Here is a 111,906-nt window from a genome sequence, read left to right on the forward strand (position 1 = left end):
GTGTCCGGGGGTCGTCGGCTGTTGTGGCGGGGTGTCCGGGGGTCGTCGGCTGTTGTGGCGGGGCGTCCGGCGGTCGTCGGCCGTCGTGGTTGGTCGTCTGGCGGCGCGTCAGGTTTGGCGACCGCGTCAGGTCTGGCGGCGGACTCCCGGGAGCCGCCCCACATCTGGGGCAGGTCGACAGGAGCCGAAACAGACAGCCGGGGTCGAGACCCGAGCGCCGCTCCGCTGTCCGGCCGGGGCGGGCGCAGCGGTCGGCGAACCTGGGGCTCAGAAGGCGGAGATGTCGCGGGCTCGTTCGCTGCGGCTGAGCGCGCCGATCAGCGCGGACTGACCGTGCCGGCGGACGGCAAGGCGGACCAGCAGGTCACGTACGGGGTCGAAGACCTCCGCCGGGAACTCCGGCGTGGGTACGCCGACGCTCACCGCCAGGTCGTCGGAGTGCACGACGATCTCCAACTGGCGGGTGAGCAGGAAATCGGCGCGCCGCAGGGCCCAGCCCTGCCACGGAATGGGTACGACGTCCCGGGCCGCACCACGCCCGAGCAGGTCGCCCGCCTCCTTCAGCGCGGCGGCGGAGCTGGCGTGCAGATCTGCGGGGCCTCGGGCCGCGTCCTCTTCGTCGTTGCTCGCGGCGACCGAGGCTGCGTCGGGGGTGCCCTCGGTGACCCAGGCGGCCCGCTCGTAGTGGTTGTCGGCTGACTCCAGGACCGGCAGGTCGCTCGGCGTCGGCAGCAGCTCCGCCGCACGGATCGCCTGCCGTCCGAGGTGGCACGCGAGGCCGCCGACGGACAGGTGCGGCAGGGCGCTCGGGCGCGACCACTGTGCGGAGACCTCGGGGTGTCGGATCAGGTCCAGCGCGATCGAAGCGGCGACCGGGAAGGCGGAATCGAGGGCGTCAACGGAACGGGACATCCGCACAGTCTGGCAGGACCGGCCGACAGGCTCCGGGCGACGGGGCCCGCTCCGACGGGCACCACACCCGCCGCGCCCAGTGTGATCGACTCGGCTTTCAGGAAGTCGGGGCGTCCCCGGCACTGGGACACCCCGACTTCAAGGCAACCGAGTCGATCAGGGAGTGCGGAGGCGGGTCAGCGCAGGCCGGCGGCGGCGAGCAGGTTGCCCTCGGGCAGCGCCGGCAGGGCCCGGCCCTGGGACATGCGCTGTTCCGCGCGCTCGGTCGTGAACGCGGCGTCGGTGGCGATCGCCGCGCCGTAGCTGGCGGCGGTGCGCTGGGCGATGGCGGACCAGCCGTACTGCTCGGTGACCATCCGGCGGGCACGCCGGGCCATGGCGCGGGCGCGTTCCCGGTCGGACAGCAGCGCGTCGACGGCGTCGGCGAGGCTGTCCGGGTCGTGCGGGCGGAACGTCATCCCGGTCGCGCCCGGCTCGACGATCTCGGCGAGGCCACCGGTGGCGGCGACGGCCAGGGGCGCTCCGGCGGCGGCGCCTTCGAGGGCGACCATGCCGAACGGCTCGTAGATGCTCGGCACGGCGAAGCAGTCGGACGCGGCCATCAGCGCCGGCAGGTCGGTGCCGCCCAGGAAGCCCGGCATGGTGACCATGCCGCCGAGGCCGCGGCGGTGCACCTCGGCCTCGAGTTCGGCGCGGTACGGGCCGTCGCCGGCGATCACGGCGCGCAGCCCGGGGTGCCGCTCGCGCAGTCGGGGGAGGGCGGCGACGAGGTGCTGGACGCCCTTCTCGTACACCAGTCGACCGGCGAAGGTGACCAGCGGGCCGTCCCCGGCGAACCGGGCCCGGGCCGCGGCCACGTCCCGCGCCGGCACCTTCCAGCGGTACGACTCGACACCGTTGGCGACCACGTCGACCCGCCCGGCCGGCACGCCGAACAGGGCGTTGACCTCGTCGCGCATGTAGCCGGAGCAGACAATCAACCGGTTGGACTCGCTGGCGAGCCAGTGCTCGACGCCGTGGATGGTGCGGTTCATCTCCTCGGGCAGCCAGCCCTGGTGCCGCCCGGCCTCGGTGGCGTGGATCGTGCTGACGAGGGGGATGTCCAGGTGGTCGCGCAACGTCATCGCGGTGTGGGCGACGAGCCAGTCGTGGGCGTGGATGACGTCGTAGGCGCCGGCCTGGGTGGCGCGCAGGGCGGTGCGGGTGAGGGTGTGGTTGAAGGCCATGGTCCAGGCGAGCAGGGAGCCGGTGGCCAGGGGGAACGTCACCGGGTCTTCGGGGGCGCGCAGGATGCGCACGCCGTCGGCGTACTCCTCCAGGGGTGCGCCTTCGGCGTGGCGGGTGACGACGGTGACCTCGTGCCCGGCGGCGGCGAGGGCCACGGACAGGGCGTGGACGTGGCGGCCGAGGCCGCCGACGAGCACCGGCGGGTACTCCCACGACAGCATGAGGATGCGACGGGTCTGCGGCGGCACACCGGGACCGCGCTGCGGCGGCACCGGGGAGCCCGGCTGCGCGGACGGACCGGGCGAGGTCGAAGGCTGGGGCCGGGAGGTCACGGTGGGCCGGTGGGTCCGGTCCTTGGTGGCAGCGAGCTGCTCATCGACCCGCAGGGTCGTCACATCTGTCTCCGTCCAGGCATGGTGGGGCGCGCCGGCGTCAGTGGCGGCGGAGAGGGTGGAAAAAGGGCGGCCGAAGGCCAAAGAGCACACGCGGGTGCGTGTCCCCCGACAAGCAAAGGCCATCGGACGCGGGTTCGCATCTCGAAATCGGCCATCGTGACGGAAGACACCTGAGGGTGTAGCGCACATCAGACGGGTGGATTCCGGTCACCGCCTGAAAGGATGGATTGGCGCGCCCGGGGCGGGGGCACTACCCGCTTGCGCGCGGGCGGCTCAGCCGGCGCGCACATCACCATGGCTTGAGGGAGCGACATGCAGGTCTGGCCGGGCGAGCGGTATCCCCTGGGCGCCACGTACGACGGGATGGGCACCAACTTCGCCATCTTCTCCGAGGTGGCCGAGCGGATCGAGCTGTGCCTGTTCGACGAGTGGGACACCGGCGCGGAGCGCCGCGTCGAGCTGCGCGAGGTCGACGCGTACGTGTGGCACGCGTACCTGCCGGGCATCGAGCCGGGGCAGCGCTACGGCTACCGGGTGCACGGGCCGTACGACCCGGCGAACGGGTTGCGCTGCAACCCGCACAAGCTGCTGATCGACCCGTACGCCAAGGCCATCGACGGTGACGTGGAGTGGGACCCGGCGGTGTACGACTACGAGCTGGGCGACCCGGAGCGGATGAACGAGACCGACTCGGCGCCGTTCATGCCGAAGTCGGTGGTGGTGAACCCGTACTTCGACTGGGGCAACGACAAGCCGCCGCGCACCCCGTACCACCACTCGGTGATCTACGAGGCGCACGTGCGCGGGCTGACCATGCGGCACCCGGACATCCCGGAGGAGCTGCGCGGCACGTACGCGGGGATCGCCTCGCCGCCGATGATCGAGCACCTGACCCGGCTCGGGGTGACGGCGATCGAGCTGATGCCGGTGCACCAGTTCGTGCACGACCACCGCCTCGTCGACCTGGGGCTGCGCAACTACTGGGGTTACAACACGATCGGCTTCTTCGCCCCGCACCACGGCTACTCGGCGCTGGGCCGCCTGGGTCAGCAGGTGCAGGAGTTCCGGGGCATGGTGAAGGCGCTGCACGCGGCGGGCATCGAGGTCATCCTCGACGTGGTCTACAACCACACCGCCGAGGGCAACCACCTCGGGCCGACGTTGAGTTTCAAGGGCGTGGACGCGCCGAGCTACTACCGGCTCAGCGAGGAGGACCGGCGCTACTTCGTCGACTACACCGGCACCGGCAACAGCCTGAACGTGCGCAGCCCGCACTCCCTGCAACTGATCATGGATTCGTTGCGGTACTGGGTGACCGAGATGCACGTCGACGGGTTCCGGTTCGACCTGGCGGCCACCCTGGCGCGCGAGTTCTACGAGGTGGACCGGCTCTCCACGTTCTTCGAGGTGGTGCAGCAGGACCCGGTGGTCAGCCAGGTGAAGCTGATCGCCGAGCCGTGGGACGTCGGCCCGGGCGGCTACCAGGTGGGCAACTTCCCGCCGCTGTGGACGGAGTGGAACGGCAAGTACCGGGACACCGTGCGGGACTTCTGGCGCGGTGAGCCGGCGACCCTGGCCGAGTTCGCCTCGCGCATCTCCGGCTCGGCCGACCTCTACCAGGACGACGGCCGCCGCCCGTTCCACAGCATCAACTTCGTGACCGTGCACGACGGGTTCACGCTCAACGACCTGGTGTCGTACAACGACAAGCACAACGAGGCCAACGGCGAGGAGAACCGGGACGGCGAGAGCCACAACCGGTCGTGGAACTGCGGCGTGGAGGGCGACACCGACGACGAGGCGGTGCTCGCCCTGCGGGCCAAGCAGCGGCGCAACTTCCTGGCCACGATGATGCTGTCGCAGGGCGTGCCGATGATCGGCCACGGCGACGAGTTGGGGCGTACCCAGCACGGCAACAACAACGCCTACTGCCAGGACAGCGAGCTGGCCTGGATCGACTGGGACAACGCCGACGAGCAACTGCTGGACTTCGTGCGGATGCTCACCGACTTCCGCAAGCGGCACCAGGTGTTCCGTCGCCGCCGGTTCTTCACCGGCCTGCCGGTGGGCGGGCGGGACGTCGACGCGCCCCTTCCCGACCTGGCGTGGCACACCCCGGACGGGCGGGAGATGACCGGCGAGGACTGGGGCAACGACTTCGGCCGGTCGGTGGCGCTGTTCGTCAACGGCGAGGGCATCCGCGAGCGCGGCCAGTACGGCCAGCGGCACCACGACGCCTCGTTCCTGCTCTGCTTCAACGCCCACGACGCGCCGCTGGACTTCACGATGCCCGGCAGCGAATACGGGCAGAAGTGGGAACGGGTCATCAGCACGGCCGACCCCGACCCGGACGACGCCACGGTGATCAGCGCGGGCGGCACCATCCGGGTGCCGGACCGGTCCCTCGTCGTGTTGGAGAGGATGATCTGACATGCCGGCCACCCCTCCCAAGGCCACCTACCGCGTCCAGGTCCGCCCCGGGTTCGATCTGGACGCCACCGCCGCGATCCTCGACTACCTGCACGACCTCGGCGTCAGCCACCTCTACACCGCCCCGCTGCTGGCCGCCACGCCCGGCTCGCAGCACGGCTACGACGTGGTCGACCACCGCGTTGTCAACCCGGAACTGGGCGGGGAGGCGGCCCGGCAGCGGCTGCTGCGCGCCCTGCGCGACAAGCAGCTCGGCCTGGTCGTCGACATCGTGCCGAACCACGCCGGGGTCGCCGTACCGCCGGCCAACCCGGCCTGGTGGGACGTGCTGCGCCGGGGGCGCGACTCGTCGTACGCCGACTGGTTCGACATCGACTGGGACCGGGGCCGGCTGCTGCTGCCGGTCCTCGCCGACGACCCGGCCGCCCTGGACGACCTCAAGATCGTCGACGGCGAGCTGCGCTATCACGAGCACCGCTTCCCGATTGCCGACGGCACCGGCGACGGCACCGCCCGGGAGGTGCACGACCGGCAGCGCTACGAGCTGGTCTCCTGGCGACGCGGGGACGCCGAGCTGACGTACCGCCGGTTCTTCGCCATCGCGGGCCTGGCGGGCCTGCGGGTGGAGGACCCGGCGGTGTTCGCCGCCGTGCACGAGCTGATCCTGCGCTGGGCCGCCGACGGCGAGGTCGACGGCATCCGCGTCGACCACCCGGACGGCCTGCGCGACCCCGCCGGATACCTCGCGCGGCTGCGCGAGGCCGCGCCGGACGCCTGGCTCGTGGTGGAGAAGATCCTGGAGTACGGCGAGGAGCTGCCGGACTGGCCGGTGGACGGCACCACCGGCTACGACGCCCTGGCCATGGTCGGCGGGCTCTTCATCGACATCGACGCCGAGGGCGACTTCACCGCCCTGGACAACCGACTCACCGGGCAGCGCACCTCCTGGGAGGACCTGACCCACACCACCAAGCTCGCCGCCGCCACCCAGCTGCTCTCCGCCGAACTGACCCGGCTCGCCGCCCTCGCCCCCGAGGTGCCGACCGAGCAGGCCCGCGCGGCGCTCGCCGAGCTGGCCGCCGCGTTCGACGTCTACCGCGGCTACCCGCCGCACGGCGCCCGGCACCTCGCCGCCGCCCGCTCCGAGGCCGGCCGCCGCCGCCCCGACCTGGCCGGTGCCCTGGACGCGATTACCCGCCGGCTGCGCGACCCCGACGACGAGCTGGGCATGCGGTTCCCGCAGCTCACCGGCGCGGTGATGGCCAAGGGCGTGGAAGACACCGCCTTCTACCGGTGGACGCGCTTCGTGGCGCTCAACGAGGTCGGCGACAGCCCCACCCGCTTCGGGGTGCCACCGGCGGAGTTCCACCGCTTCGCCGCCGCCCAACAGATCCGCTGGCCGGACAGCATGACCACCCTCTCCACCCACGACACGAAGCGCAGCGAGGACGTCCGCGCCCGCCTCGCCGTGCTCAGCGAACTGCCGGGCCGCTGGGCGGAGCAGGTCAAGACCTGGATGGAGTACGCGCCGCTGCCCGACCCGGCGTTCGCCCATCTGCTCTGGCAGACGGCCGTCGGCGCGTGGCCGATCGAGCGGGAACGGCTGCACGCGTACGCCGAGAAGGCCGCCCGGGAGGCCGGGGCCTCGACCAGCTGGGCGGACCCGGACCCGGCCTTCGAGCAGGCACTGCACGCGCTTGTCGACCTGATGTACGACGACCCGAGCCTGCACGACGAGCTGACCGAACTCGCCGCCGCGATCACCCCGGCCGGCTGGTGCAACTCCCTCGGGCAGAAGCTGATCCAACTCACCATGCCCGGCGTCCCGGACACGTACCAGGGCACCGAGCTGTGGGACAACTCCCTGGTGGACCCGGACAATCGCCGGCCGGTCGACTTCGACGTACGCCGGGAGATGCTGGCACGGCTCGACGACGGCTGGCGTCCCCCGGTCGACACCGACGGAGCGGCGAAGCTGCTCGTCGTGTCGCGGACGCTGCGCCTGCGGCGGGCGCACCCGGAGCTGTTCACCACCTACCGGCCGGTGCCGGCGCACGGCCCGGTCGGCCGGCACGTGGTGGCCTTCGACCGGGGTGGCGTGATCGCCGTGGCGACCCGACTGCCGCTCGGCCTGGCACGCGCCGGCGGCTGGTGTGACACAGCTCTGTCGCTTGGTGTTCACGAGGTGAAGGACCTGTTCACCGGTCGGGTCTACAGTGGCGGGGAGGTCCCGTTGGACAATCTCCTCGCGGACTACCCCGTTGCTCTGCTGGCTCCTCCCACCGCTGCCGAGGAGGCCTCGTCATGACCGAATTCTCCGTCTGGGCGCCGGACGCCAGCCGGGTGCGCCTGCGCCTGGCCGGCGACACCGACCATGACATGCGCGCCACCGCCGACGGCTGGTGGACCGTCGAGGTGCCCGACGCCGGCCTCGACTACTCCTTTCTGCTGAACGACGACGAAACCCCGCTGCCCGACCCCCGCTCCCCGTGGCAACCTGCGGGTGTGCATGGGCCGAGCCGCCGCTACGACCACTCCGCCTTCGAGTGGTCCGACCGCGCGTGGACGGGTCGCCAGTTGCCCGGCAGCGTCCTCTACGAGCTGCACATCGGCACCTTCACCCCGGAGGGCACCTTCGACGCGGCCATCGACCGCCTCGACCACCTCGTCGACCTCGGTGTCGACCTGATCGAACTGCTCCCGGTCAACGCCTTCAACGGCGAACACAACTGGGGGTACGACGGTGTCTGCTGGTACGCCCCGCACGAGCCCTACGGCGGCCCGGACGGCCTGAAACGGTTCGTCGACGCCGCCCACGCGAAGGGGTTGGGGGTGATCCTCGACGTCGTCTACAACCATTTCGGGCCCTCCGGGGCCTACGCGCCGCGGTTCGGCCCCTACCTGGCCGAGCAGAGCAACAGTTGGGGCCGCTCGATCAACCTCGACGGCCCGCACTCCGACGAGGTACGCCGCTACATCATCGACAGCGTGCTCATGTGGCTGCGCGACTACCACGTGGACGGGTTGCGCCTGGACGCCGTACACGCCCTGCCGGACACCCGGGCGGTGCCGTTGCTTGAGGAGCTGGCGGTTTCCGTTGAATCCTTGTCGACGCACCTGGGCCGGCCGCTGTCGCTGATCGCGGAGTCCGACCTCAACGACCCCCGGCTCATCACCCCTCGCGAGGCCGGCGGGTTCGGGCTGCACGCCCAGTGGAACGACGACGCCCACCACGCGCTGCACACGTTGCTGACGGGGGAGCGGCAGGGCTACTACGGCGACTTCGGCTCCCTGGAGACGCTGTCGGACGTTCTCACCGGCGGGTTCTTCCACGCGGGCACCTGGTCCAGCTTCCGCAACCGGCACCACGGGCGACCCCTGGACTCGCGGGTCCCTGGTCACCGGTTGGTCGCCTATCTCCAGAACCACGACCAGATCGGGAACCGGGCCACCGGGGATCGGATCTCGGCGTCCCTGTCGTCCAGCCTCGTACGGGTCGGGGCGATGATCCTGCTGACGGCGCCGTTCACGCCCATGCTGTTCATGGGGGAGGAGTGGGCTGCCTCCACGCCGTGGCAGTTCTTCACGTCGCACCCGGAGCCGGAGTTGGCTTCGGCGGTGCGGACCGGGCGGCGGCGGGAGTTCGCGTCGCACGGGTGGCCGGAAGGGGACGTGCCTGATCCGCAGGACCCGGAGACGTTTACGCGGTCGCGGTTGGACTGGGCCGAGTTGGACAAGCCTGAGCATGCTTCGATGCTGGCCTTTTACCAGCGGTTGATCTCGCTGCGGCGGTCGGTGGCGGACCTGTCTGATCCTCGGATGCACGCGGTGTCGGTGCAGCATGGGGATCAGTTTTTGCTGATGCGGCGGGGGGACACGTTGGTCGTGGCTAACTTCGCTGGGCGGGGACAGGGTGTGTCGCTGCCTGGGGTGGCTCGGCGGGTGCTGCTGGCTACGGGCGAGGGGGTCACCGTGATGCGGGACCGGATCGAACTACCAGCGGAGACAGCGGCGATCGTGGCGGTCTGAGATCTGATTGACGGCGTAATAAGGGGACGTCTCGCAACTGGGTGGAGGCGTCTCCCGGCGCGGGATCATCGGTTGGCTGGCGACGATGAAGTTGTGGAGATTGGCGACGTTCGGAATGGCGTCGGCTGATGTGCAAGTGCCGTAGTGGTGTCTACGCAGGATCGTAATGCATCTACCCGTGGCCAAACGAGTTCGATAGGCGCTCGAATATCCGACGGGTATTGGCATCGGTGGTAACCTGCTCGACCGGCCGACGGTTCGCCAGCGTCAGGGCGGGCACGGCTGAGGATGTCGATGACTCGACGCGCGGCGGAGTGCTACACGCCGAATAGCGTGCTGCTGCATCGTTCGGATTGTGTGCTGGCGCTCCGGCTGCCAGTAGCATCCGATCAGCGAGATTCAGAGGCTCACTGCTGCCCCGGACCCGGTGACGATAGCGTCCTGCCCCGCTTGCCGACTATGCGGGCCAAGTTGAGGGCCGGCAGCAGCCCGATGATCGGAAAGCCCATCCCGTATTGGCTGGGGCTGATCACCCTGCACCAACGAACCTTCGATCTTTGACATCAACAGGCGCGGCGCTTGCTCACAAATCCATGAGTAGTACCGGTCTGGCGCCGAATCATGGCACTCTTACCCTGATTCTTCGGCGCACTTTGAGAAACTGTCCATGAAGCTAGCTGCCTGCACCTATTGACTTTCGAGCTTGTAGGACGGCGCGCGTAAGCGGATGTCGGTGCCCCCAAGCTCGACGACTTGTTGGTAATATCTCGTCTAAAAGTCTAATCGCTTTAGATTTCCTTCCTATCGCTGAGTATGCTAAAGCAAGGTTCAGCTTAGCTTCTACATATCCCGGTCGAGAAGAATCCCGTATTGCTGTCAAATCCTCCAGAATGACGACGGCCTTCAACGGTTCATTCGAATCCAAATGCGCCAACGCCAGGTTGTGCGCCGTCAGTGCTGCCTCGTCGTTAGCTTCGCCTAGAGAGCGTCTTTGTATTTCGTACACTGATTCGTAGATATTGATGGCATCGCTAAGCCTGCCAGCGGTCCGGTAGTCGTCAGCCAAACTAATTCTTGAACGGAGCGTATCCGGATGAGTTTCTCCCAATACTTCTGACCGTTGTTCCACAGTTTCTTCGTGGATTATGATTGATTCTTGTAGCTTCCCAAGCGCCGACAAGGCTAGAGCGAGGCCGTGCTTGCTGTTGAGGGTCATTGGGTGCGTGTCACCCAATGACTGCCGACGAGCCGTCAAGTTTACTTCGTGGAGGCGTGCGGCCTCGCTTAGGCGGCCAGCCTGCTGGTAGGCGTAGGCCAAGTTGCTACGACTTATCATTACACGATAATCGTCCTCGCCGAGGACGCGGATCCTGTCGGCCAGGGTTCGTTCGAACAGGCTGACCGCTTGAGCGAGATCGCCCATTGACTGGTAGGCCTTTGCAAGATTATTGTGGAATGAAAACCTATATGGATCATCTTGATCGAGTATCCGTTCCACATCGCCCGATATCGACCTGAGCAATTCAATAGCATCTCTCGATTTGCCTGACAATTCATAGCAGCGGGCTAGGTTACTAGTAACAGCGAGTCTGTTTGGATCGTCAGTACCTAGAATGCGTCTGCAGTCGGAATAGGCTCGTTCGGACATCGCAATCGCGGCGGCCAAATTTCCTTGACCTTGTAGGTAGGCGCCGGACATAGAGAGGAGGATTGTCAAGCTCCGACTCTCATGATCGATTGGGGCCCAATGAGATATGGCTTCGATATGAGGAACCATTAGCCTCCAACGCGGCCAGGAATCAATATCGACAGTAGGGTCAGTCGTGAAAGCCGCTAGCGCTAAATCGGCGGCTCTGTCATAGGCCGGTGGTCCCTCAGTCAATGATCCAGCCGCTGCAGCCGCACGAGTGACCGCTTGCACCAGACGGTGGACTGAGAGCGTCCCGGCGTGTCTGTTCACCATGCTGTATGAAGCCAAGATTGACAGAGCTTCGGCTAGGTCAAGAGGGTCAGAGGCGAGGGGAAAGAGAATCTCTTCAGGGATGTTGTCTGGCGCGAAGTGTGCCGCCACCAAAAGTAATTGCGCAGCCAGGCTAGACCTTTGTGTTATTGCCTCCATCGTGACCGTCCAAACCCTGGCAACTGTCCGTTCGATGTCACCTCCCTCGCCAGCGACACTGGCAATTCGCGCAAAACGGCTCCTTATCAATTCGGTGTATTGATCAAATGTCATGCCATTGTTCTGTGAGATATACGATGCCGCTTGTTCCAGCGCGATCGGCAGGTCACCAAGAGCGGCCGCAAGGCGAGCAGCGGCCTCGTGATCATGCTTCTCGGTCAATGCGATCAGCAGTTCGGTACTCGCGGCACGGGCTAGCGGGCCGAGGTGAAGAGATTTAAGCCCGAGGCGGCTCCAACGACCTGCCCCGATATTTCGTCTAGTCGTAATGAGAACGCGGCCTTTGTCTTGAATATTACCAATCAGTGCCGAAATATGCTGAGGATCTTCAACGTTGTCTAAAACAATTAGCCAGCCTTCATGACTTTGAAGCCAGCCAATTCCCCATGCGTCTGCACGAGCAACTTCGATAGCAGGGCAAAGCCGATAAGTGAGCTCGGCGAGCCCAGATTTGATGCTTTCTTGAGTTTCGGCGTTGATCCACCAAACTAACGTGTACTTTGCAATTCTGCTATAGGCGAAATGCAACGCTAGTTCAGTCTTGCCAACTCCACCCAGCCCGTACACTGCTTGACCTATCGCCGCATTGCAGTTCTTAACCAGATCATCAAGTGATTCTAGGTCTCGCCCAAAAAGAGTCGTGGCCGGCCGGGGGAGATTGTGGGTGCCGCCCGGAGCGTTTACGGAGTTGGGTGAGGGAGGGGTTGGTAAATGGTTGTACTGGGTATTAAAGTCGCCAATTTGAACGCCGATCGAGTCGTCTATCTTGGCCGAAGGCGAAGTCTTTATCGCAGCATCCTCGGATGCTTTTCGTTTGCTGCTCAGCATCTACCTCCACCTTCTCTGAGTCGATATGATCGCAGGCGGGCATTCGTGGCCGCATCGCTGGTAATGGCTACGAGTCAATCGAACTTATTCCATTGAATATTTGTGTCGCCGATCTGCACGCCCTTTGATCCGTGGACCTCGACGTTTGCGGCGTTCCTTAAAGGTGGGGCCGCTGCCGCTTGAGAGTCGCAGTCTGTCGACGATGGTGATAGACGCTCCGGGTTTTGTCCGACTTGCAGTTGGCGGGGTCGCCGTAGAGTAAGCCAGCCCATCGCCAACCCGGCAGCGCCGATTAGCGTGGAACCAAAGGCGCCGGCTATCGAAACCCACTTTTCCGCCCGATCTAGCCCAACCTTGGCAAGAAGGACAGCTACTCCCGTCGCCCCAATGCCCATCAATAACCCCGCCAACGTCATCCCGAACTTGCGAGCCATCAGGACATGATGACGGAAGGGTGCCCTCCGTGCATCGTCGTGTCGTCTACCGATCAGCGTGTTGGTGACGAACCACCTGTCTTCCGCATCGTGGCCGAGAGTGAGCCTGGGCTGAAGACAACCGCTTTCCTGCAGCCGCGGCAGTCGCTGTTGCAGTCGAACGATGACGCGGAGACGCGAAGCGGAGGACATGATGTTACAGCTGAAGGCTGTCCCGGTGTAGCGTCCAACCTACGAGGTAGCAAGCGTCGCCAATACCTCGTCCGCTGGCTGGGGGTGGACACAGGCATGGTGAAAAAGCCGGACAGCATCGGTGCCAGGATTCGTTACTGGCGTATGCGCCGTGGAGGCATGACCCAGGCCGTCCTCGCCGGGCTTGCTGGCGTGACCCAGTCGTACATCTCGCAGGTGGAGTCGGGTCGGAAGACCATCGACCGGCGGTCCACTCTGGTGGCTCTGGCTGCCGCACTTCAGGTCACGGTTGCTGACCTGCTCGGTCAGGGCACCGAGTCCGGTGATCCGGCCCGTGAGAGCGCCGCCGAATGCGTGCCGGCGATCTGGTCGGCCCTGATCGAGATCGAGGACGGCGAGCGCCGACCGTCGACCTACACCGCCGAGCGTTTGGCCGCCGAGATCGCCCGCGCCGAACAACTCCGCAACGCGAGCAACTACCCGGCCATGGCACGCCTGCTGCCCGGCTTGCTGCTCGAAGCCGCTGCCATAGGTGGCACCGAGCTCGTCCAGGTGGCCTATCAGGCGGCGACTTGCCTGCGGAATCTTGGATACCGGCACCTGGCCCTCAATGCCGCCCGATTCGCCGGGACGATTGCCGAAGAGGCCGAGGACCCGGCCTGGATCGCCGCTTCGCGCTTCGCCTACGCGCAGAGCTTGCCGATCGAATCCGCTCCCGTCGCTGCCCGTGCCGCCGACCGCACCCTGGCCCAGTTGCAGTTGGACGCAGCCGACGTGCGGGTGAGGCAGATGCTCGGACAGCTGCACCTCTCGGCCGCGTTGACCTCGACGGTGAGCGGACGCTTGGACGCAGCTCGCGATCACCTGGACGAGGCATCCCGCGAGGCGGCGTCGCTTGGGGACCCAGCCGACGGTGCAGGCTTCAACGGCTGCGGCTTCGGACCGACAAACGTCGGGCTCTGGGAGATGTCCATCGCCGCAGAGCGGGGCGACTCTGGCCGCGTCATCGAACTGTCCCGAACCGTCCGCCCGCAGGTTCTCGCAGCATCGATCCGTCAGCAGTCCTACTGGCTCGACCTTGGACGTGCGCTCTCGGACGGCGGTCGGCGGGATGCCGAGGCGTTGGGCGCGTTCGTGCAGGCCGAGCGGGCGGCACCGATCCCGTTCGCCATCAACCCGCTCGCCCGCGATGCCGTGGTGTCCCTCGCTCAGCGCGCCCAGCGTCGAGCCATCCCCGATGACCTGCGCCTGCTCGCCGGCCGCATCGGCATTAACCTGGCCGCATAACTGCCAGTAATCGCCGTATCACCAATCCGCCCTACTGTCCGGTTTGGGACGCGAGCGCGTCCCGGACGGCCCGACACGGCAACGCTCGATCCCGAGCTGCACGGCTGGGCCTCCATAGGAGGAGGCGGGGATGACTGGACGCGAGGACAACAGTGAGGCGGCCGAGCGGGAGGCTGCCAAGCAGCGGATTCTGGCTCAGGCCGAGGCGGAACGCGTACCCGTGGACGACACGACCCGTGCGGTCCCGGACCGGCGGTGGCGGCGTGACCAGCGATGACGTCCCGATCGGGCGACGGGTGGCGAGCTGGCGGGTACGGCGACAGATGACCCAGCAGATGCTGGCCGACCGGCTGCGCAGGTCGAAGAGCTGGGTGGACAAGATCGAGCGCGGCGTTCGCCCCCTGGACCGGTACTCGGTCATCCAGGAGCTGTCCCGCGTCCTGCGGGTCGACCCGGAGGTGCTACTCGGTCAGCCGCCCAGCACCCCGACCAGCACTCCGGCCGGAGTGGACGACATCCGGGCCTCGCTCGCCCGCTACGACATCCGGCAGGCTCCACCGCAGACCGATGAGCTGAGACGGCAGGTCGGGCACGCCTGGTTGTCGTACCAGCACGCGCACTACGGGCAGTTGGTGCGCCTGTTGCCGGGTCTGCTCGTCGCCGCCCAGGGTGCGCGAAAAGCGGAGCTGCTGGTGCACTCGTACCGGATCACCTCGTCGCTGTTGGTGAAGCTCGGCGAGGCCGACCTCGGCTGGCTGGCTGCGGATCGGGCGATGGGCGCCGCCGCCGCCGACCCGGCGCTCGCGGCGTCGGCGGCCGTGTCGGTGGGTCAGGCGCTGCGCGCGTCGGGCCGCGACCATCTGGCGCTGACCGCGACGCTCGCCGCCGCGAGCCGCGTCCGGCCGCAGCGGTCGGCGGGGGAGTGGGCCGTGGGCGGCACGCTGCTGGTCCAGGCCGCGCTCGCTGCCGCCGGTTGCGGCGAGCACCGCCGCGCCGACGAGCTGACCGACCGGGCCGCGGGGGTCGCCACAAACCTTCGGGTGTACGACGATCAGCACCGCACCAGCTTCGGCCCGATCGTCGTCGACCTCGCCCGAGTGTTGCTGGCGGCCCAGCGGGGTGCCGCCGACGAGGCGGTACGACGGCACTCGATTGTGATGCGGCGGGAAGGGTGGCGGTGGTTGCCGGCCGAGTATCGGGGCGCGTACCTGCTCGACGCCGCGCGGGTGTACGTGCACGCCGGAGACCTGCGCGGGGCGGCACGGGCGCTGGTCGACGCGGACTGTGTCGCGCCGGCTGAGGTTCGGGCACGGCCTCTGGCGCGTACCCTCATCGCCGATTGTGCGCGGGCGCGGCCGGCGCCGGCCGGCGTGGCGCGACTGGCGACGCTGGTCGGCCTCACCCGCTGAAATCGGTACGCCCCGCCGAGCCGATCGGCCTCAAGATCCGCGCAACATCAGGGAAACTGCTGTCTCCCGCGCGCGCGAGGCAGCAGTTTCGGGGAAGTTGTGCGGGTGCTCGCATCGATGCCTTCGCCCGGCCTGCGGGTGTGGGTGCTGCGCGGCGGTGACGACACGCCTGGTCGGCGGGTCGGTCGCACCAGGGCGTGCCGGCAGGTACTCCGATGAGGCTGATGACTCTGAGGCATCAAGATACCGCTGAGTCATCAGCCTCAACCGTGCCTCGGGCACCGCGACGATCACCCAGCCGGCACCCGCGCGGGACGCGAATCTCGGGGTCGGCGAGCCGCCCGCGCATGTGGTCTCCTGTTCCGGACGGGTCGTGCGGCCGAGGGAGGTGCGCGCAGTGGGCAGATGGTTCAACCGCAGCCGTAAACGCGACGACGAGCCAGCGCGCGAACCGGAATCGACCGTCCCGGTCATCGAGATCACTCTCAACCATGACGGCCGCTCGATCAGCGAGACGATCGGCGGTCCGACGGCCTTCGGGTTGCAGTACCACGCCTTCCACGACGAGTACGGCGCGACCGACCCGCGGACGTTGGCGGCGGGCACCCGGTACGCGCAGGAGTTGATGCGCACCAACGACATCGCCGAGGCCGTGGCCGTCTACCAGCAGATCGTCGGGTTGCGCAGTTCGGCGCTCGGGCCGGAGCATCCCGACACCCTGCGCAGCAAGCACAGCCTGGGCTTCGCGCTCTGGCAGCTCGGCGCACACGCCGAGGCGGAACCGGTGCAGCGGGACGTCTACGAGGCACGCTGTCGGGTGCTGGGCGACGACGACGCCGAGACGTTGCGCAGCGGCAACAACCTGGGCTGGCTGCTGATCGAGCTGCGTCGGATGGACGAGGCCGAGCCGCTGTTGCGGCGGGTCGCCGACGGTATGGCGCGGACGCTGGGCAGGGACGACGCGGACACCCTGGCCTGCCAGATGAAACTGGCCGGGATCCAGCACCTGCAAGGGCGCAGCCAGCAGGCCGAGCGGGCACTGCGGGACGTGGTCCGGCGGATGACCAGGACGTTGGGGCCCACCAACCCGGTGACGCTCCAGGCGCGCAGCAACCTGCTGGTCGTCCTGCTCGACGCCGGCCGGGCCGCCGAGGCGGTCGACCCGGCCCGGGCGCTCGCCGACGACGCCGGGCGCGTGCTCGGCACCACCGACGGGGTACGCCTGCACGCCCGGCACTCCCTGGCCCGAGCGCTCGCCGGGGCGGGGCGGCGGGCCGAGGCGATCCAGCTGCTGACCGACACGCTGCCGGACAGTGAGCGGGGCCGGGGCGTCGACCATCCGGGGACCCTGGAGATGCGGACGCTCTTCGCCCAACTGCTCATCGAGGCGGGTGACCGGCGGGCGGGCGGTGTGGCGCGCGCCGCGCTGGCCGGGTGCGAGCGCGTGCACGGCCCGGGTCATCCCGACACGGAGCGGGCCCGGGCGCTGGTCCTGCGTACCCGCTGATCTCAGCCTCCGGTGTGGATGTGCGCGGCCCACAGCGTCGGCGCGAGGGGGTAGCGGTCCCGCAGCCCCCGTACGGCCGAGTGCAGCGCGTACGCCGCCGACCCGGTCGGGTCGCCGTGCGCGTAGAAGGCGGTGGTCAGGTCGAGGGAGATCGCGTCGTCGACCTCCCACAGGGTACCGATGACGTTCCGGAACCCGGCGAGCTGGAACGCGCCGGTGATGTGCAGCGCCTCGTCGACGAGGGCCGGCGGGGCCTGGGTGGTCGCGCAGGCCGACAGGAAGGCGAACTCCGCGTCCAGGTCGAGCCGGGACACGTCGGCGACGGTGAACGGGCTGTCCTGGTGGTCGTGCACGAGCAGCCGGCCCTGCGCCGGATCGTGCGGATCGGCCACCGCGTGGCAGGCGAAGTGCGCGTACGCCGAGTCGGCCAACCGGTCCAGGACCTGCTCCCGGGTGGCCTTCGCGTCCAGCCCGAGCCACGCCCGGGGCAGCGCCCGCGCCGCCGACGCGGCCTCGCGTTCCGCGCTGGGCAAGCCGGCCGGGCCGCCGGGGGTGGCGCGCATCGCCACGACGCAGGACCGGGCGTCGGGCCGAGGCCGGCGCGACCCGGTGCGTTTGCGGGCGAGCGCGGTCACGGTCGGGGTGTAGGAGGAGACCACCCGGTCGAGCGCGGACCCGGCGGCACCGGCCTGCGCGGCGTGCAGGGGGAAGAACGCCAGCGGACCCACCGGACACCACCAGACACGCGGCAGCTCGCCGCCGGTCCCGGGCGCGTCGATCCGCTCCAGCACCGGACCGACAAGGGCGGACCACAACCATTCGAGTACGCCGGTGAGCACCGACTGGGCGCGCAGGCGGCGCCGTGCGTCCGCCGTCGGATCGGACGCCGTGGTGGTGGCCTCCTGGAGCAGCCGCAGCTGTGTCATCGCGTCGGCCAGCGACAGGTCCGGCAGCGGGAGCACCGTCACGCGCTGCTCCCGCAGGATGAGCGCGTCGCAGCGCAACCCGCTCGCGATCGGCACGACCACGGTCCCGTCGACCTGGTCGAGGAGTTGCCGGGCGCTGGGCGTGCGCAGGAAGTCACCCAGGCCGGGCAGCTCCCGGATCGTGGCCAGCAGCACGTTCCACTCGGTTTCCCGATCCCGGCCGAAGGTGGTGGGCCGGGACGCGTCGGGGGCGGGCGCTTCGAAGTCCCGGCGCATCCGCTGGAAGTCGGCCGCCAGACGCCCGTCGGCGCGTTGGAGCGCCGCCCACTCGCCGTCCGCGGTCAACCGTTGCTGCAGCAGCAGCCCTCGGCCCCGCTCCAGCAGCTCCAAGGCACGCTCCGGCTGCCCCGCGCCGATCGCGCAGGAGGCGGCAGTCGCCGCCAGCCCGGCCGTCGAGCCGAGGTCGGCGTACTGGTCGTGTCGGGTACGCCCCCGCGAGGCCAACCGGGGCAGCAGCGTGATGGCCTCCTCGAAGGCATCCGCCGCCTCCTCCCACCGGTCCAGCGTGGTCAGCGAGTAGGCCGCCTTGTCGAGGGCCTGAATCCGGACCGGTACGGCGCCGGACTCGATGCGGCCGGCGGCGAGCGCCCGTTCGGCCGCCTCGGTGAGCAGGGTCTTCTCACCGGTACGCAGGTAGGTCGCCCGCAACGCCTGGGCGATGGACAACCCGGTCTCGACGCGCTGCGGATGGCGCGGGGGCAGGGACTCCAGCGCCTGGCGCAGCAGGACGAGCGACTCTTCCAGGTAGGCGGGCTCCCCGGTGGCGTCGTAGAGCAGCCGCAGGCTGTAGCCCAACTGGTCCAGGTACAACGCGTGGTTGGGCTCCCCGCGTACGGACAGCGCGAGCGCCCGGCGCAGCAGGCCGATCGCCGTCTCCAGGGCAGTGACGTCGCCCGTGAGCTGGTGCGTCTTCATGCCGACGGTGGACAGGCTGGCGAGCGCCATCCGATGATGCGGATGGCGCTCGCCGACGGTGGTCAACGCGCCGGCGAACTCCTCCCAGGCCTGGCCGAGCAGGTCGGCCCGGCCGGTGCGGTCGACAAGGGTGAGCAGCGTCTGACCGAGCAGGAAACGCGCGTCGATGCTCTGCGGGGAGTGATCCCGCAGCACCGCGACGGCCCGTTCGACATCGGCGGTGTGGGTGGTCCCGGCCGCCCTGGCCAGCAGGCACCGGGCGCGCAGCATGACGATCTGGTCCTGGTTGGGCCCGACGGTGTCCACCGACGACAGCAGGTCCAGCGCCTCGTCGACGTAGTCCTCCACACCGGTGAGCTGGTAGGCGCGTAACAGCGCCTCCGCGTGGATGCCCCGCAACGCGGCCCGGTTCTCCTCGCTGATCCAGTTCTCGGCCATGTCGGCGATGGCGGTGAGCCGATAGAGCGTGTCGACCGAGCCGTCGAAGTCGTGCCGGACCCGGTAGACCTGGCACTTCTTGAGCATCAGCATCGCGCTGTTGCCCAGGTCGGCCGAGGCGTCCTCCGCGAACTGCAGATACTGCTCGGCGACGTCCAGGAGTTGCGGCTCACTCTCGATCCGGGCCCTGGCCAACAGCACATCGGTGTACGTGACCAGCGCGAGCAGACCGTGCGTCGTACCCAACTCTTCGGCCAGAAAGGAGTCGGCCATCGTGCGGATCGCGCCCTCCAGCACGACGGTGGCCTCGATCAGGTCCTGCCTCGCCCGGTCCGCGTGGTACCGGTCGAGCAGCGCGGCCCCCAGCTCCACCTGGGCCTCGGTCCAGCGCCGGTCGCCGCGCCGCTGGCCGGCCGCGACACGACGCCAGTCGTTCACGGCGTCCCTTGCGTAGCGACCCATCGGCGCACCTCCCCGTCGCGGATGCTCCCCAGCCTGCCAGCCGTGCGCCACATCGACGGTAGATAATCAGCCGATGAGCCAATCGGCGCCGGACAGGCGACTCGACGACGACCGGGCGGCTCGACTGGCCCGGGTCTGCGCGGACATCGCGCAGGTGGGCGACCTGCTCGGGCCGGAGCCGGCCCGGGCCCTGACGCGACTGCGGGACCGGTCACTGACCGACCAGGGCGTGGACGCGGTGCTCGCCGAGGTGACCGAGTTGATGCGTGTCGGTGGCCTGGTCGGAGGTGACTCCACCGTCCGGGGAGATCGGTACCTGCCGTTGGCCGGCATCCACGGCCGCCGCCCCGAGGTGGTCCAGGTGTGTCCCGGCGACCTGTGCGACCGGGTCGAGATCCCCCGGCCGGACGCCGAAGCGCCGCGCTGCGCCGTGTTTGACTGCCCATTGCCGACGTTCCGGATGGACCGGTGAACGCGCTCATCGCCTCGCTCGGCGGGAAGCTGGCGGAGCGGTGGCTCGCCGGACTGGCGTTGCCCGGTGTGGTGTTCGTGGCGATGGTCGCCACGGCGGCGCGACTCGGCCACACCCATTGGTGGGACCTGCGGCTGCTGCGGCAGGAGGTGGACCGACTCGCCCTCGCGACACCGGCCCGGAGCACCGGTTCGGCCTTGCTGATCGTCCTCGGTGTCGTGCTGGGCGGTATCGTCGCCGCGATGGCCGCCCAGAGCCTGGAACGCCTGGTCGTGGCCCTGTGGACCCAGCACTGGGGTCGCGCCGGCGACGCGGTGACCCGCCGACGGCGACGCCGGTGGAACGCCGCCATGGACCGGTACGAGAACGCCCTGCGGGACAAGGCACGCCGGTTGCGGTCCGCCGACGACGCCGCCGGACCGCTACCGGACACCCAGGCGCTCGCCCGCGCCTGCGACCGTATCGCGTTGACCGAGCCGGACCGACCGACCTGGATCGGTGACCGGATGCAGGCCACGGCGGTACGGGTGCGGGCCTGCTACGGCCTGGACCTGGCCGCCGCCTGGCCCCGGCTGTGGTTACTGCTGCCCGAGGAGACCAGGGGACCGCTCGCCCTCGCGCAGGCCGACTTCGCCGGCGCCGCCCGACGGGTGGGCTGGGGGTTGCTGTATCTGGCGCTCGGCCTGCTGTGGTGGCCCGCGGCGATCGTCGGCGTCGGCCTGTGCGTGGTGGGCTGGCGACAGGGCCGCAGTACGGTGTCCGTGCTGGCCGACCTGGTGGAGGCGGTGGTCGACCTGCACGTACGCACCCTCGGCGCGGCGTTGGGACATCCCACCGACGGCACCTTCGGCACGGCCGACGGCGAGGCGGTGACCGCGCTGCTCCGCAAGGACCGGTGATCCCCAGGGGCTCGGTGCTGGCGGGGTTTCCGGGAACGTGAGAATCGGGCATGTATCCCCGCACTGCTGGAAGGGGAGAGACGGCAATGCTGGTAACCGGTTATCTCGGCGCGGTGCTCATCGGCGCCCTCGTCGGCCTGCTCGGCCGGCTCATCCTGCCGGGGCGGCAGCGGATCGGCATCTTCGCCACGTTCGTTCTCGGGGTCGGCTCGGCGGTGCTGGGCACCGTGGTCGCCAAGGCGCTGCACGTCGACGACGACGCCGGGGTGAAGGTGTGGGTGCTGCGCTGGGACTGGATCGTGCTCGCGATCCAGGTCGGCCTCGCGATCGTCGCCGTGGCGCTGGCGAACATGCTCACCTTCACCCGTCTTGCCGGCGGCGACGACACCCCTCGCCGGCGGCCCCGGCGCACCAAGGCCAAGCGCGAATCCTGATCGCCGACATCGCCGCGGCCCGGCTCCCGGTCAGCGTGCCTCCGCCACGCCGATCCGCTCCCAAGATCCGCACAACATCAGGGATGTTGGTGTCTCCCGGGTGGCGGAGGCAGCAGTATCAGGGAAGTTGTGCGGATCTTGGCAGCTGGGCGCCCCGATCTCGCTGACAAGGGGTCAGTCGAGTACCGACTCGCCGCACGGGTAGGCGAACGACCGGCCCGGCCCGTGCGTTGTTCAGTTCGTGGCGATGCGGTCGAGGAGGAACAGTGTCGTGGCGTCGATGACGTCGTCGAAGTGTCCACCGCCGCCGGGGTAGTGGAAGCCGTGCGCGGCGTCCTCGTACTCCAGGAGGGCGCACTCGTTGCCGGCGCGCGTCATCGCGTCGCGGAAGCGCCGCGCGGAGTCGATCGGCTCGACCTCGTCGCGGGTGCCGTGGTGGATCTGCGTCGGCGGACTGCCCGGCCGGACCCGCTCGATCAGCGAATACTCGATCAGCCGGCCCGCGTCGAGGCCAACCTGCCGTTCCAGGCGGCGCTGCGCCTCGGGCGCGAGAGCGCCCAGGTCGAGTCCCGCCGGATTGAGGGCCACCACGGCCGGGACGCCGCGCTCCGGTGCCGTCAGGGCCGCCAGCATCGCCAGGTGAGCGCCGGCCGAACTGCCGCCCGAGGCCAGCCGCGACGCGTCGAGCCCGCGCGACGCGGCCAGCCGGCCGAACCGCGCGACCGCGCGCCGCACGTCGCCGAGGCAGTCGTCGATGCTGGTCGCGCCCTGGTCCAGCAGCCGGTACCCGGCCGACACCGCCAGGATTCCCCGCGACGCCAGTGCCCGGCAGTGCGGGGCGAGGCCGTCGGGCGATCCGCGGCGCAGGGCGCCGCCGTGGAAGAGGACGATGCCGGCGCGCGGCGGTGTGCCCTCGGCCGGCTCGAAGACCAGCAGAGGCAGCTCACTGCCGTCGGCGGCCCGATACGAGGTCGAGGAGCTACGACAGGTCCCCGGCATGACGGCATCCGATCATCGACCAGGCACGTCCGCAACCCGGTCGGTGCCCGACCGGCCGGGAACACGGAACGGCGCGCAGACCCCGGCCGCCCTAGGCCGTGTCTTCAAAGGTTCACAACCACTGGAGGCGTGGCGATGGTGACGGTGGCCTGGAACGAGGCCGCGATCAGCGCGGTCGGGCCGCGGCGCTGAGCGGCGGCGGTAATGCTGATGGGGGTGATGCCTGTGAGTCATCTAGATGACTGACAGGCATCACCCTTATCAGGGTGTTGTCGCTGCCGGTCGGATGGCGTGGCGGTCGCGAAGGCGCACGGTGTGCCTGAAGCGGGTGCAGTCGTTGACGTTGCGGCCCGAGAGCACGAACGCCAGAGTCCGACTCAGTCCATCGAGGCACGTGCTATATCCTGCCCCACCAAGATCCTTTGAAGACACCGCCTAGACGTTCGCGATGGCCGTGAGCGCCGCGTCGAGTGCCTGGTCGGCCGGCACGGGTACGTCGGGGACCACTCCAACGCCCTCCCAGTTGGTACCGGTGACGCTGTTGATGGTCCGGGCGGTCGGGACGGTCACCAGGATGTGTTCGGTGACCGCGTGGCGGGCCGTCGGATGCGCGCCGCCCCGGGTCGTCTCACCGACGACGACGGCTCGACCGTGCGCCTGGAGGGTGTACGCGACGTCCTCGCCCCCGGAGAACGTCGACGCGCTGGTGAGCACGTAGACCGGGCGGTCCAGATAGCGCGGCGCGGGAAGGTGCGCGGCGGTCCAGAACTGGCGGGTGGCGCCGGTGGACCGTTCGTAGAAGTCGTTGAGGTGCACCTGATCGTCGGGGAAGAAGTAGCTGCACCACATCGCGGCTCCTTCCGGCGCTCCGCCGGAGCACGCGCGTAGGTCCAGGATGAGCGCCGAGCTGAGGGCGACCAGTTGCATGGCCGCACCGATCGCGCCGGCCCCCTCGTCGGCGTACGCGATGCGCCGCACGTCGATGAGCCCGACCGTACCGTCCACCTGCTCGACCCGGCGGATGCCCTGGTTCTCCGTCCGGAGCAGGGCGAGGAACGCCGCCTTCCCCCCGTCCTCGTCCGCGGGATCCAGCGACTGCGGCTGGTCCGACCACAGCAGCCGCAGATGCTTGTCCGGGCACACCTGCTGCAGGTGAGCGGTCACCGCCTCGCAGAGCGCCGGCCCGTCCAGGTCGTCGTACTCACCCGCCGCGAGACGCCGCCGGATCGCGGCGTCGATGTCCTCGACCTTCGCAGGAAAGACGTACCCTGCCTCGATCCGATCCAGGGCGCGTCCGATGATCTCTTCGTTCGACAGCACGGCGGGCCACGATAGACGGCGGGTCGCGTCATGACCATCGAGTTTCGCGCCCACACGTGCGCACCGGGGCTCAGGAGCGTGGCAGCACGCCCAGGAGGTGCGTGCTGATCGCGATGCGCAGGGCTGTCCGCAGGTCGATGTGGTAGACGGCGAGCGCCGGCTCGGACTCGTAGACGGCGAGCAGGCTCGGGGGCGGCGTGTTGTAGGCGGAGAACGCGCCGGCCACCAGGAGGACCTGAAGGCAGAAGAGGTCGGCGCGGTCGCCGACCTCGGGCAGGTGCCGGCTGACCAGGCCGGCCATCACCGCGAGGTTGGCCAGCGAGGCTCGCTTGTGCCGGCGGGCCGCCTCGACCGAGACGTTGTGTTCGAGCACCCCGCCCTGCGCGCCGAAGAGATCACAGAGCACCGTCTGGGCGGCGAGCGACCGGCTGAGCACGTCGGCCACCTGCTCGGCCCGCTCCGACGCCGATCGGCTCGGGTCGACGCCCTGGGCCAACTCCTGCTCCAACTCGGCCAGCCAGGTCGTGGTCCGGTCGTCCAGCAGGTCGAGCAGCACCGCCTCACGGGACTCGAAGTAGCGCAGCACCGCCGTCTTGGCCAGACCGACCCGCCGGCTCAACTCGTTGAGGGTCACGTCGGCCACCGGCATCTCGTCGAGCATCGCCGAGGTCGTCTCCAGGATCGCCTGGCGTCGGACCGCACGCTGCTCCTCGCTGCGCGCTCGCTGGAAGGTCATGAGGTGAACCCTAACTTAGGTACCGGCGGTCTCTTGACAGTGTACCGGCGGTACATTAGCGTTTCGAGCATAACTTACCGACGGTACCTTGGGAGCCTGAGATGAAGTGGACCGAGCAGCAGATTCCGCGCCAGGACGGCCGGGTGGCCGTGGTCACCGGCGCCAACACCGGCCTGGGCTTCGAGACCGCCCGGCTGCTCGCCGAGCGCGGGGCGTCGGTCGTGCTGGCCGTGCGCGACACCGAGAAGGGCAAGCGCGCCGCCGCCCGGATGAGCGGCGACGTCTCCGTACAGGAACTGGATCTGACCTCGCTGGATTCGGTCCGCGCCGCCGCCGCCGACCTGCGTGCCAGCCACCCGCGCATCGACCTGCTCATCAACAACGCCGGCGTGATGTACACGCCGAAGCAGACCACCCGCGACGGCTTCGAGATGCAGTTCGGCACCAACCACCTGGGCCACTTCGCGCTCACCGGCCTGCTGATCGATGTGCTGTTGCCGGTGCCCGGCTCCCGGGTGGTCACGGTCAGCAGCGTCGGGCACCGCATCCGCGCCGCCATCGGATTCGACGACCTGCAGTGGGAGCGGTCGTACAGCCGGGTCGCCGCCTACGGCCAGTCCAAGCTCGCCAACCTGATGTTCACCTACGAGTTGCAACGCCGGCTCGCCCCGCACGGCACCACCGTCGCGGTGGCCGCGCACCCCGGCGTCTCCAACACCGAACTGGTCCGCAACTCACCCGCGATCGTCCGCGCGCCGATCACCGCGCTCGCCCCCGTGATCACCCAGCCCGCCGCGGCGGGCGCGCTGCCCACCCTGCGCGCCGCCACCGACCCGGCCGTGCTCGGTGGGCAGTACTACGGCCCCGACGGCCTGGGCGAGGCGCGTGGCCACCCGAAGCTCGTCACGTCGAGCCCCGAGTCGTACGACCTAGCCGTGCAGCAACGCCTCTGGGACGTCTCGGAGGACCTCACCGGCGTACGGTTCCCGATCGGCCGGGCGACCGCCGAAGGGCGACCGTAGGTGGGCCGATCGCGATCAGCGGGCCGCGATCGCCCGCCCTCGGCCGATCTGCCAGGTGGCGGCGGGCCAGGCCGCGACGAACCCGGCGATCAGCCCGAGCTGGCCGACGAACCAGAACGTGGGGCTGTCCGGCCGCAGGGGTGACTCCCCGGAGACCATGTGGTGCGCCAGCGTCAGCCACACGAAGAGCGCCACCTCGAACGTGGTGATGGTCAGCAGTTCCACCTTCACGACCGTCCTCAGCGCGGACCAGATCCGCGTGACACTGCGCCGAGGACCCTCGAAGAGCCGGAAGAGCACGGCGATCGTCACCGCCATCAGGTAGTCGCCGGCGTAGTCGATCCACAGCAGGTCCGGGGACAGGTCGAGTCCGTACAGCGCGACCTCGGCGACGATGAAACCGAGAGCGCAGTGCGCGCCACAACGGGACACCTGGGTCACGACGACCCCCCGCCGGTTCGGGGCGCGCGGCCCGGGTCTACCCCAGTTCCAGTAGAGGCGGACGGCTACCGGACCGACGTACAGGACGGTCACCAGCCAGACGATCTCCATGACCCTGGCCGGCTGGCGGTGCCCGTAGAGGTAGGTGTCGACCAGGACGATCACGAAGCTGACGACGCCGACCGCAAGCGAGATCCAGGCGAGCGTCGAGAGCCAGCCCGGCTGCATTCTCGCCCCCTCCCACCCGCCGCTGGCGGGCCGAACCTGAGGGGTTCGCTGGCTGGTGTCGACGGCCGAGGGCAGCCACAGTCTGCCATGCCGCACTCGTCCGTACCGGTGGATCGGGCGTTCGTCGCGCGGGCCGTGCCTCCCGGACCCGGGGACCCGGCTCCCTCTGCGCGGGGATCCGGCGGGCCCGCCGGCAGCGCAGCGTGGAATCCGAAGAAACCACCGCACGGGTACGGAGTGACGACCATGAAACAGAGCACCCGACAATCGCCGCCGCCTCCCTGGGCACGCCGAGCCGGACACGTCGCGTGGATCGCGCCCGTGCTGGGCTTCATCCCCCTGCACGTGCCCTGGATCCTCGGCATCCCGCTGTTCGCACACGCCGAGCCATTCGAGGAGTGGTACCACGGTCGCGGGCCCGGCGTCGGCGACCACCCCGTGGACGGGTTCCTGGGTCTGCCGGCCGGCGCGTTCTACCTGGGCCTGCTGTGCGTCCTCGCCGGGCTCGGGGGAGTGCTGGCCCTCGGTCTGATCAGCGACTGGGGGCGTACCTTTCCTCGGTGGCTGCCGTGGCTGCGCGGCCATCGGGTACCACCGTGGGTGCCGCTCACGCCCACGGTGCTGGGCTCCGCCCTGATGATCGGCTACGCGGCGACCCTGCCCTGGCAGTTCGCCGCCGACCTCTCCGACTCCAGTGACCAGGACATCTTCACCCCGACGGGTGTCCTGATCGGCCTCCCGCTGCTCCTGGCCTGGGCGATCGCGTTGCCGCTGGCCGGCTGGTCCTACTACCGGCGTACCCGGGTGCCGCGCTGACGCTTTCTGTTTCTAGCGGGCGAAGTCGACGCCGGCCAGCGTGGTGGACCGGTGCGTGGCGAGGCGTTCGGCCTGTGCGCTGATGGCGTCGCGCGTGCCGGCCGACAGCGTGCGCCAGGGCTCGACCGCGACCGTTAACGTCTTGCCGGACTTGCGGGGACGCCAGGTGCCGACGATCTCACCGTCGACCAGGACCGCGCCGGGGCGACCCAGCACCGGCCACAACTCCTTGACGTGGGCGGCGTCGGGCACCAGCGTCGCCCGGTCCTTCGCCTGCAGGAACAGGTCGAACGGGCCGAGCAGGCGGGTTGCGCTGACCTCGGCCGACGTCAGCGCCTCGGCGTCGGCGGCCAGCAGCGAGCGCGTCTCGCCGTCCACCGTCACGTCCACCACGTCGTCGGGCCAACGCGCCTTCACGTCCTTGACCGGCGCGTCGAGGTAGTCGGCGACGTGCTTCGGCGTGGCCGGACCGAGCAGCCGGAGGTACGCGCGGACGAGGTCGAACCGGTCACCCGGCGCGGACGCCTTACGGAATCCCGTGATGCGCCGCAGGACCGGCGGTGACGTGTCGAGCTGCAACTCCAGACCGGCTCGGGCGGCGGCGAGCCGGAACGGCATCTCGTAGAGGTGGGTGGCGTCGCACGGCCGGCAGAACCGCAGGTACGGCTCGGGCAGCAGGGTGGCCAGGCGGCCGGAGACGTCGCCCTTGACCGTCGGTGTGGTGACGATCTTCCGCATGGCGGCGGCCACCTCGTCGAGGGCGGCGAGGTTGCTGATGCTCGCGGCCTTCAACGGCTTCGACGCGTCGTAGATGCGCTTGCCCGCGTCGGCGTCCGAGAACGGCTCGATGGCGGCCACGACGTGCCCGACGTCAACCCTGCGGTAGAGGTGGGGAGCGCCCCGCACCGTCCACAGCAGGACCATGTCGGCGTCGGACAGCGCGGTCACGTCGACCCCGCGGATGGCGAGGGCCCACCGGGCGCCGTCCGGGCCGGTGTTCTGCACACCGAGGTCCAGGACGGCGGTGTCGGCGAGCGTGCCGTCGTCCCGGTCGAGCTGCTGCGCCCGGACCCGGAAGTTCATCACCTGGCGACGATCGACCATGACCGCACCCTAGCCGCGGTCGGTCAGTTCGCGGTGAGTGGCTCCGCCGGCCCTCCCTGGCGTACGCAGATGGACATGTCCGTGTAGTGCTTGGTGATGAGGGCCGCGTCGCGCCGTGGGTTCGCCACCTCCACGGTCAGACAGCGACCGGCCGAGCCCTCACCGTTCCACCACAGGCTGTGGATCGTCACGCCGCGACGCTGCCAGTAGCTCACATCGGCCTGGACCCGCTCGAACCACCCGTCGAGCGTCCGCGCGGAGTGGGCGGTGTCGACGAAGCGCACGGTCACCCCGCGTACCAGCGGGCGGATCTCCGCGTCGAAGCCGGGGGTGGGGACGCGGTGGACCAGCAGCACCCCTGCGGGTACGTCGAGGCTGACCGAGGTGTACACACGCGACCAGTTTCGGGCGGCGTGGTCCTCCACCACCCCGGCGGCAGCCATCAACTCGTCCTGGCCCGGCCAGTACGACTGCGCGGGTGCGGGCGTAGTGAAGGCCGGCGGTGCCTGCGGTGTCGCCGATGCGGCGGCGCACGCGGCGGGAAGGGCGAGCAGCGGTACGGACAGCAGAGCGGTCAGGCGTCGACGCATGATCACAATTCCTCGCGGCAGCAGGTCACCTTCTGGGCACTACAGGCTTAACGAGCGATCATCGGTGAGACGCCCGCCCGCCTCGGCCGGTTCCCTGGAGCCCGCCGTCCTGGAAGGTGTGGCGTCGGGTTGTCGTGATCCGGACACTGCCCGAGTGTGGCCGGTGACCTGCTTGGATGGGTTGCCATCGATCCGCTGCGCCGGCTCGGGCAGCCCGCGCGGGTGTCCGCCTGTGCCCGCCGGGTGGTGCAATGGGGGCATCGCGACGGTGTCGATGACGGAGGCGCGCGTGGATGGTGTGGAGTTGCTTCTCGCCGCCCTGGCGCTCGGCGCGTCGACCGGCGTCGCCGACGCGACGAGTGCCACGGTCCGCGACGCGGCCGAGAGCTTCCGCGCTTTGGTGCGGCGGCGGCTGAGCGGCGACGGTCAGCAGGCGCTGCGGTCGTTGGACGCCGAGGGCGATGAGTCGGGCGTCTGGCAGGTACGCCTCGCCGACGACCTCACCCGCGCGGGCGTGGACCGGGACGAGCAGATCCTCCGCCTCGCCCGGGACCTGTTGGCGCAGGCCCGGGCCGGGGCGCGCACAGAGATCGGGCATGTCGACCTGCGGGGGGCCAAGGGCGTCCAGGTCGGCGATTCCAACATCCAGTACAACACCTTCAACTGAGGTAGCTGGGTGGATGGGCGCGAGCGGGCAGCCGGAGGACGACCGGTCGCGCGACGTGGACGCTCGCCAGGCGCGTGGTGTGCAGTTCGGCGACCACAACGTGCAGTACAACAGTTTCGGGCCCGTGGTGCGGTCGGCTTACCTGGCCGAGGTGGACCGGATCGCCCCCGCGGACCTGCGCGATCGGGACGACGAGCTGGCGCGGCTCGCGGCGTTCTGCACCGGCGACGGACCGGACGGCTACCTGCGGTGGGAGGCGGGCCGGGGCGCCGGGATGACGGCGCTGCTGTCCTGGTTCGTCCTGCACCCGCCGCCGGGCGTACGGGTGGTGTCGTACTTCGTCGTCGCCGGTCGCACCGAGCGGGAGACCCGCGACGCGTTCGTGGACGTGGTGTTGGAGCAGTTGGTCGAGCTGACCGACGGGTCGATGCCCGGGCATCTCACCGGGTCCACCCGGGAGGCGCACCTGTTGGGCCGGTACGCCGACGCCGCCCAGGCGTGCGAGCGGCGGGACGAGCGGCTGGTGCTGGTCGTCGACGGGCTGGACGACCGGCGCAACGCCACCCGGGTCGCGACGCTGCTGCCGGACCGTCTGCTCGGTGGGATGCGGGTGGTGCTCGGTACAGGCTTCGGGTGGCAGGCGCCCGCCGAACTCCCGGTGCGGCACCCGCTGCGCCAGCACAGCCGTCCCGTCGTGCTGGCGCCTTTCGTTACTCCCGACGAGCGGGCCCGGCGGCAGGCGCAGGACGCCCGGCGGGCCGACGAGCGTGCCCGACGGGAGGCGGAGCGACGTCAGGCCGCCGACGAGCGTCGTGCCGCGCAGGAGCAGATCGACAGGTGGCGCAGCGCTGAGGCGGACCGGAGCGCCCCGGCGGCTCGGGCCGCGGCCGTACGGCGGGCGATGGTGTTTGTGGCCGGTTGGACCGGCCTGCTCGTCCTGGTCAGCTGTTACGCGTGGGGCTGGTCCTCTCCCAGGGTGGCGGGCATCCTGAGCCTCCAGCTCCTGGCGGGCGGGCTGGCGGCCGCGCTCGTGCTTGGCGCGACCGCGTTCCGGCTCGGTGGCGCCTACCGGGCTTCCCCGACCTCGTTCGCCGCCTGGATCGATCGGTCCCGGTACGGGCTGCTGCTACAGCTGATCACCTTCTCGCTCTTCCTCATGCTGGCCGGCGCTGCCGCCGGCGACTATCTCGACGCCCGGGACCACCACCGGTTGGAACAGTCCCTCGGCCGGGCCGGGACATGGCCCTCCTTCGCGGAGGTGGTGGCGTTCATGTTCCTGGTGCTCATCACATTCGGCTGCGTGGCGGCCGGGGTCTATCTGGCGGGCCGGTCCGGCCGCGCCTGGTACGAACGCCACCGGGAACAGGAGCGTGCGTACCGGGCGGCCGTCGACGCGTTGGCCGCCGCGACCGAGCGGGAGGAGTACGCGCGAATGAGCGTGGATGGACTGTCCCCGCAGCCGGCTGACCGGGCCAGGGCGTATCAGGGCCTGATGGCCCGGATAGCGGGGCAACACCACCGGCGTCAGCGACCCCGCTGATGCCCACTCCGCGCGACGGCGGCGGTCGTCAGGCGACCAGTGAGACCCGCCCGTTGTCCAGGTCGTAGCGGGCGCCCACGACCCGCAGAGCGCCCTGGTGCACCTTCTCGGCGATGATCGGGCTGCGGGCCGAGAGCGCCCGCACCTGGGCGGCGATGTTGGCGCGAACGCCGTTCTCCACCGGGTCGCCGGGCTGGTTCAGCACCGGCTCGACCACCGGGCGCAGGCTCTCGACGATGGTGCCGATGTGGCCCGGAGCGGTGCCGCCGGTGCGGATGGTGTCGATGGTGGCCGTGATCGCGCCACAGCGTTCGTGCCCCAGGACGACGATCAGCAGGCTGCCGAACTCCTCCACGGCGAACTCCACGCTGCCCAGCAGCAGGTCGTCGACGATGTTGCCGGCCACCCGGTTGTCGAACAGGTCACCGAGCCCCTGGTCGAACAGCACCTCGGGCGCGACCCGGGAGTCCGCGCAGCCGACCGTGACGGCGAACGGGTGCTGGCCGGCGGCGAGGCGGTGCAGGTCGTCCAGGCTCTGGTGCGGGTGTCGGCCGTGACCGCTGGTGAAGCGGTGGTTGCCGGTGAGCAGTCGACGCAGCGCCTCGGCCGGCGTACCGACCGGATCGTCGGCGGGCGGCGCGGCGGCGCTCGCCGACGACGGACCCGCGACGGCCGCGCCGAGCGCGACGGCCGTCGCGCCACCGGCGGCCAGCAGGGAACGGCGAGACATATGAGTACGACCCACGGCGGTCCTCCCGGGTGTGCGGCGAATCGTCTCCTTCCTACCATGATCCCTCCACAGTGGTTGTTCGACGTTCTGCCGCCGACCGATCGCCGTCGGCCGCGAGGATCGTGGGTGGGTGCGTGGATCCTTTGGAGCTGATGTCACAGGCGAATCAGACGCCCCGGCCACCACGCGACGGCGAGGCGGCCGGGGGTCGGGGGCTGCGGCTGCGAGGGCCGGGGTGGGTGGGTCGGCGGCTCAGCGGTCCGCGCTGTCGAGGGCGGCGACCTCGCGTACCGCCTGGGCGACGGTCGCGAAGTCCTTCTTGAGGATCGCGCCGTGGTTGCTGGCCACCTTGGCGTGGACCTGGATGTTCGGGTTGCGGACGGTCACCGCGTCGAGGCTGGCGCGGATACGTTCCTGCTCGTCACCCTTGCTGCCGAGGGACGTTCCCGAGGCGACCACGTACCGCACCGGCACGGTGATGGCGTCGAGCACCGGGCCCAGTTCGCGTTCGCGGGAGAGCCGGCCCAGTTCGATGTTGCTCTCCGCCTGCTGGGCGGCGCTCATCCGGGGCATCAGCCCGGTCGGCCGCAGCAGCGGCGCGATGAGGCGCAGGCGCCGGAACAGCTTGCGGATCCGCTGCTCCATTGCCTCGTCCAGCCAGTCGTGCGGGAACGCGCCGTCGACCAGCACCGTGCCGATGGTGCGCTCCGGGTTGCGATTGGCCCAGTGCGCCGCGACCACGGCCCCGTACGACCAGCCGACGATGACCGCCCGCTGCACGCCGCGGGCGGCGAGGACGGCGTCGACGTCCCGCACGGCCGCTTCGAACGAGTAGTCCGCCGAGCGCCCCGATTTTCTGCCCCGCGCTCGCTCGTCGTAGGTGATGTGCCGCCATCGGGTGCCCAGGTCGGCGAGGACCTGCCGCCAGTACCCCTGGGTGGCGAACTGGCCGTTGAGGTAGAGCACCGGCACGCCGGTGCCGCCGGTGTCGGTGACGGCCAGGGCGGTGTCGTCGACCGGCACCATGCCGGTCCACGTCGAATGGGTGGGGGAGGGGTTGGGCGTCGTCATGGTCGTACTCCTTTGGGGTTGTGGTGTCAGAGGCTGCGGGCGGTGATGTCGCCGCGCGAGGTGGTGGCGTGGATGTCGAGGTCGGCGCTGCCGTGGTTGACCAGGGCGTTGCTGACGCGGCCGTGGTCGGTTCCGGCGTCCAGGGAGGCCGAGACGCCGCTGGCCGCGGCGACCGAGATGTCGCCGGACCGGGTACGCAGCACGACCCGGCCGCGCGTCGCCTGCGCGACGCGGATGTCGCCCCGCGTGGTGCTGATCTCGGCGGGGCCGTTGAGCCGACCGACCTCGACGGTGCCGTCGATCGCGGTGAGCCGCATGCTCGCCGCCTCGTCGACCTTGATGTGGCGGTACGCGCCGTCCACGGTGACGTCACCGAGGCGGCCGACGCCGCGCAGCTCGGCGCTGGCGGCCCTGACCTCGACCCGCGAGTCGGTGGGCAGTTGGACGGTGACCTCCACCGAGCCGGTGGCGCCCAGGAGCTGGTTGGCGGGGGAGGCGGTGGTGACCCGCAGGACGCCGTCGGCGTACCCGATGGTGGTCTGCTCGGCGGCGCGGGTGTCGCGGCTGCGGCCGGCGTCGGCGGGTCGGACCTCGACGATGGTGTCGGCGCGGTCGGCGGCGATGAACTGGACGCGTCCGGCGGGGATGTCCAGGACGGCGGCGATGGGGGCGGGGGTGGCGAAGCTCTGCACGGCGTTCTCCGATGCTCGTTCCGGCCTTTCTGACATCAGAAACGCTACGTTGCTTTCCATGCTACGGCAACGAGCAAATTGCATCTACATCGAGTATTAGCAGCTCAAAGGGCTATAAACGTTGCAACGGTCCTGCTGATAAAGCAACGCTCGCCGGTGTTGCCATTGCAATAGGCTGATGGTGAACGCTATGGTGGCGGGGCCGCGCAGGACGACCACACCGAGGAGACCACCGTGCCGGGAGGCAGGCTCACCCAGCAGGAACGTCAGCAGATCGCGTCGGGCTTGGCCGACAACCTCCCGTACGCCGAGATCGCCCGTCGCCTCGACCGTCCGACCTCGACCGTCACCCGCGAGGTGTTGCGCAACGGCGGCCCGAACGCCTACCGCGCGGACCTCGCCCACCGTGCCACCGAACGTCGCGCCCGCCGCCGCGCACCGGCCGCCACCCGGAGCGGCGGGTCGGTCCCGCAGCCGCACGGCCGCGATGCCGAGGCGGTCGCCGAGTACGCGGAGACGTTCACGACGGTCCTCATGTCATCGGGCCTGAACAAGATGGGGGCCCGGGTGCTGACCTGCCTGTTCACCACCGACACGGGCAGCCTCACCGCGGCGGAGCTGGCCCAGCGCCTGCACGTCAGCCCGGCGTCCATCTCCAAGGCGATCAGCTTCCTGGAGAGTCAGAGCCTCGTGCGCCGGGAGCGGGACGAGCGCCGCCGCGACCGTTACGTCGTCGACACCGAACTCTTCTACCAGGCGACGATCGCCAGCGCCCGGGCGAACGACCAGCTCTCCGCGACCGCACGCCAGGGCGTCGCCGTCCTGGGCCAGCACACCCCCGCCGCCGCCCGCCTGGAGAACGTCGCCCGCTTCCTCGACTTCATGAGCGAGAGCATCACCCGCGCCGCCGAACAGGCCCGCGACGTCCTGCACGCACGCTAGTTCCGGTCCGGGCGGTGACGGGCGTACGCGTCGACGCGCCCCCAGCGCCCGGGGATGTCCAGCAGCGCGATCCGGTCGAAGGCGGACGGCAGCGCCGGGTTCACGGCCAGGTGTTCCTCGTGCGGGTCGAGGCCGAGCATGGTGCGCAGCAACAGCATCGGCGCGCCGCTGGACCACGCCTGCGGGCTGCCGGCGGTGGGATATCGGACCGGGTACCGGGTGGTGCTGCGGTCGAAGCCGCCGAACGCCTCGGGCAGCCGCCCCTGGAAGTAGGTCGCGGCGGACAGGATGCCCTCGGCGATCCGACCCGCCTCGCTGAGGAACCCGTAACGGCGCAGGCCCCACGCGATGAACGAGTTGTCGAACGGCCAGACCGTGCCGTTGTGGTAGCCGAGCGGGTTGTAGCGGCTCTGCCCGGCGGCGAAGGTCCGTACGCCCCAGCCGGAGAAGAGCGCCGGACCCATCAGGTGCTCCACCACCCGCGCGGCCCGGTCGGGCGCCACGATGCCACTCCACAGCAGGTGCCCGATGTTCGAGGAGAGGCTGTCCACGGGCGTGCCGTCGTGGTCGAGCGCGAGGGCGTAGTAGCCCCGGTCCTCCAGCCAGAAATCCCGGTTGAAACGCTCGTACAACGCCGCCGCCTCCCGTTCCAGCCGCTCGGCGTAGGCCGGGTCACCCCAGAAGGCGCGCGCCATCCGCGCCCCGCGGAGCTTGGCGTCGTAGGCGTACCCCTGGACCTCGCAGGTCGCCCTCGGGAAGCCGGGCAGCCTGCCGTCGGCGTAGGAGATGCTGTCCCAGGAGTCCTTCCAGCACTGGTTGTCCAGGCCGGTGGCCCGGTTGCGGCGCCGGTACCAGACGTAGCCGGTCGACGTCAGGTCCGCGTACGTGTCGATCCAGGTCAGGGCCGCGCGGGCCTCCTGCTCCAACTCCATCACCAACGCGGTGTCGCCGCTCCACCGCTCGTACTCGTCGAGCAACACGACGAACAGCGGCGACGCGTCGACGGTCCCGTAGTAGGGGGAGTGCGGCTGCTCCTCGAACGCGGCCGACTCCCCGTAGCGCAGCTCGTGCAGAATCCGGCCGGGATCCTCCTCCAGCACGTCGTCGGTCCGGGCGCCCTGGAGCGAGGCGAGAATCCGCAGGGTCGGCGGGGCCAGTGACGGTGTGACGGGCAGGGTCTGGAGGCAGGTCAGCAGGCTGTCCCGGCCGAACAGGGTCATGAACCAGGGCAGCCCGGCCGCGGGTACGGCAGCTCCGCTGAGCGACAGCGGCGCGAAACGCAGCGCCGCGAGGTCCACCAGGCTGCGGTGGTACACCTGTTGGAGGGTCGCGCTCTCGGTGTCCAGCGTCGGCGCCTGCGCCACCCACTCGCGCACGCTGTCCGGCAGCGTCGACTCGCTCGGGCGCTGGGCCCGCAGGGGAGCGCGCAGGTCGACGTCGTCCGGTCGCAGTGCCCGCATGACCACCTGCAACCGGGTGTCCCACTGCTCCCCGGGCCGCAGCCGCACCGCGAACCGCAGACCACGCGCGTCGATGCTGGCCGCCTCGCTTGTCGACACGACGACCTCACGCCGGTACATGCCGCGTCGATAACCGACTCGCAACTCGTTCGCGTCGACGTCGGTGTAGTAGCTGCCCACCTTGTCCTGGATGTCGAACTTGATCTCGAAGATGTCGGCGAAGTCGGCCTCCACCTCCAGCCGTACGTCGAGGTCGACCACACCCTGGCCGTAGTTGAAGATCGTCAGCGTCTCGACCAGGTCCGGGCCGATGCGTCGCCGCCGGATCGCCGACACGTCCGCCTCCACGTAGTCGACGGCCCCGCCCGGCACCACGAAGAACGTGACCTCGTAGTACTGGCTGTCGTCCACCGACAGGGCATCCAGCCGTTCGCCATTGACGGTGAGCACCCAACGGGACAGGAAGCGCGTGTCGGCGGCGAACAGTCCCACCGGTGTGCCGGGCGACGACTCCACGTCCCCACTGGCGTCCGACACGATGAAGGTGTTGCCGTCGATGCAGGACACCGTGCCCGGGATGTCCCTCACGGCGCACTGGTCGCCGTCGGCCGGCCCGCTCCCGGGTCACCCTCGGCCGCGCGGGGAAACAGCCGCCCGAGACGCAGCGCCAGGGAGAGGTCGCCGTCGACCAGGATCTCGCCACGCTCGATCGCCGCCAGCCCGTTCACCTCGCCGCGCGCCATCGCCTCGGCCACCTGCGCCGACACCCGGATGACGGTGTTGGCGGGGTCCCCACTCTGCGACACCCGTAGTTTCCCGTGGTCGATGACCAGGAGCCACTGCTCCAGGTCGTCCCCGGCGGAGATGTCGAAGCGCACACTCCCGCACACCTTGCTGAACCGCGGATCCTGGCACGCGGCGGCCAGCCGCTCGAAGAACTCGCTGGTCGCCGTCATCCCACCTCCCTGGAAAAAGCGGATGACGGCTACCCGTTGCGGGCTGTTCCTAACGCTCCGGCCGACGGAATTGACGTATCGCCACGGCGGGCGCACGGCACACAATGTGCGCCGTGGCGAAGGAACAGGTGCTGGCGAAGGTGGCGGCCGATCTGGAGCGTGGGCACGTGCACCCCGCGATGCAGCGGCTGGCGAGCCTGACCGCCGCGTACCCCGATGACCTGGAGTTGCGGGCGCGGCGTGCCGCGCTCTACCGGCAGGTGGGCAACGTGGCCGAGGCCGGACGGTGGGGCTTCCTCGGCGAGGACGCCAGCGCGCGGGAGGTCGCGGCGTTCGAGCGGGCCTACGGGAACGCCTGGCGGCGTCTGCGCGCGTTGCGGGTGACCACGGACCCGAGCGGCCGGCTCGGGCCGGTGGCGGGCGCGCGCTTCGCCCGGTTGCTGGAGCAGGCCGGACGGGACGAGCCCGTCACCTGGACCGATGACGGGCCACGTCCCGAGGAGCCGAGTTCGTGGCGGGACGGGCTGGGCTGCCTGGTGGCGGCGGTGATCGGCGTGGTGCTGGTAACGCTGTGCGTGGTCGGCCTGGTCACCGTGCTCCGGTGGCTGCTCTAGTCGAGGTCGAAGTCGACCACGACCGGCGCGTGCCGGACCCGCAGCGGGGTCGCGGTGTCGAAACCGGCCGCGTCGCGGTGCCACACCGGCTGGGCGTACGAGCAGTCGCAGCGCAGCTTCACCCGCTGCCCGGGCAGCAGCCGCAGGGCGTATCCACTGCCCGCGTCCGCCACGCCGGCCAGGTCCCCGGTCACCGCGTCGAACGCGAGCACCTGGGCGTAGGTGAGCAGTTCGTCGACGCGTACCGCCCCGCTGACCGGGGTGCCGGCGGGCAGCGCCTGGTTGAGGGTCACCGTCCGCTGGGCGCGGACCCGCACGGCGCGCGCCTGCGCCCGGGTGCCCACTCCGCCGGACCAGACGGTGGCGAAACCGCCCGCGGCGAACTGCACCGGCCACTCGTACGGCCCGAGTCCCGTGATCGTGTAGCGGCCGTTCTCGTCGGTGGTGGGCCCGTGGTCGTCGTACTTGGGGTCCGGCACGTACGGCACCACCATCACCAGCGCTCGCGGGACCGGCGCGCCCGTCGCCGCGTCGGTCACCACCCCGACGACCGTGCCCGGCGCATCGAGCCGGATGTCGGGTGCGCTGGTCACCGCGCCGGCCCGGACCCGGACCACGGACGCACGCTCACGCTCACCGGTGCCGCCGTGCCGGCCGACCCACTGCCAACCGTGCCGGGTCGTGTCGTAGGGGCGCACGAGCAGCCGGTACTCCCCGGGGGCGACGTTGTCGGCCACCAGGTTGCCCTGCTCGTCGGCGCAGCCGCCGTACCGACCGAGTTGGTCCTGGCCGAGGGTGACCGCCGCCAGCGCCGCGGCGTCGGTGGGCACGAGCGCCGCGCAGGCCCGGGGCACCGGCGCGCCGGTGGCCGCGTCGCGCACGACGGCGCGGACGCCGCCGGGTGCGGGCGCGGGATCGGGGGTACGCGCCACCGCCGGATCGACGGCCTGCACGACGAGTAGCGCGACGGCGACGGTGGTGGTCAGTTTGCGCAGGAGGGTAGGGCTCACGGGCATGCTCCTCGCGGCGACGAGACGGGGGGTGAGCCGACCGTAACGGCCTGCGCTTGATCTAAATCGGTCAATGTCGTGATGCTGACTGAAGGTGGCGGGTGTACTGGGATTCCCGCGTTCTGCCCGAACCGGGCGCACGTCCCACAACTACCGCATACCGTCACCAGAGCGGACACCGCTGCCCGCGGCGGCGACGCCTACCGGAAGGGACCGGACATGAGCCGTGTCGAGACCGTGCTCCTGCCCGAGCTGGACGGGCCGGCGTCGCCGGCCCTGCCGCGGGCCCTCGGCCTGCTGAGCCTGGCCCTGGGCGTGGGCGCGCTGGCCGCGCCCCGACCGCTCGCGCGACTGACCGGCGTGGACGACTCCCCGGCGGCGCAGGCGGTCATCGGGGCCGTCGGCGCCCGCGAACTGGTACACGCCGTCGGCCTGCTCAGCGGTCGCCGCCCCACCGGCTGGACGTGGACGCGGGTGGCCGGTGACGCACTCGACCTCACCCTGCTGGGCAGGGCGATGGCCGACCGGCGCGGTGAGCGACGCCGCCGACTGGCGCTGACCACCGCCGCGATCGCCGGCATCGCCGCCCTGGACGTCGCCGCCGCCGTCGCCGGAGGGCGTGCCCGCCGGGCCCGGGCGCGGATGATCCGGATGGAGATCGCGGTGACGGTCAACCGGTCGCCCGCCGAGGCGTACCGGTTCTGGCGCGACATGGAGAACCTGCCCCGGTTCATGGCGCACCTGGAGTCGGTACGCGCCGACGACCTGCGCATCTCGCACTGGGTCGCCCGTGGGCCGGCAGGTCGCCGCGTCGAGTGGGACGCCGAGATCATCGACGACCAGCCGAACAGGTCGATCACCTGGCGGTCACTGCCCGGCGCCCGGGTGGCCAACGCCGGTCGGGTCGCATTCGTACCCGCTCCGGGCGACCGAGGCACCGAGGTCCGGGTGCAACTGCGCTACGCGCCACCGGCCGGCGCGCTCGGCCGGGCCGTGGCGAAGCTCTTCGGTGAGGAGCCCGAGCAGCAGGTCCGCGACGACCTGCGCCGGTTCAAGCAGGTGCTGGAGGCGGGCGAGGTGGTCCGCTCCGAGGGCAGCCCGAACGGCATCTCCGTACGCCAGCAGGCCATGCAGCGGCCCGCGCAGCCGCTGCCGACGTCCCGTCGTTGACCGCTTCTTGAAGGGGCGAAGGAATGAAGGCCACCGCCTGGATGGGCACCGACACCGTCAAGGTGATCGACGTGCCCGACCCGACGATCATGAACGCCCGGGACGCCATCGTACGGGTCAGTACCACCGCGATCTGCGGCTCCGACCTGCACCTCTACCACGGCTACATCCCGGCAATGCGCAAGGGCGACATCCTCGGCCACGAGTTCATGGGCGAGGTGGTCGAGGTCGGTCCGCAGGTGCGCAACCTCAAGCCCGGCGACCGGGTGGTGGTGCCGTTCCCGATCGCCTGCGGGCACTGCTCCTCCTGCCAGCGCGGCCTCTACTCGGTGTGCGAGAACTCCAACCCCAACGCCGGCATCGCCGAGAAGGTCATGGGCCACTCGCCGGCCGGCATCTTCGGCTACTCCCACCTGCTCGGCGGGTACGCGGGCGGCCAGGCCGAGTACGCGCGGGTGCCGTTCGCCGACGTCGGCCCGATCAAGGTGCCCGACGAGATCCCCGACGACCAGGCCGTCATGCTCGCCGACGTCTTCCCGACCGGTTACATGGGCGCCGAGATGTGCGACATCAAGCCCGGACAGGTCATCGCGATCTGGGGCGCGGGGCCGGTGGGTCTGCTCGCCGCGGCCAGCGCCCGACTGCTCGGCGCGGAGCGGGTGATCGTCATCGACCGGTACCCGTACCGGCTGCGGCTCGCCGCCGAACACGCCGACGCCGAGACACTCAACTACGAGGACGTCGACGTGCTGGACGCCCTCAACGAGATGACCGCCGGTCGGGGCCCCGACGCGTGCATCGACGCGGTCGGCCTGGAGGGCCACCACGGCAACTCCGCGATGTACGCGTACGACCGGGCCAAGCAGGCCACCCGGACCGAGACGGAACGGCCGTTCGCGTTGCGGGAGGCGATCCTGGCCTGCCGATCCGGGGGAGTGGTGTCGGTCGTGGGCGCGTACGGCGGCTTCGTGGACAAGTTCCCGATGGGCGCCTTCATGAACCGCTCACTGATCATGCGTACCGGCCAGTGTCATGTGCAGCGCTACACCCGACCCCTGCTCGAGCGCATCCAACGCGGCGAGATCGACCCCAGCTTCATCGTCAGCCACCGCATGCCCCTGCGCGACGCCCCCAAGGGCTACAAGATCTTCCAAAAGAAACAAGACAACTGCACCAAGGTCCTCCTCAAGGTCTAACCGCCCCGCCCCGCCCCGCCCCACTCCGCCCCGCCCCGCTCCGCTCCCCGCGATCTTGCACTTTCGGTGGCGACAAAGGGTGCGTATCGCCCCAACTCGGCAACCAAAAGTGCAAGATCGGCGCGGGAGGGGGTGGGGACGCGCGCGGGAGGGGTGTGTTTGTGGTCCGTGGGCTCGGGAACGCGGCTCGTTCGTTCCGGAGACGGGAGGGAGCGGGTCATGGATTACGAGCAGATGATCGCGACCGTACGACAGCGGGGCGGCCTGGGGGAGAACGAGGCCGTGCGCTCGGTGCAGGCCGTCCTGTCGGTGCTCGGCGAACGACTCGCCGGACAGGAGGCCGACAACCTCGCGGCACAGCTGCCCGACCGGTTGAACGCGTCCGTCACCCGTAACCCGCAGGGCCGCCGGTGGGACGTCGGCGACTTCCTGAAGCACGTCGGGGACCGCGAGCAGGTCGCCAACGCGGACCAGGTACGCGAACACGCCCGGGTCGTGCTGAGTACCGTCGCCGAGGCGCTCGACGACGACGACCGGAACGACCTTTTGGCCCAGTTGCCCGGCGGCATCACCGACCTGTTCGGCGTACCCACCCCGCGGGGCTGAGCGCGCTCACGCTCTCAGCGGGCGCGGACCCCGGCCTCCACGGTCAGGGTCCCCGCCTCGGCGTCGATGCTGGCCCGCGCGCCGAGCGGAACCGTGAGCTGCCCATTGCCGTGCCCGAGGCGCAACCCGCCCAGGACGGGCACGCCCAGGTCGTACAAGCGGTCCTTGAGCACCGCCGCCGCGTCCCACTCGCCGGCACCGCCGACGCTGTTGGTGATCTGACCGACGACCACCCCGGCGACGCGGGACAGCACGCCCACCCGGCGCAGCTCGGTCAGCATCCGATCGATGCTGTACGGAGCCTCGTCCACGTCCTCGAAGAACAGGATCGCGTCGTCGAAGCGCGGCGCGTCCGCCGCGCCGAGCGAGGTGGAGAGCATCGTCAGGGTCCCGCCGAGCAGTGGACCCGACGCGCGCCCCGGCACCACCACCGGGGCGGTCGTCTCGGCCGGGTCCCGGGTGATGGTGACGGGCGCGGTGGTCATCACCGCGCTTCGCAACGCCTCGGCCGACTCGGGGCCGGTGCGGCTGTCACTCCAGTTGACCATCGGCCCGTAGAAGGTGACCAGCCCGGTCTCGCGCCAGAGCCTGCCGTGGAGGCTGGTGATGTCGCTGAAACCGACGACCACCCGGGGATCGCGGCGTAGGCCGGACACGTCGATCGCATCGACGATCCGCTGCGTGCCGTAGCCGCCACGGGCGGCGAAGACACCGCGTACGCCCGGGTCGTTGAGCGCGGCGTTCAGGTCCGCCAGGCGCTGCGCGTCGGTGCCGGCCAGGTAGCCGTACTTCGCGTAGACGTGCTCACCCAGCTCCACCTCCAGGCCCCAGCTCCGCAGGATCTCGATGCCGCGCGCCATGTTCGTCGGGTTGGGGGTGCCTCCGGGCGACACCACCCGCACCCGGTCGCCGGGTGCCAGCGCCGGAGCCCGCAGCGCTCGTCGGGTACGCGAAGCGGGCGCAGCGTGCGCGGACGCGGCGTCCGGATGCCCGGCGAGCACCACGCCGCCGGCCGCCGCCGCTCCCATGCCCAGCATGCGACGCCGCGACAGGGGCGGCCGAGCGGACGTGCGGGTCGGAGCGGGATCGGTGCCGGAACCGGCCACAGTCGTGCCTCCATCGTCAGCGCCGTGCGAGCCGCTACAGCCTATGACGATGATCGATGTCGTGGGGGGTCCACAGAGGACGGACAAAGGTCAGGGGATGGGCCACTCGTGCACCGGTCGGTTGCTGTGCATCAGCTCCACGTAGTGCCGCACCACCTCGCGCAGCGCCTCCGGTCGGTCCAGATGGTCGGCGGACTCCAACCGGTGCAACGTCGCCACCTGCCAGGTCGCGCCGTTGCGGCTGGTCAGGCAGCGCTGCTCGATGACGCCCAACAGCCGGTCCCGCTCGGTCGGGTCGAGACCCCACCGGTCCAGACCGTGGTGCGCCATCGGCAGCAGCCGGCGCAGCACCAGCTCGGTGACCGGCAGGTAGCCGAGGCCGGGCCAGAAGACCTGCGCATCGATGCCGTGCCGGGCGCAGCTGGTGAAGTTTTCCTCGGCGGCGCTGAACGACATCTGCGACCACAGTGGCCGGTCCGACTCGGCCAGGGCGCGGACCAGCCCGAAGTAGAAGGCGCCGTTGGCGATGGTGTCCAGCACGGTCGGCCCGGCCGGCAGCACGCGGTTTTCCACGCGCAGGTGCGGCCGGCCGCGCGACACGTCGTACACCGGGCGGTTCCAGCGGTAGATCGTGCCGTTGTGCAGCCGCAGTTCGGCGAGGTTGGGCACCTCCCCGGCCGCCAGGGTCTGCGCCGGGTCCTGCGGGTCGCACACCGGCAGCAGCGCCGGGAAGTATCGGACGTTCTCCTCGAACAGGTCGAAGACGCTGGTGATCCAGCGTTCGCCGAACCAGACTCTGGGGCGTACCCCCTGGGCTTTTATCTCTTCCGGCCTGGTGTCGGTGGCCTGCTGGAACAGCGGGATGCGGGTCTCGCGCCACAGCTCCCGACCGAACAGCAGCGGCGCGTTCGCGCCGAGCGCCACCTGGATGCCGGCGACCACCTGGGCGGCGTTCCAGTAGTCGGCGAACTGCGCCGGGCTGACCTGGAGGTGGAACTGAGTGCTGGTGCAGGCCGCCTCCGGGGTGATCGTGTCGGCGGTGACCGCCAGGCGCTCCACCCCGGAGATGGCGATCGGCAGGTCCTCGCCGCGCGCCGCGAAGATCTGCTCGTTGAGCAACTTGTAACGCGGGTTGGCCGAGAGCGTTTCGGCGGTCAGGTGCTCGGGGCGCAGCGTCGGCAGGATGCCGATCATGACCATGTGCGCGCCCACCGCGCGGGCCTTCTGCTCGGCCGCGTTGAGGCTGGCCCGCACGTGCTCCTCGAAGCCGGCGGTGCCGGTGCCCGTCAACCGGCGCGGCGGCACGTTGATCTCGATGTTGAACTGGCCCAGCTCCGTCTGGAAACTCGGATCCTCGATGGCCGCCAACACGTCGGCGTTGCGCATCGCCGGATTCGACGCCTCGTCCACGAGGTTCAACTCGATCTCCAGCCCCGTCATCGGCCGGTCGATGTCGAACCGCGACTCCCGCAGCATCTCGGCGAAGACATCCAGGCAGTTCCGCACCTTTTCCCGGTAACGGGCCCGATCCTCCCGACTGAAGGTCCGTACGCCGACGTCTTCGCCCATGGTCACCGCCCTGTCACCGCTGGTTCCCCCTAACCTCGCACGGGGCCGGGCGAGCGGGGAAGACCCGAGGGTCCTTTCCTACCCAGCCGTGGCCCCGGTGACCCCTGTCGCACGCTGCGTGGTCTGCGGGGGTGCGAACGGCCGGCACCGTTAGCATTGCCGGATGCGCGAGAAGGTGACCCGGCTGTTCGTCGTGGCGGCGATCGCCGAGGCCTGCTCCTGGCTGGCCCTGCTGGCCGGGATGGCCGTCAAGTACGGGCCGCCCGGCAACGAGCTGGGCGTGAAGATCTTCGGCCCGATCCACGGCGGCCTGTTCATCGCGTACGGGCTGCTGGTGCTCGCGGTGGCCCGGCTGCGCCGCTGGCGCCTGCCGGTGACCGTCGTGGCGCTGGCCTGCGCCGTGCCGCCGTTCGCCACCCTGATCTTCGAGCGCTGGGCACACCGCCGGGGCATGCTCGGCACCGCCGACCAACCGACCCGCGAGCCCACCCCGGTCGGCTGACCGGCCGCCGATCCGGCGCGCTCGGGCCCACCGGCGCTCAGGTCAGCGCGGAACAGGCCACCACACCGGCCAGCAGCAGCGCGCCGATCATCGCCTGCAACAGCAGCGGCGGCCCGAGGTGTGACCAGAGGGTCGCGGTGCGCGGGGTGAGCAACTGCCCGGTGGTCAGGTTGACGATCCGCTCGATGCGCGGCGGCAGGTCCGGGTCACGCTGCGGGCGAAGCGTGAGCTGCACCTGGTCGGCCGGGTGCAGGGCGCTCTGCGGCAGGTGCCCGTGCAGTTCCACCTCGCAGAGCTGACCGGCGGTGTTGCGCAGGCGTACCGGGGTGACCAGGTACTCCGGGCCCTGCTTCAGCTCCTTGAAGCGCCGGCGGGTGCCACCGCCGCCGAAGGAGAACAGCGCGCGCAGCAGCAGGGCCGGCAGCCGGGCGAACGCGGCGGCGGCGAGTACCGCGACGAGCACCGGTTGGCCGACCCGTATCTCCCGGGTGTAGCCGTCGAGCAGGCGGACCAGCCGCCCGGTGACGATCCGCTCCGTCGGGTGCACGATCCGTCGGGTATCGAGTCCGCTGTCCATCTCCACCACCGAGAGTCCGCTTGTGTTCACTGATCGTATCGATGTCCTCGGTTGAACGACGTGAATGAAACCTGGTCACGGGCTCACGCCCGCCAGGTGACATCCCGGACGACCCGGGTAAGCGGGGGGTCGAGCTGGAAAGGGGTCGAGCATGCAGCTGTCCTTCCTGCGCCCGCTCTACGACCGACCCGGGCCGTGGTGCTCGGTGTACCTGGACGCCTCGGCGGACACCGAGGACGCCCACCCGGCGCTGGACCTGCGCTGGCGCGCCCTGGAACGCCGCCTGATCGAACAGGGGGCGGACGAGGCGAGCGTCGCCGCGCTGGACCGGGTGATCCGGGGTCACGACCCGATGGCCGGGGACTACGGCCTGGCGGTCTTCGCCAGCCACGGTCGGGTGGCGCTCTCCGAGTACCTGTCCGCGCCGCCGCTGCGCGACCTGGCCAGTTTCGGGCCGTTGCCGCACGTCATGCCGCTGCTCGCCCAGCGCGGCGAACAGGTGGCCTGGGTCCGGGTGCTGGCCGACCGCACCGGCGCGGACGCCGTCGCGGTCAGCGCGGGCGGGGTGCCCCGACGGGCGCACGTCGCCGGCCGGGAGAGCTTCCCGCTGCGGCGGGTCCAGCCCGGCGGTTGGTCGCAGTCGCGCTACCAGCGGGCCGCCATGGAGGCGTGGCACCAGAACGCCGGCGACGTGACCGCCGCGACCGTGGAGCTGGCCGACCGGGTCGGTGCGGACGTCGTGGTGGTGGCCGGTGACGTCCGGGCCACCGGGATGATCGCCGCGCAGATGCCGCCGCGCTGGCAGGACCTGGTCGTCCGTACGGACGCGGGCTCCCGGGCCGGCGGCGCCGACCAGAGCCTGCTGGACGACCTCACCGTGCAGACCATCGCGGAGGTCGCCGACCAGCGGATCACCGCCGCGCTGGACAAGTTCGGCGTGCAGGAGGACGTGGGCGCCGGACTCGACGCGGTCGTCTCGGCGCTGCAACGCAACCAGGTCGACACGATGATCATCGTCGACGACCCGTCGGCCAACGGCGAGCTGTGGATCGGCCCCGAGCCGACCGAGATCGCCGTCGACCCGGCCCAGTTGAGCGCGATGTCGGTCGACGACCCGCAGCGGGTACGCGCCGACGCGGCGCTGGTCCGGGCGCTGGTCGGCACCGACGCGGCGTTGACGGTGCTCGGCGCGGACGAGGCGCCGCAGCTCACCGACGGCGTCGGGGCGGTGCTGCGCTACGTCGACGCCGGCACCCCGGGGCGCGGCAATGGCTGAGCGCCGGGTCGCGGACCTGGTGGTCGAGCGGCTCCGGGCCTGGCGGGTCCCGCGCGTCTTCGGCTACCCCGGCGCGGCGATCACCCCGCTGATCGAGGCGCTGGAGAACGCCGGGGGCGACCCGGCGTTCATCCCGGCCCGGCACGAGGAGACCGCCTCGTTCATGGCCACCGGGCACGCCAAGTTCACCGGCGGCATCGGGGTCTGCCTGGCCACCCAGGGACCGAGCGCGGTGCAACTGCTCAACGGCCTCTACGACGCCAAGCTCGACAGCAAGCCGGTCGTGGCGATCGTCGGCGAGGACGTCACCGGACCGTTGGGCGGCGCGCACCAGCAGATCGGGCTGAGCCGCCTGTTCGGCGACGTGTGCAACCAGTTCGTCCAGTACGGCCGCAGCCCCGCCTCCGTACCCGCGCTGCTGGACCAGGCGTTCCGCACCGCGGCGGCGACGCGCAGCCCGACCTGCGTGGTGCTGCCGCGGTACCTGCAGGAGTCCCTGGTGCCCGACCTGGGGACACACGCGGCGGGCGTGATCACGGCGACCCCCGGTGAGCCGCTGGCCCGGGTGCTGCCGCACGAGGTGGACCTCGACGCCGCCGCCCAGGTGCTCGGCAACGGCCGGCGCACCGCGATCCTGGTGGGCCAGGGCGGCCGGGGCGCCGCCGCCGAGATCGTCGAGCTGGCCGACCGGCTCGGCGCCGGGGTGGCGACGTCGCTGCTGGGCAAGCCGATCCTGGACGAACGCCTGCCGTTCCACGCCGGGGTGCTCGGCGAGGTCGGTACCCCGGCCGCGGCCGAGCTGATGGGCGGCTGTGACACCCTGCTGCTGGTCGGCACGAACGACCCGTGGACCGACTACTTCCCGATGCCCGACCAGGCCCGCACGGTGCAGATCGACATCGACGGCACCCGCATCGGCAGCCGTTACCCGGCCGACGTGCCGCTGGTCGGGGACGCCACCGAGACGCTGCGGGCACTGCTGGAACGGGTGCCCGCCCGGCCCCACCAACAGTGGCGCGCGACGGTGGAGAGCACCGTCGACCGCTGGCGCGCCACCGCCGCCGACCGGGCCGCCGCGCCGGCCGAACCGATCAACCCGCAGCTCGTGCTCCAGGAGCTCTCCACCCGGGTGCCGCCCGCCGGGTCGGTCGCGGTCGACGTCGGCTCGGTCCTCTACTGGTACGCCCGGCACCTCGTCCTGCCGCCCGGCGTGAACGCGCAACTGTGCGGAACGCTCGGCTCGATGGGCTGCGCCCTGCCGTACGCGGTGGCCGCCAAGCTCGCCGCGCCCGACGCGCCGGTGGTCGCGCTGCTCGGCGACGGGGCCATGCAGCTCAACGGCCTCGCCGAGATGATCACGGTGTCGCACCACTGGCAGGACTGGGCCGACCCACGGTTGGTGGTGCTCGTGCTCAACAACCGCGACCACAACGGGATGGGCGGTGGGCGGCAGCCGTCAGCGGACCTGATGCGCCGCCGCCCCGATGTCCCGTACGCCGGCTGGGCCCGGCTGCTCGGGCTGCACGGTGTCCGGGTGGACCGGCCGGAGCTGGTCGGCGCGGCCTGGGACGAGGCGCTCGCCGCGGACCGGCCCTGCGTCCTGGAGGCCGTGGTCGACCCGGCGGTCTCGCTGGCGCCCCCGGAGCCGGCCTTCGCCGACCTGCGGGGCCTGTACGCCGAGGGGGAGCCGGCCCGGCGCGTCCGCGAGCAGGTGGAGCAGGCCGTGGCCGTCGAGGATCTCGTTTAGGCACATCCCGCCAGGGCATCAGTAGCGGCCCGACGATGCTGGAGGTCCCATGCCGGAACCCGCCGACCGCCGCTACGGTCCCGCGCCCCTACCGCTGCCGCGCGGCCCGCTGTCGGCGGCGGTGACCGCTGCGCTGCGCCGCGCGCCGGACGACCTGCCCGCGCACCTCGGCGTCGATCTCGACCCGGCGGACCCGCTGACCGACGAAGACCTGCAACTGACCCTGTTCCTCTGCTACGAGCTGCACTACCGCGGCTGGCAGGGCGTCGACGAGGGCTGGGAGTGGCAGCCCACCCTGCTCGCCCTGCGGGCCCGCGCCGAGCGGCCCTTCGAGGCGGCGCTGCGCCGGCTGGCCGGCGTACCGGCGGTGCCCGCCGAGGGAGTCGCCGCCGGGCTGGCCGAGCTGGTGGCGGCCGACGACGGGCCGTCGCTGGCTGCCGCGCTGCAGCGGCGGGCCGACCTCACCCAGTTCCGCGAGTTCGTCGCCCACCGCTCGATCTACCACCTGCGCGAGGCGGACCCGCACAGCTGGGCGTTGCCGCGCCTCGGCGGCCCCGCCAAGGCCGCCCTCGTGGAGATCCAGACCGACGAGTACGGCAACGGTCGGCTGGACCGGATGCACGCCGAGCTGTTCCGGCGCACCCTCGACCGGTTGGGAATGGACACCGGCTACGGCGCCCACCTGGACGTGGTGCCCGCCGTGACCCTGGCGACCAACAACCTGATGTCCCTGTTCGGGCTGCACCGACGGCTGCGCGGGGCGCTGCTCGGGCACCTGGCGGCCTTCGAGATGACCTCGTCCCTGCCGAACCGCCGCTACGGCAACGGGCTGCGCCGCCTCGGTCTGGACGAGGTGGCCACCCGCTTCTACGACGAGCACGTGGAGGCGGACGCGGTGCACGAGCAGATCGCCGCGCACGACCTCTGCGGTGGTCTGGTCCGGACCGAGCCGGCGCTCGCGGAGGACGTGCTCTTCGGCGCAGCGGCGGCGCTCGCGGTGGACCGGCTCTTCGCGGCGCACCTGCTGGACAGTTGGGCGGCCGGCCGCAGCTCGCTGCGTTCACCCGCGTTGCCGTCCCCGCCGCCGACCGTCCCGCTCGTCGGGTCGACACCGGTGACCACCGCGGTGCCGGTCGCCCCGCTGGCGCCGAGCGCGTTCGTCTGACCCCGTCCGGACCCGCTGGCGGCGTGGCTTTCCGGGTGGCGGCGTGGCCGCCCCCGGCTGGCGGCGTGGCTTCCCTGGTGACGGTCTCCTGGGTGGCGGCATAGCCAGGGGTCCGCCTGGTCCATGTTCTCCCTTTGCTCTGCTTCACCCGAGGCAATGGTTGCGGGGCGTTTGTGTCGCGTCCGTGTAAGCAGAGCAAAGGGGCCGAGCGGCAGAGTCGAGCGACGGGGCCGAGCGGCAGAGTTCGGGCGGCGGAGTCGAGCGACGGGGCCGGGCGGCAGAGTCGAGCGACGGGGCCGGGCGACGCGGGCTCGATCAAGGGGGCCGAGCGACGGGGGCTCGAACGAGCGACGGGGGCGGGGGTCACCCCTCGCGGGTGACGCCCGCCCGGAAGTTGACCACCTTGTGCGTGCCGTCGCAGAACGGCTTGAGCGCCGACTTGCCGCAGCGGCACAACGCCACCGTGCCCCGGCGGGCATCGATCCGCTCGCCGTCCGGGGTCACCAGCGCGAAGTCCCCGCGCACGAGCAGCGGACCGTCCTCGTACGGGGTGATCGTGGCGGCGGCGGGCTCGCTGGTGTCGTCGGTGCGCATGGGCCCCGATGTGCCCGCGCCAGCCCGGGTGAAACCTGCGCGGCCGATCGCCGGTGATGACCGCCGCACCCCGCTGACCAGCGGATTGTGCCGCCGGGTGGGTGATGCCCCGTTTGAACCCCATCGGGACGGGAAGCCGGGCCGCGTGGTGAGCGAACGAGGCAAGGTGGGGCCGGTGCACAAGGTGCACAAGGGGCTCACGGCCGATGGCGCCGGCCTGGCCGGCGACCGGGTCGTGACCCAGGGCAGCGCCGCCCGGGTGCTGGTCGCCGCCACCGCCCGCGCGCTGCGCGGCGAGGACTGCGCCGACCTCGGGCACACCGGGCCCGTCTCGCGGTTCCCGACGGCGCCCGAGCCGGTACGCCGGGCCGCGGTGACCCGGGCCGCCGGCCGGGTCGCCCTCACCGTCGAGCAGGTCGGGGAGGTGGACGCGGCCCGGGTGGCGCGCTGGTTCGTCGACCAGTACCCGCGCCGCAGCTACCCCGGGGTGCTCATCGGCTCGCCGCACGGCGCGGCCGCCCATCTCGCGGTGGCCCTCGGCGTGCCGTGGCTGCCCGCCGGCTTCGAGATGACCGCGCACTGGACCGACGGGGCGGTGGACCGTCCCCGGGAGGCGCTGGAGCACGGGGGCGCGCTCGCCCAGCGGCTGCTCGGCGGCAACCCCGACCTGCACCTGCGGCAAGTGCACTGCCCGGCCAGCCGGGGAACCCTCACCGGCGTCACCGTCTCGCTGGCCGCCCGCTGGCGGTCGCTGCCGGTCGCGTACGCGCGGTTCCTGACCGACCGGCTGAGCGCCGGAGCGCCGGTGCTGCTGGTGCGCGACGCGCGCACCTGGCCCGTGCTGGAAGGCGGTCCCGGGCACAGCTTCCAGGTCGGCTCTCCGGCCAGCGGGCTGGACCCGGTGGACTTCCACCCGGACAGCCACGCCCTGCGGCAGGTCCTGCGGGCGGTGGGCGGGGACGCGACCCGGTGGGCGCCGCCGGAGGTGTCGGTGCCGTCCGGCGACGCCGAGCACGGCATGGACCCGGGATTCGAGCGGGCCGCCCGGGACTTCGCGACCCGGCACGGCCACCCGCTGCACCGGCTGCTGGTGCCCCGGCCGGCGGCGTTGAGCGCCGCGGTGGCCGACCTCTACCGGCGGTGGCTGCGGGCCGCCGGTAAGACCGGTGACCGGTTGGTGGTGGAATGCGGTCGGCTGCTCGATCCGTGGCAGGTGGTGCGGGCGGGGCTGGTGCCGTACTGGTGCGAGAACGCCACCCGCCGCACCGTGGACGAGGCCGAATGGTGGCTGGCCGGCAGCGAGACGTTCAGTTCGGTGGACGTGCTGCCCGAGCCGCCCGGGATGCGCTCGCCCGCCCTGGCCGGCCTGCCGCAGTGGTTGGCGGTCGCCGGCTTCGGTCGGCGTCGCCGGGCGCTGGACCGGACCTCGGCGCGTGGCTACCCGGTGACGTCCGTACCGACCCGCCGGGCCACCGAGGTCATCCGCGCCCAGCCGTACGACCTGCCCGTCCCGCCCCCGCTGGGGGCCGCCGAGGCCCTGGCGGTGCTCCGGGACACCGGCGGCCACCAGGGATTGCTCGTCTCCTGAAGGGGAGGACGCCGAAACTTCCTCGCGAACCCGGGGTCCCGTGATTGAGTACCTGAGGAGCGGGAACATCGCTCGCTGCGACGACCTGATCGCGCTGCGTAGAGATGTTGTCGCCCGCTGGCATCCCAGTCACAGACCCACTTTCCGGCCCGGTGCGTGGCCCGACCACGCGCACGACCGGTTTCCCGATCCGGGCGGGGGACCTTCCTGAGGGAGGCGCGGATGTTCGGACAGACGAGCACGACCACGACCACACCACCACCCACCGAGCGTGGTCTGGAGGACCTCGACGCGGCGGCGCTGGCGTACGCGGCCCGGATCGAAGGGCTACCGCCGGAGCGGCGACAGGAGGCGCGGGACGACCTGGTCCGCTTCGCGCTGCCGTTCGCCGGCCGGCTGGCCCGCCGGTACCGGGGCAGGGGCGAACCGCTGGAGGACCTGGAGCAGGTGGCCCGTTTGGGGCTGGTCAACGCCGTCGACCGGTACGACCCGGAACGGGGTTCGTTCACCGCGTACGCGGCGATCACCATCGTCGGCGAGATCAAGCGCCACTTCCGGGACCGCACCTGGGGTGTGCACGTACCCCGGCGGCTGCGCGACCTGATCCTCGAGGTGGGACAGGCCACCGCCGCGCTGACCAGCGAGTTGTCCCGCGCGCCGTCGGTGGCCGAGCTGTCGGCCCGGCTGGAGACGCCGGAGGAGGAGATCCTCGCCGCGTTGGAGTCGGCGGCCGGTTACAGCCCGGCGTCGCTGAACGCGCCGGTCGGCGGGGAGAGCTCGGCGGAGTTCGGTGACCTGGTCGGCGAGTCGGACAACGCCCTGGAATCGGTCGACGACCGGGTGACGGTGAGCGGACTGCTGCACCGGCTGCCCTGGCGCGAGCGCCGCATCCTCGCCATGCGCTTCTACGGCAACCAGACCCAGGCGGAGATCGCCGCCCGGTTCGGCATCTCGCAGATGCACGTGTCCCGACTGCTGTCGCGGGCTCTGACCTGGCTGCGGCAGGCCATGCTCGCGGACGCGCCGCCGCCCTGGCAGAACGGCGCCGCCGAACCGGACCCGGGCAAGACCCGCATCTCGGTACGGCAGAACGGTGACCGGGTGGTCGTCGAGGTGGGTGGCGAGGTCGACCGGGACGGCGCGGACCAGTTGCGCCGGGCGATGCTGGAGGCGGTCACCGGCCAGCCGAGCGAGGTCGTCGTCGACCTGGTCGGCGCGGGCGGGTTCGACGCCGGCGGGATCGCCGCGCTGGTGGCGGGTCGGGAGGCCGCGGAGCGTACCGGTGTGCCGTTGCGGCTGACCCGGGTCCAGCCGGCGGTGCGCCGCTCGCTCACCGCCGCCGGGCTGCCGCCCGCCCGGGACTGACCACCCGAATACGGTAGGGGCCCGACACCGGTCCGGTGTCGGGCCCCTTGGCGCGTACCGAAATCTCAGCGGTCCTTGTTCTCGCCGTCGCTGTGCGGGTGCCGCCAGCGTTCGTGCGGCTTGGGCGCGTCCTGCGCGTCCTGCGGCGCGTCGCTGCTCTCGAAGCTCGGCCGCCGGATGCCCTCGGGCTCGGGCACGTCCACCGGGCGGGCGCCGGACTCGGGCGCCGGCTGGTAGCGGGCCGCCTCCGCCGCGCCGTGCGCGCCCTCGGGGGCGGGCGACTCCGGCGCGTGGTGCTCCAGGTGCATCTCGTCGCCGAAGTGCTGTGGCGGCTTCGTGGTGCGCTGCGGCAGGTCCCGGCCCAGGTCGGCGACGAGCGGTCCGTACTTGAGGTCGAACGCCGGACGCTCGGAGCGGATGCGGGGCATCTTGTCGAAGTTGCGCAGCGGTGGCGGGCAGGTGGTCGCCCACTCCAGCGAGTTGCCGAAGCCCCACGGGTCGTCCACCGTCACCATCGCCCCGTACCGCCACGACTTCCAGGCGTTGTAGATGAAGAAGAGGGTGGACAGGCCGAGGATGAACGCGAAGATGCTGGAGATGGTGTTCAGGGTGGTGAAGCCGTCGCTGGGTAGGTAGTCGGCGTACCGGCGGGGCATGCCCTCGGCGCCCAGCCAGTGGTGCACCAGGAAGGTGCCGTGGAAGCCGATGAACATCGTCCAGAAGTGCGCCTTGCCGAGCCGCTCGTCGAGCAGCCGCCCGGTCATCTTCGGCCACCAGAAGTAGTAGCCGCCGAAGAGCGCGAAGACCACCGTGCCGAACACCACGTAGTGGAAGTGCGCCACCACGAAGTAGCTGTCGTGGGTGTGGAAGTCCGCCGGCGGGCTGGCCAGCAGCACCCCGGTGAGGCCGCCGAGCAGGAAGGTCACCAGGAAGCCGATGGCGAACAGCATCGGCGTCTCGAAGGTGAGCTGCCCCTTCCACATGGTGCCGATCCAGTTGAAGAACTTCACACCGGTGGGCACCGCGATCAGGTAGCTCAGGATGCTGAAGAACGGCAGCAGCACCTGCCCGGTGGCGAACATGTGGTGCGCCCACACCGTCATGGACAGCACGGTGATCGCGATGGTCGCCAGCACCAGGCCGGTGTAACCGAAGATCGGCTTGCGGGAGAACACCGGGATGATCTCGGTGATGATGCCGAAGAACGGCAGCGCGATGATGTAGACCTCGGGATGGCCGAAGAACCAGAACAGGTGCTGCCAGAGCATCGGCCCACCGGTGGCCGGGTCGTACACGTGCGCGTTGAGCAGCCGGTCGGCCGAGAGGGCCAGCAGCGCGGCGGCCAGCAGCGGGAAGACCAGGATCACCAGCACGCTGGTGAACAGCATGTTCCAGGTGAAGATCGGCATCCGGAACATGGTCATGCCGGGCGCCCGCAGGGTCAGGATCGTGGTGATCAGGTTGACCGCGCCGAGGATGGTGCCCAACCCGGAGACGACCAGACCGAGCACCCACATGTTCGCGCCCACGCCGGGGCTGTGGTCGACGTCGCTCAACGGGCTGTACGCGGTCCAGCCGAAGTCCGCCGAGCCGCCCGGCGTGATGAACCCGCCGATCACCATGAGGCCGCCGAACAGGTACAGCCAGTACGCCAGCGCGTTGAGCCGGGGGAACGACACGTCCGGCGCGCCGATCTGGATCGGCACGATGAAGTTGGCGAACCCGAAGGCGGCGGGCGTGGCGAACAGCAGCAGCATCACCGCGCCGTGCGAGGTGAAGAGCTGGTTGTACTGCTCGGAGGAGAGGAACTGCAGGCCCGGCCGGGCCAGCTCGGCGCGCATCACCATCGCCTGCAGGCCGGCCACCAGGAAGAACCCGAAGGAGGTCAGCAGGTACAGCACACCGATCTGCTTGTGGTCGGTGGTGGCGAGGAACTTGATCAGGGAGTTGCCGGGGACCGGCGTCCGCAACGCCCCGGGAAACCCCCCGAAGCGGGCCGGTGCCAGGATCGCCGGGCCCCGATCGCGAACGGGTTCCGTGGTTACCCGCTTGGGCATGGCTGCTCACCCCGTCGTGACGGCAGAAAGGACGGGCGTGCCTACCCGACCCTCGCACCATGTAACCAGGATTAAGCGGTAATTTCGGTCAGATCGCCGGTACCGGTCGAAGCGCCCCAGGGCCTCAGGTGGCCGGCAGCATCGCCCAGACGGCCTTACCCTGCCCCGCCGGCACGCTGCCCCAGCGCTGCGCCAGCTCGCGGACCAGCAGCAGTCCGCGGCCACCCTCGGCCCGCAGGTCCAGGCCGGCGGGTTGGGCCGCCGCCGAGCTGCCGTCCACCACGGCCAGGTGCAGGTACGGCCGTCGCAGCGTCACGGTCACCTGCATGGGCGTGCCCACGTGCCGGACCACGTTGCCGACCAGCTCGGTGAGCACGAGCGCGGCCGGGCCGGCCGCGTCGGGCAGGTTCCACCGGGCACACGCGTCGCCGACCAGCTCCCGGGCCCGCCGGCAGGCCTCCGCCACCGGCTCCAACCGGACCCGGATCCGCAGCGCGCCCTGCGCGCCGGCCATCCGGGTCGCCTCCGCGCAGTCCCGCGACACCGGGACCACCCGGCACGTCGTCGATTCGGCCAGCCACCGGGCGGCCGCCGGCGGCGGGGCGCAGAGCACCACCGGCACGGCCGGCCACTCCTCGGCACGCCGGGCCGTCGCCGCGAAGACCGACAGCGCCAGCCGGTCCCGCACGGTCACCTGGGCGAGATCGACCACCAACGCCTCCGGCTGGGCGGCCAGCGCGCCGTCCAGCGCCTGGTGCACCGAGCGCATGGTGCCCAGGTCCAGGGCGCCGGTGAGCCGGACGACCGCCACCGGCGCGGACTCGCGCACCTCGCAGGTGATCCGGCTGGCCATCGGGGCGCCCTCGATTCGCTGGTCGGTCGGGATCTGCCCACTACCCGGGGTCCCGCGTCAGCAAACCGGACCGATCGGTCAGGGCGACGCGGGTCACGGCCGCCGGGGCCGCGCGGTCAGCAGGCCCAGCGCGATCAGGCCGAGGCCCAGGCCGAGGTGCAGCCAACCGTCGGCGGAGTTGACCGGCAGGACGTTCGCGCCGGTGTCGTGGTCCACCGCCAGCCCGTAAAGCCAGAGCACCAGGTAGATCGCGCCGCCGCCGACGAGGAAGGTCCGCGCGCCGCCGACCGTCCGCGCCAGCGCCAGGCCGACCACCCCGAACAGCAGGTGTACGAGGTTGTGCAGCACCGACACCTGGAAGGCGCCGAACAGGAACGCGCCCGAGGTGTGCCCGGCGAAGCGCAGGTTCTCCGTACCACTGGTGATCCCCGGTACGAAGCCGAGTACGCCGATCGGCAGGAACAGCACGGACGCGGCGCTCGCCGCGCGGCGTACCGGCGGCTTGCCGTCGGCCGGGTTGGCCCGGGCCCGGGAGTGCGCCATCGGTCCGACCATCACCGGCTCCCTCGCTGCGCGGCAGGCGTGCGGGGTGCGCCTACCCGTCGCCGCCAAGGGCAAACGTGCCGGCGACGGGGCTCAGACCGGTTGCAGGCGCGACGCGGTCGCCAGCTCGCGGACCCGCTGGTACAGCCCGAGGTAGCGCTCGGCCATCACCGCGGGGGTGAACCGCCGGGCCGCGACCCGACGGCACTCCTGCGGATCGAGCAGGTCCGCGGCCAGCACCAGCTCGGCCAGCTCGTCCTCCTCGGTGGTGAGCAGGCCGGTGCGTCCGTGCTCGATCAGCTCGGGCAGGCAGCCCCGGGCGGTGGCCACCACGGGCGTACCCAGGGCCAGCGACTCGACCACGGCCGTGCCGCCCGGCTCCTCCCAGCGCAGCGGGAACAGCGACGCGCGGGCGCTGGCCAGCAGATCGTCGCGCTCCTGCCCGGCCACGGTGCCGATCCAGCGGACGAGGTCACCGTCGACGTGCGGCGCCACCTCGTCGAGGAAGAACCGGACGTCCGGGTTCTGCCGGGCCTCGTCGCCGGCCGCGGCCAGGTCCGCCGGCCGGTGGTACGGACCCACCGGACCGGCCAGCACCAGCGGTACGCCGATCCGCTGCGCCAGCCGCGCGCCCACGTCCTGCCCCTTGCCCGGGTTGATCCGACCGAGGATGAGCAGGTGCTCGCCCTTGGCCGGGCCGGGCCGCCGGTCGGCGTCCACGGCCAGCGGCGTGGACAGGTGCACGTGACCCACCGAGTGCTCGCGCAACGCCAGCGGCGCCCGAGCCAGCTGCGACGCCGAGACGCCGTTGACCCGGACCCGGTCGCCGCCGTCCAGGCTGCCGTAGAGCGCCGGATGCTTGGCCAGGTCCCAGTGCAGGGTGTGCAGCACCGGCGGTCCGGACGGCCCCATCGCGGTGAGCGTGGCCAGCCCGACCGCCTCCACGTGGTCGTGCACCAGGTCGATGTCGTCGCGGGAGTGCAGCTCGCGGACCACCCCGGCCAGGTGCGCCTGCGCGATGCCACAGACCTGGTTGTACGGCCGTTGCAGCGCGCCGAACTGCCCGTCGGGGAAGACCGACACCTTCTCGTCCACCGGCAGGGCGCTGGACTCGACCGAGGCGAGCACCACCCGCACGCCGAGCCGCCTCAGCTCCGGCACCAGGGTGGCGATCACGTTCTCGATGCCGCCGTACCCGGGCGGCGGCACCGACAGCCACGGGCCGGCGTTCATCAGCACGGTGAGGCTCATCGGCGGTCCCTTCGTACTCCGGCGGCGAACTGCCGAGCCGGGGCGCTCACGCGGCGGCCACCCGTCGGCGGGGGACCCGGTGGCGCAGCTCGGCCAGTGGCGGGCGCTCCTCGATGGAGACGTCGCTGACCACGATCTCCCGGTCCAGGTTCGGCAGGGTGTCGGAGCCGCCCCGGCGGAACTGGGTCAGCAGCGCCTCCGGCATCAGACCGGGGGTGGCCCATCCGCGTCGTTGCAGCCGCGACCACGCGGTCAGCATGATCTGCGCGGACATCCGGCCCAGCGCCGCCGTGTCCTGGTGACGGTGCTTACGCTCGCCCAGGTCGACCTGCGCCAACGCGTCCAGGCCGACCAGGTCCAGCAGGTCGATCATCATGGCCGTCTCCACGCCGTACCCGGAGACGAACGGCACCCGGGCCAGCACGTCGCGGCGGCCGGCGTACTCACCGGCGAGCGGCTGCACGAAACCGGCCAACTCGGGCCAGAAGAGGTTGAGCAGCGGCCGGGCCATCAGCTCGGTCACCCGCCCGCCGCCGTCCTGCTCCACGGTGGCGGCCCCCACCAGCGGCCGGTGGTAGAAACCCTTCACGAAATCCACCGACGGGTCAGTGAGCAGCGGCCCGAGCAGACCGGTGACGAAGTGCGGACGGAACTCCCGCAGGTCGGCGTCGATGAACGCCACCACGTCCCCCTCGGCGGCGGCCAGCCCCGCCCAGAGCGCGTCGCCCTTGCCGGTGAGCCGCGGCAGACCCCGGGTCATCGCGTCCTGGCTGACCACCTCCGCGCCGGCGGCCCGGGCCACCTGGGCGGTGCGGTCGGTCGACCGTGAATCCACCACGATCAGCTCGTCCACGAGGGCGACCCGGTCCATCAGGTGCTCCCGGATGGTCGACACGATCGCGCCGACCGTCGCCTCCTCGTTTCGGGCCGGCAGCACCACGCTGACCCGGCTCTCGCCCTTGGCGCGCAGCAGCCGGCGTACCGGCCAGTCCGCGGCCGACGTGGTCCGGTACGTGGCCCACGCCTCCACCACCGGTGACACGGTCGTATCCCGCACAGGCACCCCTCCGTTCGTGCGTGGAACAAGCAGGGCAGTAGTTCCCACTCGCCGCCACGCGCTAACCGTTCCCAGGGCAACAGCTTGATCACGACGTGGCATCGCTGCGTTCCCGGGGGATGAACGTTTGATTGCGCACACGCCAGGGGACTGCTCCCAGCGGAACCGAAACCCTCTCGAAAGAGGTTGTCGAATGGTGAGATGCCGGGTGGGCCTGATCGGGGCCGGCGGGGTGGCGCAGCGTCACGCGCGGGTGCTCTCCGGATTCGACGACGTCGAGATCGTCGGGGTGACCGACGTGGTGCCGGAGGCGGCGTCCGCGCTGGCCGCGCGGCACGACGCGCCGACCTGCGCCGACGTGGCCGAGCTGCTGGCCGCCGGTCCGGACGCGGTGTACGTCTGTGTGCCGCCCTTCGCGCACGGCCCCGCCGAGGAGGCGGTGATCGACGCCGGGGTGCCGATGTTCGTGGAGAAGCCCGTCGCCGTGGACCTGGGCACCGCCGAGCGCATCGCCGACCTCGTCGCCCGGCGCGGGCTGCGCACCGCCGTCGGGCACCACTGGCGTTACCTGAGCGTGCTCGACCAGGCCCGCGAGCTGCTCGCCGACCGGCCGGTGCGGATGGTCAGCGGCGCCTGGCTGGACAAGGTGCCGCCGGTCGCCTGGTGGTCGCGACGGGACCGCTCCGGCGGCCCGGTCGTCGAGCAGGCCGCCCACGTACTGGACCTGATCCGGGTGCTGGCCGGCGAGGTCACCGAGGTCACCGCGTACGGCGACGGCACGCCGCCGCCCGTCGAGGGGGCCGACATCGACTCGGTGACCACCGCCACGCTGCGCTTCGCCACCGGCGCGGTCGGTACGCTCAGCGCCGCCTGCGTGCTCGGCTGGAAGCACCGCGCCGGCCTGGAGATCCTGGCCGACGGGCTCGCCCTGGCGCTGAGCGAGGACGGTCTGTCGATCCGGGACGCCGACGGCGAGCGGCACGTACCCGCCGACCCGGAGGCCGCCCGGGTGGCGGTCGACCGCGCGTTCGTCGACGCGGTCCGTGGTGTCGGCGACGACGTGCGCGTCCCGTACGCCGAGGCGTTGAACACCCAGCGGCTGGCCCTCGCGGTGGCCGACTCGGCCCGCAGCGGCCGGCCGGTGCGGCTCAGCACGCCCGCCGCGACGGTCGTGCCGGCCACCGGGGTGACCGTCGATGCGTGATCGGGTCGTGGCGGTCACCGCCCCCGGTCGGGTGGCGCTCGTCGAGGAGGAGGCCGCCGCGCTGCGGCCCGGCATGTTCCGCGTCGAGACGCTGTTCAGCGGCGTCTCCGCCGGCACCGAGTTGAGCTACGTCAAGGGCACGAACCCCTACCTGAACGTCACCTGGAACGCCGACCTCGGGCTGTTCCAACCCGGCGCGGCCAGCACCCCGTACCCGGTGACCCGGCTGGGTTACATGCAGGTGGGCCGGGTGGTGGAGAGCGCCACCCCGGCGGTCGCGGTCGGCGCGGTCGGCGCGATGACGTACGGGCACCGCACCGGTTGGCTGGCCGACCCGGTCGCCGAACGGTTCGTGCCGTTGCCGGACGACCTGGACCCGTTGCTCGGCGTCTACGTCGCGCACATGGGCCCGATCTGCGCCAACGGTCTGCTGCACGCCGCCGCCGACCTGCACGGCGCGCAGGTCCGTTCGCTCGGCGACGGGGTACGCGGTCGGCGGGTCGCGGTCGTCGGCGCCGGAGTGGTGGGTCTGCTGACCGCCCTGCTGGCCCGCCGGCACGGCGCCGCGTCGGTGGTGGTGCTCGATCCGACCCCGCAGCGGCGGCAGGTCGCCGAGGCGCTCGGCCTCGAATCGCTCGACCCGGAGGCGGACGACCCGGCCGTGGTGCTGAAGACCCGGTGGGCGCACGTCGCCGGCGACCGGGGCGCCGACGTGGTGTTCCAGTGCCGGGGGCAGGCGTGGGCGTTGCACCTCGCGCTGCGGTTGCTGCGTCCGCAGGGCACCGTGATCGACCTGGCCTTCTACCAGGGCGGCGCGGACGCGGTCCGGCTCGGTGAGGAGTTCCACCACAACGGGCTGGCGCTGCGCTGCGCCCAGATCGGGCGGGTGCCTCGCGGCCTCGCGCCCACCTGGGACCGGGAACGGCTCTCCGCCGAGACCGTCGACCTGCTGCGGACGTACGGGGACGTCATCCGTAAGCACCTGGTCTCGGCGGTGGTGCCGTTCGACGAGGCGCCCACCCTGCTCACCGACCTGGCCGAGCGCCGTCGACAGGAGCTCCAGGTGGTCCTGGCCGTGTGAGGCGCCGTCGCGGCGTGACCTGGCCGGCTACCGTTCGCCCCATGAGCACCCCGACGGCCCCGCCGCCCGAGAGTCGACCGGTCGGCCTGCGCTCCCTGCTGCCGTACCTGCGGGAGCACCGGGGCACCCTCGTCGTGGTGGGCGTGTTGTCGCTGGCCGGTTCGGCGGCGTCGTTGGCCCAGCCGCTGCTCACCCGGTCGGTGCTCGACCGGATCGGCCGCGCACACCCGGTCTGGTGGCTGGTGGTCGTGCTGGTGGGGCTGGTGGTGCTCGGCGCGGCGATCGGCGGGCTGCGCGACTACCTGCTGCAACGCACCGCCGAAGGGCTGGTGCTGGGCACCCGGCGACGGCTGGCGGCCCACCTGCTGCGGCTGCCCATCGCCGAGTACGACCAGCGGCGCACCGGTGACCTGCTCTCCCGGGTGGGTTCGGACACCACCCTGCTGCGGGCGGTGGTCACGTCCGGGCTGTTCGAGGTGGTCACCGGGGCGGTGATGGTGGTCGGGGCGGGCACCGCGATGGTGCTGCTCGACCCGCTGCTGTTCGGCGTCACCCTGCTCGGGGTGGGCCTCGGGCTGGGCTTCGCGGCGACCTTCGCCCGGCGGGTCCGGGCGCTGGCCCGGGCCGCCCAGGAGCGGGTCGGCGAGATGACCTCGGCGGTGGAACGGGCCATCTCGGCGGCCCGGACCATCCGGGCCAGCCGGGCCGAGGCCCGGGAGGCGGACACCGTCGCCGGCAGCGCCCGCGAGGCGTACGCGGCGGGGCTGCGGGTCGCCCGGGTGCAGGCGCTGATCGGCCCGATCGGCTCGGTCACCGTGCAGGGAGCGTTCCTGCTGGTGCTCGGCATCGGCGGGGCGCGGGTCGCCGCCGGGGCGATCTCCGTCGGCGACCTGGTCGCCTTCGTCATGTACCTGTTCCTCCTGGCGTTGCCGCTGGGTCAGGTGTTGCGCGCGTACACCCAGTTGCAGTCCGGTCTGGGCGCGTTGCAGCGGATCGAGGAGATCCTGGCCGTGCCGGCGGAGGGCGCGGTGGACGCACCGACGGCCGGGACCGCGACGACGACCCCGCGCCGGCCGGTGCCCATGATCGAGTTCGACCGGGTCGGGTTCGGCTACCCGGGGGGCGCGCCGGTGCTGCACGACGTCAGCTTCGCGGTGCCGGCCGGCACCCGTACCGCCCTGGTCGGCCCGTCGGGCGCCGGCAAGTCGACGCTGCTGGCCCTGGTCGAGCGCTTCTACGAGGTGAGCGCCGGCGCGGTCCGGGTCGACGGCGTCGACGTGCGCGAGCTGCCCCGCGACGCGTTACGGGCCCGGCTCGGCTACGTGGAGCAGGAGGCGCCGGTGCTCGCCGGCACGCTGCGCGAGAACCTGTTGATCACCGCCCCCGACGCGACGGACGACCGGCTGCGCGAGGTCCTCGACGAGGTCAACCTCACCCACCTGGCCGAGCGCACCCCGCTCGGCCTCGACGTGCAGGTGGGCGAGGGCGGAGTGCTGCTCTCCGGGGGCGAGCGGCAGCGGCTGGCCATCGGGCGGGCCCTGCTGGCCGGCCCGCCGGTGCTGCTGCTCGACGAGCCGACCAGCAACCTCGACGCGCGCAACGAGGCCGCGCTGCGCCGCGCCATCGACGCGGTGGCGGTCCGCCGCACGCTGTTGATCGTGGCGCACCGGCTCGCCACCGTGGTGGACGCCGACCAGATCGTCGTGCTCGACGGCGGCCGGGTGGTGGCCGTGGGCACCCACGCCGAACTGACCGCCACCGACCCCCTCTACCGGGAGTTGGCCACCCACCAACTGCTGGTCGCCTGACGGTCTCCCCGACGCGGGCAACTTGCCGGGCAGCCGGGCCGCCCGTGTCGGCCAGAATCGCGTACCGTTGCCGCTCATGGGTGTGTCGCAACGGTTCAAGAGCAAGTTCCGGCGTTTCCTCCAGCGCCCGGGATCAACCGTGGATCTTGCTCCGCTGGAGAAGCTGCTGCCGGCGATCGAGGCGCGCGAGGACAACCTCGCCGCGCTTGACGACGCCGAGTTGACCGAGGCCGCCGGCACCGCCGTCGGCTACGAGGAGATCTGCGCGGTCGGCCGCGAGGCCGCCCGTCGGGGCCTCGACCAGCGACCGTACGACGTGCAGCTGCTCGGCGCGATGGCGCTGCTCTCCGGCAAGGTCGCCGAGATGGCCACCGGTGAGGGCAAGACCCTGACCGCCACCATCGCCGCTTACGGGCACGTCCGGCTGGGCAACGGGCCGGTGCACGTGCTCACCGTCAACGACTACCTGGCCCGCCGCGACGCCCAGTGGATGGAGCCCGTCTACAAGCTGCTCGGCCTGACCGTGGGCTGGGTCAACGAGGCGTCCACGCCACAGGAGCGCCGCGACGCGTACTCCTGCGACGTCACCTACGTCTCGGTCAGCGAGGCGGGCTTCGACTACCTGCGCGACCAGCTCGTCACCGACGTCGAGGACCGCGTGCAGCCGGTGCTGACCACCGCGATCATCGACGAGGCCGACTCGATCATGATCGACGAGGCCCGGGTGCCGATGGTGCTCGCCGGCGCGGTGCCCGGCGAGCAGGACCCGGTGCACGCCGCCGCCGCGCTGGTGCGCGGCCTGCGCAAGGGTCGGCACTACACGATCGCCGAGGACGGGCGCAGCGTGGCCTTCACCTCCACCGGCCTGGCCGCCGTCGAGGCCAAGCTCGGCATCGACCTGTACGACGAGGAGCACGTCGAGCAGCTCTCCGCGGTCCACGTGGCGCTGCACGCCCAGACCCTGCTGCACCGTGACGTGGATTACATCGTCCGGGACGGCTCGGTCGAGCTGATCGACGAGATGCGCGGCCGGGTGGCCCAGCGCCGTCGCTGGCCCGACGGGCTCCAGGCGGCGGTCGAGGCCAAGGAGGGGCTGGACGCCACCGCCGAGGGCGAGGTGCTCGGCACCATCGCCGTACAGGCGTTCATCGCGCTCTACCCGAAGGTGTGCGGCATGACCGCCACCGCGGTGCTGGTCGGCGACCAGTTGCGGGAGTTCTTCGACCTCGAGGTCGCGGTGATCCCCCCGAACACGCCGTGCATCCGCGAGGACGAGCCGGACCGGATCTACGCCACCCGCGCCGAGAAGGACGAGGCGCTGATCGACGAGATCCGCCGCTGCCACGACGCCGGGCGGCCGGTGCTCGTCGGCACCCTGGACGTCAAGGAGTCCGAGGCGCTGGCCGCCGGGCTCAACGCGGCCGGCGTGTCCTGCGTGGTGTTGAACGCCAAGAACGACGACGAGGAAGCGGCGATCATCGCCGAGGCCGGCGCGTACGGCGCGGTGACGGTCTCCACCCAGATGGCCGGTCGGGGCGTCGACATCCGCCTCGGCGGCAGCGACCAGGCCGACCGGGACCGGGTGGCCGAGTTGGGCGGCCTCTACGTGATCGGCAGCGGCCGGCACGACAGCCGCCGCGTCGACGACCAGTTGCGGGGCCGCGCCGGCCGGCAGGGCGACCCGGGTGGCTCGGTCTTCTTCGTCAGCCTGGAGGACGACCTGGTCGTCCGGCACGCCGCCGACGCGGTGCCGCCGTCGCCGCGGATGAACGCGGACGGCCTGGTCACCGACGAGCAGGTCGACTACGCGGTGGAGCACGCCCAGCGGGTCGCCGAGGGCGTCAACCACGAGATCCACCGCAACACCTGGCGCTACAGCGTGGTGATCGAGCAGCAGCGCAAGGCCCTCGCCGCCCGCCGCGAGCGGCTGCTCACCAGCGACGTCGCGGCGCTGATGCTGCTGGACAAGGTGCCCGAGAAGGCCGGCGAGATGGACGAGGACCTGCTCGCCCGGGCGGCCCGGTCGATCGCCCTGTTCCACCTGGACCGGCTCTGGGCCGAGCACCTGGCCGAGCTGTCCGAGGTGCGCGAGGGCGTACACCTGCGGGCCCTGGGGCGGCTCGACCCGCTCGACGAGTTCCACCGGGCGGCCGTGCCGGCGTTCAACAACCTCGTCCCGGAGATCGAGGCGCGCACCATCGCCACCTTCACCGAGACCGAATTCGATGAGGATTGGCAGCCCGACGACGGCACCCTGGTCCGGCCGACCGCCACCTGGACGTACCTGGTGCACGACAACCCGTTCGGCTCCGAGCTCGACCGGCTGATCGCCTCGATCGGGCGGCGGCTCAGCGGCGCCTCACGCTGATCGGCTCACGGGGCCTCCGCCGTACCTCCGGGTAGGGCGGAGGCCCCTCCTTGCGCCGTTTCGATCCCGGTTTGCGAGGGTAGTAGGGCGGGTCGGTCAAGGCGGAAGAGAGCAGACGATGGCACACGTGACGACGATGTCCGGATGCGCGCGAGGGCACACGAGGGCAGTGCGACGGTGAACCTGGACACGCAGGAACCGGTGGTCGAACGACTCGGGGTGCTGGAGACGGCCGCGCTGCTGCGGGAGTTGACCGCCGGCCTGATCGGCCTGACCGATTTCGATGAGGCGCTGCTGGCGCTGGTCCGGGTCACCCGCGACGCGGTGGCCGGGGTGCGCTGGTGCGGATTCACCGCGCTGCGCGCCGGCGAGCCGGCCGGCGTGGCCGCCTCCGACGACCGGATGGCCGGCCTCGACGACCTGCGCCACGGACCGGACTCCCCGGCCATGGAGGCGATCCGACGCCGCGAGATGATCCTCGCGGTCGACCTGACCGGCGAGGCGCGGTGGCCGGACTGGACGCCCCGCGCCCGCGACCTCGGCGTCCGGGGGGTGATCTCCGCGCCGGTTGACATCGACGACCAGGTGATCGGGGCGATCAACCTGTACGCCGCCGCGCCCGACGTGCTCACCCCGCAGCACCAACTCACCGCGATGCTGCTCGCCGAACACGCCGGTCTGCTGCTGGCCGCCGTCCGGGACCGGGGCCGTCAGCAGGCGCTCGCCGGTGAGCGCGACGCGTCGCTCCTGCACGAGGGTGTGGTGGGCCAGGCGATCGGGGTGATCATGACGCAGCGGGGATGCCCGGCCGCCGAGGCCCTGGACGTGCTGCGCACCGCCGCCTCGTCGCTGGACATACCGCTGCGTGAGGTGGCCGAGCGGCTCGTCCGGACGGTCTCCCGTCCCCGCGAGAGCTGACCGCCGACCGGCCCGGTGATGCCCGTTCTCCCGGTCGGCGGCGAGTCGGGCGGCATCGTTTCACCCGGCGAGGGCTCGGGTAGCAGTCTGGTACCGATGGACTGCGCTGACCCTGGGGAGGACCGATGCAGAGCCGGCTGCGGGTGCAGGGGCACCCCATCCAACCGATGTTGGTGACGTTCCCGCTCGGGCTCTTCGTCAGCGCCACGGTCTTCGACCTGACCGACGTGATCGGTGGGCCGGTCTTCCTCGGCGAGGTCGGCTACTGGACCGGCGTCGCCGCCCTCTTCGCCGCCGCCATGACGGCGATCGCGGGCATGGTCGACCTGTGGGACGTGCCGGTCGACGGCACCCGCCGTACCGCCATCGCCTTCAACCTGGTGAACGCGGCCATGGCAGGCCTGTTCCTGGTCACCAGCCTGGTCCGCGCCCACTCGCCCGATCGCGGCGCGACGGCCGCGATCCTGGCCACCGAGCTGCTCGCGCTGGCCGCCGGCGGGGTCGGCGTGTACCTGGGTGCGCGGCTCATGCGCCAGTTCGACGGCGGTCGCGTCGAGACCGGCAGCCTCGACACCCTCGCCGGTGGCACGGTCGAGGTCGTCCGCCCCCGCCCGTGACGCGGGCTGTGCCGCGTCACCCTCTCCGGTTCGGTTCGCGTGATCGACTCGGGTTTCGCGTGATCGACTCGGCTTCCGGAAAGACGGGGCGTCGGCGGTTCGATGACAGGACGGCTTCCAGAACCCCGAGTCGATCAAGCCCTGGGTAAATGGCTTGTCGCCCGGGCGGCGGGCCGGCGAGGCTGAGCGCCGTGACTGACGCGCGTACCGCCGAGGAACTGATCGCGGAGGCCGCCGCCGCGCCCGTCGACGGCTGGGGGTTCGAGTGGTTGGCCGGACGGGCCACCGAGGAGCGTCCACCCTGGGGGTACGCCCGGCTGGTGGGTGAGCGGATGGCCCGCACCCACGCGGCGCTGGACGTCGACACCGGCGGCGGCGAGGTGCTCGCCGAGACCCCGTACCCGCCGAAGGTGCTGGTAGCCACCGAGGCGTGGCCGCCGAACGTCCCGGTGGCACGGCGGAACCTGCGCCCGCTCGGCGCGACGGTGGTGGCCGTCGCGCCGGACTCGGCACTGCCGTTCCGGGACGACGCCTTCGACCTGGTGGTCAGCCGACATCCGGTACGCACCGACTGGGCGGAGACGGCCCGGGTGCTGCGCCCGGGCGGGACGTACCTGTCGCAGCAGATCGGCGCGGGCACCATGCGGGAGTTGAGCGAGGCGATCCTCGGCCCGCTTCCCCCGCCCGACAGCCGGCACCCCGAGGACGCGGTGGCCGCCGCCGAGGCCGCCGGCCTGACGGTGGTCGACCTACGCCGGGCCACACTGCGCGCGACGTTCCACGACATCGGCGCGGTGGTCTGGTTCCTGCGCAAGGTGGTGTGGACAGTGCCCGGCTTCACCGTGGACCGCCACCGCCCCGCCCTGCTGGCCCTACACCGCCGCATAGTCGAGCAGGGCCCCTTCGTAGCCCAAGCCCAACGCTTCCTCCTAGAAGCAACCCACCCCTAACCCGCGCCCCCGCGCCCCCATCACCTCGCCGATCTTGCATTTTCTGTTGGCGTTATGCCCCCATCAGCACCTTTGGTCGCCACAGAAACTGCAAGATCGACGCAAGAGACAGCGCGCCGCCGCCGATCATGAACTTGTGGTGGGCGTTATGCGCCCGAGCGCATCCTTTGTCCCCGCCGCAACTCCATGATCGACGGGGGCGGGGGAGAAGGAGGGGGACTGTTAGTGGGGGTGGGTTTGGTGGTGGGTGGCTAGGAGGTCGGCGCCGAAGTCGCTGGTGGGGCGGCGGAGCACGGTGTGCGCGTGGTTGCCGTCGTCGCTGGTGTTGTCGTACTCGATCAGCAGGTCGTCGCCCTGCACCCGGTAGTAGTGGCGCTGCCCCGGGGTGGTCGGGCCGGCCCAGGCGAAGTGCAGCGGGCTGCCGGCCAGGCGGGTGGCCTCGGGTACGGCCAGCTCGGGCGGCAGCCGGTCCAGGTAGAGCGCGACGATCTGGTCGAGCAGTGCCCGGCCGGTGGGGCCGAGCCGGTCGGCCGGTACGCCGAGGGGTTCCAGTGGCCCGTCGACCCGGGGGCGGGTGGCGCTGATGATGTCCGTCGGCGCGTCGTCGGCGATGATCGCGGCGGCCCGTCCGGCGGGGCCCAGCGCGTCCAGCAGGGCGCGACCCAGATCCTCCTCGACGCCGAGCGGTCGGGAGACGGCCCGACCGGCGTAGCGCACCGCGGCCGGGTTGGCGCCGAAGAAGACCGGCGCGGGCGAGACCTGGTCGTCCACCACCGTCATGGTCACCGACAGGTGGTGCCCTTCGAGCCGCCACGCCCAGCGGTCCTCGCGCGTCGGATCACCGAACACGGCGATCCAGTAGTCGCCGCTGTGTCGTCCGCGACGCCACCCCTCGGCCCGGTCCAGCACCTCTTCGAGGGCGATGATCGCCATGGCCTGGGCGTACGCCGACGGGCTGAGCGCGGTGGCCAGCAGCCGGTGCGCGGCCTTGCGCCCGGCGATGTCCAGCCCGGCGAGGCAGACGCCGGGGCGCGGGCGTGGCCGGTACTCCAGCCAGCGCCGGGCCGGCTCGTCGTCGAACGGGTACGTCGCGTCGACGCGGGTCGCGGGGTCGAGCGCGGTCAGCAGAGCGCTGCCGGCGGCGCGCATCTGTTCGGGCAGAGGATCTTCCACCGCCTCTGTATACCGTCAGTCGGCCTGTAGCAGCCGCACCATCTCCGGCAGGTCGAAGAACTGCGCGGTCTCCAGGGCGGAGGGATTGCCGTACGCCGGGTCGGCTCCGGCGGCGAGCAGCGCGCGGACCGCGTCGGCGCTGCTGCGAAAGACCGCGGCGGCCAGGGCGCTCTGCCCACGGTCGTTGGTGCGGGTGTGGTCCGCACCCCGGTCCAGCAGCGCGGCCACCGTGTCGGGGTGGGAGTGGTAGGCGGCCAGGATCAGCAGGGTGTCGCCCTTGTCGTTGGTGAGGTTGACCGGCAGGCCGGCGTCGACCTGGGCGGCCAGGTCCTCGGTGGCGCCCGCGCGGGCCAGGTCGAACATCCGGTGCGCGAACGCCAGGGTCTCGGCGTCGAGGTCGTCGTTCACCGGTCCAGGCTAGCCGCCGCGGCCCTGATAGGTTGCTCGGCCGGCACGGTGGGGGAGGGCCTGATGGACGAGACGGTCTACGTGGGCAACGCGGGCGTCGACGGCGTCGGCAACGGTGGCTGGCTGCTCGGGCACTTCGCGCCGCCGGGCGAGATCCGGCACAGCACCGACGTCGAGGTGAAGTGGGGCGTGCATCCGCCCGGCGAGGCCCGTTCGCGCTGGGCGACGGGGGAGCGCCGCGCCACCCTGCTGGTGCTCGTGGAGGGATGTTTCCGGGTGGAGTTGCCGGACCGGACGGTCCGGTTGGCCGCGTCCGGGGACTACGTGGTGTGGGCGCGCGGGGTGGACCACTCCTGGTACGCCGAGCGGGCTTCGGTGGTGCTGACGGTGCGGTGGCCGTCGCTGCCGGGTTACCGGGTGGAGCCGCCAATCCTGTGCTGAGGGAAATGCAGCTCGGGTCCCGGCATGTGGAATTACCTACTAAACCTATAGGCTTTGCCGGCTAGAGTACGGGGGCACCCCACGCACCGACCTGCGAGGAACCACCGATGACCCACGATCGCCCGGCCACCGATCTGCTCGCCGTCGCCGCCCGCTGGGCCGACCCGGCCGGCTGGCCGGTCCCGCTGCGCTTCGATCCCACCGAGCGCTGGTACGCCCGGCTCGCCACCGCCGACGACCACGAGGTGTGGGCACTGAGCTGGCTTCCCGGCCAGGGCACCGACCTGCACGATCACGGCGGCTCCGCGGGCTCGTTCCGCGTGGTGGCCGGCGCGCTCACCGAGGAGACGGTGAGCCGGGGGCGGCTGCTGCCCCGGGTGCTGCCCGCCGGGACCGGCCGGCGCTTCGGCGTCCGGCACGTCCACCGGGTCACCAACCGCGGCGCGGAGCCGGCGGTCAGCGTGCACGTCTACCGGCCGGCCCTGCGCCGGATGACCCGCTACGACCTGCACGACGGGCGGCTGCGCGCCGCCGAGGTCGCCGAGGCCGGCCGCTCCTGGTGATTCGCCCCAACCCACTCTCTCCCGGAAGGAACCGATAATGCAGCTCACCGCCGAGCACTGTCCGGCGCCCGTGCCACCGCCGGGCTCCCGGGGCATCGACGAGATCCTGGCCGCCGCGCGAGCCCGGCTCGACCGGCTGGACCCGGAGCGGGCGCACCTGGCGTACCGGGCCGGAGCCCTGCTGGTCGACATCCGACCGGCGGCCCAGCGCGCCGCGCACGGCGTCGTACCCGGCGCGCTCACCGTCGAGCGCAACGTGCTGGAGTGGCGCTTCGACCCGCGCTGCCCGGCCCGGCTGCCCGAGGCCGTCGACTACGACGTGCCGGTGGTGATCCTCTGCCAGGAGGGCTACACCTCGTCGCTGGCCGCCGCCGCGTTGCAGGACATCGGCCTGCACCGCGCCACCGATGTGGACGGCGGGTTCGCCGCCTGGCGCATCGCCGGCCTGCCCGCGCTCGGCCCGACCCCCCTGCACCGCGCAACCCCCCTCGCGCCCCCGGTCACCGCCGGCTGGGCGCGCCGCTGACCCCCACGCCGCACCGGGCGTGGCGGGCGTACCGCATCTCAGGAGGCACGATGTCCGTCGTCGCGATCCCCACCCGTCCCTACTCGCCCGCGCACCCGGGACGGGTCGTCGGCCGCCCGCGTACCGGCCCGACCCTCACCATCACCCTCGACCTGGCCCCCGGGCCGATGAGCCCCCGCCTGGCCCGGTTGGTGCAGTTGCTCGGCGAGCTGGCCGAGGCCGGCGAGGGCCGGCCGGGCCCGACCGACGACGTACCGCCGGCGCCGCGCCCGCTCGCGCGCCCCGCCGCCGTCGAGCCGCCGACGGCGGCCGACCCCACCGACGTGCGCATCCTGGCCGGCTCGCGGACGGTCCGGCACGGCGACCGGGTGGTCGCCCTCACCCGCATCGAGTACGACCTGCTGCTCTTTCTCGCCGAGCGCCCGCACCGGGTCTTCACCCGCCTGCAACTGCTGTCGAACGTCTGGGGCTACGAGCACGCGGTGGCCCGGACGGTGGACGTGCACGTCCGGCGGCTGCGCGCCAAGCTCGCCGGTGCGGAGGTGGTCACCACCGTCTACGGGGTGGGTTACCGCCTCGGCGACGAGGCGCGGATCAGCGTGGACCACACCCGCTGAGCGGGTCGGGTGGCCGGCGGTGAAGGCGGCGGCATCCGCATGGTGAACAGGACGGGGACCCCCGTAACGGGGCATCTTGGCGGCTCTGCTGTAATCATCTGGCTTCGTACGCAGAGCGAGCGTCTGGCTCCGATGCGTCCGTCAATTGTCACATTCATGCAACGCAGCCGCCTCTTGACCCTCGCCCGGGCGCCGGGAAGCATCGATGAAGCGGCGTCCCGGGCCGTGGGGAGATACCCGGACCAGCCCAAGGAGGACCATGTCGGTCAGCCCCGCCTCGTCGCGCGCCGGATGGCATACGTCCCAACCCGCGGTGCCCGGTCGACCTCCCGGCGGTCAACGCCGCCCGGCGAACACCGCCGCGCCCGTGCTCACCGTGACGCTGTCCATCCCGTTGACCTGCGAGGAGTCGCTGACGCCGCCGGCCCTGCGGCTGCTCGAAGCCGCCCGTGAGCTGCTCGAACGCGGCGAGGGTGTGATCACCAGCTCCGTTCCGGCCGAGCGCCGCGCCGACGGTGTGCCGGCCAACCGTTCACCCGTACGGGCGCTCACCCCCACGATTCCCTCTCTGCACATCCTGGCGTCGTCCCGGTCGGTGCTGCGGGACGACGAGCCGCTGCCGCTGACCCGGTTGGAGTTCGACCTGCTGCTGCACCTGGTCGCCCACCCCCGCCGCGTCTTCACCCGGCTACAACTGCTCAACGCCGTGTGGGGCTACGAGCACGCCGGAGTGCGCACCGTCGACGTGCACGTGCGCCGGCTGCGCGGCAAGGTCGGCGTCGACGTACCCCTGGTCACCACCGTCTACGGCGTGGGCTACCGGCTGGCCGACGACGCGCGGGTCACCGTCGACCGCACCGGCTGACCCACCAGCCGTCCGACCGGCCGGGCCGTCACCGCTGTCCGCGCGCCCGGGCAGGATGGACGGGTGCGCATCCGTCCCATCTCGCCCGACCTGCTCGTCGCCGAACTGACCGGCCGCCTCGCCGACGCCTCGGCCACCGTCGAGCCCGCCCGGCTGCGGGTCGCCGTCGACGGCGCTCCCGCCGCCGGTCCGGACGAGCTGGCCGCCGCGCTGGTCGACCCGCTGCGCGCCCGGGGCCGCCCGGTGCTGCACGTCCGCGCCGCCGATTTCCTGCGACCCGCGTCGCTGCGCTTCGAACTCGGCCGCACCAACCCGGACGCCTACTACGAGGGCTGGCTCGACGAGGCCGGCCTGCGCCGCGAGGTGCTCGACCCGGCCGGTCCCGGCGGCGACGGGCGGATGCTGCCGTCGCTCTGGGACCCGGTTGCCGACCGGGCCAGCCGGGCCGCGTACGTCGACCTGCCGCCGGGCGGCGTGGTCCTGGTCAGCGGCGCGCTCCTGCTCGGCGGCGCGCTGCCGTTCGACGTGACCGTCCACCTTCAGGTGTCCGCGCCGGCGCTGCGACGCCGCACCGATCCCGCTCAGGGGTGGACCCTGGCGGCCTTCGACCGGTACGCCGACGAGGTGGTCCCCGCCAGCTTCGCCGACGTGGTCGTCCGCGCCGACGACCCCCGCCATCCCGCGCTCGTCGAGGCCACCGACGTGGGCTGAAATTGGCTCGTTTGCGGGCCCCGTCCGGCGGGTACTCGCCCGGCTCACAGAGCGCGGGTGATCGCCCGCGTACCGCATGCGACGGCTACCGGGGCGCCACGCCGCCGGACCAGGTTCACGTGAACCACAGGCCAGGAAAGGCAGGCAGCGATGCTCGTCCACGACACGGTCGGCACCGGCCGCTCCCAGACGGAGATCGACCAGATCCGGCAGTCCCTCCAGGCGCGGTACGACGAGTTGACCGCCGAGTACGACCAGGCCGTCCTGCAGAGCCAGGTGCTGCGGCTGGTGGAGGTCGGCGACACCGCCGGCGACGACCAGGCCGACAGCGGCACCAAGACGGCCGAGCGGGACACCGCCCAGTCCCTCCTGCGCACGATCCTCGACCGCCGCGCCCAGTACGAGCACGCCCTGGGCCGCCTCGCCGAGGGCACCTACGGCTGGTGCGAGGGCTGCAAGGCGGCCATCCCGGTCGAGCGGCTGGAGATCTTCCCGGCCGCCACCACCTGCGTCACCTGCAAGCAGACCCGCGAACGACGGGCGGCCTGAGCGAGAAGCAGCGGTTGCCGGTCGGTCCACGACACGATGGACTCCACCCATGGGTGACATCCTGGTGGGTACCGCGTCCTGGACCGACCGCACACTGCTCGACTCGGGTTGGTATCCGCAGACAGCGGACAATCCGGAGAAGCGTCTCGCGTACTACGCGCGGCAGTTCCCGCTGGTCGAGGTGGACGCGACCTACTACTCGCCGCCCGCCGAGTCGACCGCTCGCCTGTGGGTCGACCGCACACCGGACGGGTTCACCTTCAACATCAAGGCGTTCAGCCTGCTGACCGGCCACCCCACCCGGGTCAGCGCGCTCTACAAGGACCTGCGGCCGGAGACGGACAAGAAGAACGTCTACCCCGACGACCTGCCCGCGCAGTCGTACGAGGAGGTGTGGACGCGTTTCCTGTCCGCGCTGGACCCCCTCGTCGAGGCGGGCAAGCTGGGCGCGCTGCTGTTCCAGTTCCCGCCCTGGTTCACCATCAAGCGGGCCAACAAGCAGTACCTGCTGGAGGTGGCGAAGCGCTGTGCGCCGCTGCGTCCGGTCTACGAGTTCCGGCACGCGTCCTGGTTCGACGGCGACAACGCCGACGAGACGCTGTCGTTCCTGCGCGAGCACGACCTGTCGTACGTCTGCGTGGACATGCCGCAGGGGCACCGCTCGTCGGTGCCCCCGGTGCTGGCCGCCACCGGCGACCTGGCCGTGATGCGCTTCCACGGCCACAGTGACAAGTGGACCAGCAAGGACATCCACGAGAAGTTCGGCTACCACTACTCCAAGCGGGAGCTGAAGGACTGGGCGCCCAAGCTGCGCGAGCTGGCCGACTCCGCCGGCCAGACCCACGTCCTCATGAACAACTGCTACCGCGACTACGCGCAGACCAACGCCGCGACCCTGGCCGGGCTCCTCGACGCCGGCTGACCTCCGCGGCCGTCTCACCCGATCCGGGTGGGGTCGGCTCACCCGCTCGCCCGGCAGGGTGGGCACGGTGGGTACGGCCGCCCGACGGCCGGCGACGACACGGAGGTGACGGGGATGACGGTTCGACTGGTGACGGACAGACGGCGCGGGGCCGTCCTGCACGTTGTCGGCGCGGCGGACACCGCCCGACGCGCACCGCAGGGCAGCCCGGTACGGGCCCGGCGCGGCCCGGTGGGACCGCCGCGACGCAGCGATGAGCGACGCTGGGAGGCCACGGAACGGGGGTCGACCGATGCCTGACTCGATGATCTCCGCGTTCGAGAGTTCGCTGGACAAGACCAACCTGATCCTCAAGGACATCGAGGACGCCTACGGGTGGCCGAAGGAGCGGCGCAACCAGTCGTACGCGGCGTTGCGCACGGTGCTGCACCTGCTGCGGGACCGACTGGCGGTCAACGAGAGCGTCGAGTTCGCCCAGCAGTTGCCGGTGCTGGTCCGCGGGATCTACTTCGACGGCTGGAACCCGTCCGACGTGCCGATCAAGCTCAACCGCGACGACTTCCTCTACGAGGTCCGCCAGGGCTTCCCGTACGACGCCGAGGGCGGCGCGGAGCGGGTGACGCAGGTGGTGCTGGACACCCTGCGACGGCACGTCACCCAGGGCGAGTGGCAGGACGTGAAGGACACCATGCCCAAGGACATCGCCATGATGCTGCCCTGAGACCGGCCTATCGGGCGGCGCTGTCCGGCGGGGACGGCACCCGGGACACCGGGTGGCCGGCCCCGCGGGCCAGCGCCGCGAACGCGACGGCGTCGGTGACCGCCGCGCCGCCGGGGTCGTTGTTGAAATAGACGTACGCCGGCTCGTCCGCGCCGAACGCGTCGGTGAGCCGGCGGACCCACGAGCCGAGCGCGGTACGCCCGTAGTGCGGCCAGGGCCGGGCCCGCCCCTCGTGCAGCCGCAGGTAGCCGAAGTCGGTGGTCCGCCAGCGCGGCGCCACCGGCCGACCGAGGCGATCCGCCCAGACCAGCGCCGCCCGCCGCCGTTCCAGGACGGCCCGGGTGGCGTCGGTCCACCACGACGGGTGCCGGGGCTCGACCGCCACCCGCACCTGCTCCGGGAACAACCGCAGTGTCGCGTCGAGCGCGTCGACGTCCGCCCGCAGGTTCGGCGGCAGTTGCAGCAGCACCGGGCCGAGTCGGTCACCGAGGGCGGTGGCCCGGCCGAGGAACCGGGCCACCGGCTCGGCCGGCTCCCGCAGCCGCTTGATGTGGGTGAGGTAGCGGCTCATCTTGACCGCCACGCAGAAGTCCGCCGGGGTCCGTTCCCGCCACGCCGCGAACGTCTCGCGCTCCGGCAGCCGGTAGAAGGCGTTGTTGACCTCGACGGTGGCGAAACCCGACGCGAAGTGCTCCAACCAGAGGCGCTGCGGCAGCCCTTGCGGGTAGAAGCGGCCCCGCCAGTCCCGGTACTGCCAGCCCGACGTGCCCACCAGGATCACCGCCTCATCCTGGCACTCTCCGCCGCCGCCCGCGAACCGACCGTGTCGTCCGGGTTCGGCGTCTACGGTGTGGGTTAGAGAAGATCGCGCGTGGGGTACCACCCGCAGCACGACGGACCCCGGCGTACGGCGGGGCGGCACACCCGAGGGAGTACCGATGGCACTCAACGACGACGACATGCAGACCATGGGCGGCGGCGGCCTGGAAGGCCCGGCCGACGGCGGTGCGACCCCGGGTCACCAGGACGGTGGCGCGGACGGTGGCGCGGAGGGTCCGGCCGACGGTGGCGCGACCCCGGGTCACCAGGACGGTGGCGCCGATGGTGGCGCGGAGGGTCCGGCCGACGGTGGCGCGACCCCGGGTCACCAGGACGGTGGCGCCGATGGTGGCGCGGAGGGTCCGGCCGACGGCGGTGCGACCCCGGGTCACCAGGACGGTGGCGCCGACGGCAGCGCCCGGTAGCGGCACGTCATGACGTACCTCGACCCGCCGGGCGGCCACGGCCGCCCGGCGGTTCCGTCCGTGGCCCCCGACGACGTGTCCGCCGCGGCGACCGCCGCGCTGGCGCGCTGCGTGTCGGTCGAGCCCGCGAAGTTCGCCGCCGCGCACTGGGGCCACACCCCGCTGCTCTCCCGCGCCGCCGAACTGCCCGACCCGGCCGGCTTCACCGACCTGTTCAGCCCGGACGACGCCGACGAACTGCTCAGCCGGCGCGGACTGCGTACCCCTTTCCTGCGCGTCGCCAAGGACGGTCAGCTCGTGCCGGCGGCCCGCTGGACCGGCGGCGGCGGGGCCGGCGCCGAGATCGGCGACCAGGTGCTGGACGAGCGGATCCTGGAGCAGTACGCCGGCGGCGCCACCCTGGTGGTGCAGGGCCTGCACCGGATCTGGCCGCCGCTGGTGGACTTCGCCCGCGACCTGGGCCTCGCGCTGCGCCAGCCGTTGCAGGTCAACGCCTACCTCACCCCGGCGGGCAGCCAGGGCTTCGCCACCCACTACGACACCCACGACGTGTTCGTGCTCCAGGTGGACGGTCGCAAGCACTGGCGGATCCACCCACCGGTGCTGCCCGACCCGCTGGAGAAGCAGCCGTGGGGCGGCCGTGCCGACGAGGTCGGCGCCACCGCGCAGGGCCCCGCCGCGCTGGATGTGGTGCTCGCGCCCGGCGACGCCCTCTACCTGCCGCGCGGGTGGCTGCACAGCGCTCAGGCGCAGGAGGCCAGCTCGCTGCACCTGACCGTGGGCATCCGCGCGTTGACCCGGTACGCGCTCGTCGAGGAGTTGCTCGCGCTGGCCGCCGAGGACCAGCGGCTCCGGGCCAGCCTGCCGTTCGGCACCGACGTCGCCGACCCGGACGCCATCGAGCCGGAGCTGACCGAGACCGTGGAGGCGCTGCGCGACTGGCTGCTCCGGGCCGATCCGGCAGCGGTCGCCGGGCGGCTGCGCCAGCGCGCCTGGCCGGCAGCCCGTCCGGCGCCGATCCGCCCGCTCGCCCAGGCCGGCGCGCTGGCCGCGCTGGACGCCGACGCCCGGCTCGTCCTGCGGCCGGGCCTGCGCTGGCAGCTCACGCCGCACGGAGACGGCCAGGTGGCGCTGCGGCTGTTCGACCGTACGATCACGCTGCCCGCCGACTGCGAGCCGGCGACCCGCGCGCTGCTCAGCGGCACCGCGACCCGGGTCGGTGACCTGCCGGGCCTGCCCGACGACGCCGACCGGGTCACCCTGGCCCGCCGGCTGCTGCGCGAGGCCGTGGTCGTGCCGGCCTGAGCCCGGGTCCGGGTGATCGACTCGGTTTCCCGGAAACCGTGCCGTCCCTGCTCACGGGACAGCGCGACTTCCTGGAAACCGAGTCGATCCTGCCGGCGGCGCGGGCGGAGGGGCCAAGGGGCGCGACCCGCGAGCGGCGCGGTCAGCGGCCGAGGGCCAACAGCAGCACCGTCGTGACCAGCCCGGCGCCGAGCACCACCATGATCGGTCGAGGGCCGAGCATCGCGTGCCGGCGGTCGGCCAGCACCCGCGCCGGCACGAGACCGATCAACGGCCCGAGTAACGTCACCACCAGCGCCAGCACCGGCATCCCGACCGCCAGGTCTCCGCCGTACCCGACGCCGAGCGCCCGCGCGCCGACGCCCAGCGCGTACCCGAGCACCGCGCCGCCCACCCCGCACAGCGCCAGCAACGGGTTGACCGACCCCGGTAGCTCACCGGGCTGTCCGGCCAGGTTGAGCAGGTCACGGACCCGGCCGAGGAGCACCGCCGGGTCGCCGACCGCGGTGCCGTTCGCCGGCACCGGTGGTCCGCCGACACGACGGGCGCCCAACCGGGCACGGGCCTGCTGCCACAGGTGCGCCACCTCGGCGTCAACCCGTTCCTGCTCCTCGCGGGCGTCGACCAACTCCTGCTCGGCCCGCCGCACCTCGGCCACGGCCTCGTCGACCGCGCGCTCGGCCGCCGCGCACTGCCGCTCGTACCAGGTGTGCGCCTCGGCGCGCTGCTCCCGTACCCGGGCGGTCAGCTCGGCAAGTCGGCGGAGCTGCGCGGTGTACGTCTCACTGGTCACCGGCTCGTTCATCTCGACCGTCCATAAGGGATGATCACATGGCTGGTGCGGTGCACGGCCCGGTCGAAGAAGAGCCCGCGCCACGGGCGGGGATACCAGTCCGGGCCGCCGGTGCCCGGGTAGAGCGACGCGCCCAGCTCGCCGCCGTGCGCGTCCAACGCCACCCAGGCCCCGATCTGGTCGGTACGGGCGGCGGGACCGCCCAGGTCGGCGCGCATCCGCGCCACGCCCCGCCACCAGGCCAGCACGTGGGTACGCCGCTCGGGACCGTCGTGCAGGATCCGACGGAGCTGCTCCAGGCCGGTGCGCCGGCCCGTACGCGCGGCGAGGGCCCCGGCCGCCGCGTCGACCGCGAACAGCAGCAGGTAGTGCGGGCTGCCCGCGCCGGACAATCCGTCGGCCGTCTCGGTCATCAACTCGCCGACGGTCTCCTCGTCGTACCAGGCGGCGTCGTCGGCCAGGTCGTCGTAGAGCGCGCGGGCGATGCCGTCGGCGTCCGGGTCGAGGCAGGCGATGGAGAAGCGGGCGGTGCCCGGCGGGTGCTGGCGGGCCAGCGACCGGGCCGCCGCGTCCAGCACCGCGCACGCCTCGTCCACCCGGGTGCCGAGCACCGCCAGGTTGCGCCCGGGCGCGCGGGGCAGCCGCAGCGCCGCCGAACGCGCCTGCACGTCGATGATCTCGCCGAGCAGGGCCACCGGGTTACGCGGCGCGCGGCCGTCCGTCGGGGCGTCGAGGGCCCGGAAGTCGGGGGCGTCGGTCAGCCGGGGGATCGCGTCACCGTCGAAGAGCCGGGCCGGGGCCGCGTCGGGCGGGCGCATCCGCCACAGGCGGTGTTGCAGGCCGCTCCACGTCTCCCAGTCGCTGGCGGCCGGGATTCGGGCGACCTCGTTGCCCTCGACCATGCCCGACTCGGCGTTGACCACCGCATGCCAGCGCGGCAGCGACTGCGCCGCGTCGTTGCGTTCGGCGAGGATCCGCAGCGCCTTGGGCAGCGCGATCCGCAGCGCGAACTGGGCCACCAGCGCGGGACGCCCCCACAGCGCCTCGATGCCCCGTACGTCCTGGGAGGCGAGTACCAGGTGGATGCCCTGTGAACGGCCGCGGCGGGCCAGGTCCTCCAGCAGATCGGCGGCCTCCCGGGCCACCACGTCACGGCCGGCCAGCAGCATCTGGAACTCGTCGACCACCGCGACGATCCGCGGCCAGTGCCCGGTCGGGTCCACCGCGCGCAGCTCGGCGAGCTTGGTGACCTCGTGCTTCTTGGCGGCGTCGGCCCGCCGCCGCAGTTCCTCGGCGAGGAAGCGCAGCAGCGCCAGCCCGAACTCCCGGTCGGTGTTGACGTTGATCCCGACCAGCCGCATGTGCGGCAGCCAGCTCGGGTCACGCCGGCCCTGCGCGAACCGGGCGAAGGACACGCCCTCCTTGAAGTCGAGCAGGTAGAACTCCAGCTCGGCGGGGGAGTAGCGGGCCGCAAGGGCGCCGATCCACGCGAAGATCAGGTTCGTCTTGCCGGTGCCGGACGGGCCGCCGATGAGGGCGTGCGGCGGGTAGTCGCCGAGGGTCAGGCGTACCGGCCGGCCCTGCGGTCCCTCGCCGATCGGCACGGTCAGGCCGTCCGCCGAGTTCTCCCGCCACATCGACTCCGGTGGCGGCAGCAGGTCGCCGAACGGCGTCGGCGGCGGGCCGGCGTTCACCTGGGCGGCGATCTCCCGGCAGGTCTCGGTGACGAGGGTCGCCGGCGGCGGCGGATCCAGCCGGACCGACAGGCCCGACGGGCCGCCGATCCGGGTGTCCGACGCGTCCGCCACCACCCGGGTCACCGTCGGGTCGTCGGGCAGCGGCACGCCACGCACCACCAGGTGCACCCCGCAGGCGGCGCCGGCGCGGACCACCCGGTCGAGCTGCCCGCGCTCGTGCCGGTTCAACTCGTCGCCGCCGAGCAGCACCGCCACCCGCCACGGCTCGGGGCGGCGCCCGGTCGCCGAGGCCAACTCCCGCAGCGACCCGTACTCGCCGGCCAGCACCGTCTCGTTGATTCGCCGGATCTGTTCGACCAGGTCGTCCAGGAGCGCACCCAACCCGCCCGGGCCGACGAAGGTGAGCAGCCCCGCCGTGCCCAGCGGCGCGAACCCGGCCAGGCCGCCGCCGAGGTGCTCCGGGTCGTACCCGATCAGTCGTACCCCGCCGGGGTCGGCGCGGCCGACGGCCCGCAGCAGCAGCGCGGACACCACGGCGTCGCAGCCGGCGCGGTCGTTGCCGGACAGGTGGACGTGCCCGGCGTCGAGCAGCGGCACCAACGCGGGCACCGGCTCGACGTCGTCGAGCCGGACCGTGCCGACCCGCAGCGCGCCGGGCGGCTCGGCCCGGCGCAGGGGCGTGGGCGTCCAGCCCGGCCAGTCGGCGCCGGCGCAGCCGGGCGCCTCGCGCCGGGCGGCGTCAGCGGCGTGCCGGGCCAACTCGGCGATGCGGGTCGCGTGCCGGGCGTCGATCTCGGCGAGGCGGCGGTCGCGCTGGCCACCCACCCGCTCGGGTACGGCGGCGGCGGCCCGGCGGACCCGGGCGAGTCGTTCGCGTCCGGCGCTCAGGTCGGCCTGTGCCGCCGACAGGCGGGTACGGGTGACGCCCAGCGCCTCGGCGAGGGAGTCCCGGACCCGGCCGGCGAGTTGTCCCCGCCGGTCAGCCATCGGAACCCCGACGGGCCGGCGCGTCCCGCCACGGGCTGCCCGTACGCGGCGGCACGACTCCGCCCGACGCCTGGCCGCCCGCCGCGCCGGAACGCGGACCGGCGGCGCGCGGGACGCTCGGTCGTGGACTCGCGCCGCCGTCGCGTGGACCGCCGGAGCGGGGGACGCCGACGCGCTTGTCGTCGCGGCGCTGGGCCGGGGAGGCGCCGGATGACTCTGGTTCGGCGGGCACCCGGGGCGTGTCGGGCAGGTCCCGGCCCAGCCGGGCGAGCAGCAGCCCGGCCGTCACGCCGGCGGCCACCGCGGAGTCGGCGGCGTGCGGCGGCTCCCCGGACGACCGTGGCGGGGGCATCCGGCACACCCGGGTCAGCAACGTCTCCAGCACCGGCGGCGGCAACCCGGGCAGCAGGTCCCGAACCCGACCGTCCAGCTCCCCGCGCAGCCGGCCCAGGTCGCTGGCGCGGGGCGGATGCCCCAGCAGCTCACCGGCGAACTCGCGCAGCAACGGGGGCGCGAGCGCCGCCATGCCGAGGCCGACATCGGCCGACGCGCGGCGCAGCTCGGTCCGCAGCCGGTCGCGGTCACCGGCGCGTACGCCCCGCACGACCCGGCGCAGCAGCTCCTGCGAGTCGCGTAGCTGCTCGTCGGGCTCGTCGGCGTCGCCGTCGCGCCCACCGGTCAGCTCCGCCACCCGGACGGACCACCAGCGACGCATCCGTACCTGTTCGGCCCGCTCCGGCGGCACGGCCGTCGGTCCGTCCGCCGGGGCCGCGTCGTGACGCGGATCGCGCTCCTGCTGCGGCCGAGGCGGCGGGGCGCCGTCGGCGGCCAGGCCGATGGCGGCCAGGTACGCCGACAGCTGCTCCTGGGCAACCCGCAGCGCGTAGTTGGCGCTCTCGGCGTGCTCGGTGGCGGCGGACAGCTCGGGCACCCCCATCGGGTTGGCCGATTCCTGCCGGACCCACCGCAGCCGCTCGGCGGCCAGGCCGAACTTCTCCAGGGCCTGACCGAGCAGACCGACCGGGAACTCCTCGCTGGCCGCGCGGACCTGGCCGCCGATGTCCTCGATGATGGACATGTCGGCCTACAGGGTGGAGACGTAGAGCTGGGCCTGCTCCACCGCGACAAGTGTCGCGGCGAGACACTCCTCCAGCTCCTGGCTGGCCTGTGTCAGCGACGCCTGGGCCGCCTCGACGGTCTCGTGCCCGCTGCCCTCCAGCGCGCCGGCCAGGGTCTGCTGGGCCTCGGCCAGCTTCTCACCCGCCGCCTGGACGGCTGTCTGCCCGTCACCGATCTGTTGGAGGGCGACATCGATGGCAGCCTTCAGCTCGGCGACGCTCGCCACGGCGGAACCTCCTGGGGGCGGGGAGATCTCCATTAGAGCCTATCGACGGCCACGGGAGAACATCCGCCCTGGCGGTGTTGATACCCGCCTGACCGTTAACCCCCGCGAAGTGCCGGGAGTCCGTTCTGTGGGAGTCCCAGTGCGAGAATCTTTCAGTTGTCGCGGAGCCAGCGGGGACCGTACACCTCGGCGCCCAGGGCGGTGACCCGCTCCCGCAGTTCCCGGTCGGCGGTGACCACCAGCCGGCGGCGCTGCGGGGCCTCCTGCACCAGCTCGACCACCGTGTCGTCACCCGAGCCGGGGGCGGAGACCACGCGCACCTCGTCGATGCCGGGCACGTCCCGCGCCGCGCCCTCGACCACGAGCACCACCTCCACCGGCGCCGTCAACCGGGCGGGCAGCCCTTCGGCGGCCACCGGCGCGAGGGCGTCCCGCAGCCGGGCGGCGGCCCCGGCCCGGTCCCGCCACCAGCCGTTCGGGCGCGAGCCCACCACGTTGGCGCCGTCCACGATCAGCAGCGGGTTCTCCGTCATACCGCCAGCCTGCCACCACCTGCCCGAACCGGCCGGACGCCACTCCACAGCGAGGTGCGCCACCGCCTGCGGCGTTTGTCGGGCCGGGTGCCGGGTAGCCCCTGCCGACCGTGCCGCGCCCCGACTGCGGAGGAGAGACATGATGGGACCCGGTGATCTCGGCTCCGACCCGTGGGACGAATTCCTGGCCCGGTACTTCGGCCGGGGAGAGGGAGGACGCCGACCGCCGCACCGGGTCGACATCACCCGACTGATGACCGCCGACGCGCGAGAGATGCTGGCCGACGCGGCCCGTCGTGCCGCGCAGCGGCAGAGCAACGACCTGGACACCGACCACCTGCTCTGGGCCGCGCTGCAACGCGAACCCCTGCGTGACCTGGTCCGTCGGGCCGGCGCCGACCCGGACACCCTGCTCAACGCGCTCGGCGGCAAGGGCGACGGCGCGCCGCGCGGCGAGGTGCCGCCCAACCTGTCGCTCACCCCGGCGGCCAAGCGGGCGCTGCTCGACGCCCACCAACTGTCCCGGGCGATGGGCGCGAACTACATCGGCCCCGAGCACATCCTGATGGCCCTGCCGCTCAACCCCGAGTCGCCCGCCGGGCGGATGCTGGCCGCCGGCCGGATCCAGCCCGAGTCGTTGCAGGCCGCCAACGCCGAGCGCGGCCCGATGAACGGACCGAAGCCGGACCGGGGCACACCCACCCTCGACCAGTACGGCCAGGACCTCACCGACCTGGCCCGCAACGACCAGATCGACCCGGTGATCGGACGGGCCGACGAGATCGAGCAGGCCGTGGAGATCCTGTCCCGGCGGACCAAGAACAACCCGGTGCTGATCGGCGAGGCCGGTGTCGGCAAGACCGCCATCGTCGAGGGGCTGGCCGAGCGGATCTGCGACGGCGACGTACCGCAGACCCTGCTGGGCAAGCGGGTCGTCCAACTCGACCTCGCCGGCCTGGTCGCCGGCACCCGCTACCGGGGTGACTTCGAGGAGCGGCTGAAGAAGGTCATCGACGAGATCCGGGCGCACCGGGACGAGCTGATCATCTTCCTGGACGAGATCCACACCCTGGTCGGCGCGGGTGGCGCCGGCAGCGAGGGCGGGATGGACGCGTCCAACATGCTCAAGCCCGCCCTGGCGCGGGGCGAGCTGCGGGTGATCGGCGCGACCACACTCGACGAGTACCGCAAGAGCATCGAGAAGGACGCGGCGCTGGCCCGGCGCTTCCAGCCGGTGCTGGTGCCCGAGCCGAGCATCGACGACACGATCGCGATCCTGCGCGGGCTGCGGGACCGGTACGAGGCGCACCACCAGGTGCGCTTCACCGACGAGGCGCTGGTCACCGCCGCCGAGCTGTCCGACCGGTACGTCACCGACCGGTTCCTGCCGGACAAGGCCATCGACCTGATCGACCAGGCCGGCGCACGGGTGCGGCTGCGCACCCGCACCCCGGCGTCCGACGTGCGCGAGCTGGAGCAGGAGCTCGACGACGTACGCCGGGACAAGGAGCAGGCCGTCACCGACGAGCAGTACGAGCGGGCCTCGGCGCTGCGCGACCGGATCGCCGAGCTGGAACAGCAGATCCGCCAGGCCAACGGCGAGGACGGCGCGTCCTCCTCACAGGTGCCGGAGGTGGGTCCGCAGGAGATCGCCGAGGTGGTCTCCCGGGCCACCGGCATCCCGGTCAGCCAGCTCACCGAGGAGGAACGCGACCGCCTGCTGCGTCTGGAGGGCCACCTGCACGAGAAGGTCGTGGGCCAGGACGACGCCGTCACCGCGGTGGCCGAGGCGGTCCGCCGCTCCCGCGCCGGGCTGGCCGACCCGGACCGCCCGATGGGCAGCTTCCTGTTCCTCGGCCCCACCGGCGTCGGCAAGACCGAGCTGGCCCGGGCCCTGGCCGAGGCGCTGTTCGGCGAGGCCGACCGGATGGTCCGGGTGGACATGAGCGAGTTCCAGGAGCGGCACACGGTCAGCCGGCTGGTCGGCGCCCCACCCGGGTACGTCGGCTACGAGGAGGCCGGCCAGCTCACCGAGGCGGTGCGCCGCCGCCCGTACGCGGTGGTGCTGCTCGACGAGATCGAGAAGGCGCACCCGGACGTGTTCAACATCCTGCTCCAGGTGCTCGACGACGGGCGGCTCACCGACAGCCAGGGCCGTACGGTGAACTTCAAGAACACCGTCCTGATCATGACGAGCAACCTCGGCTCCGAGTTGATCACCGGGACCCAGCGGGCCGTCGGGTTCGGCACCGGCGCGCCCGGCAGCGAGCAGGAGAACGACGAGCTGCGCGAGCGGCTGATGCGTCGCCTCCAGGAGAACTTCCGGCCGGAGTTCCTCAACCGCATCGACGAGATCATCATCTTCCGCCGGCTGGAGGCCGAGCAGTTGCGGGACATCACCGCGCTACTGCTGGAGGACACCCGCCGCCGGATGCACGCCCAGGACATCCAGGTGGAGGTCACCACCGCCGGGGTGGACTGGCTCGCCGAGCACGGCTACCAACCGGAGTTCGGCGCCCGTCCGCTGCGCCGGGTCATCCAGCGCGAGGTCGACAACCACCTGTCCCGGATGCTGCTGGAGTCGGCGATCTCGCCCGGACAGAAGGTCGTGGTGGACGCCCGCGACGGGCAACTCGCCTTCGACGTGACCGCGGGCGAGCGGGGGTACACCGCCGCCACGACAACACACCCGCGATGAGCGGGCCGGCGGGACGCGAGGACCACGACGAGCCGCGCGAGGACGCGGACGCCGCGAAGCACTGGGACGAGGACGACCACCCCGACCCGATCCTGGCGCCCCCGACCGCGAACCCACGTCGGACGCGGGTGCCCGCCGAGGGCCTGCATCCCAAGACCGACAAGGACGACCCGGAGACGCGAGAGGAGACCTGATGGTACGCGACACGCGGCTCGACCCCGAGGTGGAAGTGCTCTGGGAGGACTTCCACGCCGAGGTCAACGTCCCGTCGGAGCAGCTGCGCACCTGGCTGCTGACCCGGGGCTCGGGGGAGGAGTCGTTCAGCCCGAACCCGGACCTCGACCTGCCCCAGCCCGGGCGGGAGATCCTCAAGGTGCTGAACAAGCGCAAGGTCGACCTCACGCCGGAGGACATCGAGGTGATGCGGGAGGCGGTCGAGCGGATCCGCGAGCTGATGGACGCCAAGCCCCGGCGCGGCAACGCCGACGACGAGTGGCGGCACTCGCTGCTCGACCTCGGGCACGATCCGCTCGTCGAACGCTGAGCACGGCCGTACGCGACGGCGCCGTCCCGGTTCGGGGCGGCGCCGTCGTCGGTCCTACTGGCCCTGGTCGGACTCCAGGCTGCCGATGGTCAGCCCCGCCGCGTCGGCGGCGGCGTCGCGCTCGCCCCGGGTCTGGTCCTCGCGGGTGAGCAGGTTGGCGTACTCGGTGACGTCGGCCGGGTCGGGCACCTCCGGCAGCCGGCGCAGGAACGCCTCCACCTGGCGGGTGGCGGCGGTGTGCGCGGCGGCGGCCTGGCGGAGCAGCTCGCGGTCGTCGGCGGGCGGGTAGAGATCGGTCATGTCCGCCAGATACCCCGACAGCGGCGGTTCGCACCGCCGGCGGCCCTCGTCTCGTCCCGCGTCGCCGGCGGCTCTCGTCGCACCTCAGCGGCCGGCGATGCCGTCCAGCAGGGTGGTCAGGTTGTGCTCGAAGGTCTCCTCGGCGTCGAGGTGCGCGCCGTCGACGACGAGCCGCGCGACGGTGGGGTAGCGACCCGTGTCGAGCATCCGGGTCAGGTAGGGGCCGAGGCTGGCCTGCCAGGCGCTCAGTTCGGTGCCGGTGGCCCGGGCGGTGCGCCGCTCGGTGACCTCCCGCCGCAGCGCCCCGACGATGAACGCGTTGAGGGCGCCCAGGGCCCGCTGCAGGTCGTCGATGCCGCCGATGCCGGGGGCCTGGCTGAGCGCCGCCGCCGTCGACTCGCCCACGGCGAGCGCGTGCGGCCCGAGCTGGGGCCGGCCGCCGAGCAGGTCGGCGAACCACTCGTGGTCCAGGGCGGCGACGCGGGTCCGTCGCGCGACGGCCAGCACCGTGGCCCGCCACCCGGACTGCGAGCCGGCCCCGGCGATCTCGGCGTAGACCGCGTCGACCATCAGGTCGAGCAGCTCGGACCGGTTGGCGACGTAGTCGTACAGCCGCATGGGGCCGACGCCGAGTTCCTTGGCGATCCCACGGACCGACAGGCCGTCGAGCCCGTGCGCGTCGGAGAGCCGGATCGCCGTGTCGGCGATCTTCGCGCGACTCAGCGGCACCGGCGTCGCCCGGGGGCGGGGCTCGGGCCGTTCCCACACGGGCACCAGTTCGCTACCGTACGGTGTATCCACGCGATACAGCGTACGGTAAGGAGCATGGCGATGCGACTGGCGATCGTGGGCGGCGGCCTGGGCGGGCTGACGCTGGCACGGATCCTGCACCTGCACGGCATCGAGGCGGTGGTCCACGAACGCGAGGCGGACCGGTCCGCGCGTTCGCAGGGCGGGATGCTCGACCTGCACCCGGAGTCCGGGCAGCACGCCCTCGCCGAGGCCGGCCTCGACGCGCAGTTCCGGTCGTCGGCCCGGCCCGAGGGCGAGGAGCACCGCATCCTCGATCCGGCCGGGCGTACGCTCGTGCACCACACGCCGCGCCCCGGCTCGTTCGACGGACGCCCGGAGGTCGACCGCACCGTCCTGCGAAACCTCCTGCTCGACGCGCTGCCGCCCGACACGGTCGCCTGGGGACGCCGCCTCGTCGCGGCGACGCCCCGGCCCGCCGGCGGTTTCCTGCTGACGTTCGCCGACGGCGACCGCGCCGAGTGCGACATCCTCGTCGGCGCGGACGGCGCCCGCTCGGTCGTCCGACCGCTGCTGATCGACGCGCCACTGTCGTACGTCTCCACCCACGTGGATCTGACCATCGGCGACGCCGACCGACGCCACCCGCAGCTCGCCGAGCTGGTCGGCCCCGGCAACCTGTGGTGCGTCGGCGACAGCCGGATCCTCGCCGCGCAGCGCCTCGGCGACGGCCGCATCCGGGTCGGGATCTCGCTGCGCGCCGAGGACCGTGACCTGGATACCTACCGCAGCAAGGAGGCGCTGCGCGCTCTCTTCGACGGCTGGGATCCGCGCCTGACCGCCCTCATCGACGCCGGCGACGACACGCCGACGCCCCGCCGGGTCGAGGCGATGCCGGTCGACGCGCGCTGGACACACCGCCCGGGGGTCACCCTGCTCGGCGACGCCGCGCACCTCATGCCCCCGATGGGTGAGGGCGCCAACCAGGCCATGCGGGACGCCGCCGAACTCGCCCGCGAACTCGTCGCCCACCCCGGCGACCCGGACGCGGCCATCCAGGCGTACGAGGAGGCGATGTTCGCCCGGATCCAGCCGGTCGCCGAGATGTGCGCGAGGGTCCAGGCGATGATGCTGTCGTCCACGGCGGCGGACGACCTCGTCCGCTTCTTCACGCCGCGTACCGCCGAACCCGTCGGGCCGTAGACCTCACGCCGCGCTGGGCTGCCGGACACCGAAGGCCGGGTTGCGCACCAGCCAGTCCAGGTAGGTGGGGTGCGACGCCAGCGAGTCGGTGTACGCCGCCTTCGCCGTCGACAGCAGCAGATCCGCGTCCCGGGCGGCCGGCGAGTCCGGGTGCCAGCCCAGCAGCAGTCGCCAGCGCAGCGGGACACCGGCCAACCGCCGGGTGACCAGACCGGCCACCGGCCGGAACGTCGCCTGGCACAGGGCCACCGCCACGCCCGCGTCCACCAGATCGATGCAGCCGCGGATGTCGGTCTCGTACACCTTGCGGGGGGTGAAGCCGGCGCGGGCGCACGCGGCGGCGAAACAGTCGCCGAAACAGCCGTCGCCGGGCGCCGCCACCCACTGCTCGTGGCGCAGGTCGGCCAGGTGTACCTCGTCCCGGTCGGCGAGCGGGTGGCTCGCCGGCAGCAGGACCAGCACCGGGTCGACGGCCACCTCCCGCCACCGCAATCCGAAGTCGGCCGACGGGGTGGCGTCGCCGCAGACACCGGTGAGGGCGAAGTCCAACCGCCCGCCGGCCACCAACTGCGCCAGCTCGTCCACCGACCACGAGGCGTACGTCGTGATCTGGGCCGGCGGGTCCTCGGCGGCCAGCCGGTGCACCAGCCGGCCCAGGATCGGGCTGTTCACCCCGCCGAGCCGGTAGCAGCGCGATGTCACGCCGCCGCCGGCCAGTCGGGCCGCCTCGTCCTGGAGGCCCTTCATGGCCGGCAGCAGCACCCGGGCCCGGGCGAGCACCAGCTCACCGAGCGCGGTGGGCCGCGCGCCGCGCCGGTCCCGGTCGAACAGCGGCCCGCCGAGGGTCCGTTCGATCCGCTGGAGCTGGGCGGTCAGCGCCGGCTGGGCGAGCCCGAGCGCCGACGCCGCCTTGGTCACACTCCCTGTCTCCGCGATCGCGCAGACCACCCGCAGGTGTCGCAGCTCCAGGTTCATACGGTGACGGTAGGACCACGCCGCAGCCTGCGGAAGGGGCCAAGTGTATCGGTGACATTGAATGCATCTTGTGGTGCGGCCCGCGCGTTCAGTCGCGCGGTGGTTCCGGCAGGTCCTTGAGGTACGTCGGCCGCCGGGTCACCGCGTCCATCACCTTGTCCACCACGCCCACCGCCGGCTCGACGATCCGGTTCCACGGCGGGGTGGCCGGAGTGCCCGGGTGCGGCCGGGTCGGCGCGGCCTCCTCGGCGATCTCCAACCGGTTGCCGAGCCGGATCAGCTCCTCCGGGGTCGCCACCGCGCGCAACTCGGTGACCAGAGCTCCCACCCCGTCGACGTGCCGGCGCACCCGCTCGGCGACCTCGGCCACGCTCTCGTCGTTCAACCCCTTCAGGGCGGCCAGCAGCGCCGCGTCAGCGTCGATCTCCGCGTCCACCCGGGCGGTCTCGGCCGGCAGCGCCGCCCGTACCGCCGGCAGCAGGTACTGCTCCTCGGCGGAGATGTGCCGCGACAGCGCGGCGGTGAGCACCGCCAGCGCCTCCTGCGGCGTCGCGTCCGGACCGGCCAACTGGTCCACGAGGGTCAGCAACTGCCGGTGCTCGCGGTCCACGATGTCGGCGACGCTGCGGCCGCCGGGCCGGTAACCCTCCTCGGGTGCGGGCGCGGGCGGCAACGGGGGTAGGGGAACGGCGGACATGGTGCCCTCCTCGACTGGCGGGCGGAAGCTCCGGCAGGGGATGTGCGGTCGTGGGCGGCGGTACCCGAACCCGGCCGCGACGAAACCGTCCGGCGATTCGCCGAGCTGGATGCCCCGCCGTGTCTCGTCGGTGCGCCGGCCCGCCGGTGCCGCCGGGCTGGTATGAAGGGGCGATGACGAGCGACCCCGCCTCCGCCCGACCGGACCCCACCGCGGAGGTCGTGGACCTCTGCCGCGACCTGCTGCGCATCGACACCACCAACACCGGCGACAACGACACCAGCGTGGGCGAACGCCGCGCGGCCGAGTACGTGGCGGAGAAGCTCGCCGAGGTCGGCGTCGAGTCGGTGCTGCACGAGTCCGCGCCCGGGCGGGCGAACGTGGTGGCCCGCATCCCCGGCGCCGACCCGAGCCGGGAGGCCCTGCTGGTGCACGGCCACCTCGACGTGGTGCCCGCCGACGCCGACGAGTGGTCGGTGCACCCGTTCTCCGGCGAGCAGCGCGACGGCTACCTGTGGGGTCGCGGTGCCATCGACATGAAGGACTTCGACGCGATGGTGCTCGCCGTGGTGCGGCACTGGCAGCGCACCGGCGTCCGGCCCCCACGGGACATCGTGCTGGCGTACACCGCCGACGAGGAGGCGGGCAGCGACCACGGCGCGCGCTTCCTGGTCGAGAACCACCGCGACCTCTTCGACGGCTGCACCGAGGCGATCGGCGAGGTCGGCGGGTTCTCCTACTCGGTCAACGACAGCCAGCGCCTCTACCTCATCGAGACCGCCGAGAAGGGCATCGACTGGCTGCGGCTGCACGCCAAGGGGCGCCCCGGGCACGGGTCGATGGTGCACGACGACAACGCGGTCACCGCCCTCGCCGAGGCCGTGGCGCGCATCGGCCGGCACCGCTTCCCGGTGGTGGTCACCGACACCGTACGGGCGTTCCTGACCGAGGTCTCCGACCTGCTCGGCATCGAGCTGGACCCGGACGACCCGGAGACCGCCATCGCCAAGCTCGGCCCGATCGCCAACATCATCGGGGCGACCATCCGCAACACGGCCAACCCGACCCGCCTCGCCGCCGGCTACAAGGACAACGTCATCCCGGGCCGCGCCACCGCCACCATCGACTGCCGCAGCCTCCCCGGCCAGTCCGAGCTGCTGGAGCAGCAGCTGCGCGAGCTGGTCGGTCCGGACATCGCCATCGAGTACGTCCAGCGGCAGCCCGCGCTGGAGACCACCTTCGACGGCGACCTCGTCGCGGCCATGTCGGCGGCGCTGCGCGCCGAGGACCCGGGCGCCCGGCCGGTGCCCTACATGCTCTCCGGCGGCACCGACGCGAAGGCGTTCTCGACGCTCGGCATCCGCTGCTTCGGCTTCGCGCCGCTGCGGCTGCCCGCCGACCTGAACTTCTCCGCGTTGTTCCATGGCATCGACGAGCGCGTTCCGGTCGACGGACTACAGTTCGGCGTGCGGGTTCTCGACCGGTTCCTCCGCACCTGCTAGCAGTGTCCGCGTTACCTCCCCATCGTGAAGGGACTGCCCCACATGACCGACCAGCACGGTGAGCTGGACGCCGCACTCGAGCGGGTGATCGAAGCGGCCCGCCACCACCTGGCCGCCGTACGCGCCGCGCAGGGCCGCGTCGACGACGACGATGTCTGGCAGGCGTACGTGGCGTTGAACAACGCCTCCTTCGCCTACGACGAGCAGCTCCTCGACGCCTTCGGTGAGGTCACGCCGTGGGACGTCGACTCGATCGACCCGGACGAGGCCGACGAGCGCTTCGGCGCGGAGAGTGTCGAGGCCAGTGACCCGCACCCGCGCGTGATCTCGGTGCGCCAGCGCCGCGACTACCGGGTTCCGAGCATCTCCGCGCTGCTGCGGGCGGCCGAGGCGGCCCGCCGCGAGGGGACCCCGGAGGACGACGAGCCGGCCCCGGTGGAGGGCGTCGGCGAGGCGGTGCTGGAGCTGCTGCAGAGCGGCGACGGTTCGCTCGGCGCGCTGGACGTCCCGGAGCTGGAACCGCTCGACGGGGTGGTGATGGTCAGCGAGGTGGGCACCCCGGTCGACCTGGAGTCCTTCGACGACGACGACGCGGTCGGCCCGTTCCAGCCGGCCGGTGACGACCGGCTCGTCGGCCGCCTCGACGAGCACCCGTTCCTGGAGCTCGACGACGACCACGACCACGACCACGCCGGGCACCAGCACTAGTTCGCCCCCGGGCCGCACGACGCCCGGGGCCCGACCGAGCGCGGTTCGGGCCCCGGGCGTTTCGTCGCGGTGTCCCGGCCGGGGTGCCGGTCAGTACGACAGGCCCGGCTGCGGCTGGTTGACCCGACGACGGCGCAGCATGACCTGCCGCGTGCCGTCGCGGAACAGCCGTACCCGGGCCAACTCCCATCCGGAGAACTCCGCCTGGATCGCCAACTGCGCCGCGGCGGTCAACCGGTCGACGTTCGGCGGCAGCCGCAGCGGCGCGTACTCGTAGTCCATGACGTCCATGCTGCCCAGCCCGGCGGTCGTCCGCCACCCCCTGGCGGGTGACCAACGCCGCTGCCGCGCGTGGTTCGTGCCGCCCTGACCGACCTCGCGGCCGGAACCTGCTCCGGTCACCCGTCGCGCTCGGGGTAGCCGACCGGCACCGACGAGACGTCCTCCAGCGCGGTGGTGATCTCCTCGGGCAGCGTGATCCGTTCCACCTGCAACGCGCCGAGCAGTTGGCCGACGGTCCGGGCGCCCAGGATCGGGGCGGTCACCCCGGGCCGGTCCCGGATCCAGGCCAGCGCTACCTCCAGCGGCGACACGCCCAGGCCGCCGGCCGCGGTCGCCACCGCCTCGACGATGCTGGAGCAGCGCGGCTCCAGGTAGGTGGAGACGAACCGCTCGAAGTGCGGGGAGGCGGCCCGGGAGTCCGCCGGCCGCCCGTGCCGGTACTTGCCGGTGAGCACCCCCCGACCCAGCGGCGACCAGGGCAGCACGCCGAGGCCCAGCGCGTCGGCGGCCGGCAGCACCTCGCGCTCCACGCCCCGCTCCAGCAGCGAGTACTCCACCTGGGCGGCGACCACCGGCGCCCGACCCGGCCAGGCGGTCTGCCAGGCGGCGGCCCGCGCGGTCTGCCAGCCGGAGAAGTTCGACACCCCTACATAGCGGACCTTCCCGCTGGCCACCGCGTGGTCCAGCGCCGCGAGGGTCTCCTCCAGGGGGGTGTCCGGGTCGTACCCGTGCACCTGGAACAGGTCGACGTGGTCGGTGCCGAGCCGCCGCAGCGACGCCTCCAGGGTGCGCAGCAGGTGACCCCGCGAGCCGTCGCGCCGCCGGGCGCTGCCCGGACGTAGGCCCGCCTTCGTGGCGATCAGCAGCTCGTCACGCGGGACGAGGGTGCCCAGCAGCGACCCGATCACCGACTCGGCGTCGCCGTCGCCGTACACGTCGGCGGTGTCGATCAGGTTGCCGCCGGCGTCCAGGAAACTCTTCAGCTGGGCGGCCGCATCGTCGGCGTCGGTGTCCCGGCCCCAGGTCATGGTGCCGAGCGCGAGCCGCGAAACCGCCAGCCCGCTTCGGCCGAGCGGTCGCTGTTGCATGGGTGAACCTTATTTCGAACCCGCCGCCACGGATATCCTCGCTCCCGTCATCTCTGCCGGTTCTGCCGGTTCCGCCGTCGCGAGACACCGCGACGGAGGGGGGATCATTGGCGGTGAGCCGGTGATCGGGTCCGTTTTCGGCATTGCGTAACCTGGTGCGACCTGTGCCACGGATGGGGGAGGACCAGTGCGACTCGGGCTCAGCCTCGGATACCAGACAGCGTGGAGTACGCCCGCCGACCACCTGGCGCTGGCCCAGGAGGCGGACCGCCTCGGCTACTCGGTGGTGTGGGCGGCGGAGGCGTACGGCTCCGACTCGCCCAGCATGCTCGCCTGGATGGCCGGTCAGACGCAACGGATCGACGTGGGCGCGGCGGTGATGCAGATCCCCGCCCGTACGCCGGCGGCCACCGCGATGACGGCCGCCACCATCGACGCCCTCTCCGGCGGCCGGTTCCGGCTCGGCCTCGGCGTCTCCGGCCCGCAGGTCTCCGAGGGCTGGCACGGTGTGCGGTTTGCCAAGCCGCTCGGCCGCACCCGCGAGTTCGTCGACATCGTCAAGCTGGCCATCGCCCGCAAGGAGGTGGCGTACGACGGTGAGCACTACACGCTGCCGCTGCCCGACGGCCCCGGCAAGGCGCTGCGGCTGAGCTTCCACCCGCCCCGCGAGCACATCCCGATCTACCTGGCCGCCGTCGGCCCGAAGAACCTGAAGCTGGCCGGCGAGATCGCCGACGGCTGGCTCGCGGTGTTCTACGCCCCGGAGTTCGCCGACGAGCACCTCGCCGCCGTCTCCGCCGGTCGGGCCAAGGCCGGCAAGGAGCTGGCCGGCTTCGACGTGGTGCCGTCCGTGCCGGTCGTCATCGGCGACGACGTCGCCTCCTGCGCCGAGCTGGTCCGCTGGTACGCCGCGCTCTACGTCGGCGGGATGGGCAGCCGGCAGCAGAACTTCTACAACCAGCTCGCCACCCGCATGGGCTACGGCGACGCCGCCCGCGAGGTCCAGGACCTGTACCTGGCCAAGCGCCAGCGCGACGCCGCGGCCGCCGTACCGATGGAGTTCATCGACCGTACGTCGCTGCTCGGCCCGAAGGAGCGCATCGCGGAGCGAATGCGCGAGTACGCCGCCTCCGGCGTGACCACGCTGTCGGTGAGCCTGTTCGTGGCCGACCGGGACAGCGGCGTGCAGACCCTGCGGACCGTCGCCGAGGCTCTCGAACTCTCGGGAGTCGGCGAGTGACCTGGGTTGAGGCCATCGTCCTGGGCATCGTCCAGGGGCTGACCGAGTTCCTGCCGGTCAGCTCGTCGGGGCATCTACGGATCACCTCGGCGATCTTCTTCGACCGCGACGCGGGCGCGTCGTTCACCGCGGTCACCCAGCTCGGCACCGAGGCGGCCGTGCTGATCTACTTCGCGAAGGACATCTGGCGGATCACCCGTACCTGGCTGGTCGGGCTCAAGGACAAGTCCGTGCGTTCCAGCCTCGACTACCGGATGGGCTGGTACGTGATCGTCGGCTCGATCCCCATCGGGCTGTTCGGGTTCCTCTTCAAGGACCAGATCAAGACGGCCGGGCGCAACCTGTGGGTGGTGTCCACCACGCTGATCGTGTTCGCGTTCGTGCTGGCCTTCGCCGAGTACTGGGGTCGGCAGACCCGCACGCTGGAGAACTTCCGGATGAAGGACGGCATCGTGATGGGCTTCGCCCAGGCGATGGCGTTGGTTCCCGGTGTGTCCCGCTCCGGGGGGACGCTCACCGCCGGCCTGCTGCTCAACCTCACCCGGGAGGCTGCGGCGCGGTACTCGTTCCTGCTGGCCATCCCGGCGGTGGTGATGTCGGGCGTGTTCAGCCTCGGGGACGTCTTCGAACCGTCCGCGCCGGGCACGTCCGCGCCCTCGGTCGCCCAGATGATCGTGGCCACGGCCATCGCGTTCGGCATCGGGTACGCGGCCATCGCCTGGCTGCTGCGCTACGTCGCGCACCACACCCTGTACGTCTTCGTGCTGTACCGGGTCGCGCTGGGCACCCTGGTCCTGGCCCTGCTGCTGACCGGCACGATCAGCGCCACCTGATCTGGAGATACGCCGATGGCCGGCACCCGTAGTCGGGTGCCGGCCATCGGTGTGTTTCGTCAGCTGTTCCAGTACTGGCCGACCAGGTCGGTGGCCTGCTGCTCCCACTGGGCGTACGCGTCCGGGTAGGCGGAGACCTGGACGGTCTGGGCGGCGTCGGTCAGCGGCATGTCCTGCCAGCCGTCAACCTGGCGCAGGCCCTTGAGGAACGCCGTCGTGGAGTACTCGGGGTTGGTGATCTGCTCCGGCGTGCCCCAACCACTGGACGGGCGCTGCTGGAACAGGCCCAGGGAGTCGTGGTCGTTGGCGTCACCCAGGTGGCCCAGGTTCTCCAGCTTGGACTCCTGCAGGCTCGTCGCGATCGAGATGACCGCCGCGCGCTCGGGCAGGCCGGCCTTCTTGGTGGCGGCGATGATGGCCTTGACGTTGGCCGTCTGCTCACCGTTGAGGGTGATGTGCGACTGGTCGCCCTGCGGCTTCGCCGCGGTGGTCTGCACGGCGGCGACGGGCTTGGCGTCGGCGGCCGGGTTGGCGTGGGCGGCGATCGGGCCGGCGAAGACGCCACCGGCGAACGCGAGACCAGCAACAGACAGCATGCTCTTGCGGAAGATCGTGTTCATCAGGGGTTGCTCCTTCGGGGGTAGGAAACACCCACGCGGTCGTACCGGGGGATGCGGGGGTGTTCAGCACCTCGTCCGGGCGCTTCGCAAAGTCTGGGGGCGGGCCGGCGAGCCGGGGGGCTCGGGCGCCGCGGACCGGGTTCAACGACCCGAGGGCCGGGGCCATTCCCGGGGACCTGGCGGCCCCTGCCGGGGATGCTCGCGGCGGCCGGTCCGGGTGTAACGACCCGACGGCCGGGGACATTCCCGGAGGGCTTGGCGGCCTGCGGACGGGTTTGCTCGCGGCGGCCGGTCCGTGTGTAACGACCGGGGGTCCGGGGTCATTCCCGCAGGCGGGCAGTCCTGTGGGGCTCGTCGTGCCGGGTCCGGGTGCAACGACCGGCAAGACCCCACGGCCGGACATAACGACCATCCGGCGTAAACGACGTCTCCGGTGAAGGCGTCCCAGACGGTGATCCACACGAGTTCGCTGATGTGGGGGCATCCAGGGCCGGTCAATGCCCCCAGATCGGCGAACTCGTGTCGATCATGCTCTTTCCCGGCCGAGTGGCGTGGCCTCCGAGCCCGTGGCGATCGTGAGCGCGGGGGAGGCCCTAGGGTGATCGTGTGGCGACCCTTCTGCTTCTGCGACACGGCCGTACCACCGCGAACGCCGACGGCGGCCTGGCCGGTCGGCAGCCGGTCGAGTTGGACGACACCGGGCGCGCCCAGGCCACCGCAGTCGGCGAACGATTGCGCGCGGTGCCGCTCGCGACGGTCGTCACCAGCCCGCTGATCCGCTGCCGGCAGACCCTGGAACTGGCGTTGCCCCAGGCCACGCCGGTGGTCGAGGAAGGGCTGATCGAGTGCGACTACGGCAGCTGGGAGGGGCAGCCGCTGAAGAAGCTCGCCAAGGAGCCGCTCTGGCCGGTGGTCCAGCAGCACCCCAGCGCGGCGGTCTTTCCGCAGGGCGAGGCGATGGCGGCGATGGCGGCCCGCGCGGTGGCCGCCGTACGCGACTGGGACGCCCGGGTGAACGCCGAGCACGGGCCCGAGGCGGTCTGGCTGGCGTGCAGCCACGGCGATGTGATCAAGGCCATCGTGGCGGACGCTCTCGGCGTACACCTGGATGCCTTTCAGCGGATCGTCGCCGACCCGGCGTCGGTGACCGCGATCCGCTTCACGCCGCTGCGACCCTTCCTGGTGCGGCTCAACGACACCGGCGGTGACCTCGCCGCGCTGGTCCCGCCGCCGCGCAAGCGGCGTCGGCGGGCCGCGCGGGCGGCCGACTCGGACGCCGCCGTGGGCGGCGGGGCGGGCGCGGCCAGGTGAGGCGCGCCGTGAGTGCCGCCCGGCCCACCGCCGCCACGCCCGGGTGTGGCCGCCGTTACCCCGGGCGCGTTGCCCCTGCGGCGATTCGGGTCGGTGGGGTGCGCGATGCCATGGTGGGCCGGATAGGGTCGTGGGTATGACCCACCAGGTGCACGCCTTCGAACCGCCGGAGCGGTTCGTCGCCGGGACCGTCGGGCCGCCGGGGGAGCGCACGTTCTTCCTGCAGGCCCGCGGCGGCGGCAGGCTGGTCAGCGTCGCGCTGGAGAAGGTCCAGGTGTCCCTGCTCGCCGAGAAGCTGGAGGAGCTGCTCACCGAGGCGCAGCGCCGCTTCGGTGTGGAGCTGCCCGAGCTGGCGCCGGTGATCGGCGACAACGAGCCGCTGGACACTCCGGTCGACGAGGAGTTCCGGGTCGGGACGCTGGGGCTGGCCTTCGACGTCGACACCGCGACCGTGGTGATCGAGGCGATCGCCGCCGGCGAGGCGGAGCCCGAGGTCGAGCTGGGCGACGAGGACGACGAGGACGACGACGAGGACGAGGAGCCGGACGAGGATCTGGACCGGCTGCGCGTCCGGCTCACCCCGCAGGCCACCCGCCAGTTCATCGAGCGCGCCCGGCGCGTGGTCAATGCGGGCCGGCCGCCGTGCCCGCTGTGCGGCCAGCCGTTGGATCCCGCCGGGCACCTGTGCCCGCGGCACAACGGTTACCACCGGTGACCTTGTCCGGCCTCCAGCCCCTGCGTGACGGCGACGCCGCGCTGCGGCTGCTGCGCGACGGCACGCTCGACCTGGAGGGTCGGCTGGTCGACGCCTCGAACACCACGTTGCGGGGCATCCTGACCCTCGACGGCGTCACCGCCCGCTGCGTCTACAAGCCGGTGCGCGGCGAGCGTCCGCTGTGGGACTTCCCGGACGGCACCCTCGCCGGCCGGGAGGTGTCGGCGTACCTGGTGTCCGCTGCCACCGGATGGGACCTGGTGCCGCCCACCGTGCTGCGTGACGGCCCGTTCGGTCCCGGTTCCTGCCAACTCTGGATCGACGAGCCGGAGGACGCGGAGCCGCTGGTCGGGTTCGTGCCGGCCGAGGAGGTGCCGCCGCGCTGGTTCCCGATCGCGGCGGCCCGGGACGACGACGGCGCGGCGTACGCCCTCGCGCACGCCGACGATCCCCGCCTGGCCCGCCTCGCCGTGCTCGACGCGGTGATCAACAATGCGGACCGCAAGGGCGGGCACGTGCTCGTCGGCGCGGACGACCGGATCTACGGCGTGGACCACGGGGTGAGTTTCCACGTCGAGGACAAGCTCCGTACGGTGCTCTGGGGTTGGGCCGGCAAGCAGGTGCCGCCGGACGCCATGGAGATGCTCGCCGGTCTCGCCGGGCAGGTCGCCGGGGCGCTCGGCGAGGAGTTGGCCGACCACCTGACGATCCGTGAGATCGCCGAAGTGGCCGCCCGCGTCGAGAGGTTGCGCGAGACCGGCCGCTTCCCGCAGCCGCCGGAGGACTGGCCGGCGATTCCCTGGCCGCCCATCTGACCCCGCTGTCATCTTGATCACCCGTGGGGCGTCCCGGTGTCCCCTGAGGGCTGGTTAGGCTGAGGTCATGGAGTCTTGGGCGGGACACGAGGTGCCACGGCTGCCGGGTCGAGGCGAGCCGTTGGCGTTGTACGACTCGGCGCGGCAGGGTGTCCACCCGAGCGACCCGGCCGACGCGGCGAGCATGTACGTCTGCGGCATCACGCCCTACGACGCCACCCACCTCGGTCACGCCGCCACCATGATCACGTTCGACCTCGTGCAGCGGATGTGGCGCGACGCCGGCCGTCCGGTGCGCTACGTGCAGAACGTCACCGACATCGACGACCCCCTGCTGGAGCGGGCCGCCCGCGACGGTGAGGACTGGGTGGTCCTCGCGATGCGGGAGACGGCCCTGTTCCGCGAGGACATGGAGGCGCTGCGGATCATCCCGCCGGAGCGGTACGTGGGCGCGGTCGAGTCGATCCCGGGCATCGCCGACAAGGTCGAGGTGCTACTCAAGGACGGTGCCGCCTACCGGCTCGACGACGGCACCGGCGACGTCTACTTCGACATCTCCGCGACCGGCCGGTTCGGTTACGAGTCGAACCTGACCCGCGAGCAGATGCTGGAGATCTTCCCCGAGCGCGGCGGCGACCCCGACCGGGCCGGCAAGCGTGACCCCCTCGACCCGCTGCTGTGGCGCGGGGCGCGCGAGGGCGAGCCGTCCTGGCCGGGCGGGGAGCTGGGCGCGGGCCGTCCCGGCTGGCACATCGAGTGTGCGGTCATCGCCCTGAACCTGCTCGGCGACCGCATCGACGTGCAGGGTGGCGGCAACGACCTGCTGTTCCCGCACCACGAGGCGTCCGCCGCGCACGCCGAGCGACTCACCGGGCAGGCGCCGTTCGCCGGGCACTACGTCCACGCCGGGATGATCGGTCTGGACGGCGAGAAAATGTCCAAGTCCCGCGGCAACCTGGTCTTCGTCTCCCGGCTGCGCGCCGACAAGGTCGACCCGATGGCGATCCGGCTCGCGTTGATCTCCGGCCACTACCGCAGCGACCGCACCTGGACCGACGACCTGCTCACCGCCGCGCAGGAGCGGCTGGACCGCTGGCGGCGGGCCGCCGCCGCGCCCGCCGGGCCGTCCGGGGCAGAGCTGCTGGCCGGAGTACGCGCCAGACTGGCCGACGACCTCGACACCCCGGGCGCCCTGGCGGTGGCCGACCGCTGGGCCGACGCGGCACTCTCCGGCACCACCGACGACCCCGAGGCCCCGCCCCTCTTCGCAAAAACCGTAGACGCCCTCCTAGGCATCCACCTCTAAGAGCCCTCGCTCGCCGGCCGGCCCCCCCGCGCCCGCCGCCCCAGCTGACCCCCTCCCGCCCTGCCCACCCCGCCCCTCCCCGCCCGCGCCCTCCCCGCCCCGCCCCGCCGATCTTGCACTTTGTGTTGTCCATCTGCCCCGGTTGGCACCTTTCGCCAGGACAGAAAGTGCAAGATCGACGCGCGCGAGGTCGACGCTCGTGTCGATCATGGAGTTGTGGTGCCTCGCGGAAGGGGTGTAACGGCTGAAATCGGCCACCACGGCTTCATGATCGACGCCCCGGGTGGGGGCACCGCGCCCGGGGGTTAGCCCAGGACCAGGCCGGGGTCCGGGTTGGGTTCTGGGGTGGGGCCGGGGATCTTGTACTCCTCGGTCAGAGTGGTCATCGGGCCGGGCCAGGTGGCCTGGGCGACCTCGATCGGCTTGCGGCTCGCGTCGTACGCCACGTGCAGCAGGTGCAGCACCGGTGTGTCGGGCCGGATCTGGAGGGTTTCGGCCTCCTCCCGGCTGGGCTGGCGGGCGCTGATCGTGTCGGTGGCCGACACGTACCGCCGGCCGGTGGCCTCCTCGGCCTCCTGGTAGAGCGGCCGGCCGAACGCCTCGGCGCGCTCTAGCGAGGTGCCGTCCGTGTCCCGGGGCAGGAACCAGGAGGCGCCGACCTCGACGGGGGAGTCGTCGGTACGGACGAGGTGGCGACGGCAGAGCAGGTTGGTGCCGTCGGTGACGCCGAACGCGTCGGCGACCTCGGCGGGCGCGGGGGAGAGGCCGACCGAGACGAGTTGCTGACGGTATCGGGCGGCGAGGTCGGTGTGGTAGCCGCGGAAGCCGCCGTACCGGCCCCGGGAGAGGCGGTTGAGTCGGCGTCGGGTGCCCCGGACGTACGTACCGGAGCCGGGTTTGGTGATCAGGATGCCCTCGACCCGTAGCTGGTCGACGGCGCGCTGCACGGTCTGCTTCGCGACGCCGAACATCTCGGCGATGGCCGGGATGGACGGCAGCCGTTCGCCGGGTCCCCAGTCGCCGCGGCGGACCTGGGCCTTGAGCTGCGCGGCGATCTGCCGGTGGGGGAACTCGGCGGCGCCGGGATTGATCTGCACACCCGCCTCCTTGATCACATCTAGGTTCCTAGGATGCCCTAGCGGGTGTGACCGCGCCACCCCGGACACGCGAAAGCGAAGCCCCGAACGCGAAGACGGGCCCCCGGACCAGCGAAGGTCCGAGGGCCCGTACGACAGCGCAACTACCAGGAGCCGGCGGTGGGGCCGGCCGAACCGCCCCGCCGCCGCAGGTACTTCTCGAACTCCTGGGCGATCTCGTCACCGGTCAACGGGGTGATGCCCTCGTCGCCGACGCGCTCCTCCAGCTCACGGACGTACTCGCCCAGCTCGGCGTCCTGCTCGGCGGCGCTGCGGACCCGCTGCTCCCACTCGGCGGACTCCTCGGCCAGGTCGGCCATCGGCACCGGCAGGTCGACGACTTCCTCGACCCGGTGCAGCAGGGCGAGGGTGGCCTTGGGACAGGGCGGGTTGTTGGCGTAGTGCGGTACGTGCACCCAGAACGAGACGGCGTCGACCTCGGCGCGGGCGCACGCGTCGTGCAGCACGCCGACGATGCCGGTCGGCCCGTCGTAACGGGTGGGGGTGAGCTGGTAGCGCTCCGCGGCCTGCGCGTCGGAGGCGCTGCCGCTGATCGGCAACGGCCGGGTGTACGGCACGTCGGCCAGCAACGCGCCGAGCAGCACGACCCGCTCCACCTCCAGGCTGTGGCAGATCTCCAGCACCTGCTCGCAGAACGTCCGCCAGCGCATGCTCGGCTCGATGCCCCGGATCAGCACCACGTCCCGGTCGGTGCCCTCGGGGCTGGCCACCATGAACCGGGTCGTCGGCCACTCCACCCGGCGGGTCTCCCCGTCGGCCATGGTGATGGTGGGCCGGCTGACCTGGAAGTCGTAGAAGTCCTCCGGGTCAAGCTCGGTGATCTGTCGGGCGTTCCAGACCTGTTCCAGGTGCTCGACGGCGGCGGTGGACGCGTCCGCGGCGTCGTTCCAGCCCTCGAACGCGGCGATGGCCACGGGGGACCGCAGGACCGGCAGTCCGTCGAACTCGGTCACGCCGTCACCTCACCCTGCTCGTCGCGGCCGAGTCCGGGACCGCGCCCGGTTGTCGGACCGTGGTGCACGATGGCGTCCCTGTTCTCCTTCACGTCCGTCAGCCTACGTGTCGGGCAGGGATGCGGCCCGTCGGCCGCGCCGGTCCGCCCGCTCCACGACCGGGCATACGGCGGCGAACCGGACAGCGTGATCCGGCTGACACAATATGGGATCGGGCGCGGAGGGCGCTCGGGTTCGCCGAGGGTCGCACTAACCTGAACGGGTGCGGACTTCGTTGCTGGATGTGCTGGCCGACCGGATCCTCATCGCCGACGGGGCGATGGGCACCATGTTGCAGGCCGCCGACCTCACGCTCGACGACTTCGACGGTCTCGAAGGGTGCAACGAGATCCTCAACGTCACCCGCCCCGACGTGGTGCGCGGCGTGCACGACGCCTACCTCGCTGCCGGCGCGGACTGCGTGGAGACCAACACGTTCGGTGCCAACCTGGCGAACCTCGGCGAGTACGACATCCCGCAGCGCATCCGCGAGCTGTCCGAGGCGGGCGCCCGGATCGCCCGGGAGGCCGCCGACGCGGCCAGCACGCCGGAGCGCCCCCGCTTCGTGCTCGGCTCGATCGGCCCGGGCACCAAGCTGCCCACCCTCGGGCACGCCGGCTACGCGACCCTGCGCGACGCGTACCAGGAGAACGCCGCCGGCCTGATCGCCGGCGGCGCGGACGCGCTGATCATCGAGACCTGCCAGGACCTGTTGCAGGTCAAGGCGGCCGTCATCGGGTCGAAGCGGGCGATGGCCGAGCTGGGCCAGCAGGTGCCGATCATCTGTCACGTGGCCGTGGAGACCACCGGCACGATGCTGGTGGGCAGCGAGATCGGCGCGGCCCTGGCGGCCATCGAGCCACTCGGGGTCGACCTGATCGGGCTGAACTGCTCCACGGGCCCGGCCGAGATGAGCGAGCACCTGCGCTACCTCTCGCAGCACTCCCGCATCCCGGTGTCGGTGATGCCGAACGCCGGCCTGCCGGTGCTGACCGCCGACGGGGCGTACTTCCCGCTGACTCCCGTGGAGCTGGCCGAGGCCCTGGAACGGTTCGTCACCGAGTACGGCGTGGGGCTGGTCGGTGGCTGCTGCGGCACCACCCCGGAGCACATCCGGGTGCTGTCCGAGCGGTTGCACGGCGTCACCGCGCCGACCCGCGAGCCCCGGCACGAGGCGGGCGTGTCGTCGGTCTACCACCCGGTGCCGTTCGCGCAGGACGCGTCGGTGCTGATGGTGGGGGAGCGGACCAACGCCAACGGCTCCAAGGCGTTCCGGGAGGCCATGCTCGCCGCCGACTGGCGGGCCTGCGTCGAGATCGCCCGCAGTCAGGCCCGCGACGGGTCGCACCTGCTCGACCTGTGCGTGGACTACGTGGGCCGGGACGGCACGCAGGACATGCGGGAGCTGGCCGGCCGGTTCGCCACCGCCTCGACACTGCCGATCATGCTGGACTCCACCGAGCCGGCGGTCGTCGAGGCCGGCCTGGAGATGCTCGGCGGCCGGTGCGTGGTCAACTCGGTCAACTTCGAGGACGGCGACGGCCCCGACTCCCGGTACGCGCGGGTGATGCCCGTGGTGCGTGAGCACGGCGCGGCGGTGGTGGCGCTGCTCATCGACGAGGAGGGGCAGGCCCGGACGAAGGAGTGGAAGGTCCGGGTCGCGGCCCGACTGATCGACGACCTGACCGGCCGGTGGGGGATGGACCGGGCCGACATCCTGATCGACGCGCTGACCTTCCCGATCGCCACCGGGCAGGAGGAGACCCGCCGCGACGGCCTCGAGACGATCGAGGCGATCCGGGAGATCGCCGCCCGTTACCCGGGGGTCAACTTCACCCTGGGCATCTCGAACATCTCCTTCGGCCTCAACCCGGCGGCCCGGCAGGTACTCAACTCGGTGTTCCTGCACGAGTGCGTGCAGGCCGGTCTCACCTCGGCCATCGTGCACGCCAGCAAGATCCTGCCGATGTCGAAGATCCCCGACGAGCAGCGCGAGGTCGCGCTCGACCTGGTCTACGACCGGCGGCGCGACGGGTACGACCCGGTGCAGCGGTTCCTGGAGCTGTTCGAAGGCGTCGACGTGACCAGTGCCCGGGCCACCCGCGCCCAGGAGTTGGCCGCGCTGCCGCTGGACGAGCGACTCAAGCGGCGCATCATCGACGGCGAGCGCAACGGCCTGGAAGCCGACCTGGACGACGCGATGGCCGGCGGCCGGTCCCCGCTGTCGATCATCAACGACATCCTGCTGGACGGCATGAAGGTCGTCGGCGAGCTGTTCGGCTCCGGGCAGATGCAGCTGCCGTTCGTGCTCCAGTCCGCCGAGGTCATGAAGACCGCCGTGGCGTACCTCGAACCGCACATGGAGACCAGCGAGGACGGCGGCAAGGGCCGCATCGTCCTCGCAACCGTGCGCGGCGACGTGCACGACATCGGCAAGAACCTGGTCGACATCATCCTGTCCAACAACGGCTACGAGGTCGTCAACATCGGCATCAAGCAGCCGATCAGCGCCATCCTCGACGCCGCCGAGCAGCACCGCGCCGACGCGATCGGGATGTCCGGGCTGTTGGTCAAGAGCACGGTCATCATGAAGGAGAACCTGGCCGAGATGGCCACCCGCGGGGTCGCCGAGCGCTGGCCGGTCCTGCTGGGTGGGGCGGCGCTGACCCGCGCGTACGTCGAGGACGACCTGCGGTCGATATTCCCGGGCCAGGTGCACTACGCGCGGGACGCGTTCGAGGGTCTGTCCCTGATGGACAGGGTGATGACCGCCAAACGCGGCGGCGCGCCGGTGATCGACCCGGAGCGGGAGGCGGCCCTCGCGGCCCGTCGGGCCCGCCGGGAGCGGCAGCGGACGATGGTCACCGAGTCGCTGCCGGAGCTGCACGACTCCTCGACCCGCTCCGACGTGGCCGTCGACGTGGAGGTGCCCACCCCGCCGTTCTTCGGCACCCGGGTGGTCAAGGGCGTGCCGATGGCCGATTACGCGGCGCTGCTCGACGAGCGGGCGACGTTCCGTGGACAGTGGGGCCTCAACGGCGCCCGCGGCGGCAACGGCCCCTCCTATGACGAGCTGGTGGAGACCGAGGGTCGGCCGCGTCTGCGGTACTGGCTGGACCGGCTGACCGCCGACCACGTCCTGGAGGCAGCCGTGGTGTACGGCTACTTCCCGGCGTACTCCGAAGGAAATGACCTGGTGGTGCTCGACGAGAACGGGCACGCGGAGCGCGCCCGGTTCTCGTTCCCCCGCCAGCGCCAGGAGCGACGGCTCTGCCTCGCGGACTTCTTCCGGCCCAAGGGCGACCAGCTCGATGTGGTCGCGCTGCAACTGGTCACCGTCGGGCAACCCGTCAGTGAGTACGCGGCGAAGCTGTTCGCCCGCAACGAGTACCGCGACTACCTGGAGGTGCACGGGCTGTCGGTGCAGCTCACCGAGGCCCTCGCCGAGTACTGGCACCGGCGCGTGCGCGCCGAGCTGACCCTGCCCGACGGGCGCCCGCTCGGCCACGACGACCCGACCGACCTGGCCGGCATCCTGCGCAACGACTACCGGGGCTGCCGGTACGCGTTCGGCTACCCCGCCTGCCCCGACCTGGAGGACCGGGCGAAGATCGTGGACCTGCTGGGCGCGGAGCGGATCGGCGTCGAACTGTCGGAGGAGTTCCAGCTCATGCCGGAGCAGGCCACCGACGCCATCGTGGTCCACCACCCCGAGGCCAGCTACTTCAACGCCAAGTGACGGACACAAGTCGCTGACCTGCAATTCTGGTCGTCCCGACTGACCGCTACGGGCTTGGTGGTTCTGGTGACGGCCGGTGACAGGCCTGGGCGACCGGTGGCGGCGCACGAACCTGTCGTGGTCGTGGCATCCCGCGGCTGGCGAGGCGGGTTACCTGGCTAGACTCCGCCGGTGGTCGATGTCCTGAAGCTGGAGCCGCTGCTGTTTCCCGCCGAGTTCACGTCACACCGTACGCGGATCCTCGTCAACGGCCTGGACGTCGTGGCAGCGCCCTATCCGCCCGACGGCTTCCACGGGCAGCCGGTAGCGGGATTCGCGCCCTCGTGGTTACTGGGACCGGACGGGGTCGCTGTCTCACCGGAAGCCCGAGAGGTAGGGGTAGGCGGATCCGACACGACCGAGGACGAACTTACGGTCCGCGTTTGTCAGGCCGGCTCCGAAGTGATCTGGGACTGCTGGCGCCTGAAAAGCAATGGCAGGGTACTCAAGGAAGAGCCCGAAATCGGGCTGGGCATCTTCCGGTTCGACCCGCAGGCATACGCGCAGGAGTTAGCCCGAGCGACCGAGCGAGCTGGCCGTATGTGGCCAGCACGGTCGGTTGCAGAGAACCTCCAAGCCGTGTTGTGGCGTGAGGGGTATGGGCAGGACGGCGGAGTCTGGATACGCAACTACGTAGCGATCCGCGCGCCGCAGGATCGCCCGGACGTGGTCGAGATGGGCTACTACGCCCGCGACCGGAGCGGGGTGCGATACGCCTTGCCGGGCAGGTATGTCGTGACCTTCCCGGTCGACGGTTCTGATCCGGCTGTTCAGGCCCAAGCCATCGCACACCGACTGGGCCATGAAAACCTGAAGCCAGTGTCGGTCCACCAACCTCAGCCACGACGACGCTGACCGCACTGAGTGACGATCGTGACGGACTTCAGTGGACGAGCCTGCACGTTGGAGGACCGTCGTAGCGGATCAGGCATCATGGAGTAGCAGGTGACAGAGCCGTGTGGGTTGCCTGGGGGCAAGGAGTCACCTGGAGGCGGACGCACAACGTGTCCCGTCGACGCCGCCGGATGCTCCTTGTTGTCACTACAGCGGGCGGAAGTCCGGGCCCCTGGCGGTTGTCGGCCGGAGTGTGGTCGGCCGACGGCCTTCCAAGCTGGCCGATCTCTATGAGCATGCTCGCCATTGCCGCACGCGGGGCACATGACACAGCAGCTCTGAGTTCCGCTTCAACGCCTGAATCCGGCGGCTGCTCCTTGTTCGCAGGGTGGGAACGCGCTTGACGACGCACCGGGGCGCAGGCCTGTCACTTCTTCGGCGGCCACGGTGACGGGTTTTGGGAGATCCACCAGTAGCCGGCGTATCGCGGGTCGTGGTGCCAGCGCGAGCGCCGCACCTCGTCTGACCGGGGAGCCCAGTCCCGGTATGGCAGCAACGCCATTCGAGACGCGATCACACCCGCCATGTACGGCCACACGATCGCAGTGATCAGTGCATCCCGACGTCGGTAGGAAACCCGAGGGGCGAGCCATGGCGTCACCGCCACCGGCAGGACGGAACCCGCCAGATACCCGAGCCAGTAGCCGCCAGTCGCATCCCAGACGAAGTACTGGACCCCAGTCGCTGGCAGCCCGATGAGGATCCAGATGAGCATCGCCCGCAGGCCCCGAGCTAGCCCTTCGCGCGGCCTGCCTGAATCAAGTGGATCACTTGGCATTCGCGGGACGGTAGCCCCGCCGGTTGCAAACTTCAACCGTGTGCGCCGCCGCCTCCGTGCTGGGTGACGACCGAGTCGGCCAACGCTGGACGCCCATGGAGTCGGGTGGACCGTTTGGGCAGCTCAGTCCTGTTGGCGGCGCAGCTTACTGACGGCTGGTGATTCCTTCACACCGAAGAGACCGGCTTCCTGGGGTGATGGGCTTGCCTACCACTTCCCTCGCCACCACACCGCAAGCATTCCCCCCACCCGCAGCCGAGGTCGAGCACACGCGTGCCGGCCCGGACATCGAGCCGCTCCAGGAGCAGGGTGACATGTTCCTCCGACAACGGGGTGTTCCGGCGCATCCGCGCGTAGCGCGAAGCGGCGAGGTCGTCAGTCGTCCGCATCCGCTGAGGGTGCCAAGTCTGCATCGACCGGGCAGCCCCGTTTCGGGACCGGGAACCAACTGTCGACCGGTACGCCGAGCATGACGGTCACGTCCTGTTCTCCGTCCTTGCCGACGCCAGGAGCGAGAATCAAGAGCGGGTGCAGGTCCTCAGCTGTCTACCGTGAACGGACAGGGCCAGGTCTAGGCTGGCCGTTGTGCGTGAGCGATCACTAATTGAGGTGGTGCAGAGCGTGGGCCAAGTCGACGGCGGAATCATCTACGCAAGTCGGCCTTGGACGGCTGACTCGGTGGCCGAGGTACACGACGACGAGCAGCCTGCTCGCCGCCATGAGGACTTGCTTGAGATAGATCTGGCCCAGGATGTCATCGGGGTCTGATCGCGTTGGCGTGGTGGTCGACAACCGACAGCGTGGGAAGCGGTTGGAGCTGTGATCTATTACGCCGAGCATGACGTCTACCAGCCCCAATGACTAACAGATGGATGCTTACGCCAGCCCGAAGGCTGCCTTGAGGTAGGTGACCGGGTCTAGATCGCATCACCGGAGCAGATGAAGCCGATCCCAAGCTGACAGTTGGGCCATAGCAAGACAGAGGTCCAGGAGGCCCCGGGCGATGCCGGGTGACGGTATGGTCCACGACCATGAGCTATGACCTGATCTTCGTACCACGCAGGGACGACCAGTCCTGGGATGATGCGTTGGACGCGGCAGAGGAGACCGAGAGCGACGAGCGACCGAGCGGCGAGGCGTGGGCCCGACTGGTGGCGGCGGCGCGGAAGGCGCTCGGTGAGGTTTCCGTCTTCGAGGGAACCCACAACTACGAGTTGACCCACGAGCCGACCGGAATCCAGGTCAGTTATTACGCGGCAGAGGCTGGGATCACGGTTCCGTACTGGTATGGAGGCGCAGATGCTCGGGCGATCGTCACGGCGATGTATCGACTCGGCGAGGCCGTCCAGGCGATCACGGGCCTACCCGGGTACGACCCCCAGTTGGAGCTGCCCTTGTCGGATGCGGTCGCGCAGCCGGAGCTTGCCGTGAGGGCCTTCGACGAGGTTGCGGCGTCCTTCGCAGCGCGGGGGATCTCCAGCCGCATCACGGCTTGCTGACGTAGCTGGTGGCGATCACTTCCCGCTGCACGCCTCCCACCGTTATGAGATCCACGGGCACCCAGTTGACGGTGCCGGCAAAGGTGGATGTGTCCAGCCGCTCATACACCTCGTGTGTCGCGATGATCGGCTTGGATGACCCAGCTAGTTTGCACGCCTTGGCTGCCGTGTTGACGCACCTTCCCACCCATGCGATGTCGTTGAATCCTTCCGAGCCGACTCGTCCGATGAGCACCAGTCCGTCATCCAGGCCGCAGCCGGCGTCGAATTCCTCGATGCGAGCCTTCAGGAACTGATCGCTCTCGAAATACTTCGCGAAGCGCGGCCGCAGGACCTCGGTGAGGAACCATCTGATCTGACTTGCCGCTCGGAATGCTCGCTCGGTGCGATCCGCTCCGGCGAAGAGTACGATCATTCCGTCGCCATTGAAGTCCGCGACCGTCCCGGATGAACCCTCCACGATTCTTACCGAACCTTCGAAGAAGGCTCGCAGCATCCTTACCACCACTTGGCGGCCGAAGGCGTTGGTCAAACCTGAGAACTGCCGAATGTCTATGGAGAGGGCTGTGGCTTCCACCTGAACCGCTTCGGCGGCGAGCTTGACTTGGTCGCGCTCGGGAATGTCGTCGGTGTTGACGATGATGCAAGCATTCTCGACGTGCTGCCGAACGGACTCTCTCAGGTCATCCGCAATGCTCAATTGTTGCTCCATCCTGCCGGTGAGGCGCAAATTCGCCAGTACGTCTTGGCCGCGAGCACGGTAAATGCTGCATGAAGCCTCCGCAAACCAGTAGCGGATATCCGACAGGGGTGGAATCGAGGGTCAGTCGGGCGATACGCCAGTTGCCTGCTCCTGGCGTCGTGAGGCACGAGACGCTGTCGGTGGTCGTCTCGGCATGGCCGACCGCCGGCTCACCGCCGTGCCGTGCCATCTGCTCAACCCCCTGGGGTACAGCAGGCTGTACACGAAGATGCCCGCAGGCTTCATCGATCATGGCTGTCGGGCGACCTAGCGTCTTTGGGTGTCAGCGAAAGCGCACACCGAGAGGCCTAGTGATGATCGACATGGTTGCGGTCCGGGTCGAAGGAGTCAGCCGGACCTACGCCACCGACGGAGAGCCGGTCGTGGCGCTCGACGGCGTTGACGCGAGCTTCGCCCGCGGCACGTTCACGGCGGTCATGGGTCCGTCCGGCTCCGGCAAGAGCACGCTGTTGCAGACCGCCGCCGGCCTTGACCGGCCGACGTCGGGTGGCGTCTGGATCGGTGACACCGAGCTGTCCACGCTCTCCGAGACGAGGCTGACCGAACTACGGCGGGACCGCATCGGCTTCGTCTTCCAGGCTTTCAACCTGGTGGGCGCGCTCACCGTCGAGGAGAACATCGAGTTGCCGTCGAAGCTGTCGGGCCGGCGGCCCGATCCGCGATGGTTGGCGGAGGTGATCGAGCGCGTCGGGTTGACGGACCGTCGGTCGCGCCGGCCGTCCCAGCTCTCCGGTGGGCAGCAGCAGCGGGTCGCGATCGCCCGAGCGCTGTCGGTCCGACCCGACGTGATCTTCGCCGACGAACCGACCGGCGCGCTGGACGCCGAGTCGGCCAGCGACGTTCTGGCCCTGCTGCGCTCGGCGGTCGACGACTCCCAGCAGACCGTGGTGATGGTGACCCACGACCCGGTCGCCGCCGCCTACGCCGACCGGGTGCTCGTGCTGGCCGACGGTCGCATCGTCCGCGACCTGCCGCCCCTGGGCGCCGAGAAGATCGCCGAGGTGCTGGCGACGACGCGCATGACGGGAGCCGTCCGATGACCGGTCTCGCGTTGCGTCTGCTCCGGCAGCGTCCCGCCTCCGCCATCGCCACCCTGGTGGCCCTGGCCGGTGGCGTCATGATTCTGATGACCCTGGCGGTCTTCGTGCAGTCCGCGCTGGTGTTCCGGCCCGCACCGGAGCAGTTCGCGGCGGCCGACGTGGTGGTCGCCCATCGGGAGCTGACCGTGACCACCAGAGAGTTCGGCGACACGACCACCACCCGGGTGCCGCTGCCCGAGGGCACCGTCCCGGTCGGGCTGGCCGACGAGATCCGCGCGGTCCCCGGCGTCACCGACGTCCGCTTGGTGGGAGTCGAGGGCAGTGTCGCCTCGGCTGTCGAGGTGCAGGCCCCCACGCGGGCGTACGGGCCGATCGACCGGATCGCCCGGCAGGCCGGCGTCGAGTCGTACACCGGGATGGACCGGGGCTGGGCCGAGCAGTCCGACTCGATCGAGGCCCGCTCGTTCCTGCTCGAGG

General features: G+C 71.7%; 105 protein-coding genes (1 of these 105 only partly in view). 60 read left to right on the plus strand and 45 right to left on the minus strand.

The genetic code is table 11. From position 1 onward, the window contains the following. Positions 1 to 267 precede the first annotated feature (267 nt). Complete coding sequence (locus AC3EN4_RS17480) at positions 268 to 912, minus strand: maleylpyruvate isomerase N-terminal domain-containing protein (RefSeq protein WP_435206862.1); 645 nt, start codon at positions 910 to 912, stop codon at positions 268 to 270. A gap of 176 nt (positions 913 to 1,088) precedes the next feature. Beyond that, positions 1,089 to 2,534, minus strand: a complete 1,446-nt coding sequence (locus AC3EN4_RS17485; protein ID WP_435206863.1) for a glycosyltransferase family 4 protein — start codon at positions 2,532 to 2,534, stop codon at positions 1,089 to 1,091. A gap of 312 nt (positions 2,535 to 2,846) precedes the next feature. On the opposite strand from AC3EN4_RS17485, the gene glgX reads away from it, so the two are divergent. From glgX to treZ, 3 genes are read left to right on the plus strand one after another with little or no spacing between them, the layout of a single operon-like run. Beyond that, a complete protein-coding gene (gene glgX / locus AC3EN4_RS17490) occupies positions 2,847 to 4,964 on the plus strand; it encodes a glycogen debranching protein GlgX (RefSeq protein ID WP_435206864.1) in 2,118 nt (705 codons plus the stop codon). A gap of 1 nt (position 4,965) precedes the next feature. After that, positions 4,966 to 7,272 (plus strand): malto-oligosyltrehalose synthase, encoded by a 2,307-nt coding sequence (gene treY, locus AC3EN4_RS17495; RefSeq protein WP_435206865.1) that lies wholly within the window; start codon positions 4,966 to 4,968, stop codon positions 7,270 to 7,272. Further along, positions 7,269 to 8,993 (plus strand): malto-oligosyltrehalose trehalohydrolase, encoded by a 1,725-nt coding sequence (treZ, locus tag AC3EN4_RS17500; protein ID WP_435206867.1) that lies wholly within the window; start codon positions 7,269 to 7,271, stop codon positions 8,991 to 8,993. Before treY ends, treZ begins: the two co-directional genes overlap by 4 nt. A 673-nt stretch (positions 8,994 to 9,666) precedes the next feature. Here the strand turns inward: treZ and AC3EN4_RS17505 are convergent. Next, positions 9,667 to 12,000, minus strand: coding sequence for a tetratricopeptide repeat protein (locus AC3EN4_RS17505; protein WP_435206868.1), 2,334 nt, complete (start codon positions 11,998 to 12,000; stop codon positions 9,667 to 9,669). Between the two features lie 74 nt (positions 12,001 to 12,074). Next, on the minus strand, positions 12,075 to 12,434 hold the full coding sequence (locus AC3EN4_RS17510) for a hypothetical protein (protein WP_435206870.1): 360 nt from the start codon (positions 12,432 to 12,434) through the stop codon (positions 12,075 to 12,077). A 288-nt stretch (positions 12,435 to 12,722) separates the two neighbouring features. On the opposite strand from AC3EN4_RS17510, the gene AC3EN4_RS17515 reads away from it, so the two are divergent. The 4 genes from AC3EN4_RS17515 to AC3EN4_RS17530 all read left to right on the plus strand — a co-directional run bounded on the left by AC3EN4_RS17515 (position 12,723) and on the right by AC3EN4_RS17530 (position 16,829). Further along, on the plus strand, positions 12,723 to 13,913 hold the full coding sequence (locus tag AC3EN4_RS17515) for a helix-turn-helix domain-containing protein (RefSeq protein ID WP_435206872.1): 1,191 nt from the start codon (positions 12,723 to 12,725) through the stop codon (positions 13,911 to 13,913). 130 nt (positions 13,914 to 14,043) lie between these two features. Beyond that, a complete protein-coding gene (locus AC3EN4_RS17520; protein ID WP_435206874.1) occupies positions 14,044 to 14,190 on the plus strand; it encodes a hypothetical protein in 147 nt (48 codons plus the stop codon). Beyond that, positions 14,177 to 15,322: a helix-turn-helix domain-containing protein gene (locus AC3EN4_RS17525; RefSeq protein WP_435206875.1), complete on the plus strand. Its 1,146-nt coding sequence runs from the start codon at positions 14,177 to 14,179 to the stop codon at positions 15,320 to 15,322. The genes AC3EN4_RS17520 and AC3EN4_RS17525 overlap by 14 nt, the downstream gene beginning before the upstream one ends. Before the next feature lie 397 nt (positions 15,323 to 15,719). Next, a complete protein-coding gene (locus AC3EN4_RS17530) occupies positions 15,720 to 16,829 on the plus strand; it encodes a tetratricopeptide repeat protein (RefSeq protein WP_435206876.1) in 1,110 nt (369 codons plus the stop codon). A gap of 2 nt (positions 16,830 to 16,831) precedes the next feature. On the opposite strand, the gene AC3EN4_RS17535 is transcribed toward AC3EN4_RS17530, so the two are convergent. Further along, complete coding sequence (locus AC3EN4_RS17535) at positions 16,832 to 19,630, minus strand: CHAT domain-containing protein (RefSeq protein WP_435206878.1); 2,799 nt, start codon at positions 19,628 to 19,630, stop codon at positions 16,832 to 16,834. A 73-nt stretch (positions 19,631 to 19,703) separates the two neighbouring features. Between AC3EN4_RS17535 and AC3EN4_RS17540 the strand changes: the two genes are divergently transcribed. The 3 genes from AC3EN4_RS17540 (at position 19,704) to AC3EN4_RS17550 (ending at position 21,435) form a co-directional block, all read left to right on the plus strand. Then, positions 19,704 to 20,102 (plus strand): hypothetical protein, encoded by a 399-nt coding sequence (locus AC3EN4_RS17540; protein WP_435206879.1) that lies wholly within the window; start codon positions 19,704 to 19,706, stop codon positions 20,100 to 20,102. After that, the gene (locus tag AC3EN4_RS17545) at positions 20,099 to 21,001 is read left to right on the plus strand and encodes a hypothetical protein (protein ID WP_435206880.1); all 903 of its coding nucleotides are present in this window, start codon (positions 20,099 to 20,101) and stop codon (positions 20,999 to 21,001) included. The genes AC3EN4_RS17540 and AC3EN4_RS17545 overlap by 4 nt, the downstream gene beginning before the upstream one ends. Positions 21,002 to 21,087: 86 nt before the next feature. Continuing rightward, a complete protein-coding gene (locus AC3EN4_RS17550) occupies positions 21,088 to 21,435 on the plus strand; it encodes a GlsB/YeaQ/YmgE family stress response membrane protein (protein WP_435206882.1) in 348 nt (115 codons plus the stop codon). Between the two features lie 234 nt (positions 21,436 to 21,669). On the opposite strand, the gene AC3EN4_RS17555 is transcribed toward AC3EN4_RS17550, so the two are convergent. From AC3EN4_RS17555 to AC3EN4_RS17565, 3 genes are all read right to left on the minus strand, one after another. After that, positions 21,670 to 22,434, minus strand: coding sequence for an alpha/beta hydrolase (locus AC3EN4_RS17555; RefSeq protein WP_435206884.1), 765 nt, complete (start codon positions 22,432 to 22,434; stop codon positions 21,670 to 21,672). 435 nt (positions 22,435 to 22,869) lie between these two features. Further along, positions 22,870 to 23,754 carry a S41 family peptidase gene (locus AC3EN4_RS17560; RefSeq protein WP_435206886.1) on the minus strand — a complete coding sequence of 295 codons (885 nt, stop codon included), beginning with the start codon at positions 23,752 to 23,754 and terminating at the stop codon, positions 22,870 to 22,872. Positions 23,755 to 23,824: 70 nt separating this feature from the next. Continuing rightward, complete coding sequence (locus AC3EN4_RS17565) at positions 23,825 to 24,490, minus strand: TetR/AcrR family transcriptional regulator (RefSeq protein WP_435206887.1); 666 nt, start codon at positions 24,488 to 24,490, stop codon at positions 23,825 to 23,827. Between the two features lie 101 nt (positions 24,491 to 24,591). On the opposite strand from AC3EN4_RS17565, the gene AC3EN4_RS17570 reads away from it, so the two are divergent. Then, on the plus strand, positions 24,592 to 25,512 hold the full coding sequence (locus AC3EN4_RS17570; RefSeq protein WP_435206889.1) for an SDR family NAD(P)-dependent oxidoreductase: 921 nt from the start codon (positions 24,592 to 24,594) through the stop codon (positions 25,510 to 25,512). Between the two features lie 15 nt (positions 25,513 to 25,527). Here AC3EN4_RS17570 and AC3EN4_RS17575 read toward each other — a convergent pair whose 3' ends face one another. After that, positions 25,528 to 26,181 carry a DUF4396 domain-containing protein gene (locus AC3EN4_RS17575; protein ID WP_435206890.1) on the minus strand — a complete coding sequence of 218 codons (654 nt, stop codon included), beginning with the start codon at positions 26,179 to 26,181 and terminating at the stop codon, positions 25,528 to 25,530. Between the two features lie 246 nt (positions 26,182 to 26,427). Between AC3EN4_RS17575 and AC3EN4_RS17580 the strand changes: the two genes are divergently transcribed. Then, positions 26,428 to 26,997 (plus strand): hypothetical protein, encoded by a 570-nt coding sequence (locus tag AC3EN4_RS17580; RefSeq protein ID WP_435206892.1) that lies wholly within the window; start codon positions 26,428 to 26,430, stop codon positions 26,995 to 26,997. 12 nt (positions 26,998 to 27,009) lie between these two features. Here the strand turns inward: AC3EN4_RS17580 and AC3EN4_RS17585 are convergent, their stop codons facing one another. Together AC3EN4_RS17585 and AC3EN4_RS17590 are read right to left on the minus strand one after the other, a co-directional pair. Then, entirely contained in the window at positions 27,010 to 28,101 is a 1,092-nt protein-coding gene (locus AC3EN4_RS17585) for a winged helix DNA-binding domain-containing protein (RefSeq protein WP_435206894.1), read from the minus strand. A gap of 23 nt (positions 28,102 to 28,124) precedes the next feature. Continuing rightward, positions 28,125 to 28,691: a hypothetical protein gene (locus AC3EN4_RS17590; RefSeq protein ID WP_435206895.1), complete on the minus strand. Its 567-nt coding sequence runs from the start codon at positions 28,689 to 28,691 to the stop codon at positions 28,125 to 28,127. A 289-nt stretch (positions 28,692 to 28,980) separates the two neighbouring features. On the opposite strand from AC3EN4_RS17590, the gene AC3EN4_RS17595 reads away from it, so the two are divergent. Together AC3EN4_RS17595 and AC3EN4_RS17600 are read left to right on the plus strand one after the other, a co-directional pair. Then, entirely contained in the window at positions 28,981 to 29,358 is a 378-nt protein-coding gene (locus tag AC3EN4_RS17595; protein ID WP_435206897.1) for a hypothetical protein, read from the plus strand. Between the two features lie 13 nt (positions 29,359 to 29,371). Continuing rightward, the gene (locus AC3EN4_RS17600; RefSeq protein ID WP_435206899.1) at positions 29,372 to 30,898 is read left to right on the plus strand and encodes a hypothetical protein; all 1,527 of its coding nucleotides are present in this window, start codon (positions 29,372 to 29,374) and stop codon (positions 30,896 to 30,898) included. 28 nt (positions 30,899 to 30,926) lie between these two features. On the opposite strand, the gene AC3EN4_RS17605 is transcribed toward AC3EN4_RS17600, so the two are convergent. From AC3EN4_RS17605 to AC3EN4_RS17615, 3 genes are all read right to left on the minus strand, one after another. After that, positions 30,927 to 31,628, minus strand: coding sequence for a carbonic anhydrase (locus AC3EN4_RS17605; protein ID WP_435206900.1), 702 nt, complete (start codon positions 31,626 to 31,628; stop codon positions 30,927 to 30,929). A 252-nt stretch (positions 31,629 to 31,880) separates the two neighbouring features. Continuing rightward, positions 31,881 to 32,699, minus strand: a complete 819-nt coding sequence (locus AC3EN4_RS17610) for an alpha/beta fold hydrolase (RefSeq protein ID WP_435206902.1) — start codon at positions 32,697 to 32,699, stop codon at positions 31,881 to 31,883. A gap of 26 nt (positions 32,700 to 32,725) precedes the next feature. Next, on the minus strand, positions 32,726 to 33,427 hold the full coding sequence (locus AC3EN4_RS17615) for a DUF4097 family beta strand repeat-containing protein (RefSeq protein ID WP_435206903.1): 702 nt from the start codon (positions 33,425 to 33,427) through the stop codon (positions 32,726 to 32,728). 198 nt (positions 33,428 to 33,625) lie between these two features. On the opposite strand from AC3EN4_RS17615, the gene AC3EN4_RS17620 reads away from it, so the two are divergent. Then, a complete protein-coding gene (locus tag AC3EN4_RS17620) occupies positions 33,626 to 34,333 on the plus strand; it encodes a helix-turn-helix domain-containing protein (RefSeq protein WP_435206905.1) in 708 nt (235 codons plus the stop codon). On the opposite strand, the gene AC3EN4_RS17625 is transcribed toward AC3EN4_RS17620, so the two are convergent. Then, a complete protein-coding gene (locus tag AC3EN4_RS17625) occupies positions 34,330 to 36,372 on the minus strand; it encodes an amylo-alpha-1,6-glucosidase (RefSeq protein WP_435207062.1) in 2,043 nt (680 codons plus the stop codon). The two genes, AC3EN4_RS17620 and AC3EN4_RS17625, sit on opposite strands and share 4 nt — an antisense overlap. 5 nt (positions 36,373 to 36,377) lie before the next feature. Then, positions 36,378 to 36,749 carry an SCP2 sterol-binding domain-containing protein gene (locus AC3EN4_RS17630; RefSeq protein WP_435206906.1) on the minus strand — a complete coding sequence of 124 codons (372 nt, stop codon included), beginning with the start codon at positions 36,747 to 36,749 and terminating at the stop codon, positions 36,378 to 36,380. A 113-nt stretch (positions 36,750 to 36,862) separates the two neighbouring features. Between AC3EN4_RS17630 and AC3EN4_RS17635 the strand changes: the two genes are divergently transcribed. Continuing rightward, entirely contained in the window at positions 36,863 to 37,363 is a 501-nt protein-coding gene (locus AC3EN4_RS17635) for a DUF6584 family protein (RefSeq protein ID WP_435206907.1), read from the plus strand. Here the strand turns inward: AC3EN4_RS17635 and AC3EN4_RS17640 are convergent. Then, entirely contained in the window at positions 37,360 to 38,373 is a 1,014-nt protein-coding gene (locus AC3EN4_RS17640; protein ID WP_435206908.1) for a carboxypeptidase regulatory-like domain-containing protein, read from the minus strand. The genes AC3EN4_RS17635 and AC3EN4_RS17640 overlap by 4 nt on opposite strands. Before the next feature lie 219 nt (positions 38,374 to 38,592). On the opposite strand from AC3EN4_RS17640, the gene AC3EN4_RS17645 reads away from it, so the two are divergent. The 3 genes from AC3EN4_RS17645 to AC3EN4_RS17655 all read left to right on the plus strand — a co-directional run bounded on the left by AC3EN4_RS17645 (position 38,593) and on the right by AC3EN4_RS17655 (position 41,345). Next, positions 38,593 to 39,543, plus strand: a complete 951-nt coding sequence (locus tag AC3EN4_RS17645; protein WP_435206909.1) for an SRPBCC family protein — start codon at positions 38,593 to 38,595, stop codon at positions 39,541 to 39,543. Between the two features lie 23 nt (positions 39,544 to 39,566). Then, positions 39,567 to 40,739, plus strand: a complete 1,173-nt coding sequence (locus AC3EN4_RS17650) for a zinc-dependent alcohol dehydrogenase (RefSeq protein ID WP_435206911.1) — start codon at positions 39,567 to 39,569, stop codon at positions 40,737 to 40,739. Between the two features lie 219 nt (positions 40,740 to 40,958). Then, positions 40,959 to 41,345 (plus strand): DUF2267 domain-containing protein, encoded by a 387-nt coding sequence (locus tag AC3EN4_RS17655; RefSeq protein WP_435206913.1) that lies wholly within the window; start codon positions 40,959 to 40,961, stop codon positions 41,343 to 41,345. 14 nt (positions 41,346 to 41,359) lie between these two features. On the opposite strand, the gene AC3EN4_RS17660 is transcribed toward AC3EN4_RS17655, so the two are convergent. Together AC3EN4_RS17660 and AC3EN4_RS17665 are read right to left on the minus strand one after the other, a co-directional pair. Continuing rightward, positions 41,360 to 42,373: a S66 peptidase family protein gene (locus AC3EN4_RS17660; RefSeq protein ID WP_435206914.1), complete on the minus strand. Its 1,014-nt coding sequence runs from the start codon at positions 42,371 to 42,373 to the stop codon at positions 41,360 to 41,362. Positions 42,374 to 42,541: 168 nt separating this feature from the next. Then, a complete protein-coding gene (locus AC3EN4_RS17665) occupies positions 42,542 to 44,020 on the minus strand; it encodes a glutamate-cysteine ligase family protein (protein WP_435207064.1) in 1,479 nt (492 codons plus the stop codon). Between the two features lie 163 nt (positions 44,021 to 44,183). Between AC3EN4_RS17665 and AC3EN4_RS17670 the strand changes: the two genes are divergently transcribed. Next, positions 44,184 to 44,522: a DUF3817 domain-containing protein gene (locus AC3EN4_RS17670; protein WP_435206916.1), complete on the plus strand. Its 339-nt coding sequence runs from the start codon at positions 44,184 to 44,186 to the stop codon at positions 44,520 to 44,522. 37 nt (positions 44,523 to 44,559) lie between these two features. On the opposite strand, the gene AC3EN4_RS17675 is transcribed toward AC3EN4_RS17670, so the two are convergent. After that, positions 44,560 to 45,108, minus strand: coding sequence for a hypothetical protein (locus tag AC3EN4_RS17675; RefSeq protein WP_422740695.1), 549 nt, complete (start codon positions 45,106 to 45,108; stop codon positions 44,560 to 44,562). A 142-nt stretch (positions 45,109 to 45,250) separates the two neighbouring features. Here AC3EN4_RS17675 and AC3EN4_RS17680 point away from each other — a divergent pair, with 142 nt between their 5' ends. Genes AC3EN4_RS17680 through AC3EN4_RS17690 form a run of 3 tightly spaced genes read left to right on the plus strand, consistent with a single transcriptional unit; the run spans position 45,251 to position 49,287 of the window. Continuing rightward, positions 45,251 to 46,375 carry a baeRF2 domain-containing protein gene (locus AC3EN4_RS17680; protein ID WP_435206917.1) on the plus strand — a complete coding sequence of 375 codons (1,125 nt, stop codon included), beginning with the start codon at positions 45,251 to 45,253 and terminating at the stop codon, positions 46,373 to 46,375. Continuing rightward, the gene (locus AC3EN4_RS17685; RefSeq protein WP_435206918.1) at positions 46,368 to 48,122 is read left to right on the plus strand and encodes a thiamine pyrophosphate-binding protein; all 1,755 of its coding nucleotides are present in this window, start codon (positions 46,368 to 46,370) and stop codon (positions 48,120 to 48,122) included. Before AC3EN4_RS17680 ends, AC3EN4_RS17685 begins: the two co-directional genes overlap by 8 nt. 49 nt (positions 48,123 to 48,171) lie before the next feature. After that, on the plus strand, positions 48,172 to 49,287 hold the full coding sequence (locus AC3EN4_RS17690) for an iron-containing redox enzyme family protein (protein ID WP_435206920.1): 1,116 nt from the start codon (positions 48,172 to 48,174) through the stop codon (positions 49,285 to 49,287). Between the two features lie 363 nt (positions 49,288 to 49,650). Here the strand turns inward: AC3EN4_RS17690 and AC3EN4_RS17695 are convergent, their stop codons facing one another. Continuing rightward, positions 49,651 to 49,881, minus strand: a complete 231-nt coding sequence (locus AC3EN4_RS17695; RefSeq protein WP_435206921.1) for a CDGSH iron-sulfur domain-containing protein — start codon at positions 49,879 to 49,881, stop codon at positions 49,651 to 49,653. A 175-nt stretch (positions 49,882 to 50,056) separates the two neighbouring features. Here AC3EN4_RS17695 and AC3EN4_RS17700 point away from each other — a divergent pair, with 175 nt between their 5' ends. Both AC3EN4_RS17700 and AC3EN4_RS17705 read left to right on the plus strand, forming a co-directional pair. Next, complete coding sequence (locus tag AC3EN4_RS17700; RefSeq protein WP_435206922.1) at positions 50,057 to 51,469, plus strand: hypothetical protein; 1,413 nt, start codon at positions 50,057 to 50,059, stop codon at positions 51,467 to 51,469. Positions 51,470 to 51,691: 222 nt separating this feature from the next. Further along, the gene (locus AC3EN4_RS17705) at positions 51,692 to 52,834 is read left to right on the plus strand and encodes a SigB/SigF/SigG family RNA polymerase sigma factor (RefSeq protein WP_355052419.1); all 1,143 of its coding nucleotides are present in this window, start codon (positions 51,692 to 51,694) and stop codon (positions 52,832 to 52,834) included. 65 nt (positions 52,835 to 52,899) lie between these two features. Here AC3EN4_RS17705 and ctaD read toward each other — a convergent pair whose 3' ends face one another. From ctaD to AC3EN4_RS17730, 5 genes are all read right to left on the minus strand, one after another. After that, entirely contained in the window at positions 52,900 to 54,891 is a 1,992-nt protein-coding gene (ctaD, locus tag AC3EN4_RS17710) for an aa3-type cytochrome oxidase subunit I (protein WP_435206923.1), read from the minus strand. Positions 54,892 to 55,015: 124 nt separating this feature from the next. After that, positions 55,016 to 55,744 (minus strand): STAS domain-containing protein, encoded by a 729-nt coding sequence (locus tag AC3EN4_RS17715; protein ID WP_435206925.1) that lies wholly within the window; start codon positions 55,742 to 55,744, stop codon positions 55,016 to 55,018. Positions 55,745 to 55,837: 93 nt separating this feature from the next. Continuing rightward, positions 55,838 to 56,299, minus strand: coding sequence for a DUF4383 domain-containing protein (locus AC3EN4_RS17720; RefSeq protein WP_435206926.1), 462 nt, complete (start codon positions 56,297 to 56,299; stop codon positions 55,838 to 55,840). 81 nt (positions 56,300 to 56,380) lie between these two features. Then, positions 56,381 to 57,538: a glycosyltransferase gene (locus tag AC3EN4_RS17725; RefSeq protein WP_435206928.1), complete on the minus strand. Its 1,158-nt coding sequence runs from the start codon at positions 57,536 to 57,538 to the stop codon at positions 56,381 to 56,383. Between the two features lie 46 nt (positions 57,539 to 57,584). Further along, on the minus strand, positions 57,585 to 58,568 hold the full coding sequence (locus AC3EN4_RS17730; RefSeq protein WP_435207066.1) for a glucosyl-3-phosphoglycerate synthase: 984 nt from the start codon (positions 58,566 to 58,568) through the stop codon (positions 57,585 to 57,587). 220 nt (positions 58,569 to 58,788) lie between these two features. Between AC3EN4_RS17730 and AC3EN4_RS17735 the strand changes: the two genes are divergently transcribed. The 7 genes from AC3EN4_RS17735 (at position 58,789) to AC3EN4_RS17765 (ending at position 67,541) form a co-directional block, all read left to right on the plus strand. Then, complete coding sequence (locus AC3EN4_RS17735; RefSeq protein ID WP_435206930.1) at positions 58,789 to 59,799, plus strand: Gfo/Idh/MocA family protein; 1,011 nt, start codon at positions 58,789 to 58,791, stop codon at positions 59,797 to 59,799. Then, positions 59,792 to 60,880, plus strand: a complete 1,089-nt coding sequence (locus tag AC3EN4_RS17740; protein WP_435206931.1) for a zinc-binding dehydrogenase — start codon at positions 59,792 to 59,794, stop codon at positions 60,878 to 60,880. The genes AC3EN4_RS17735 and AC3EN4_RS17740 overlap by 8 nt, the downstream gene beginning before the upstream one ends. Positions 60,881 to 60,921: 41 nt before the next feature. After that, a complete protein-coding gene (locus AC3EN4_RS17745) occupies positions 60,922 to 62,688 on the plus strand; it encodes an ABC transporter ATP-binding protein (RefSeq protein WP_435206933.1) in 1,767 nt (588 codons plus the stop codon). Between the two features lie 76 nt (positions 62,689 to 62,764). Next, positions 62,765 to 65,056: an accessory Sec system translocase SecA2 gene (gene secA2 / locus AC3EN4_RS17750; protein WP_422740029.1), complete on the plus strand. Its 2,292-nt coding sequence runs from the start codon at positions 62,765 to 62,767 to the stop codon at positions 65,054 to 65,056. 177 nt (positions 65,057 to 65,233) lie between these two features. Continuing rightward, positions 65,234 to 65,974, plus strand: a complete 741-nt coding sequence (locus AC3EN4_RS17755; RefSeq protein ID WP_435207068.1) for a GAF and ANTAR domain-containing protein — start codon at positions 65,234 to 65,236, stop codon at positions 65,972 to 65,974. A 125-nt stretch (positions 65,975 to 66,099) separates the two neighbouring features. Continuing rightward, positions 66,100 to 66,591, plus strand: a complete 492-nt coding sequence (locus tag AC3EN4_RS17760) for a DUF2231 domain-containing protein (protein WP_435206935.1) — start codon at positions 66,100 to 66,102, stop codon at positions 66,589 to 66,591. A 191-nt stretch (positions 66,592 to 66,782) separates the two neighbouring features. Then, positions 66,783 to 67,541: a class I SAM-dependent methyltransferase gene (locus tag AC3EN4_RS17765; protein WP_435206937.1), complete on the plus strand. Its 759-nt coding sequence runs from the start codon at positions 66,783 to 66,785 to the stop codon at positions 67,539 to 67,541. Positions 67,542 to 67,763: 222 nt separating this feature from the next. On the opposite strand, the gene AC3EN4_RS17770 is transcribed toward AC3EN4_RS17765, so the two are convergent. Both AC3EN4_RS17770 and AC3EN4_RS17775 read right to left on the minus strand, forming a co-directional pair. Continuing rightward, a complete protein-coding gene (locus AC3EN4_RS17770; protein WP_435206938.1) occupies positions 67,764 to 68,714 on the minus strand; it encodes a DUF3500 domain-containing protein in 951 nt (316 codons plus the stop codon). Positions 68,715 to 68,729: 15 nt separating this feature from the next. Further along, positions 68,730 to 69,122 (minus strand): ankyrin repeat domain-containing protein, encoded by a 393-nt coding sequence (locus AC3EN4_RS17775; protein WP_435206940.1) that lies wholly within the window; start codon positions 69,120 to 69,122, stop codon positions 68,730 to 68,732. A gap of 63 nt (positions 69,123 to 69,185) precedes the next feature. Between AC3EN4_RS17775 and AC3EN4_RS17780 the strand changes: the two genes are divergently transcribed. The 9 genes from AC3EN4_RS17780 to AC3EN4_RS17820 all read left to right on the plus strand — a co-directional run bounded on the left by AC3EN4_RS17780 (position 69,186) and on the right by AC3EN4_RS17820 (position 75,037). After that, entirely contained in the window at positions 69,186 to 69,563 is a 378-nt protein-coding gene (locus AC3EN4_RS17780; RefSeq protein ID WP_435206942.1) for a cupin domain-containing protein, read from the plus strand. Between the two features lie 107 nt (positions 69,564 to 69,670). Further along, the gene (locus tag AC3EN4_RS17785; protein WP_435206943.1) at positions 69,671 to 70,126 is read left to right on the plus strand and encodes a cysteine dioxygenase; all 456 of its coding nucleotides are present in this window, start codon (positions 69,671 to 69,673) and stop codon (positions 70,124 to 70,126) included. Between the two features lie 37 nt (positions 70,127 to 70,163). Beyond that, a complete protein-coding gene (locus AC3EN4_RS17790) occupies positions 70,164 to 70,652 on the plus strand; it encodes a rhodanese-like domain-containing protein (RefSeq protein ID WP_435206944.1) in 489 nt (162 codons plus the stop codon). Positions 70,653 to 70,702: 50 nt separating this feature from the next. After that, positions 70,703 to 71,269: a winged helix-turn-helix domain-containing protein gene (locus AC3EN4_RS17795; protein WP_435206946.1), complete on the plus strand. Its 567-nt coding sequence runs from the start codon at positions 70,703 to 70,705 to the stop codon at positions 71,267 to 71,269. A gap of 259 nt (positions 71,270 to 71,528) precedes the next feature. Next, positions 71,529 to 72,134 (plus strand): winged helix-turn-helix domain-containing protein, encoded by a 606-nt coding sequence (locus AC3EN4_RS17800; RefSeq protein ID WP_422740038.1) that lies wholly within the window; start codon positions 71,529 to 71,531, stop codon positions 72,132 to 72,134. Positions 72,135 to 72,197: 63 nt separating this feature from the next. After that, the gene (locus tag AC3EN4_RS17805; RefSeq protein ID WP_435206948.1) at positions 72,198 to 72,845 is read left to right on the plus strand and encodes a nucleoside/nucleotide kinase family protein; all 648 of its coding nucleotides are present in this window, start codon (positions 72,198 to 72,200) and stop codon (positions 72,843 to 72,845) included. A gap of 150 nt (positions 72,846 to 72,995) precedes the next feature. Beyond that, positions 72,996 to 73,394 carry a TraR/DksA family transcriptional regulator gene (locus AC3EN4_RS17810; protein WP_422740040.1) on the plus strand — a complete coding sequence of 133 codons (399 nt, stop codon included), beginning with the start codon at positions 72,996 to 72,998 and terminating at the stop codon, positions 73,392 to 73,394. 49 nt (positions 73,395 to 73,443) lie between these two features. Continuing rightward, positions 73,444 to 74,316, plus strand: a complete 873-nt coding sequence (locus tag AC3EN4_RS17815; protein WP_435206950.1) for a DUF72 domain-containing protein — start codon at positions 73,444 to 73,446, stop codon at positions 74,314 to 74,316. 292 nt (positions 74,317 to 74,608) lie between these two features. After that, entirely contained in the window at positions 74,609 to 75,037 is a 429-nt protein-coding gene (locus tag AC3EN4_RS17820) for a DUF2267 domain-containing protein (protein ID WP_422740045.1), read from the plus strand. A gap of 7 nt (positions 75,038 to 75,044) precedes the next feature. Here AC3EN4_RS17820 and AC3EN4_RS17825 read toward each other — a convergent pair whose 3' ends face one another. Beyond that, entirely contained in the window at positions 75,045 to 75,818 is a 774-nt protein-coding gene (locus tag AC3EN4_RS17825) for a DUF72 domain-containing protein (protein WP_422740046.1), read from the minus strand. 157 nt (positions 75,819 to 75,975) lie between these two features. Here AC3EN4_RS17825 and AC3EN4_RS17830 point away from each other — a divergent pair, with 157 nt between their 5' ends. Then, the gene (locus AC3EN4_RS17830; protein WP_421470805.1) at positions 75,976 to 76,281 is read left to right on the plus strand and encodes a hypothetical protein; all 306 of its coding nucleotides are present in this window, start codon (positions 75,976 to 75,978) and stop codon (positions 76,279 to 76,281) included. Between the two features lie 9 nt (positions 76,282 to 76,290). After that, positions 76,291 to 77,586 carry a cupin domain-containing protein gene (locus AC3EN4_RS17835; RefSeq protein WP_435206952.1) on the plus strand — a complete coding sequence of 432 codons (1,296 nt, stop codon included), beginning with the start codon at positions 76,291 to 76,293 and terminating at the stop codon, positions 77,584 to 77,586. A gap of 142 nt (positions 77,587 to 77,728) precedes the next feature. On the opposite strand, the gene AC3EN4_RS17840 is transcribed toward AC3EN4_RS17835, so the two are convergent. The 5 genes from AC3EN4_RS17840 to AC3EN4_RS17860 form a co-directional block, all read right to left on the minus strand. Further along, entirely contained in the window at positions 77,729 to 78,391 is a 663-nt protein-coding gene (locus AC3EN4_RS17840; RefSeq protein WP_435206953.1) for an AAA family ATPase, read from the minus strand. Next, on the minus strand, positions 78,388 to 81,063 hold the full coding sequence (locus AC3EN4_RS17845; protein WP_435206955.1) for an FtsK/SpoIIIE domain-containing protein: 2,676 nt from the start codon (positions 81,061 to 81,063) through the stop codon (positions 78,388 to 78,390). The genes AC3EN4_RS17840 and AC3EN4_RS17845 overlap by 4 nt, the downstream gene beginning before the upstream one ends. Then, positions 81,056 to 82,141, minus strand: a complete 1,086-nt coding sequence (locus AC3EN4_RS17850; protein WP_435206957.1) for a hypothetical protein — start codon at positions 82,139 to 82,141, stop codon at positions 81,056 to 81,058. The genes AC3EN4_RS17845 and AC3EN4_RS17850 overlap by 8 nt, the downstream gene beginning before the upstream one ends. Before the next feature lie 6 nt (positions 82,142 to 82,147). After that, positions 82,148 to 82,408: a hypothetical protein gene (locus tag AC3EN4_RS17855; protein ID WP_007076395.1), complete on the minus strand. Its 261-nt coding sequence runs from the start codon at positions 82,406 to 82,408 to the stop codon at positions 82,148 to 82,150. Positions 82,409 to 82,560: 152 nt separating this feature from the next. Next, positions 82,561 to 82,941 carry a hypothetical protein gene (locus AC3EN4_RS17860; RefSeq protein ID WP_422740051.1) on the minus strand — a complete coding sequence of 127 codons (381 nt, stop codon included), beginning with the start codon at positions 82,939 to 82,941 and terminating at the stop codon, positions 82,561 to 82,563. A 139-nt stretch (positions 82,942 to 83,080) separates the two neighbouring features. Between AC3EN4_RS17860 and AC3EN4_RS17865 the strand changes: the two genes are divergently transcribed. The 3 genes from AC3EN4_RS17865 to AC3EN4_RS17875 are packed head-to-tail and all read left to right on the plus strand — an operon-like array spanning position 83,081 to position 86,183. After that, the gene (locus tag AC3EN4_RS17865; RefSeq protein ID WP_435206959.1) at positions 83,081 to 85,639 is read left to right on the plus strand and encodes an ATP-dependent Clp protease ATP-binding subunit; all 2,559 of its coding nucleotides are present in this window, start codon (positions 83,081 to 83,083) and stop codon (positions 85,637 to 85,639) included. Further along, on the plus strand, positions 85,636 to 85,833 hold the full coding sequence (locus tag AC3EN4_RS17870; protein ID WP_435206960.1) for a hypothetical protein: 198 nt from the start codon (positions 85,636 to 85,638) through the stop codon (positions 85,831 to 85,833). The genes AC3EN4_RS17865 and AC3EN4_RS17870 overlap by 4 nt, the downstream gene beginning before the upstream one ends. Then, positions 85,833 to 86,183, plus strand: coding sequence for a DUF3140 domain-containing protein (locus AC3EN4_RS17875; RefSeq protein ID WP_234582023.1), 351 nt, complete (start codon positions 85,833 to 85,835; stop codon positions 86,181 to 86,183). Before AC3EN4_RS17870 ends, AC3EN4_RS17875 begins: the two co-directional genes overlap by 1 nt. Before the next feature lie 54 nt (positions 86,184 to 86,237). Here the strand turns inward: AC3EN4_RS17875 and AC3EN4_RS17880 are convergent, their stop codons facing one another. Next, positions 86,238 to 86,483 (minus strand): hypothetical protein, encoded by a 246-nt coding sequence (locus AC3EN4_RS17880; protein WP_234582022.1) that lies wholly within the window; start codon positions 86,481 to 86,483, stop codon positions 86,238 to 86,240. Between the two features lie 84 nt (positions 86,484 to 86,567). After that, positions 86,568 to 87,284: a TetR/AcrR family transcriptional regulator C-terminal domain-containing protein gene (locus AC3EN4_RS17885; RefSeq protein WP_435206963.1), complete on the minus strand. Its 717-nt coding sequence runs from the start codon at positions 87,282 to 87,284 to the stop codon at positions 86,568 to 86,570. Positions 87,285 to 87,308: 24 nt separating this feature from the next. Between AC3EN4_RS17885 and AC3EN4_RS17890 the strand changes: the two genes are divergently transcribed. Beyond that, positions 87,309 to 88,436, plus strand: coding sequence for an FAD-dependent oxidoreductase (locus AC3EN4_RS17890; protein ID WP_435206964.1), 1,128 nt, complete (start codon positions 87,309 to 87,311; stop codon positions 88,434 to 88,436). Positions 88,437 to 88,439: 3 nt separating this feature from the next. On the opposite strand, the gene AC3EN4_RS17895 is transcribed toward AC3EN4_RS17890, so the two are convergent. Beyond that, entirely contained in the window at positions 88,440 to 89,411 is a 972-nt protein-coding gene (locus tag AC3EN4_RS17895; RefSeq protein WP_435206966.1) for a LysR family transcriptional regulator, read from the minus strand. An 88-nt stretch (positions 89,412 to 89,499) separates the two neighbouring features. Continuing rightward, the gene (locus AC3EN4_RS17900) at positions 89,500 to 90,108 is read right to left on the minus strand and encodes a hemerythrin domain-containing protein (RefSeq protein ID WP_422740057.1); all 609 of its coding nucleotides are present in this window, start codon (positions 90,106 to 90,108) and stop codon (positions 89,500 to 89,502) included. A 173-nt stretch (positions 90,109 to 90,281) separates the two neighbouring features. Between AC3EN4_RS17900 and AC3EN4_RS17905 the strand changes: the two genes are divergently transcribed. Further along, on the plus strand, positions 90,282 to 91,610 hold the full coding sequence (locus AC3EN4_RS17905) for a M20/M25/M40 family metallo-hydrolase (protein ID WP_422740058.1): 1,329 nt from the start codon (positions 90,282 to 90,284) through the stop codon (positions 91,608 to 91,610). Positions 91,611 to 91,652: 42 nt separating this feature from the next. Then, a complete protein-coding gene (locus AC3EN4_RS17910; protein ID WP_422740059.1) occupies positions 91,653 to 92,318 on the plus strand; it encodes a hypothetical protein in 666 nt (221 codons plus the stop codon). A 90-nt stretch (positions 92,319 to 92,408) separates the two neighbouring features. On the opposite strand, the gene AC3EN4_RS17915 is transcribed toward AC3EN4_RS17910, so the two are convergent. Together AC3EN4_RS17915 and AC3EN4_RS17920 are read right to left on the minus strand one after the other, a co-directional pair. Further along, positions 92,409 to 92,600: a DUF5703 family protein gene (locus tag AC3EN4_RS17915; protein WP_039906151.1), complete on the minus strand. Its 192-nt coding sequence runs from the start codon at positions 92,598 to 92,600 to the stop codon at positions 92,409 to 92,411. Positions 92,601 to 92,716: 116 nt separating this feature from the next. Continuing rightward, positions 92,717 to 93,688, minus strand: a complete 972-nt coding sequence (locus AC3EN4_RS17920) for an aldo/keto reductase (protein ID WP_422740060.1) — start codon at positions 93,686 to 93,688, stop codon at positions 92,717 to 92,719. A 187-nt stretch (positions 93,689 to 93,875) separates the two neighbouring features. Here AC3EN4_RS17920 and AC3EN4_RS17925 point away from each other — a divergent pair, with 187 nt between their 5' ends. Next, positions 93,876 to 94,928, plus strand: coding sequence for an LLM class F420-dependent oxidoreductase (locus AC3EN4_RS17925; protein ID WP_435206968.1), 1,053 nt, complete (start codon positions 93,876 to 93,878; stop codon positions 94,926 to 94,928). Continuing rightward, a complete protein-coding gene (locus AC3EN4_RS17930) occupies positions 94,925 to 95,761 on the plus strand; it encodes an undecaprenyl-diphosphate phosphatase (RefSeq protein WP_421470826.1) in 837 nt (278 codons plus the stop codon). The genes AC3EN4_RS17925 and AC3EN4_RS17930 overlap by 4 nt, the downstream gene beginning before the upstream one ends. Positions 95,762 to 95,820: 59 nt before the next feature. On the opposite strand, the gene AC3EN4_RS17935 is transcribed toward AC3EN4_RS17930, so the two are convergent. Further along, a complete protein-coding gene (locus tag AC3EN4_RS17935; protein ID WP_435206970.1) occupies positions 95,821 to 96,381 on the minus strand; it encodes a hypothetical protein in 561 nt (186 codons plus the stop codon). A 606-nt stretch (positions 96,382 to 96,987) separates the two neighbouring features. Here AC3EN4_RS17935 and AC3EN4_RS17940 point away from each other — a divergent pair. The 4 genes from AC3EN4_RS17940 (at position 96,988) to mshC (ending at position 100,528) form a co-directional block, all read left to right on the plus strand. Beyond that, the gene (locus tag AC3EN4_RS17940; RefSeq protein ID WP_435206972.1) at positions 96,988 to 97,692 is read left to right on the plus strand and encodes an MSMEG_4193 family putative phosphomutase; all 705 of its coding nucleotides are present in this window, start codon (positions 96,988 to 96,990) and stop codon (positions 97,690 to 97,692) included. Between the two features lie 136 nt (positions 97,693 to 97,828). After that, positions 97,829 to 98,407, plus strand: coding sequence for a DUF3090 domain-containing protein (locus AC3EN4_RS17945; protein WP_422740065.1), 579 nt, complete (start codon positions 97,829 to 97,831; stop codon positions 98,405 to 98,407). Further along, positions 98,404 to 99,222 carry an SCO1664 family protein gene (locus tag AC3EN4_RS17950; RefSeq protein ID WP_435206974.1) on the plus strand — a complete coding sequence of 273 codons (819 nt, stop codon included), beginning with the start codon at positions 98,404 to 98,406 and terminating at the stop codon, positions 99,220 to 99,222. Before AC3EN4_RS17945 ends, AC3EN4_RS17950 begins: the two co-directional genes overlap by 4 nt. A 67-nt stretch (positions 99,223 to 99,289) precedes the next feature. After that, positions 99,290 to 100,528, plus strand: a complete 1,239-nt coding sequence (gene mshC / locus AC3EN4_RS17955) for a cysteine--1-D-myo-inosityl 2-amino-2-deoxy-alpha-D-glucopyranoside ligase (RefSeq protein WP_435206975.1) — start codon at positions 99,290 to 99,292, stop codon at positions 100,526 to 100,528. Positions 100,529 to 100,833: 305 nt separating this feature from the next. Here the strand turns inward: mshC and AC3EN4_RS17960 are convergent, their stop codons facing one another. Further along, a complete protein-coding gene (locus AC3EN4_RS17960) occupies positions 100,834 to 101,625 on the minus strand; it encodes a GntR family transcriptional regulator (RefSeq protein ID WP_435206977.1) in 792 nt (263 codons plus the stop codon). A 143-nt stretch (positions 101,626 to 101,768) separates the two neighbouring features. Further along, a complete protein-coding gene (locus AC3EN4_RS17965) occupies positions 101,769 to 102,638 on the minus strand; it encodes a PAC2 family protein (RefSeq protein WP_269678735.1) in 870 nt (289 codons plus the stop codon). Between the two features lie 262 nt (positions 102,639 to 102,900). Between AC3EN4_RS17965 and metH the strand changes: the two genes are divergently transcribed. Continuing rightward, on the plus strand, positions 102,901 to 106,416 hold the full coding sequence (gene metH / locus AC3EN4_RS17970) for a methionine synthase (RefSeq protein WP_435206979.1): 3,516 nt from the start codon (positions 102,901 to 102,903) through the stop codon (positions 106,414 to 106,416). A gap of 171 nt (positions 106,417 to 106,587) precedes the next feature. Then, on the plus strand, positions 106,588 to 107,310 hold the full coding sequence (locus tag AC3EN4_RS17975; protein ID WP_435206981.1) for a hypothetical protein: 723 nt from the start codon (positions 106,588 to 106,590) through the stop codon (positions 107,308 to 107,310). A gap of 406 nt (positions 107,311 to 107,716) precedes the next feature. On the opposite strand, the gene AC3EN4_RS17980 is transcribed toward AC3EN4_RS17975, so the two are convergent. Further along, a complete protein-coding gene (locus AC3EN4_RS17980) occupies positions 107,717 to 108,064 on the minus strand; it encodes a hypothetical protein (protein WP_435206982.1) in 348 nt (115 codons plus the stop codon). Between the two features lie 1,094 nt (positions 108,065 to 109,158). Here AC3EN4_RS17980 and AC3EN4_RS17985 point away from each other — a divergent pair. Next, positions 109,159 to 109,626, plus strand: coding sequence for a hypothetical protein (locus AC3EN4_RS17985; protein ID WP_435206984.1), 468 nt, complete (start codon positions 109,159 to 109,161; stop codon positions 109,624 to 109,626). Here AC3EN4_RS17985 and AC3EN4_RS17990 read toward each other — a convergent pair. Next, positions 109,613 to 110,326 carry an adenylate/guanylate cyclase domain-containing protein gene (locus AC3EN4_RS17990; protein ID WP_435206986.1) on the minus strand — a complete coding sequence of 238 codons (714 nt, stop codon included), beginning with the start codon at positions 110,324 to 110,326 and terminating at the stop codon, positions 109,613 to 109,615. The genes AC3EN4_RS17985 and AC3EN4_RS17990 overlap by 14 nt on opposite strands. Positions 110,327 to 110,691: 365 nt before the next feature. On the opposite strand from AC3EN4_RS17990, the gene AC3EN4_RS17995 reads away from it, so the two are divergent. Continuing rightward, positions 110,692 to 111,429 carry an ABC transporter ATP-binding protein gene (locus AC3EN4_RS17995; RefSeq protein WP_435207069.1) on the plus strand — a complete coding sequence of 246 codons (738 nt, stop codon included), beginning with the start codon at positions 110,692 to 110,694 and terminating at the stop codon, positions 111,427 to 111,429. Beyond that, a protein-coding gene (locus tag AC3EN4_RS18000; RefSeq protein ID WP_435206988.1) for an ABC transporter permease crosses the window boundary here: on the plus strand, positions 111,426 to 111,906 show its start. The gene runs 1,685 nt beyond the window's last position; the window shows 481 of its 2,166 coding nt (coding positions 1–481); it begins with the start codon at positions 111,426 to 111,428; its stop codon lies off the right edge, out of view. The genes AC3EN4_RS17995 and AC3EN4_RS18000 overlap by 4 nt, the downstream gene beginning before the upstream one ends.

Source organism: Micromonospora sp. bgisy143 (assembly GCF_057708145.1).

What these genes read in the sequence shown, in the direction of transcription:
- AC3EN4_RS17480 (WP_435206862.1), bottom strand. Translation starts at nt 912, where the DNA reads ATGTCCCGTTCCGTTGACGCCCTCGATTCCGCCTTCCCGGTCGCCGCT.
- glgX (WP_435206864.1), top strand. Translation starts at nt 2,847, where the DNA reads ATGCAGGTCTGGCCGGGCGAGCGGTATCCCCTGGGCGCCACGTACGAC.
- treY (WP_435206865.1), top strand. Translation starts at nt 4,966, where the DNA reads ATGCCGGCCACCCCTCCCAAGGCCACCTACCGCGTCCAGGTCCGCCCC.
- treZ (WP_435206867.1), top strand. Translation starts at nt 7,269, where the DNA reads ATGACCGAATTCTCCGTCTGGGCGCCGGACGCCAGCCGGGTGCGCCTG.
- AC3EN4_RS17505 (WP_435206868.1), bottom strand. Translation starts at nt 12,000, where the DNA reads ATGCTGAGCAGCAAACGAAAAGCATCCGAGGATGCTGCGATAAAGACT.
- AC3EN4_RS17510 (WP_435206870.1), bottom strand. Translation starts at nt 12,434, where the DNA reads ATGGCTCGCAAGTTCGGGATGACGTTGGCGGGGTTATTGATGGGCATT.
- AC3EN4_RS17515 (WP_435206872.1), top strand. Translation starts at nt 12,723, where the DNA reads ATGGTGAAAAAGCCGGACAGCATCGGTGCCAGGATTCGTTACTGGCGT.
- AC3EN4_RS17520 (WP_435206874.1), top strand. Translation starts at nt 14,044, where the DNA reads ATGACTGGACGCGAGGACAACAGTGAGGCGGCCGAGCGGGAGGCTGCC.
- AC3EN4_RS17535 (WP_435206878.1), bottom strand. Translation starts at nt 19,630, where the DNA reads ATGGGTCGCTACGCAAGGGACGCCGTGAACGACTGGCGTCGTGTCGCG.
- AC3EN4_RS17540 (WP_435206879.1), top strand. Translation starts at nt 19,704, where the DNA reads ATGAGCCAATCGGCGCCGGACAGGCGACTCGACGACGACCGGGCGGCT.
- AC3EN4_RS17550 (WP_435206882.1), top strand. Translation starts at nt 21,088, where the DNA reads ATGCTGGTAACCGGTTATCTCGGCGCGGTGCTCATCGGCGCCCTCGTC.
- AC3EN4_RS17555 (WP_435206884.1), bottom strand. Translation starts at nt 22,434, where the DNA reads ATGCCGGGGACCTGTCGTAGCTCCTCGACCTCGTATCGGGCCGCCGAC.
- AC3EN4_RS17565 (WP_435206887.1), bottom strand. Translation starts at nt 24,490, where the DNA reads ATGACCTTCCAGCGAGCGCGCAGCGAGGAGCAGCGTGCGGTCCGACGC.
- AC3EN4_RS17570 (WP_435206889.1), top strand. Translation starts at nt 24,592, where the DNA reads ATGAAGTGGACCGAGCAGCAGATTCCGCGCCAGGACGGCCGGGTGGCC.
- AC3EN4_RS17575 (WP_435206890.1), bottom strand. Translation starts at nt 26,181, where the DNA reads ATGCAGCCGGGCTGGCTCTCGACGCTCGCCTGGATCTCGCTTGCGGTC.
- AC3EN4_RS17580 (WP_435206892.1), top strand. Translation starts at nt 26,428, where the DNA reads ATGAAACAGAGCACCCGACAATCGCCGCCGCCTCCCTGGGCACGCCGA.
- AC3EN4_RS17585 (WP_435206894.1), bottom strand. Translation starts at nt 28,101, where the DNA reads ATGGTCGATCGTCGCCAGGTGATGAACTTCCGGGTCCGGGCGCAGCAG.
- AC3EN4_RS17590 (WP_435206895.1), bottom strand. Translation starts at nt 28,691, where the DNA reads ATGCGTCGACGCCTGACCGCTCTGCTGTCCGTACCGCTGCTCGCCCTT.
- AC3EN4_RS17600 (WP_435206899.1), top strand. Translation starts at nt 29,372, where the DNA reads ATGGGCGCGAGCGGGCAGCCGGAGGACGACCGGTCGCGCGACGTGGAC.
- AC3EN4_RS17605 (WP_435206900.1), bottom strand. Translation starts at nt 31,628, where the DNA reads ATGTCTCGCCGTTCCCTGCTGGCCGCCGGTGGCGCGACGGCCGTCGCG.
- AC3EN4_RS17610 (WP_435206902.1), bottom strand. Translation starts at nt 32,699, where the DNA reads ATGACGACGCCCAACCCCTCCCCCACCCATTCGACGTGGACCGGCATG.
- AC3EN4_RS17615 (WP_435206903.1), bottom strand. Translation starts at nt 33,427, where the DNA reads ATGTCAGAAAGGCCGGAACGAGCATCGGAGAACGCCGTGCAGAGCTTC.
- AC3EN4_RS17630 (WP_435206906.1), bottom strand. Translation starts at nt 36,749, where the DNA reads ATGACGGCGACCAGCGAGTTCTTCGAGCGGCTGGCCGCCGCGTGCCAG.
- AC3EN4_RS17645 (WP_435206909.1), top strand. Translation starts at nt 38,593, where the DNA reads ATGAGCCGTGTCGAGACCGTGCTCCTGCCCGAGCTGGACGGGCCGGCG.
- AC3EN4_RS17650 (WP_435206911.1), top strand. Translation starts at nt 39,567, where the DNA reads ATGAAGGCCACCGCCTGGATGGGCACCGACACCGTCAAGGTGATCGAC.
- AC3EN4_RS17655 (WP_435206913.1), top strand. Translation starts at nt 40,959, where the DNA reads ATGGATTACGAGCAGATGATCGCGACCGTACGACAGCGGGGCGGCCTG.
- AC3EN4_RS17660 (WP_435206914.1), bottom strand. Translation starts at nt 42,373, where the DNA reads ATGGGAGCGGCGGCGGCCGGCGGCGTGGTGCTCGCCGGGCATCCGGAC.
- AC3EN4_RS17665 (WP_435207064.1), bottom strand. Translation starts at nt 44,020, where the DNA reads ATGGGCGAAGACGTCGGCGTACGGACCTTCAGTCGGGAGGATCGGGCC.
- AC3EN4_RS17670 (WP_435206916.1), top strand. Translation starts at nt 44,184, where the DNA reads ATGCGCGAGAAGGTGACCCGGCTGTTCGTCGTGGCGGCGATCGCCGAG.
- AC3EN4_RS17680 (WP_435206917.1), top strand. Translation starts at nt 45,251, where the DNA reads ATGCAGCTGTCCTTCCTGCGCCCGCTCTACGACCGACCCGGGCCGTGG.
- AC3EN4_RS17685 (WP_435206918.1), top strand. Translation starts at nt 46,368, where the DNA reads ATGGCTGAGCGCCGGGTCGCGGACCTGGTGGTCGAGCGGCTCCGGGCC.
- AC3EN4_RS17690 (WP_435206920.1), top strand. Translation starts at nt 48,172, where the DNA reads ATGCCGGAACCCGCCGACCGCCGCTACGGTCCCGCGCCCCTACCGCTG.
- AC3EN4_RS17695 (WP_435206921.1), bottom strand. Translation starts at nt 49,881, where the DNA reads ATGCGCACCGACGACACCAGCGAGCCCGCCGCCGCCACGATCACCCCG.
- AC3EN4_RS17705 (WP_355052419.1), top strand. Translation starts at nt 51,692, where the DNA reads ATGTTCGGACAGACGAGCACGACCACGACCACACCACCACCCACCGAG.
- ctaD (WP_435206923.1), bottom strand. Translation starts at nt 54,891, where the DNA reads ATGCCCAAGCGGGTAACCACGGAACCCGTTCGCGATCGGGGCCCGGCG.
- AC3EN4_RS17715 (WP_435206925.1), bottom strand. Translation starts at nt 55,744, where the DNA reads ATGGCCAGCCGGATCACCTGCGAGGTGCGCGAGTCCGCGCCGGTGGCG.
- AC3EN4_RS17720 (WP_435206926.1), bottom strand. Translation starts at nt 56,299, where the DNA reads ATGGTCGGACCGATGGCGCACTCCCGGGCCCGGGCCAACCCGGCCGAC.
- AC3EN4_RS17725 (WP_435206928.1), bottom strand. Translation starts at nt 57,538, where the DNA reads ATGAGCCTCACCGTGCTGATGAACGCCGGCCCGTGGCTGTCGGTGCCG.
- AC3EN4_RS17735 (WP_435206930.1), top strand. Translation starts at nt 58,789, where the DNA reads ATGGTGAGATGCCGGGTGGGCCTGATCGGGGCCGGCGGGGTGGCGCAG.
- AC3EN4_RS17740 (WP_435206931.1), top strand. Translation starts at nt 59,792, where the DNA reads ATGCGTGATCGGGTCGTGGCGGTCACCGCCCCCGGTCGGGTGGCGCTC.
- AC3EN4_RS17745 (WP_435206933.1), top strand. Translation starts at nt 60,922, where the DNA reads ATGAGCACCCCGACGGCCCCGCCGCCCGAGAGTCGACCGGTCGGCCTG.
- secA2 (WP_422740029.1), top strand. Translation starts at nt 62,765, where the DNA reads ATGGGTGTGTCGCAACGGTTCAAGAGCAAGTTCCGGCGTTTCCTCCAG.
- AC3EN4_RS17760 (WP_435206935.1), top strand. Translation starts at nt 66,100, where the DNA reads ATGCAGAGCCGGCTGCGGGTGCAGGGGCACCCCATCCAACCGATGTTG.
- AC3EN4_RS17780 (WP_435206942.1), top strand. Translation starts at nt 69,186, where the DNA reads ATGGACGAGACGGTCTACGTGGGCAACGCGGGCGTCGACGGCGTCGGC.
- AC3EN4_RS17785 (WP_435206943.1), top strand. Translation starts at nt 69,671, where the DNA reads ATGACCCACGATCGCCCGGCCACCGATCTGCTCGCCGTCGCCGCCCGC.
- AC3EN4_RS17790 (WP_435206944.1), top strand. Translation starts at nt 70,164, where the DNA reads ATGCAGCTCACCGCCGAGCACTGTCCGGCGCCCGTGCCACCGCCGGGC.
- AC3EN4_RS17795 (WP_435206946.1), top strand. Translation starts at nt 70,703, where the DNA reads ATGTCCGTCGTCGCGATCCCCACCCGTCCCTACTCGCCCGCGCACCCG.
- AC3EN4_RS17800 (WP_422740038.1), top strand. Translation starts at nt 71,529, where the DNA reads ATGTCGGTCAGCCCCGCCTCGTCGCGCGCCGGATGGCATACGTCCCAA.
- AC3EN4_RS17810 (WP_422740040.1), top strand. Translation starts at nt 72,996, where the DNA reads ATGCTCGTCCACGACACGGTCGGCACCGGCCGCTCCCAGACGGAGATC.
- AC3EN4_RS17815 (WP_435206950.1), top strand. Translation starts at nt 73,444, where the DNA reads ATGGGTGACATCCTGGTGGGTACCGCGTCCTGGACCGACCGCACACTG.
- AC3EN4_RS17820 (WP_422740045.1), top strand. Translation starts at nt 74,609, where the DNA reads ATGCCTGACTCGATGATCTCCGCGTTCGAGAGTTCGCTGGACAAGACC.
- AC3EN4_RS17830 (WP_421470805.1), top strand. Translation starts at nt 75,976, where the DNA reads ATGGCACTCAACGACGACGACATGCAGACCATGGGCGGCGGCGGCCTG.
- AC3EN4_RS17835 (WP_435206952.1), top strand. Translation starts at nt 76,291, where the DNA reads ATGACGTACCTCGACCCGCCGGGCGGCCACGGCCGCCCGGCGGTTCCG.
- AC3EN4_RS17840 (WP_435206953.1), bottom strand. Translation starts at nt 78,391, where the DNA reads ATGAACGAGCCGGTGACCAGTGAGACGTACACCGCGCAGCTCCGCCGA.
- AC3EN4_RS17845 (WP_435206955.1), bottom strand. Translation starts at nt 81,063, where the DNA reads ATGGCTGACCGGCGGGGACAACTCGCCGGCCGGGTCCGGGACTCCCTC.
- AC3EN4_RS17850 (WP_435206957.1), bottom strand. Translation starts at nt 82,141, where the DNA reads ATGTCCATCATCGAGGACATCGGCGGCCAGGTCCGCGCGGCCAGCGAG.
- AC3EN4_RS17860 (WP_422740051.1), bottom strand. Translation starts at nt 82,941, where the DNA reads ATGACGGAGAACCCGCTGCTGATCGTGGACGGCGCCAACGTGGTGGGC.
- AC3EN4_RS17865 (WP_435206959.1), top strand. Translation starts at nt 83,081, where the DNA reads ATGATGGGACCCGGTGATCTCGGCTCCGACCCGTGGGACGAATTCCTG.
- AC3EN4_RS17870 (WP_435206960.1), top strand. Translation starts at nt 85,636, where the DNA reads ATGAGCGGGCCGGCGGGACGCGAGGACCACGACGAGCCGCGCGAGGAC.
- AC3EN4_RS17875 (WP_234582023.1), top strand. Translation starts at nt 85,833, where the DNA reads ATGGTACGCGACACGCGGCTCGACCCCGAGGTGGAAGTGCTCTGGGAG.
- AC3EN4_RS17880 (WP_234582022.1), bottom strand. Translation starts at nt 86,483, where the DNA reads ATGACCGATCTCTACCCGCCCGCCGACGACCGCGAGCTGCTCCGCCAG.
- AC3EN4_RS17890 (WP_435206964.1), top strand. Translation starts at nt 87,309, where the DNA reads ATGGCGATGCGACTGGCGATCGTGGGCGGCGGCCTGGGCGGGCTGACG.
- AC3EN4_RS17895 (WP_435206966.1), bottom strand. Translation starts at nt 89,411, where the DNA reads ATGAACCTGGAGCTGCGACACCTGCGGGTGGTCTGCGCGATCGCGGAG.
- AC3EN4_RS17900 (WP_422740057.1), bottom strand. Translation starts at nt 90,108, where the DNA reads ATGTCCGCCGTTCCCCTACCCCCGTTGCCGCCCGCGCCCGCACCCGAG.
- AC3EN4_RS17905 (WP_422740058.1), top strand. Translation starts at nt 90,282, where the DNA reads ATGACGAGCGACCCCGCCTCCGCCCGACCGGACCCCACCGCGGAGGTC.
- AC3EN4_RS17910 (WP_422740059.1), top strand. Translation starts at nt 91,653, where the DNA reads ATGACCGACCAGCACGGTGAGCTGGACGCCGCACTCGAGCGGGTGATC.
- AC3EN4_RS17915 (WP_039906151.1), bottom strand. Translation starts at nt 92,600, where the DNA reads ATGGACTACGAGTACGCGCCGCTGCGGCTGCCGCCGAACGTCGACCGG.
- AC3EN4_RS17920 (WP_422740060.1), bottom strand. Translation starts at nt 93,688, where the DNA reads ATGCAACAGCGACCGCTCGGCCGAAGCGGGCTGGCGGTTTCGCGGCTC.
- AC3EN4_RS17935 (WP_435206970.1), bottom strand. Translation starts at nt 96,381, where the DNA reads ATGAACACGATCTTCCGCAAGAGCATGCTGTCTGTTGCTGGTCTCGCG.
- AC3EN4_RS17945 (WP_422740065.1), top strand. Translation starts at nt 97,829, where the DNA reads ATGACCCACCAGGTGCACGCCTTCGAACCGCCGGAGCGGTTCGTCGCC.
- mshC (WP_435206975.1), top strand. Translation starts at nt 99,290, where the DNA reads ATGGAGTCTTGGGCGGGACACGAGGTGCCACGGCTGCCGGGTCGAGGC.
- AC3EN4_RS17980 (WP_435206982.1), bottom strand. Translation starts at nt 108,064, where the DNA reads ATGCTCATCTGGATCCTCATCGGGCTGCCAGCGACTGGGGTCCAGTAC.
- AC3EN4_RS17985 (WP_435206984.1), top strand. Translation starts at nt 109,159, where the DNA reads ATGAGCTATGACCTGATCTTCGTACCACGCAGGGACGACCAGTCCTGG.
- AC3EN4_RS17995 (WP_435207069.1), top strand. Translation starts at nt 110,692, where the DNA reads ATGGTTGCGGTCCGGGTCGAAGGAGTCAGCCGGACCTACGCCACCGAC.